The organism is Lactobacillus colini (assembly GCF_017874575.1).
GTDB classification, from domain to species: Bacteria; Bacillota; Bacilli; order Lactobacillales; family Lactobacillaceae; genus Lactobacillus; species Lactobacillus colini.
This window is the reverse complement of record NZ_JAGGLU010000002.1, coordinates 1-115,343: the sequence shown is the minus strand read 5'-3', so window position 1 is coordinate 115,343 and position 115,343 is coordinate 1. Positions and strand designations below refer to the sequence as shown.

At 37.3% G+C, this 115,343-nt stretch carries 115 protein-coding genes, 3 tRNA genes, 3 pseudogenes and 1 riboswitch (1 of these 122 running past the window's edge); of the genes and pseudogenes, 108 read left to right on the top strand and 13 right to left on the bottom strand.

Translation table 11 applies throughout. The features are described 5' to 3' along the window. The 19 genes from metG to J2Z60_RS02375 all read left to right on the top strand — a co-directional run. Positions 1-1,374, top strand: partial view of a methionine--tRNA ligase gene (gene metG, locus J2Z60_RS02465; RefSeq protein WP_209686071.1) — the 3' portion only. The gene continues 612 nt to the left of window position 1, outside the view; only the last 1,374 of its 1,986 coding nucleotides appear in the window; its start codon lies off the left edge, out of view; it ends in the stop codon at positions 1,372-1,374. Further along, a complete protein-coding gene (locus J2Z60_RS02460; protein WP_209686069.1) occupies positions 1,374-2,144 on the top strand; it encodes a TatD family hydrolase in 771 nt (256 codons plus the stop codon). The genes metG and J2Z60_RS02460 overlap by 1 nt, the downstream gene beginning before the upstream one ends. Beyond that, complete coding sequence (gene rnmV, locus J2Z60_RS02455) at positions 2,131-2,694, top strand: ribonuclease M5 (RefSeq protein ID WP_209686066.1); 564 nt, start codon at positions 2,131-2,133, stop codon at positions 2,692-2,694. The genes J2Z60_RS02460 and rnmV overlap by 14 nt, the downstream gene beginning before the upstream one ends. Next, positions 2,684-3,577, top strand: a complete 894-nt coding sequence (gene rsmA / locus J2Z60_RS02450; protein WP_209686064.1) for a 16S rRNA (adenine(1518)-N(6)/adenine(1519)-N(6))-dimethyltransferase RsmA — start codon at positions 2,684-2,686, stop codon at positions 3,575-3,577. Before rnmV ends, rsmA begins: the two co-directional genes overlap by 11 nt. Before the next feature lie 79 nt (positions 3,578-3,656). Continuing rightward, on the top strand, positions 3,657-3,890 hold the full coding sequence (locus J2Z60_RS02445) for a Veg family protein (protein WP_245328686.1): 234 nt from the start codon (positions 3,657-3,659) through the stop codon (positions 3,888-3,890). Between the two features lie 123 nt (positions 3,891-4,013). Then, positions 4,014-4,844, top strand: coding sequence for a pur operon repressor (gene purR / locus J2Z60_RS02440; protein ID WP_209686060.1), 831 nt, complete (start codon positions 4,014-4,016; stop codon positions 4,842-4,844). A gap of 53 nt (positions 4,845-4,897) precedes the next feature. Further along, positions 4,898-6,283 carry a bifunctional UDP-N-acetylglucosamine diphosphorylase/glucosamine-1-phosphate N-acetyltransferase GlmU gene (gene glmU / locus J2Z60_RS02435; RefSeq protein WP_209686058.1) on the top strand — a complete coding sequence of 462 codons (1,386 nt, stop codon included), beginning with the start codon at positions 4,898-4,900 and terminating at the stop codon, positions 6,281-6,283. Between the two features lie 104 nt (positions 6,284-6,387). Further along, positions 6,388-7,089 carry an SLAP domain-containing protein gene (locus J2Z60_RS02430; protein ID WP_209686056.1) on the top strand — a complete coding sequence of 234 codons (702 nt, stop codon included), beginning with the start codon at positions 6,388-6,390 and terminating at the stop codon, positions 7,087-7,089. Positions 7,090-7,207: 118 nt separating this feature from the next. Beyond that, positions 7,208-8,185 carry a ribose-phosphate diphosphokinase gene (locus J2Z60_RS02425; RefSeq protein WP_209686054.1) on the top strand — a complete coding sequence of 326 codons (978 nt, stop codon included), beginning with the start codon at positions 7,208-7,210 and terminating at the stop codon, positions 8,183-8,185. A gap of 140 nt (positions 8,186-8,325) precedes the next feature. Beyond that, positions 8,326-9,276, top strand: a complete 951-nt coding sequence (locus J2Z60_RS02420) for a LacI family DNA-binding transcriptional regulator (RefSeq protein ID WP_209686052.1) — start codon at positions 8,326-8,328, stop codon at positions 9,274-9,276. A gap of 175 nt (positions 9,277-9,451) precedes the next feature. After that, positions 9,452-11,107, top strand: a complete 1,656-nt coding sequence (locus tag J2Z60_RS02415) for an alpha-glucosidase (protein WP_209686050.1) — start codon at positions 9,452-9,454, stop codon at positions 11,105-11,107. A 14-nt stretch (positions 11,108-11,121) separates the two neighbouring features. Next, on the top strand, positions 11,122-12,846 hold the full coding sequence (locus J2Z60_RS02410; protein ID WP_209686048.1) for a glycoside hydrolase family 13 protein: 1,725 nt from the start codon (positions 11,122-11,124) through the stop codon (positions 12,844-12,846). A gap of 150 nt (positions 12,847-12,996) precedes the next feature. After that, on the top strand, positions 12,997-15,270 hold the full coding sequence (locus tag J2Z60_RS02405) for a glycoside hydrolase family 65 protein (protein ID WP_209686046.1): 2,274 nt from the start codon (positions 12,997-12,999) through the stop codon (positions 15,268-15,270). Next, positions 15,255-15,926: a beta-phosphoglucomutase gene (gene pgmB / locus J2Z60_RS02400; RefSeq protein WP_209686044.1), complete on the top strand. Its 672-nt coding sequence runs from the start codon at positions 15,255-15,257 to the stop codon at positions 15,924-15,926. The genes J2Z60_RS02405 and pgmB overlap by 16 nt, the downstream gene beginning before the upstream one ends. 9 nt (positions 15,927-15,935) lie before the next feature. Then, positions 15,936-17,042 carry an ABC transporter ATP-binding protein gene (locus J2Z60_RS02395; RefSeq protein ID WP_209686042.1) on the top strand — a complete coding sequence of 369 codons (1,107 nt, stop codon included), beginning with the start codon at positions 15,936-15,938 and terminating at the stop codon, positions 17,040-17,042. A gap of 98 nt (positions 17,043-17,140) precedes the next feature. Beyond that, on the top strand, positions 17,141-18,364 hold the full coding sequence (locus tag J2Z60_RS02390; RefSeq protein ID WP_209686040.1) for an extracellular solute-binding protein: 1,224 nt from the start codon (positions 17,141-17,143) through the stop codon (positions 18,362-18,364). Positions 18,365-18,431: 67 nt separating this feature from the next. Then, on the top strand, positions 18,432-19,790 hold the full coding sequence (locus tag J2Z60_RS02385) for a carbohydrate ABC transporter permease (RefSeq protein WP_209686038.1): 1,359 nt from the start codon (positions 18,432-18,434) through the stop codon (positions 19,788-19,790). Positions 19,791-19,793: 3 nt separating this feature from the next. Then, positions 19,794-20,651, top strand: a complete 858-nt coding sequence (locus J2Z60_RS02380; protein WP_209686036.1) for a sugar ABC transporter permease — start codon at positions 19,794-19,796, stop codon at positions 20,649-20,651. A 78-nt stretch (positions 20,652-20,729) separates the two neighbouring features. After that, positions 20,730-22,346 (top strand): glycoside hydrolase family 13 protein, encoded by a 1,617-nt coding sequence (locus tag J2Z60_RS02375; protein WP_209686034.1) that lies wholly within the window; start codon positions 20,730-20,732, stop codon positions 22,344-22,346. 62 nt (positions 22,347-22,408) lie between these two features. Here J2Z60_RS02375 and J2Z60_RS02370 read toward each other — a convergent pair whose 3' ends face one another. Next, positions 22,409-23,773, bottom strand: a complete 1,365-nt coding sequence (locus J2Z60_RS02370; protein WP_209686032.1) for an HD domain-containing protein — start codon at positions 23,771-23,773, stop codon at positions 22,409-22,411. Between the two features lie 101 nt (positions 23,774-23,874). Between J2Z60_RS02370 and J2Z60_RS02365 the strand changes: the two genes are divergently transcribed. The 4 genes from J2Z60_RS02365 to J2Z60_RS02350 all read left to right on the top strand — a co-directional run bounded on the left by J2Z60_RS02365 (position 23,875) and on the right by J2Z60_RS02350 (position 28,042). Beyond that, positions 23,875-24,303: a DUF1934 family protein gene (locus J2Z60_RS02365; protein ID WP_209686030.1), complete on the top strand. Its 429-nt coding sequence runs from the start codon at positions 23,875-23,877 to the stop codon at positions 24,301-24,303. 39 nt (positions 24,304-24,342) lie between these two features. Beyond that, positions 24,343-24,885, top strand: coding sequence for a DNA-directed RNA polymerase subunit delta (gene rpoE, locus J2Z60_RS02360; protein WP_209686028.1), 543 nt, complete (start codon positions 24,343-24,345; stop codon positions 24,883-24,885). A 132-nt stretch (positions 24,886-25,017) separates the two neighbouring features. Continuing rightward, positions 25,018-26,640 carry a CTP synthase gene (locus J2Z60_RS02355; protein ID WP_209686026.1) on the top strand — a complete coding sequence of 541 codons (1,623 nt, stop codon included), beginning with the start codon at positions 25,018-25,020 and terminating at the stop codon, positions 26,638-26,640. A 133-nt stretch (positions 26,641-26,773) separates the two neighbouring features. Beyond that, the gene (locus J2Z60_RS02350; RefSeq protein WP_209686023.1) at positions 26,774-28,042 is read left to right on the top strand and encodes a UDP-N-acetylglucosamine 1-carboxyvinyltransferase; all 1,269 of its coding nucleotides are present in this window, start codon (positions 26,774-26,776) and stop codon (positions 28,040-28,042) included. 132 nt (positions 28,043-28,174) lie between these two features. Here J2Z60_RS02350 and J2Z60_RS02345 read toward each other — a convergent pair whose 3' ends face one another. Then, positions 28,175-29,491: a nucleobase:cation symporter-2 family protein gene (locus J2Z60_RS02345; protein WP_209686021.1), complete on the bottom strand. Its 1,317-nt coding sequence runs from the start codon at positions 29,489-29,491 to the stop codon at positions 28,175-28,177. Between the two features lies 1 nt (position 29,492). Further along, on the bottom strand, positions 29,493-30,068 hold the full coding sequence (locus J2Z60_RS02340; protein ID WP_209686019.1) for a xanthine phosphoribosyltransferase: 576 nt from the start codon (positions 30,066-30,068) through the stop codon (positions 29,493-29,495). Positions 30,069-30,142: 74 nt separating this feature from the next. Then, a riboswitch (purine riboswitch) is annotated at positions 30,143-30,240 on the bottom strand. A gap of 248 nt (positions 30,241-30,488) precedes the next feature. Between J2Z60_RS02340 and guaA the strand changes: the two genes are divergently transcribed. The 12 genes and pseudogenes from guaA (at position 30,489) to J2Z60_RS02280 (ending at position 43,308) form a co-directional block, all read left to right on the top strand. Then, a complete protein-coding gene (gene guaA, locus J2Z60_RS02335; RefSeq protein WP_209686017.1) occupies positions 30,489-32,042 on the top strand; it encodes a glutamine-hydrolyzing GMP synthase in 1,554 nt (517 codons plus the stop codon). Between the two features lie 236 nt (positions 32,043-32,278). Continuing rightward, the gene (locus J2Z60_RS02330) at positions 32,279-34,345 is read left to right on the top strand and encodes an HsdM family class I SAM-dependent methyltransferase (RefSeq protein WP_209686015.1); all 2,067 of its coding nucleotides are present in this window, start codon (positions 32,279-32,281) and stop codon (positions 34,343-34,345) included. Further along, on the top strand, positions 34,338-35,414 hold the full coding sequence (locus tag J2Z60_RS02325) for a restriction endonuclease subunit S (protein WP_209686013.1): 1,077 nt from the start codon (positions 34,338-34,340) through the stop codon (positions 35,412-35,414). The genes J2Z60_RS02330 and J2Z60_RS02325 overlap by 8 nt, the downstream gene beginning before the upstream one ends. A 393-nt stretch (positions 35,415-35,807) precedes the next feature. Continuing rightward, positions 35,808-36,251 (top strand): hypothetical protein, encoded by a 444-nt coding sequence (locus J2Z60_RS02320; RefSeq protein ID WP_209686011.1) that lies wholly within the window; start codon positions 35,808-35,810, stop codon positions 36,249-36,251. Between the two features lie 3 nt (positions 36,252-36,254). Next, positions 36,255-36,734, top strand: a complete 480-nt coding sequence (locus J2Z60_RS02315; RefSeq protein ID WP_209686009.1) for a hypothetical protein — start codon at positions 36,255-36,257, stop codon at positions 36,732-36,734. Then, a complete protein-coding gene (locus J2Z60_RS02310; protein ID WP_209686007.1) occupies positions 36,724-37,218 on the top strand; it encodes an FtsK/SpoIIIE domain-containing protein in 495 nt (164 codons plus the stop codon). The genes J2Z60_RS02315 and J2Z60_RS02310 overlap by 11 nt, the downstream gene beginning before the upstream one ends. Before the next feature lie 44 nt (positions 37,219-37,262). After that, positions 37,263-37,541: a hypothetical protein gene (locus J2Z60_RS02305; RefSeq protein WP_209686005.1), complete on the top strand. Its 279-nt coding sequence runs from the start codon at positions 37,263-37,265 to the stop codon at positions 37,539-37,541. 130 nt (positions 37,542-37,671) lie between these two features. After that, positions 37,672-38,832, top strand: coding sequence for a replication initiation factor domain-containing protein (locus J2Z60_RS02300; protein ID WP_209686003.1), 1,161 nt, complete (start codon positions 37,672-37,674; stop codon positions 38,830-38,832). Between the two features lie 77 nt (positions 38,833-38,909). After that, complete coding sequence (locus J2Z60_RS02295; protein ID WP_209686001.1) at positions 38,910-39,110, top strand: DUF3173 family protein; 201 nt, start codon at positions 38,910-38,912, stop codon at positions 39,108-39,110. Beyond that, a complete protein-coding gene (locus J2Z60_RS02290) occupies positions 39,110-40,357 on the top strand; it encodes a tyrosine-type recombinase/integrase (protein ID WP_245328684.1) in 1,248 nt (415 codons plus the stop codon). Before J2Z60_RS02295 ends, J2Z60_RS02290 begins: the two co-directional genes overlap by 1 nt. Positions 40,358-40,554: 197 nt before the next feature. Beyond that, positions 40,555-41,220 (top strand): hypothetical protein, encoded by a 666-nt coding sequence (locus J2Z60_RS02285; RefSeq protein ID WP_209685999.1) that lies wholly within the window; start codon positions 40,555-40,557, stop codon positions 41,218-41,220. A gap of 341 nt (positions 41,221-41,561) precedes the next feature. After that, a pseudogene (locus tag J2Z60_RS02280) lies at positions 41,562-43,308 on the top strand (ABC transporter ATP-binding protein). A gap of 62 nt (positions 43,309-43,370) precedes the next feature. On the opposite strand, the gene J2Z60_RS02275 reads toward J2Z60_RS02280, so the two are convergent. Both J2Z60_RS02275 and J2Z60_RS02270 read right to left on the bottom strand, forming a co-directional pair. Further along, positions 43,371-44,354, bottom strand: a complete 984-nt coding sequence (locus J2Z60_RS02275; protein WP_209685997.1) for a C40 family peptidase — start codon at positions 44,352-44,354, stop codon at positions 43,371-43,373. Between the two features lie 148 nt (positions 44,355-44,502). Next, positions 44,503-44,970, bottom strand: a complete 468-nt coding sequence (locus J2Z60_RS02270; RefSeq protein ID WP_209685995.1) for a hypothetical protein — start codon at positions 44,968-44,970, stop codon at positions 44,503-44,505. Positions 44,971-45,045: 75 nt separating this feature from the next. Between J2Z60_RS02270 and J2Z60_RS02265 the strand changes: the two genes are divergently transcribed. After that, positions 45,046-45,993, top strand: a complete 948-nt coding sequence (locus tag J2Z60_RS02265) for a helix-turn-helix transcriptional regulator (protein ID WP_209685993.1) — start codon at positions 45,046-45,048, stop codon at positions 45,991-45,993. After that, positions 45,993-46,649: an HI_0552 family protein gene (locus J2Z60_RS02260; protein WP_209685991.1), complete on the top strand. Its 657-nt coding sequence runs from the start codon at positions 45,993-45,995 to the stop codon at positions 46,647-46,649. Before J2Z60_RS02265 ends, J2Z60_RS02260 begins: the two co-directional genes overlap by 1 nt. 53 nt (positions 46,650-46,702) lie before the next feature. Here the strand turns inward: J2Z60_RS02260 and J2Z60_RS02255 are convergent, their stop codons facing one another. Then, a complete protein-coding gene (locus J2Z60_RS02255) occupies positions 46,703-47,803 on the bottom strand; it encodes an AAA family ATPase (RefSeq protein WP_209685989.1) in 1,101 nt (366 codons plus the stop codon). A gap of 492 nt (positions 47,804-48,295) precedes the next feature. Here J2Z60_RS02255 and J2Z60_RS02250 point away from each other — a divergent pair, with 492 nt between their 5' ends. Beyond that, on the top strand, positions 48,296-48,505 hold the full coding sequence (locus J2Z60_RS02250; RefSeq protein ID WP_209685987.1) for a hypothetical protein: 210 nt from the start codon (positions 48,296-48,298) through the stop codon (positions 48,503-48,505). Positions 48,506-48,645: 140 nt separating this feature from the next. Here the strand turns inward: J2Z60_RS02250 and J2Z60_RS02245 are convergent, their stop codons facing one another. Continuing rightward, a complete protein-coding gene (locus J2Z60_RS02245; RefSeq protein ID WP_209685985.1) occupies positions 48,646-50,061 on the bottom strand; it encodes a C69 family dipeptidase in 1,416 nt (471 codons plus the stop codon). An 87-nt stretch (positions 50,062-50,148) separates the two neighbouring features. Then, positions 50,149-50,211 (bottom strand): annotated as a pseudogene (locus J2Z60_RS11080) (helix-turn-helix domain-containing protein); the annotation flags it as partial. Positions 50,212-50,305: 94 nt separating this feature from the next. Between J2Z60_RS11080 and glyA the strand changes: the two are divergent. The 7 genes from glyA (at position 50,306) to alr (ending at position 58,175) form a co-directional block, all read left to right on the top strand. Continuing rightward, positions 50,306-51,538, top strand: a complete 1,233-nt coding sequence (gene glyA / locus J2Z60_RS02240) for a serine hydroxymethyltransferase (RefSeq protein ID WP_209685983.1) — start codon at positions 50,306-50,308, stop codon at positions 51,536-51,538. Between the two features lie 96 nt (positions 51,539-51,634). After that, positions 51,635-53,233 (top strand): APC family permease, encoded by a 1,599-nt coding sequence (locus tag J2Z60_RS02235; RefSeq protein WP_209685981.1) that lies wholly within the window; start codon positions 51,635-51,637, stop codon positions 53,231-53,233. A 111-nt stretch (positions 53,234-53,344) separates the two neighbouring features. Then, positions 53,345-53,596, top strand: a complete 252-nt coding sequence (locus J2Z60_RS02230; protein ID WP_209685979.1) for a type B 50S ribosomal protein L31 — start codon at positions 53,345-53,347, stop codon at positions 53,594-53,596. 172 nt (positions 53,597-53,768) lie between these two features. Next, the gene (locus tag J2Z60_RS02225; RefSeq protein ID WP_209685977.1) at positions 53,769-55,136 is read left to right on the top strand and encodes a UDP-N-acetylmuramoyl-tripeptide--D-alanyl-D-alanine ligase; all 1,368 of its coding nucleotides are present in this window, start codon (positions 53,769-53,771) and stop codon (positions 55,134-55,136) included. A gap of 14 nt (positions 55,137-55,150) precedes the next feature. Further along, on the top strand, positions 55,151-56,638 hold the full coding sequence (cshA, locus tag J2Z60_RS02220) for a degradosome RNA helicase CshA (RefSeq protein WP_209685975.1): 1,488 nt from the start codon (positions 55,151-55,153) through the stop codon (positions 56,636-56,638). A 56-nt stretch (positions 56,639-56,694) separates the two neighbouring features. After that, entirely contained in the window at positions 56,695-57,048 is a 354-nt protein-coding gene (gene acpS / locus J2Z60_RS02215) for a holo-ACP synthase (RefSeq protein ID WP_209685973.1), read from the top strand. 2 nt (positions 57,049-57,050) lie between these two features. Continuing rightward, entirely contained in the window at positions 57,051-58,175 is a 1,125-nt protein-coding gene (gene alr, locus J2Z60_RS02210; RefSeq protein WP_209685971.1) for an alanine racemase, read from the top strand. A gap of 36 nt (positions 58,176-58,211) precedes the next feature. Here the strand turns inward: alr and cbpA are convergent, their stop codons facing one another. Continuing rightward, positions 58,212-58,895 (bottom strand): cyclic di-AMP binding protein CbpA, encoded by a 684-nt coding sequence (gene cbpA / locus J2Z60_RS02205; protein WP_209685969.1) that lies wholly within the window; start codon positions 58,893-58,895, stop codon positions 58,212-58,214. 190 nt (positions 58,896-59,085) lie between these two features. Beyond that, positions 59,086-60,057: an L-lactate dehydrogenase gene (locus J2Z60_RS02200; RefSeq protein ID WP_209685967.1), complete on the bottom strand. Its 972-nt coding sequence runs from the start codon at positions 60,055-60,057 to the stop codon at positions 59,086-59,088. Between the two features lie 152 nt (positions 60,058-60,209). On the opposite strand from J2Z60_RS02200, the gene pth reads away from it, so the two are divergent. The 21 genes from pth (at position 60,210) to rpoC (ending at position 86,338) form a co-directional block, all read left to right on the top strand. After that, positions 60,210-60,767 (top strand): aminoacyl-tRNA hydrolase, encoded by a 558-nt coding sequence (pth, locus tag J2Z60_RS02195; RefSeq protein ID WP_209685965.1) that lies wholly within the window; start codon positions 60,210-60,212, stop codon positions 60,765-60,767. A 20-nt stretch (positions 60,768-60,787) separates the two neighbouring features. After that, on the top strand, positions 60,788-64,282 hold the full coding sequence (gene mfd, locus J2Z60_RS02190; RefSeq protein ID WP_209685963.1) for a transcription-repair coupling factor: 3,495 nt from the start codon (positions 60,788-60,790) through the stop codon (positions 64,280-64,282). 8 nt (positions 64,283-64,290) lie between these two features. Beyond that, a complete protein-coding gene (locus J2Z60_RS02185; protein ID WP_209685961.1) occupies positions 64,291-64,533 on the top strand; it encodes an RNA-binding S4 domain-containing protein in 243 nt (80 codons plus the stop codon). Positions 64,534-64,607: 74 nt separating this feature from the next. Continuing rightward, the gene (locus J2Z60_RS02180) at positions 64,608-64,985 is read left to right on the top strand and encodes an FtsB family cell division protein (RefSeq protein ID WP_209685959.1); all 378 of its coding nucleotides are present in this window, start codon (positions 64,608-64,610) and stop codon (positions 64,983-64,985) included. Continuing rightward, positions 64,985-65,329, top strand: a complete 345-nt coding sequence (locus J2Z60_RS02175; RefSeq protein ID WP_209685957.1) for a S1 RNA-binding domain-containing protein — start codon at positions 64,985-64,987, stop codon at positions 65,327-65,329. The genes J2Z60_RS02180 and J2Z60_RS02175 overlap by 1 nt, the downstream gene beginning before the upstream one ends. 48 nt (positions 65,330-65,377) lie before the next feature. Then, on the top strand, positions 65,378-66,670 hold the full coding sequence (gene tilS / locus J2Z60_RS02170; protein ID WP_209685955.1) for a tRNA lysidine(34) synthetase TilS: 1,293 nt from the start codon (positions 65,378-65,380) through the stop codon (positions 66,668-66,670). A gap of 76 nt (positions 66,671-66,746) precedes the next feature. After that, positions 66,747-68,903: an ATP-dependent zinc metalloprotease FtsH gene (gene ftsH / locus J2Z60_RS02165; protein ID WP_209685953.1), complete on the top strand. Its 2,157-nt coding sequence runs from the start codon at positions 66,747-66,749 to the stop codon at positions 68,901-68,903. Between the two features lie 56 nt (positions 68,904-68,959). Continuing rightward, complete coding sequence (hslO, locus tag J2Z60_RS02160; RefSeq protein ID WP_209685951.1) at positions 68,960-69,838, top strand: Hsp33 family molecular chaperone HslO; 879 nt, start codon at positions 68,960-68,962, stop codon at positions 69,836-69,838. Between the two features lie 54 nt (positions 69,839-69,892). Beyond that, complete coding sequence (gene dusB, locus J2Z60_RS02155; protein WP_209685949.1) at positions 69,893-70,930, top strand: tRNA dihydrouridine synthase DusB; 1,038 nt, start codon at positions 69,893-69,895, stop codon at positions 70,928-70,930. Positions 70,931-70,946: 16 nt separating this feature from the next. Then, entirely contained in the window at positions 70,947-72,500 is a 1,554-nt protein-coding gene (lysS, locus tag J2Z60_RS02150; protein ID WP_209685946.1) for a lysine--tRNA ligase, read from the top strand. Positions 72,501-72,703: 203 nt separating this feature from the next. Then, positions 72,704-73,513, top strand: a complete 810-nt coding sequence (locus J2Z60_RS02145) for an ABC transporter ATP-binding protein (protein WP_209686238.1) — start codon at positions 72,704-72,706, stop codon at positions 73,511-73,513. After that, positions 73,513-74,370 (top strand): ABC transporter permease, encoded by an 858-nt coding sequence (locus J2Z60_RS02140; RefSeq protein WP_209685944.1) that lies wholly within the window; start codon positions 73,513-73,515, stop codon positions 74,368-74,370. Before J2Z60_RS02145 ends, J2Z60_RS02140 begins: the two co-directional genes overlap by 1 nt. After that, positions 74,371-74,823: a LytTR family DNA-binding domain-containing protein gene (locus J2Z60_RS02135; protein WP_209685942.1), complete on the top strand. Its 453-nt coding sequence runs from the start codon at positions 74,371-74,373 to the stop codon at positions 74,821-74,823. Next, the gene (locus J2Z60_RS02130; RefSeq protein WP_209685941.1) at positions 74,824-75,213 is read left to right on the top strand and encodes a DUF3021 domain-containing protein; all 390 of its coding nucleotides are present in this window, start codon (positions 74,824-74,826) and stop codon (positions 75,211-75,213) included. A 267-nt stretch (positions 75,214-75,480) separates the two neighbouring features. Further along, positions 75,481-75,783 (top strand): hypothetical protein, encoded by a 303-nt coding sequence (locus J2Z60_RS02125; RefSeq protein ID WP_209685939.1) that lies wholly within the window; start codon positions 75,481-75,483, stop codon positions 75,781-75,783. Between the two features lie 61 nt (positions 75,784-75,844). Continuing rightward, positions 75,845-75,919 (top strand) — tRNA-Gly (locus J2Z60_RS02120). A gap of 105 nt (positions 75,920-76,024) precedes the next feature. Continuing rightward, positions 76,025-76,099, top strand: a tRNA-Gly gene (locus J2Z60_RS02115). A gap of 42 nt (positions 76,100-76,141) precedes the next feature. Further along, positions 76,142-76,215, top strand: a tRNA-Pro gene (locus tag J2Z60_RS02110). Positions 76,216-76,381: 166 nt separating this feature from the next. Next, positions 76,382-78,820 (top strand): ATP-dependent Clp protease ATP-binding subunit, encoded by a 2,439-nt coding sequence (locus tag J2Z60_RS02105; protein ID WP_209685937.1) that lies wholly within the window; start codon positions 76,382-76,384, stop codon positions 78,818-78,820. A gap of 210 nt (positions 78,821-79,030) precedes the next feature. Beyond that, positions 79,031-82,654: a DNA-directed RNA polymerase subunit beta gene (gene rpoB, locus J2Z60_RS02100; protein ID WP_209685935.1), complete on the top strand. Its 3,624-nt coding sequence runs from the start codon at positions 79,031-79,033 to the stop codon at positions 82,652-82,654. Positions 82,655-82,672: 18 nt separating this feature from the next. Continuing rightward, positions 82,673-86,338 carry a DNA-directed RNA polymerase subunit beta' gene (gene rpoC / locus J2Z60_RS02095; protein WP_209685933.1) on the top strand — a complete coding sequence of 1,222 codons (3,666 nt, stop codon included), beginning with the start codon at positions 82,673-82,675 and terminating at the stop codon, positions 86,336-86,338. Positions 86,339-86,425: 87 nt separating this feature from the next. On the opposite strand, the gene J2Z60_RS02090 is transcribed toward rpoC, so the two are convergent. Continuing rightward, entirely contained in the window at positions 86,426-87,106 is a 681-nt protein-coding gene (locus tag J2Z60_RS02090) for a prepilin peptidase (protein ID WP_209685931.1), read from the bottom strand. 168 nt (positions 87,107-87,274) lie between these two features. Between J2Z60_RS02090 and rpsL the strand changes: the two genes are divergently transcribed. From rpsL to rpsI, 38 genes are all read left to right on the top strand, one after another. Further along, positions 87,275-87,682: a 30S ribosomal protein S12 gene (gene rpsL / locus J2Z60_RS02085; protein WP_209685929.1), complete on the top strand. Its 408-nt coding sequence runs from the start codon at positions 87,275-87,277 to the stop codon at positions 87,680-87,682. A 15-nt stretch (positions 87,683-87,697) separates the two neighbouring features. Continuing rightward, complete coding sequence (gene rpsG / locus J2Z60_RS02080; RefSeq protein WP_209685927.1) at positions 87,698-88,168, top strand: 30S ribosomal protein S7; 471 nt, start codon at positions 87,698-87,700, stop codon at positions 88,166-88,168. A 28-nt stretch (positions 88,169-88,196) separates the two neighbouring features. Next, on the top strand, positions 88,197-90,296 hold the full coding sequence (gene fusA / locus J2Z60_RS02075) for an elongation factor G (RefSeq protein ID WP_209685925.1): 2,100 nt from the start codon (positions 88,197-88,199) through the stop codon (positions 90,294-90,296). A 275-nt stretch (positions 90,297-90,571) separates the two neighbouring features. Then, positions 90,572-90,880: a 30S ribosomal protein S10 gene (gene rpsJ / locus J2Z60_RS02070; RefSeq protein ID WP_008469934.1), complete on the top strand. Its 309-nt coding sequence runs from the start codon at positions 90,572-90,574 to the stop codon at positions 90,878-90,880. 28 nt (positions 90,881-90,908) lie between these two features. After that, positions 90,909-91,538 (top strand): 50S ribosomal protein L3, encoded by a 630-nt coding sequence (gene rplC / locus J2Z60_RS02065; RefSeq protein WP_209685923.1) that lies wholly within the window; start codon positions 90,909-90,911, stop codon positions 91,536-91,538. 14 nt (positions 91,539-91,552) lie between these two features. Next, positions 91,553-92,170 carry a 50S ribosomal protein L4 gene (gene rplD / locus J2Z60_RS02060; protein WP_209685921.1) on the top strand — a complete coding sequence of 206 codons (618 nt, stop codon included), beginning with the start codon at positions 91,553-91,555 and terminating at the stop codon, positions 92,168-92,170. After that, a complete protein-coding gene (gene rplW / locus J2Z60_RS02055) occupies positions 92,170-92,478 on the top strand; it encodes a 50S ribosomal protein L23 (protein WP_209685919.1) in 309 nt (102 codons plus the stop codon). The genes rplD and rplW overlap by 1 nt, the downstream gene beginning before the upstream one ends. Positions 92,479-92,494: 16 nt before the next feature. Next, positions 92,495-93,331: a 50S ribosomal protein L2 gene (gene rplB / locus J2Z60_RS02050; RefSeq protein WP_209685917.1), complete on the top strand. Its 837-nt coding sequence runs from the start codon at positions 92,495-92,497 to the stop codon at positions 93,329-93,331. A gap of 22 nt (positions 93,332-93,353) precedes the next feature. Further along, positions 93,354-93,635, top strand: coding sequence for a 30S ribosomal protein S19 (gene rpsS / locus J2Z60_RS02045; RefSeq protein WP_209685915.1), 282 nt, complete (start codon positions 93,354-93,356; stop codon positions 93,633-93,635). An 18-nt stretch (positions 93,636-93,653) separates the two neighbouring features. Continuing rightward, on the top strand, positions 93,654-94,007 hold the full coding sequence (rplV, locus tag J2Z60_RS02040; protein ID WP_209685913.1) for a 50S ribosomal protein L22: 354 nt from the start codon (positions 93,654-93,656) through the stop codon (positions 94,005-94,007). 14 nt (positions 94,008-94,021) lie between these two features. Beyond that, entirely contained in the window at positions 94,022-94,696 is a 675-nt protein-coding gene (gene rpsC, locus J2Z60_RS02035) for a 30S ribosomal protein S3 (protein ID WP_209685911.1), read from the top strand. Continuing rightward, complete coding sequence (rplP, locus tag J2Z60_RS02030) at positions 94,696-95,133, top strand: 50S ribosomal protein L16 (protein WP_209685909.1); 438 nt, start codon at positions 94,696-94,698, stop codon at positions 95,131-95,133. Before rpsC ends, rplP begins: the two co-directional genes overlap by 1 nt. Continuing rightward, positions 95,123-95,320 (top strand): 50S ribosomal protein L29, encoded by a 198-nt coding sequence (gene rpmC / locus J2Z60_RS02025; protein WP_209685907.1) that lies wholly within the window; start codon positions 95,123-95,125, stop codon positions 95,318-95,320. The genes rplP and rpmC overlap by 11 nt, the downstream gene beginning before the upstream one ends. 21 nt (positions 95,321-95,341) lie before the next feature. After that, positions 95,342-95,608, top strand: a complete 267-nt coding sequence (gene rpsQ, locus J2Z60_RS02020; RefSeq protein WP_209685905.1) for a 30S ribosomal protein S17 — start codon at positions 95,342-95,344, stop codon at positions 95,606-95,608. A 33-nt stretch (positions 95,609-95,641) separates the two neighbouring features. Then, positions 95,642-96,010, top strand: coding sequence for a 50S ribosomal protein L14 (gene rplN / locus J2Z60_RS02015; protein ID WP_209685902.1), 369 nt, complete (start codon positions 95,642-95,644; stop codon positions 96,008-96,010). Positions 96,011-96,031: 21 nt separating this feature from the next. Beyond that, a complete protein-coding gene (rplX, locus tag J2Z60_RS02010; protein WP_209685900.1) occupies positions 96,032-96,280 on the top strand; it encodes a 50S ribosomal protein L24 in 249 nt (82 codons plus the stop codon). 14 nt (positions 96,281-96,294) lie between these two features. Further along, entirely contained in the window at positions 96,295-96,837 is a 543-nt protein-coding gene (gene rplE / locus J2Z60_RS02005; RefSeq protein WP_209685898.1) for a 50S ribosomal protein L5, read from the top strand. 15 nt (positions 96,838-96,852) lie between these two features. Beyond that, the gene (locus J2Z60_RS02000; RefSeq protein WP_006729422.1) at positions 96,853-97,038 is read left to right on the top strand and encodes a type Z 30S ribosomal protein S14; all 186 of its coding nucleotides are present in this window, start codon (positions 96,853-96,855) and stop codon (positions 97,036-97,038) included. A 25-nt stretch (positions 97,039-97,063) separates the two neighbouring features. After that, a complete protein-coding gene (rpsH, locus tag J2Z60_RS01995; protein WP_209685896.1) occupies positions 97,064-97,462 on the top strand; it encodes a 30S ribosomal protein S8 in 399 nt (132 codons plus the stop codon). 25 nt (positions 97,463-97,487) lie between these two features. After that, on the top strand, positions 97,488-98,018 hold the full coding sequence (gene rplF / locus J2Z60_RS01990) for a 50S ribosomal protein L6 (protein WP_209685894.1): 531 nt from the start codon (positions 97,488-97,490) through the stop codon (positions 98,016-98,018). A gap of 27 nt (positions 98,019-98,045) precedes the next feature. Beyond that, positions 98,046-98,405: a 50S ribosomal protein L18 gene (rplR, locus tag J2Z60_RS01985; protein WP_209685892.1), complete on the top strand. Its 360-nt coding sequence runs from the start codon at positions 98,046-98,048 to the stop codon at positions 98,403-98,405. Between the two features lie 17 nt (positions 98,406-98,422). After that, positions 98,423-98,947: a 30S ribosomal protein S5 gene (gene rpsE, locus J2Z60_RS01980; protein WP_209685890.1), complete on the top strand. Its 525-nt coding sequence runs from the start codon at positions 98,423-98,425 to the stop codon at positions 98,945-98,947. Between the two features lie 12 nt (positions 98,948-98,959). Further along, complete coding sequence (rpmD, locus tag J2Z60_RS01975) at positions 98,960-99,145, top strand: 50S ribosomal protein L30 (RefSeq protein ID WP_209685888.1); 186 nt, start codon at positions 98,960-98,962, stop codon at positions 99,143-99,145. Positions 99,146-99,176: 31 nt separating this feature from the next. Then, positions 99,177-99,617 (top strand): 50S ribosomal protein L15, encoded by a 441-nt coding sequence (gene rplO, locus J2Z60_RS01970; RefSeq protein ID WP_209685886.1) that lies wholly within the window; start codon positions 99,177-99,179, stop codon positions 99,615-99,617. Further along, positions 99,617-100,912, top strand: a complete 1,296-nt coding sequence (secY, locus tag J2Z60_RS01965; RefSeq protein WP_209685884.1) for a preprotein translocase subunit SecY — start codon at positions 99,617-99,619, stop codon at positions 100,910-100,912. The genes rplO and secY overlap by 1 nt, the downstream gene beginning before the upstream one ends. Positions 100,913-100,920: 8 nt before the next feature. Then, a complete protein-coding gene (locus tag J2Z60_RS01960) occupies positions 100,921-101,574 on the top strand; it encodes an adenylate kinase (RefSeq protein ID WP_209685882.1) in 654 nt (217 codons plus the stop codon). A 77-nt stretch (positions 101,575-101,651) separates the two neighbouring features. Further along, the gene (infA, locus tag J2Z60_RS01955) at positions 101,652-101,873 is read left to right on the top strand and encodes a translation initiation factor IF-1 (RefSeq protein WP_003647816.1); all 222 of its coding nucleotides are present in this window, start codon (positions 101,652-101,654) and stop codon (positions 101,871-101,873) included. 14 nt (positions 101,874-101,887) lie between these two features. Next, entirely contained in the window at positions 101,888-102,004 is a 117-nt protein-coding gene (rpmJ, locus tag J2Z60_RS01950; protein ID WP_005721621.1) for a 50S ribosomal protein L36, read from the top strand. A 27-nt stretch (positions 102,005-102,031) separates the two neighbouring features. Beyond that, on the top strand, positions 102,032-102,379 hold the full coding sequence (gene rpsM, locus J2Z60_RS01945; RefSeq protein WP_209685880.1) for a 30S ribosomal protein S13: 348 nt from the start codon (positions 102,032-102,034) through the stop codon (positions 102,377-102,379). Between the two features lie 29 nt (positions 102,380-102,408). After that, positions 102,409-102,798, top strand: coding sequence for a 30S ribosomal protein S11 (gene rpsK / locus J2Z60_RS01940; RefSeq protein WP_209685878.1), 390 nt, complete (start codon positions 102,409-102,411; stop codon positions 102,796-102,798). Positions 102,799-102,843: 45 nt separating this feature from the next. Further along, complete coding sequence (locus J2Z60_RS01935; RefSeq protein WP_209685876.1) at positions 102,844-103,782, top strand: DNA-directed RNA polymerase subunit alpha; 939 nt, start codon at positions 102,844-102,846, stop codon at positions 103,780-103,782. Between the two features lie 29 nt (positions 103,783-103,811). Further along, positions 103,812-104,195 carry a 50S ribosomal protein L17 gene (rplQ, locus tag J2Z60_RS01930; protein ID WP_209685874.1) on the top strand — a complete coding sequence of 128 codons (384 nt, stop codon included), beginning with the start codon at positions 103,812-103,814 and terminating at the stop codon, positions 104,193-104,195. Between the two features lie 191 nt (positions 104,196-104,386). Further along, positions 104,387-105,235: an energy-coupling factor transporter ATPase gene (locus J2Z60_RS01925; RefSeq protein ID WP_209685872.1), complete on the top strand. Its 849-nt coding sequence runs from the start codon at positions 104,387-104,389 to the stop codon at positions 105,233-105,235. Further along, positions 105,211-106,074, top strand: a complete 864-nt coding sequence (locus tag J2Z60_RS01920; protein ID WP_209685870.1) for an energy-coupling factor transporter ATPase — start codon at positions 105,211-105,213, stop codon at positions 106,072-106,074. The genes J2Z60_RS01925 and J2Z60_RS01920 overlap by 25 nt, the downstream gene beginning before the upstream one ends. Then, on the top strand, positions 106,067-106,864 hold the full coding sequence (locus J2Z60_RS01915) for an energy-coupling factor transporter transmembrane component T family protein (protein WP_209685868.1): 798 nt from the start codon (positions 106,067-106,069) through the stop codon (positions 106,862-106,864). The genes J2Z60_RS01920 and J2Z60_RS01915 overlap by 8 nt, the downstream gene beginning before the upstream one ends. Next, a complete protein-coding gene (gene truA, locus J2Z60_RS01910) occupies positions 106,861-107,652 on the top strand; it encodes a tRNA pseudouridine(38-40) synthase TruA (RefSeq protein WP_209686237.1) in 792 nt (263 codons plus the stop codon). The genes J2Z60_RS01915 and truA overlap by 4 nt, the downstream gene beginning before the upstream one ends. A gap of 101 nt (positions 107,653-107,753) precedes the next feature. Further along, positions 107,754-108,197 (top strand): 50S ribosomal protein L13, encoded by a 444-nt coding sequence (rplM, locus tag J2Z60_RS01905; RefSeq protein WP_209685866.1) that lies wholly within the window; start codon positions 107,754-107,756, stop codon positions 108,195-108,197. A 13-nt stretch (positions 108,198-108,210) separates the two neighbouring features. Next, complete coding sequence (rpsI, locus tag J2Z60_RS01900; RefSeq protein ID WP_209685864.1) at positions 108,211-108,606, top strand: 30S ribosomal protein S9; 396 nt, start codon at positions 108,211-108,213, stop codon at positions 108,604-108,606. A 70-nt stretch (positions 108,607-108,676) separates the two neighbouring features. Here rpsI and J2Z60_RS01895 read toward each other — a convergent pair. Together J2Z60_RS01895 and J2Z60_RS01890 are read right to left on the bottom strand one after the other, a co-directional pair. Beyond that, positions 108,677-109,716 (bottom strand): annotated as a pseudogene (locus J2Z60_RS01895) (tyrosine-type recombinase/integrase). A 124-nt stretch (positions 109,717-109,840) separates the two neighbouring features. Further along, positions 109,841-110,137 carry a hypothetical protein gene (locus J2Z60_RS01890; protein WP_209685862.1) on the bottom strand — a complete coding sequence of 99 codons (297 nt, stop codon included), beginning with the start codon at positions 110,135-110,137 and terminating at the stop codon, positions 109,841-109,843. A 388-nt stretch (positions 110,138-110,525) separates the two neighbouring features. On the opposite strand from J2Z60_RS01890, the gene J2Z60_RS01885 reads away from it, so the two are divergent. From J2Z60_RS01885 to J2Z60_RS01875, 4 genes are all read left to right on the top strand, one after another. Then, positions 110,526-111,101 carry a hypothetical protein gene (locus tag J2Z60_RS01885; protein ID WP_209685860.1) on the top strand — a complete coding sequence of 192 codons (576 nt, stop codon included), beginning with the start codon at positions 110,526-110,528 and terminating at the stop codon, positions 111,099-111,101. A gap of 40 nt (positions 111,102-111,141) precedes the next feature. Next, positions 111,142-113,145: a type IIG restriction enzyme/methyltransferase gene (locus tag J2Z60_RS10885; protein WP_245328682.1), complete on the top strand. Its 2,004-nt coding sequence runs from the start codon at positions 111,142-111,144 to the stop codon at positions 113,143-113,145. Positions 113,146-113,225: 80 nt separating this feature from the next. Further along, a complete protein-coding gene (locus tag J2Z60_RS10880) occupies positions 113,226-114,752 on the top strand; it encodes an Eco57I restriction-modification methylase domain-containing protein (protein ID WP_245328681.1) in 1,527 nt (508 codons plus the stop codon). A 22-nt stretch (positions 114,753-114,774) separates the two neighbouring features. Next, complete coding sequence (locus J2Z60_RS01875; RefSeq protein ID WP_209685857.1) at positions 114,775-115,137, top strand: YjcQ family protein; 363 nt, start codon at positions 114,775-114,777, stop codon at positions 115,135-115,137. Positions 115,138-115,343 lie beyond the last annotated feature (206 nt).

Sequence of the window (115,343 nt, the reverse complement as noted above, 5' to 3'; positions counted from 1 at the left end):
AATAACTTCATCAAGCCTGGCTTAGAGGACCTTTCAGTTACGCGGACAACTGTTAACTGGGGAATCCCTGTGCCTAGTGATCCTAAGCATGTTGTTTATGTTTGGATTGATGCTTTATCTAACTATATTACTGCCTTAGGTTATGGTTCAGATGATGATTCACTCTTTAAGAAGTTCTGGCCAGCAGATGTTCACTTAGTTGGTAAAGAAATCGTACGTTTCCATACTATTTACTGGCCAATTATGTTGATGGCACTTGGTTTGCCATTGCCTAAGCAGATCTTTGGTCATGGCTGGGTATTGATGAAGAACGGCAAGATGTCTAAGTCTAAAGGTAATGCCGTTTATCCAGAAATGATTGTTGAACGTTATGGCTTAGATGCATTGCGTTACTACTTAATGCGGGCAATTCCATTTGGTAGTGATGGCAACTTTACACCAGAAGATTTTGTTGAAAGAGTTAACTTCGACTTAGCTAATGACTTGGGCAACCTCTTGAATAGAACTGTGTCAATGATTAACCAATACCAAGATGGGATTGTAGCACCAGTAAGTAGCCAAGAAGACGAATTTGCGAACTCATTGCGTGAAACCGCCCAAGATACGATTAAGACCTATTACACTCAGATGGATGAATTACACTTCTCACAAGCCTTAGATACTGTGTGGAAGTTAATCTCTCGTGCTAATAAATATATTGATGAAACTACCCCTTGGGTTCTTAATAAAGAAGGCAAGAAGGAAGACCTATCCCGTGTAATGACTAACTTAGCTGAAAGCTTACGCTTAGTAGCACTTTTGATACGTCCAATTATGACTGAGAGTCCGGTTAAGATGTTTAAACAATTAGGCTTAAGTCTTGATGATGAACAAGCTACTAGTCTTCAATGGGGTGCATATGGCTGGAATAGCAAGGTAACTGCTGATCCTAAGCCAATCTTCCCACGCTTGAAGAATGATGTTGAAGTTAAGTACATCAAGGAACAAATGGCCAAGGCTAAGCCTAAGAAGGCAACTAGAAGTGAACAGAAAAAGCAAGAACCAAAGCATATCACTATTGATGACTTCGACAAGGTTGAAATGAAGGTAGGTAAGATTTTAGAAGTTTCTCCAGTTAAGGGCTCTAAGAAGCTTCTTGCCTTCAAGCTTGACTTCGGTGAGGATCAGGTACGTCAGATCTTAAGTGGTATTGCTCAATTCTATCCAGAATACCAAGAATTAGTTGGCAAGAAAGTTATTGCTGTAACCAACCTCAAGCCACGTAAGATGTTAGGTCAACTAAGCCAAGGTATGCTCTTATCTAGTGAAAAGCAGGGCAAGGTAAGATTAGCAATTGTTGATGATTCACATGAAGTGGGAGCACTTTTAGGCTAATGGAGATTTTTGATTCACATACTCACTTAAATGATGAGCCTTTTCGCGATAAAGAGCAGTACTATCTTGATCGAGCTGCTAAGTTAAGTGTGACTAAGGCAGCAGTTGCTGGACAGGATCCAGAATTTAATCGTCGGGCAGTAGAGTTAAGTAATCAGTTCGATAACCTATATGCAATTGTAGGCTACTGCCCTGATGTTGCTAAGGATTGGAATCAAGCAGCGCGTGACCAATTAATTGAGCAATTACGCTTGCCTAAGACTGTCGCCTTGGGTGAGATTGGTCTGGATTATTATTGGGATGAGTCACCTCGCAATATTCAAAGGAAGGTCTTTGAAGAGCAGGTTGAATTAGCTCATAGTCTGAAATTGCCAGTTAATATCCATACTAGAGATGCTTTTGAAGATACCTATGAAATCTTAAAAAATAGCAAGGTTAGTGAATATGGTGGGATCTTGCATAACTTCAATGGAGATCCTGAATGGTTACATAAATTCCTTGATCTGGGACTAATGATGTCATTTTCTGGGGTTGTTTCCTTTACTAAGGCTGTTGATGTTCATGCTTCCGCTAAGATTATTCCTTGGGACCGAATGTTAATTGAAACAGATGCCCCATACTTAACTCCTAAGCCCTATCGTGGCAAGCAAAATGAAACCGGCTATGCCCATTATGTTGCCCAAGCGATTGCTGACTTAAGAGGTGTAAGTATTCAAGAGGTGGCAGATCATACTTATAGAAATGCGATGAGGATATATGGAATCAAGTAAGCAGAAGCATTTTAATGCAGTAGTTGTAGTTGAAGGACGCGATGATACTAAAAGGCTGCGCCAATTCTTCCCGGGAATTGAAACAATCGAAACTAATGGTTCTGAAGTTTCTGATGAGACCTTAATGATGATTAAGAAACTATCGCAAACTAGAGAGATCATTGTCTTTACTGATCCTGACTTTAATGGCGAACGTATTCGCAAGCTAGTTACTGAGGTAGTTCCTAATGCTAAGCAAGCCTTCATTACACGAAAGGAAGGCGAACCAACTAAGCGTGGTAATAGTCTTGGAGTTGAACATGCGTCTGAAGCGGCTTTAGAGAGGGCTTTAAGTGACTTGCATGAAGTCCAGCCAGAAACTAGCGATCTAACTAAGCATGATTATAATGCTCTGGGATTAGGAATAGGCCCCAATGCACGGAAATTGCGAGAGAGAGTTGGTATTAAGTTAGGAATTGGTTACGGTAATGCTCAACAGTTTTACCGTCGTTTGGAAATGTTTGGAATTAGTTACCAAGAGGTAAAGGAGGCTGTTGACAGTGTCAAATAATATGCCAATTGCATCCCCACTTAGAACACAAGCAATTGTTAATCGCTATTTTATGCATGCTAAGAAGAATCTGGGGCAAAACTTCTTAGTTGATTTAGCTGTAATTAATGGAATTGTAGCGGCAGCTGAGGTTAGTGCAGGAGATCAAGTAATTGAGATTGGACCTGGAATTGGCTCGCTAACAGAGCAATTACTCTTAGCTGGTGCTAAGGTAGTTGCTTATGAAGTGGATCATGACTTGCCAGATATCTTACATAATGAATTGCCACAAAAGATCGGCGATCAACTCTTGTTAGACAAGTTTAAGTTAATAATGAAGGATGTTTTAAAGGCGGACTTTCAAGATGATATTGGCACCTTCTTCGACTTCTCCAAGCCAATTAAGATTGTAGCTAACTTGCCTTACTACATTACAACGCCGATCATCTTTAACTTAATTCAAAGTGATCTAGATTTTGTCAGTTTAACCTTAATGATGCAAAAAGAAGTTGCTGAACGCCTTGTGGCTCATCCTAAGTCCAAGGCTTATGGGCCGCTAACAATTGCAGTCCAAACTAGGATGAATGTTGAATTGGCCGAGCAGGTAAAGAATACTTCCTTTATGCCCCGACCTAAGGTAGATTCAGCTGTAGTTGTTTTAACGCCGCTAGAAGATAGATTCAACATAAGTGATTATGATTATTTTGATCATGTGGTTAAGCTAAGCTTTGCCCAAAGACGTAAGACCCTGTCTAACAACTTAAAGCCCATAATTCAGGATAAGGATGAACGCGAGCAAGTTATCAATACCTTAGGCTTAGACTTGCGTGTACGTCCTGAAGAGCTGACAATTGAACAATTCATCACATTGGCACATTTAGTTAAGAATCATACCGCTAATTAAATGTCAAGAACTCAATCTTGATTTTTAAGATTTTTTCTGATATAATTACTCTAATGCAAAGGAGTGACGTCTAGTGCCAATGTCGTTAACAGACATCAAAGAAAAGTTAGACTCTCATATTGGAGAAAGTCTTGTAGTAGTTGCACAAGCTGGCAGAAAGAAAGTTACACGCAGAAGAGGTGTGTTAACTAAGACCTATCGTGCAGTATTTGTAGTTGATCTTGATCAAGATCAGAATAATTTTGAGCGCGTTTCATATAGTTACACTGATCTTTTAACTAAGAACATTGAACTTGAATTTAACGAAATGTAATTATAAAATTAACATATTACGAACAATCACTAGTATTTTTTTTAAAATGCTAGTGATTTTTCTTTGCATAATGTATATAATTTTAATGCATAAAAGCAATTATAACTAGAAAGGTAAGAAGCAATGAAACGTTCAGAAAGATTAGTAGACATGGTTAAATACCTTCTGGAGCGCCCACATACTTTAATTCCCCTGCCATTTTTTGCTAATCGCTATGGTTCAGCTAAGTCATCAATTTCAGAAGACTTATCAATTTTAAAGGAGACTTTAGCCGCTAATAAAAACGGTATTTTAGAAACAGTGGCCGGAGCTGCCGGGGGAGTTAGGTATATTCCCTTTATGGGTGAGCAAGAAGCTAAGGAATACTTAGACAATTTAGCAAGTCAGGTTCAAGATCCTAAGCGAATTTTGCCAGGGAATTTCGTTTATTTATCTGATATTTTAGGTTCACCTGCTAACTTAGCCAAGATCGGTCAACTGATTGCAACTAAGTATGCTTATAGCGATGTTGATTATGTCATGACTGTTGAAACTAAGGGTATTGCCCTTGCTCAAGCTGTTAGTCGTTACTTAAATGTACCTTTCGTTATCGTTAGAAGAAGACCCAAGATTACTGAGGGAGCTACGATTTCAGTTAACTATGTTGCCTCTTCAAGTGAACGAGTAGAGAAGATGGAGCTAGCTAAACGCAGCTTGCCAGAACATTCTAATGTCTTAATCGTAGATGACTTCATGAAGGGCGGCGGAACCTTAACTGGGATGGAAGAATTAGTTAAGGAGTTCGGCTGTACAGTTAGTGGTATGTGTGTCTTATGTGAAAGCAAGAATGCCTCCCAAAAAGTAGTAGATGACTACCAATCTTTAATTACTATTACCGAAGTTGACCGCACTAAGAATATTATTGCAGCTGAAGCGGGCAATATCTTAAAGCAAACGGACTTTAATCGTTTTTAAAATAAAAAATGATATACTAGTAGCAGTTTAGAAATTGAAGGGATATTTAAGAGATGAATAAGTATGTTGTTATTCTAGCTGCAGGTAAGGGTACCCGCATGAAGTCTAAGCTTTATAAGGTTTTGCATTCTGTTTGTGGTAAGACAATGGTAGAGCATGTAGTCGATGCCGCTAAGGGAACTAATCCTGATAAGATCGTTACTATCGTGGGCAATGGTGCTGAGAGTGTTAAGGAAGTCTTGGCTGGTAAGTCTGAATTTGCCTTCCAAAAAGAACAACTAGGTACCGGTGATGCTGTAATGGCAGCTAGCGACTTATTAAAGGACTTAGAGGGTGAAACTTTAGTTGCAACTGGTGATACACCATTATTTACTAGTGAAACTTTTAATAACTTATTTGCTAAGCATAATTCTAGTGGCAACAGTGCTACAGTCTTAACTGCTAAGGCTCCTAATCCATTTGGTTATGGTCGCATTATTCGTGATGGAGATGGTAATGTCTTACGAATTGTTGAACAAAAAGACGGTACTCCAGAAGAATTAGCTGTTGATGAGATCAATACTGGGGTATTCTGTTTCAATAATAAGGAATTATTTGAAGCATTGAAGCAAGTGGGTAATAATAACTCTCAAGGCGAATACTACCTAACTGATGTCTTAGAGATTATGCGCAAGTCTGGTAAGAAGGTTGGCGCTTATGAGATGGCTGACTTTTCACAGAGTCTAGGAGTTAATGACCGAATCGCCTTAGCTCAAGCAACTAAGATCATGCAAAAGAGAATTAATGAAGAGCATATGCGCAATGGTGTAACCTTTATCGATCCTGCAACTGCTTATATTGATTGCAACGTTAAGATCGGCAACGATACTATCATTGAAGGGAATGTTGTGATTAAGGGCAATACTGAAATCGGCAGTGATTGCCATATTACTAATGGGTCACGCATTGTTGATTCCAAAGTTGGCAACGGTGTAACAATTACTTCTTCAACTCTGCAAGAAGCACAAATGGATGATAGTACTGATATCGGTCCTAATTCCCACTTGCGTCCGCAAGCTATTATCCGCCAAGGTGCCCACATCGGTAACTTCGTTGAGATTAAGAAGGCTGAAATCGGTGAGAATACCAAGGTTGGTCACTTAACTTATGTTGGGGATGCTAGCTTAGGTAAGGATATTAATATTGGTTGCGGTACAATCTTCTCTAATTATGATGGTGTCAAGAAGTTCCATACTACTGTCGGCGATCATGCCTTCATTGGTGCTGGATCTACCTTGATTGCTCCAATTAATGTAGCAGACCACGCCTTTATTGCAGCTGATTCTACAATTACTAAAGATGTGGATAGATATGACATGGCAATTGCCCGTGGCCGTCAAGTTAATAAAAAAGATTACTGGCACAAGCTTCCACTTTCTAAAGATAAAGAATGGGAATAATCTGTAAAGAAATCGTAAAGAAAATGCTTCTAAAATTGAAGCATTTTTTTATTTTGAAGTATAATATAGGGCAGATTATCTAGCAGAAAGAGGCATTATAAATCATGAGATTAAGCAAAAAGATTGCAATGTTATCTGCAGCTACCTTATTAGCTGTTGCCCCAGTTGTTGCAACTGGTGTTAATAATGTTAGTGTACAAGCCGCATCAAGCTCTAAGGTATATCAGACTAACGGTAAGGGCAGTGTTGTAGTTACTAAGAAGACTAACTTCTACAATAAGGACGGCAAGAAGTTATCCCGCACTGCTGCTAAGGGTGGTAAGTATACTATCTGGGATGTAAAGACGATTAATGGCAAGGTCTACTTCAGTATTCAGACTAACTTGCAATACTGGCTACCAGCAGTAGCTACTAAGGGCACTGTAACTTATAAAGATGGTGCAAGTACTGTTACTTACAAGACTAACGGTACTAGCAAAGTAAAAGTTAGCCAAACTAAGGCAAAAAAGAGCAGCACTAAAAAGACTACTACTAAGAAAGCAGCAACTAAAAAGACTAGTAAAAAGTCTACAAGCAAAAAGCCCCAATCTAAGACGTCTACTGCAATTAAGTCAGTAAAGATTACTATGAAACGCAAGGCCTATGTCTATGACAAGAATGGTAAGCGTGTTAAGAATTATTACGGCACTTCTTACATTGCTAAGGGTGTAACAGTCAAGGGTCTAGGCACTAAGACAATTAAGGGCACTAAGTACTATGCTTTAGAGCCAGGCAAGTACTATGTTAAGGTATCCGATGTAAAATAAATTATTTTTTAGAGGTTATTATTTGAAGATAGCCTCTTTTTTTGACTAAAAACGAGCGTAATGCGGCTTTTTTTGCTATTATTAATAGTGAATGTAAGCTTTTTTCGTGGAGGAAACTATGTCGCAATTGGACAAAGAAATTAAAATTTTTGCGCTCAACTCCAACAAGCCATTAGCAGAGAAGATTGCTAAGACTGTCGGTGTTGAACTGGGTAAGTCAGATGTAAAACGTTTTAGCGATGGTGAAATTCAAATTAACATTGATGAATCCGTTCGTGGTAAGGATGTTTACTTAATTCAATCAACTAGTGACCCAGTTAATGATAACTTGATGGAATTGTTGATTATGATTGATGCAGTTAAGCGAGCATCAGCTCGGACAGTTAATATTGTCTTGCCTTACTATGGTTATGCTCGTCAAGATCGTAAGACTCGTGCCCGTGAACCAATTACTTCTAAGTTAGTTGCTGATATGATCCAGAAGGCTGGTGCTGACCGAGTATTATCACTTGATTTGCATGCACCACAGATTCAAGGATTCTTCGATATTCCTGTTGATAACTTAATGGGTGCGCCATTATTAGCTGACTACTTCTTGCGTAATGATTTAGAAAAAGATGCAGTTGTTGTTTCTCCAGACCACGGTGGTGTTACTCGTGCCCGTAAATTGGCAGAATTTTTAAAGGCACCAATTGCTATTGTTGATAAGCGCCGCCCAAGAGCTAATGTGGCTGAAGTTATGAACATTATTGGGGATGTTAAGGGCAAGCGTGCCATTATTATTGATGATATGATTGATACTGCCGGTACTATTACCTTAGCTTCACAAGCCTTAATTGATGCAGGTGCTACTGAAGTTTATGCTTCTGCAACTCATGCTGTTTTGTCTGGACCGGCTATCAAGCGCTTGAATGATTCACCAATCAAGAAGTTAATCTTAACTGATTCAATTAATCAACCAGCTGAAAAGCGCTTAGATAAGACAGAGATTGTTTCTGTAGGACCATTAATGGGGCAAGCTATTAAGTTCATTCAAGAACACAAGCCAGTTAGCCCATTATTTGATACGCGTTTTGTAGCAAGTAATTTTAAATAGTCTACTTAGATCAGGTCAAGGTCTCTATTTTGGGGAGTTTGACCTTTTTGATTCTTATTTTTTGAAAGTGATTACATTTTTAATCTGTGGTAGTGTAAAATATACACATATAAAATTATTTTAGAAGGAATAAATATTTTATGACTACTTTATCTGACGTAGCTAAAAAAGCAAGCGTATCGAAGATGACGGTTTCACGAGTAATTAATCATCCCCAGCAAGTGACTCCTGAGCTAAGAAGAATAGTTGAACAAGCAATGGAGGAACTTGATTACCACCCTAACTTTGTCGCAAGTGCCCTAGCCCATCAACGAACTAATATCGTTAAGCTCGTTATCTTAGAAGATATTGATACAACTGAGCCATACTATATGAACCTACTTTTTGGTATAGCTAATGGCTTAGGTAAGCACCACTATGCCTTACAGCTAGCAACTGATAACGATATTACAACTGACGGTGTAGACGGTTATATTATTACTGGTGAGCGTGCTAAGGACGTCAATTGGCTGGACCAATTAGGTAAGCCCTTTATCTTATTTGGTGAAAACCGCTTTGGTTATGACTTTATTGATACTGATAACAAGTTAGGTGAACAGCTTGCTACTCAATATGCGCTTGATAAGAATTATCAGTCAGTAATTTTTATTGGTATTGATGAAAAAGAAGCATTTGAATATTCACGCGAAGCAGGATATATCAACACTTTACAGAGTCATAACCTGGTTCCTAAGATATTTAGAATTCAGAATCATAGCAGTCTGGCTGAAGAACTAATTATCAATAATTGGAAGCAGTTAGCTCCAAATACTTGCTTCATCTGCGCTAGTGATAGAATTGCGATAGGAGTAGTTCGTGCACTTAAGCGAAAAGGCGCTAATATACCTAAAGACTTTGGAGTAATTGGTTTTGATGGCGTTTTGTTGAATCAAATATCTAATCCCAAGATAACCACTGTTAAGCAAAAGTTCTTTGAACTGGGTGATTTATTAGCTAAAATGATCCTGCAAAAGATTAAGCAAGATGGTGCCCAACAAGGTGAGATTTTAATTGAGCCAGAACTTGTTAAAAGTGAATCAACTCGAAATTAAAAATACGGATAGATTATTATTCATTGTGTAATGAGCCACGAAAGTTAGATACTTTTGCAGCTCATTACATTGAAGATAATAATTTATTCGTATTTTTTGATACCGGTAACACTTAAATTATCCTGTAAACGCTTACTGCGATTATTTAGAATATAAGCATGGAGGGAAAATTATTATGAAACATTGGTATGATCACGCAATTATTTATCAAATATATCCTAAGTCCTTTCAAGATTCTAATGGTGATGGTATTGGGGACTTAAATGGGATTAGATCAAGAATACCTTACTTAAAAGAATTAGGAATTACCGCTATCTGGTTAAATCCAATTTTTGTATCGCCACAAGTTGATAATGGTTATGATGTTTCAAATTATTTTGCCATTGATCCTAAGTTAGGAACGATGGCTGATATGGAGAACTTAATTAAAGAAATGCATGAAGCGGGTATTCATGTCATTATGGATTTTGTTCTTAATCATACCTCAGATCAACATCCTTGGTTTCAAGACGCAATTAAGAATACTAATAGTATCTACCGTGACTACTATATTTTTGCTGGTGAAGATAATCAATTACCTAATAATTGGGGCAGTTTTTTTGGTGGGAGCGTTTGGGAAAAGGATCCTGCTAATAGTGGAAAGTTTTATTTTCACTTATTTGATAAGCGGATGCCGGACTTAAATTGGAAGAATCCTGAAGTTAGGCACGCAATGAGTGAAATTGCCAAATACTGGCTAGCTAAAGGAATTGACGGCCTAAGGCTTGATGCCTTTATACATATTGCTAAGGCTGATTTAAGACAGAACTTTCCAGTAAAAGACCAGTCGCAAGAGCCTGTAATTGCGGAGTCCTTCTTTGCCAATTTGCCTCAAGTTCAAAAATGGATGCGACCATTTTGTGAAGAAATCAAACAAGACTATCCAGATGCATTCTTGTTAGGAGAAGCCGCAAGTGCCAATGTTAACTTAGCAGTTGATTATACGGATAAGGATCATCACTTAATGGATAGCGTGATAACTTTTAGGTACTTTACAGAAGATAAGAGTCAGCTTGATTCAACTTTCTCTGATCAGTATCAGCCTAAGCCGTTAGATATAGTTAAATTTAAGCAGAACCAGGCAGTATGGCAACAGAGCTTGAGGGGAATCTCTCAACCAATCCTATACTGGAATAACCATGATATGTCAAGGATTGCAACCAGAGTTGCCAAGAATGAGACTCAAGTAAGAAGCTTAGCGATACTGATGTATCTTCAATCTGGAGTGCCGATTATCTATTATGGGGAAGAATTAGGATTAAAGAATTTAGAATTTGACCAGGTAGATCAATTTGAAGATGAAACAGTTAATGATTTTGTTCAAAGTGCAAAAAATGCTGGTAAATCGACCCAAGAAGCATTAAAAATGGCAAGCCAAACCCACAAGCTCCCAGCCAGAGGACCAATGCCTTGGAACAATGAAGTAAATAATGGCTTTTCAACTGGACAGCCCTGGATTAAAGGTAAAAAAGTCGACCAACATAATGTACTAGCGGAATTAGCAGATAATAACAGTATCTTTCATTTCTATAAAAAACTAATTACCTTGAAAAAAGAAACACTATTTCAAGATGGTGATTATTATTTGCACGCTACTTCGGCTGACAGCTATGTTTATGAAAGAAGCCTAAAAGATAAGAAGGCCTTGATTGCTGTTTCATTAAGTGATAGCGATCTTGAATTTGACTTGGCACCTGAATTTAATCAGGTTAGATTAGCAGCTGGAGATTATCGTATTGAATCAGGAAAATTAATCCTAAAGCCATATTCAGGACTAGTATTAGAAAATTAACTATAGGAGAAATTATGCAACTAGCAGCTTTAAGACACAGAACTGAAAGTGAAGATTGTTTTGTAATTGATCATTCTCACTTAAAAATTAGGCTACACACAGCTAAAAATGACGTCCAAAAAGTCATCGTTCACTATACAGATAACTATCTGCCACCTGAAAAAGCCGAAACATTCACAATGGAAAAAATTGGTAGCGGACAAGTTAGCGATCATTGGGGAGCTACTTTATCTGCACCATACCATCGCATCAAGTATACCTTTGAAATTATTGCGACAGACGGCAGTCATGTGATTTTTGGCGACCGTAGTATTGAGAGCTTTACGACTGAAAAGCTAAAGCAAGACGGGCTTTACTTTAAAGTACCATACTTTCACGATATTGACCGTATCAAGACTCCAGCTTGGCTCAAAGATATCGTCTGGTATCAGATCTTCCCAGAGAGGTTTGCCAATGGTGATAAGAGTAATGACCCAGTTAATGTAAAGGCTTGGAATCCTGAAGACCATCCTGGTCGAGAAGACTTTTATGGTGGAGACTTGCAAGGGGTGTTAGATCACTTAGATGACCTGCAAAATCTAGGCGTTACGGGATTATATTTCTGCCCAGTCTTTAAGGCAAGTTCTAATCACAAGTATGATACAGTTGACTACCTTCAGATTGATCCAGCCTTTGGTGATAAGGACTTGTTTGCTAAGGTAGTTAATGAAGCTCATAAGCGTGGGATGAAGGTAATGCTGGATGCAGTCTTTAACCACTTGGGTGACCAATCAATGCAGTGGCAAGACGTAGTCAAAAATGGCGAAAAATCACGTTTTAAAGACTGGTTCCACATTAACTCTTATCCAGTTGAACCTTATCAAGATCCTAGTCAAGGGCAGGGAGAGCCACCTTATGAAACCTTTGCCTTTGAGAAGCATATGCCTAAGTTAAATACGGCTAATCCTGAAGTTCAGGACTTCTTGCTAGAAATTGCTACCTACTGGGTTAAGTATTTCGATATTGATGCTTGGCGCTTGGATGTTGCTAATGAAGTTGACCATCATTTTTGGAAGAGATTCCATGATGAATTAATCAAGATTAAGCCAGACTTCTATATTGTAGGTGAAATATGGCATTCTGCCCGTCCTTGGCTTAAAGGCGATCAATTTACTGGTGTTATGAATTATCCGTATACTCTGCAGATAGAAGATCATTTCTTTAGCCACAAGTTGAGTGAACAAGAGCTAAGCAGCCATTTGACCGATCAATTAATGCTATATCCTGATATGGTTAATCAGGCAATGATGAATATGCTTGATTCGCATGATACTGCTAGAATTTTAACTCTTGCTAAGGGCAATCAAGACTTAACCTTGCAAGCCCTAGCATACGAATTCTTACAACCAGGTGTGCCATGTATTTATTATGGAACGGAAATGGGGATGAGTGGAGACAACGATCCTGATTGCCGTAAGCCGATGGATTGGAGTAAGTTAGGTGGACCTGTTTGGAAGAGGGTTCAAGAGTTAATTAAGTTCCGCCGCACCCATTGTGCTACTTTGAATCAGGGGACAATTAAGTTAACGGTAACAGACAATGGCCTCTTAAAAGTGACCAGATCAGGCTCAGAAACGATTAATGCCTACTACAATACCACTAAGCATGAGATTAAGCTTGAAAAGTCTCCTACCCTTAGTCAAAACTACACCGCTTCAATGCTAGAGCCAGATGGCTTCTTAATTGAAGTTCAAGATTAAGTCATAAGTGATAAGCAGCCGACAGGCTGCTTTTTTTCTTATAAATTTTTGATACCGGTAACATCAAAATATCTATTGTTAAGCGCTTCCAACAATATGATAATGAATATGTAAATAAAAAGACCTCACAAAAGTGGTGGAGATTGGATTATGAAACGAATTTTTGAAATAGATCCTTGGAAGGTAGTAACCCATAAGCTTTCTAAGGAAGATAAGAGATTGCAGGAAAGTATTACTGCAATTGGTAATGACTATATGGGAATTAGGGGTAACTTTGAAGAAGGTTATTCTGGTGACAGCTTACAAGGTACTTATCTAGCTGGGGTTTGGTTCCCAGATAAGACTAGGGTCGGCTGGTGGAAGAACGGTTATCCAGAATACTTTGGTAAGAGTATCAATGCCCCAAGCTTTATTGGGATTGGTATTACTATTAATGGTGAAAGGCTAGATCTTAATCAAGTAGATTTCAGCGATTTTGTCTTGTCACTCGACATGCACCAAGGTTTATTGACCCGTAGCTTCATCTATCATGGTCAAGATTGCGATGTTAAGTTTGAATTTAGAAGATTCTTACATATTGCTCAAAAGCAAGCAGCCCTAATAAACGTTAAGGCAACAGTTATTAAGGGTCATGCCAAGATTGAATTTGATTCAACTTTAGATGGCAATGTTGTTAATGAAGACAGTAACTATGAAGAACATTTCTGGTTGCCAATCAATGAAGATAAAACTCAGAGAACAATTCAAGTTAAAACTAAAGAGAATCCTTATGGAGTTCCGCAGTTTACAGTCTTGCTCAAAGAGTCGCTTCGTCATGATGGTCGGGTGATTGCTGGAGAAGTAACGAGCCAGACAGCTAGCTTATCAGAAAAGGTAGCTATTGAACTTGATGAAAACCAAAGCTATGAATTAGAAAAAGATATCGTTGTTATTACAAGCCGTGATGTGGCAGCAGATAAGCAAGAACAAGCAGCTAGCGAATTGATGGATCAGTTGCAGGCTAAGAGCTTTGAGGAGAATCTTTCATACCATACTAAGATATGGCAAGAACGCTGGCAACAAAGTGACATTGAGATTGTTGGCGATCCTGCTGCCCAACAAGGTATTAGATTTAATATCTTACAGTTGTTTATGACTTACTATGGTGAAGATAAGCGACTGAATGTCGGCCCTAAGGGCTTCACTGGTGAAAAATACGGTGGTGCTACTTACTGGGATACAGAAGCCTTCATTGTGCCAATGTACTTAGCGATTACTAAGCCTGAAGTTACTAAAGCACTACTTCAATATCGGCATGATCAACTGAAAGGTGCTTACCATAATGCAGCTCAACAGGGTTTAGCTGGGGCATTATTCCCAATGGTAACCTTCAATGGAATTGAATGTCACAATGAATGGGAAATTACCTTCGAAGAGATCCACCGTAATGCAGACATTCCGTTTGCGATATATCAATACACTAACTACACCGGTGATGAAAGCTACGTAAAAGATGAAGGAATGGATGTCTTGGTCGGAACTGCTAGATTCTGGGCAGATAGAGTCCATTATTCAAAATGGCGTAAAAAATATGTCATCCACGGTGTTACTGGACCAAATGAATATGAAAACAATGTCAATAACAATTGGTTCACTAATACAATGGCACGCTGGCTCTTGAAATATACGCTAGATCGCTTACCTAAGGCAACTAAGGCAGCCCAAGAGCGGGTCAATGTATCTGATGAAGAGAAGGAACACTGGCAAGATATTGTCGATAATATTTATCTTGGTGAGGATGAAGATTTAGGCATTTTCTTACAACAAGATGACTTCTTAGATAAAGATATTCGTCCAGTAAGTACTATTCCTGAAGACCAGCGCCCGTTAAACCAGCACTGGTCATGGGATAAGATCTTGAGATCACCATTTATCAAGCAAGCAGATGTCTTGCAAGGGATTTACTTCTTAAATGACCAATATACTAAAGAACAAAAAGAAAAGAACTTTGACTTTTATGAGCCATTAACAGTTCATGAAAGTTCCTTATCACCTTCAATTCATTCAGTTCTAGCTGCAGAATTAGGTAAAAAGCAGAAGGCAGTTGAATTGTATGAGAGAACAGCAAGACTTGATCTAGATAATTACAATAATGATACTTCAGATGGCTTGCATATTACTTCAATGAGCGGATCTTGGTTAGCGATTGTTCAAGGCTTTGCTGGTATGAGGTATAGCAATAATCAATTAAGCTTTAAGCCATTTATTCCAGATAATTGGGATCAATACAGCTTTAAGATCAACTATCGCGACCGCTTGATTGAAGTTTATGTAAATCATGAAGAAACCAAGATAACTCTTCTTGAAGGTCAAGATTTAGAGATTTCAGTTAACAAACAGAAAGTCATGCTTAAAGAAGGTGAAGCAGAATGCTTAAAGGATTAATTTTTGATTTGGATGGTGTGTTGACCAACTCAGCCATCTATCACCTAGGTGCTTGGAATAACTTGGCTAAAGAACTGGGGATTAGCTTAACTAATCAGCAGTTAGATAGTTTAAGAGGAATTTCCAGAATGGATTCTTTAGAGCTGATCTTGAAATATGGTCATCAAGAAGATAAATATTCTCAAGCTCAAAAAGAAAAATTCGCTGCTGAAAAGAATACTAAGTTCGTTGAACAAGTAGAGAAGATGACACCAGATGACATCTTGCCAGGAATTATGGACTTACTTAATGATGCTAAAGAGCGGGGCTTAAGCTTAGCAATTGCTTCAGCTTCAAAGAATGCGCCAATAATTTTGACTAAGTTGGGAATTATGGATGAATTCGATGCCATAGTTGATCCGGCAACGCTCCATCATGGCAAGCCTGATCCTGAGATTTATCAAAGAGCACAGCAGCTATTAGATTTAGGTGCAGATGAGGTAATTAGCTTTGAAGATGCTAAGGCTGGAATTGAGTCTATCAAGGCAGCGGGGCAATTTGCAGTAGGAATTGGTGACAAGGATCTCTTAAAAGGAGCTGATTATCTAGTTCCAACTACTAAGGAATTGAACTTAGCAAAAATTGAAGCTGCATTTAATACAAATAGAGGAAAGTAGGAAGAAAGAATGGTTGAAGTAGATTTAAACCATATCTATAAAAAGTATGAAGGAAATGGTAAATATTCGGTTAATGACTTTGATTTACATATCAAGGACAAGGAATTTATTGTTTTCGTCGGGCCATCTGGATGTGGTAAGTCAACAACCTTGAGAATGGTTGCAGGATTAGAAGATATTTCTAAAGGAACATTAGAGATTGACCATAAGGTTATGAATGACGTTGCTCCTAAGGATCGTCATATTGCAATGGTTTTCCAGAATTATGCCTTATATCCTCATATGACTATTTATGACAACATGGCTTTCAGCTTGAAACTTCGTCATTATCAAAAAGATGAAATTGATAAACGAGTTCACCATGCTGCTGAAATCTTAGGCTTAAAAGATTATCTTGATAAAAAGCCTGGTGAATTATCAGGTGGACAACGTCAGCGTGTGGCTTTAGGACGGGCAATTGTTCGTGATGCGCCGATCTTTCTTATGGATGAACCACTTTCAAACCTTGATGCTAAATTAAGGGTTTCAATGCGGGCAGAAATTGCCAAATTACACCAAAATCTTGGTACAACAACTATCTATGTTACCCACGACCAGACTGAAGCCATGACGCTAGCTGATCGGGTAGTAGTTATGTCTGTTGGTAGAGTTGAACAGATTGGAACCCCACTTGAAGTATACAATCACCCGGTTAACCAATTTGTGGCGGGCTTTATCGGTTCACCACAAATGAACTTCTTTAATGTTCATTACAAAAATCAACGAATTAGTGATGGACGCGGCCTTGATATCGAAATTCCTGAAGGAAAAGCTAAGATGCTCGAGGATCAAGGCTATGATGACAAGGATATTGTCTTTGGGATTCGTCCAGAAGATATTCACTCAGAAGAAGCATTCCTTGAAACTTGGCCTAATCAAGTAATTGAATCAGAAGTTGTCGTTTCTGAGTTACTTGGTTCAACAATTCAGCTTTATCAAAAAGTTGACGGCACAGAATTTGTCGCAATTGTTAATGCTCGTGATTATCATGAACCAGGTGATAAGGTCAAGATGGGCTTTGATGTTAACAAGGCACATTTCTTTGATAAAGAAACAACTAAGGCGATTGTTAATTAGTCAGAGTTATTAATTTAATTAAGCTTACAATTTGCAGACTGAACTGCGTTAGTAAGAAAAATTTATATTGTTTTAATTTATTTTAGGAGGAAAAACTCATGAAACTTTGGAAGAAATTGACTTTAGGAAGTACTGCTATTTTAGCCGCAATGTCACTTGCAGCTTGTTCAAATAATAGTTCATCAGACTCATCATCTAGTTCAAGCTCACAAAAAGCTAACTTAACTTTGTGGGTTGATACTGAACAAGTACCTTACTACAAACAAATTGCTAAAGAATTTACTAATAAAAACAAGAATATTAAGGTTCGTGTTGTTCAAAGTCCTAATGGTTCAGCTAATGCTAAGACTGATGTAGGTAAAGACCCTTCAAAAGCAGCCGATGTATTTGAAGTTCCAAACGACCAATTGGGTCAAATGGCTGAAGCAGGTTACATTAACCCACTTTCACCTGCAGCAACTAAAGATATTAAGTCTAACTACGTTAGTGAAGCTTCAACTGGTGTAACTTGGAAGGGCAAAATTTACGCATATCCATATGCACAACAAGCTCAAACTATTTACTACAACAAGTCTAAGCTTTCAGCAAATGATGTTAAAGATTGGAAGACCTTAACTTCTAAGGGTGTTGTAGCTACTGACTTTACTAATGCATATGTAATGTGGCCAGTATTCTTCTCAGCAGGTACAAAGTTATTCGGTGATAACGGTCAAGAACTTAAAGGTTCTACCTTCAATTCTGCTCAAGGTATCAACGCTTTGAAGTGGTACGCTGCTCAAAAGAGTAACAAGGGCGTAATGCAAACCTCTAACGCATTGAACCAATTGAAGAAAGGCAACGCTCAAGCTATCTTGGATGGTCCTTGGAACGCAGCTAACATTAAGAAGATTTTGGGTAAGAACTTTGCAGTTGCTAAGTACCCAACGATTGAAGTTGGTGGCAAGAATGTTCAAATGGAAGCATTCCTTGGTATTGAAGGTTTCGCAGTTAACTCACACACTAAGAATGCCAAGGCTGCCTCAGATTTAGCTGCATACATTACTAACAAGAAGTCACAATTAATTGCTCACTCTGAAGCTGGTCAAATTCCAGTATTGAAGGCTGCAGTTAACTCAAGTGAAGTTCAAAATGACCCAGTTGCTAAGTCTGTAATTGAAATGGCTAAACCAGGTAACTCAGTTCTTCAACCAATGCTTCCACAAATGGCAGCATTCTGGAACGGTGCAGCTCCACTTATCAGCGGAACTTACGATGGCAAGATTAAACCTGCACAATACAAAGCACAACTTACTAAACTTCAAAAAGCTATTGAAAAGAAATAAGTTAATTTTTAAAGCATAGGCAAAGGTTGGTCAATTGGTCCAAGCTTTTGCTAGAAAGAGGAGAGTTATGTTTAAAAGAAAAAAGCATGTAGCTCCTAAAGCAAGTTATAAAGAGGTGTGGACTAAGGGTGACATTGCTACTAAGTTATCATTCTTCATAATGGGTAGTAATGCTTTGGCCAACAAGCAATGGGTAAAGGGCTTATCGCTCTTGCTTTCAGAATTAATCTTTATTGTTTGGTTCATTTTTAGTGGTATTTCAGCTTTAAGTCTTTTAACAAGCTTAGGAACAATAAAAACTAAAAAGGTTGTTTATGATGCAGCACAGGGAGTTTATATTACTAAGCAACCATCAAACTCTGTTTTAATTCTATTGTTTGGAGTTTTAGCGTTAATTTTATGTGCTGGGATGATTTATCTGTATGTTGTTAATCTCCGTTCAACCAGACATAATTATATTTTAAAGCGCGATGGTGAAAAGATCCCTTCTAACCTTGAAGAATTAAAGAGCCTATTAGATGTTCGCTTACATGCAACTTTAATGGTTATTCCATTGCTTGGAATTTTATTCTTCACTATTTTACCAACTGTCTTCATGATCTCCATGGCTTTCACTAACTATGATCGCCAGCATCCAATCGCCTTCTCATGGACGGGATTTAAGGCGTTTGGTAATGTCTTGAGTGGAGATTTAGCTGGAACATTCTTCCCAGTCCTTGGCTGGACCTTGGTTTGGGCAGTTTTAGCAACGGCGACTACATTCTTCTTTGGAGTTTTGTTAGCACTTTTAATAGAGTCTAAAGGTATCAAGCATAAAGGCTTTTGGAGAACAATCTTTGTTCTAGTTTGGGCAGTACCGCAATTCGTATCTTTGCTTATGATGGCACAATTCCTCGATTATCAAGGAGCACTTAATGGTATTTTGATGAACTTGCACTTAATCAGTTCACCAATCCACTTCATTGATAACCAGGCTTCGCCATTAGTAGCAAGAATCACTGTAATTGTTGTTAATATGTGGATTGGTATTCCAGTATCAATGCTAGTTTCGACTGCCATTATTCAAAACTTGCCAACTGATCAAATCGAAGCTGCCAAAATTGACGGTGCTAATGCGATTCAAATATTTAAGTCAATTACTTTCCCACAAATATTATTTGTAATGGCTCCATCACTTATTCAGCAATTCATTGGTAACATTAACAACTTCAACGTTATCTTCTTACTGACAGGAGGGGCGCCAATGAATTCGAAGTATAATGGAGCTGGATCAACCGACCTATTAGTAACTTGGCTATATAACTTAACATTCGGTCAAGAGCAAAGATATAATGCTTCTGCCGTATTAGGTATCTTGATCTTTATTATTAGTGCGACTGTATCGCTAATTGCATATAGACGTACAAATGCTTTCAAGGAGGGCTAATAAATGAAGTCTTATACAAATCAGAGGCGGCTCTCATTAATCTTTCGGTATATCCTGTTAACTATCTTAGCAATCTTATGGATTTTACCAATTATTTGGATTATTTTAGCTAGCTTTTCATATAATGATACTGGATTTGTTTCGACTTTCTGGCCAGACAAATTTACTCTTAAAAACTATATTGGTATTTTTACCAATCCGCAGTATCCGTTTGGTAACTGGATTATTAACACTTTAATCATTTCAATTGCTTCAATGGTAATTTCTACATTTTTAACTATTTCAGTTGCTTATGTATTATCTAGACTGCGTTTTGCTTTCAGAAAGCCGTTCTTACAAATCGCCCTAGTTCTTGGAATGTTCCCAGGCTTCATGGCAATGATTGCCTTGTACTATATTCTTAAAGGACTCAACATGCTTAACCTATTCGGATTGCTATTAGTCTATGTAGGTGGTGCAGGATTAGGATTTTATGTTGCAAAAGGATTCTTCGATACTATTCCCCGTGCAGTAGATGAAGCTGCTGAAATAGATGGTGCTACTAAGTGGCAAGTATTCTTACACATTGGTCTCCCTCTCTCTAAGCCAATGATCGTTTATACAGCTTTAACAGCATTTATTGCTCCTTGGACAGATTTCATCTTCTCTGGAATTATTCTTTCAACTTCTGGGGATGCAAGGAACTATACAATTGCTTATGGACTATACAACATGGTTCATACAGCTAAAGGTAATGCAACTGCATACTTTGCACAGTTTGTTGCTGGATGTGTAATTATTGCAATTCCAATTACTATCCTATTCATCTTTATGCAGAAGTTCTATGTCAACGGAATTACAGCAGGTGCTGATAAGGGTTAATAGAATTAAAGTTTATGTGAAAATTTTGCCCTGTGTAAGCAGGGCATTTTTTGTATTTAAAATAAGGAGAACATATTTATGACACCATGGTGGAAAAAAGCAGTTGTTTATCAAGTTTATCCTAAGTCATTCCAAGATAGCAATGGCGACGGAATTGGGGATATTCCAGGGATTATTTCGAGGCTATCATACTTAGAGAAGCTAGGTATTGATGCTATTTGGTTATCACCAGTTTATTTATCTCCTGGAGTGGATAATGGTTATGATATTTCTGATTATGAAGAGATTGATCCTCAATACGGAACGATGGCAGATATGGATCAATTAATTAAAGAAGCTGAGAAGCACCATATCCGTATCGTGATGGATCTGGTTGTAAATCACACATCTGATCAACATGCTTGGTTCATTGAAGCGCGTAAGAGTAAGGATAATCCTTATCGTGATTTTTATATCTGGCGTGATCCGATTGATGGACATGAACCTAATGACTTGAAGTCTTCATTCTCAGGTTCAGCTTGGCAATATGATGAAACTACAGGTCAATATTATCTACATTTCTTTGCTCAGCAGCAACCAGACTTAAATTGGAAGAATCCTAAGTTAAGACATAAAGTCTATGACATGATGAATTACTGGATTGATAAGGGGATCGGCGGCTTTAGAATGGACGTCATTGAATTAATCGGTAAAGATCCAGATAAAAAAATCCGAGAAAACGGTCCAATGCTCCATCCATATCTTAAAGAGATGAATGAGCATACCTTTGCAGGGAAAGACTTAATGACTGTAGGAGAAACTTGGGGCGCAACACCTAAGATAGCTGAAGAGTATTCAGATCCTTCACGTCATGAATTATCGATGGTCTTTCAATTTGAAAATCAAGGTTTAGACCAAGTACCAGGCAAGGAGAAGTGGGACTTGCGTTCACTTGACTTAGCTGAATTAAAAAAAGTCTTAGTAAAGTGGCAGACTGAGATAGATTTTAATCATGCTTGGAACAGCTTATTCTGGGAGAATCATGACATTCCAAGAGTTATTTCACGTTGGGGAAACGACCAAGAATACCGTGTTCAATCAGCTAAGATGTTCGCTACGATTCTTCACTTAATGCATGGAACACCTTATATTTATAACGGTGAAGAGATTGGGATGACCAATTATCCAGTTCGGTCGATTGATGAAGTAGAAGATATTGAAAGTATCAATATGTACCATGAACGACTAGACCAAGGCTATAGCAAGGAAGAGATAATTAAGTCAATTAATGCTAAGGGTCGCGATAATGCAAGAAGACCAATGCAGTGGTCTAATGAAGAAAACGCCGGCTTTACTAGCGCTAAGCCATGGCTTAAGTTAAATCCTAACTACAAGGATATTAATGTTGAAGCAGCGTTAGCTGATCCCGATTCAATCTTTTATACTTATCAAAAACTAATCAAGCTTAGACATGAGAATCCAGTGGTTGTTGATGGTGACTTCGAATTAGTTGAGAATACTGGCGACAATGTCTTAGCTTACTGGCGCAAGTTAGGTCAAGATAAGTGGTTAGTTGTAGCTAACTTATCTAGCGAAAAGCAAGATTTTAATTTAGATAGTGATTTTAAAGAAGTCTTAATTAGTAATTATGATGAACCTACTAGTTTAAGAAATATTGTCTTGAAGCCATATGAGGCCTTCGCAGTTAAGATGTAAGGATTAATTAAAGTAGATAAAAAGTACACCATGTTAAGTTTGTATGGTGTACTTTTTTGCGTCTAATTTTTCTTTTTTGGCTTACGCAGGTAGTGCAGGGTATTATTTTTGATATATTTTTGAAATTCTTGATAAATTGGATCAAATAACTGCAATTCTTGATGGCTCTCAGTCATTGTCTTAGGGAAGAAGAAGCGTTCATCACCTTGGATAGTTCCATTTAATGATTGAACTAGCGGACTTAACTTAGACAATTCGACTAAGCTACCATCAGGCAACATGATTTCAATTGGGCTGTGGGCATTCTTACCAGTTGGCTTATAGGCATCGTAAGGCTCATCAAAGGCTGAATTAGTATCAGTGTAATACTTAGGATTGAAGCCTGCTTGTTCGATTAACTTATTAAGTCTAGGAATTAAGTTCTTAGTCTCATCATTAATCTTGACACTTTTAAGAGGATGGCGGTAGAGGTAGCGATTAGCTAGGTCAGAGAGAATCTGGTCGCCGGAATTGATCCATAATAAGAAGTTAGTCTCCATGACGCCATCATCAAGCTGTAAGTAATCATCTAAGGTATTATTACCATCTAAGAAGTCGGCTAGCTGAGGCGTAACTTGTAATTTATCTTGCTTATATAGGTCTTGTGCTCTCTCAAGCAAGTGGTGGAGAATAACTTCCATAGAACGATTAACGTGGTGGAAGTAAACTTGCTGGTACATCTGGTAGCGACTAATGATATAATCTTCAACGGCATGGATTCCTTTATCAGTGAAGCAGATACCATCTTGGTAAGGGCGAATCACTTCTAAGATTCTGGTTAAGTCAAAGGCCCCATAAGTTACTCCGGTGAAGTAAGCATCACGCAAGAGATAATCCATCCTATCGGCATCAGCTTGACTTGAGATCAGCTTAACTACTTGTGGATTAGGATAAGTTTTGGCAATAACGCTAGCAACTAATTCTGGAAATTCAGGACTAACTTGGCGCAAGGCCTTATTAATCTCAGTATGCTTATCGGTGATAATCTGTTGCCCCATCTTCTCATGATTAGTTCCAAATAAATGCTCAAAGGTATGCGAATAAGGACCATGACCAATATCATGAAGCAGGGCTGCGCATTCAGCTAGTAAGGTCTCTTCAGGATCCCAGAGTCCATCGCCTGGTCTTTTGGAAGCATAACGCTCATTGAAGATATTACATATCCGTCTGGTTAATTCATATACACCAAGGTTATGTTCGAATCTAGTGTGAGTCGCAGCTGGAAAGACATATGAGGCAGGCCCCAATTGCTTAATGCGTCGCAAGCGCTGGAATTCCTTGGCATTAATAACATCGAAGATAACCTTATCTTTAATATGAATGTAGGTATGGACGGGATCGCGGATTACTTTTTCGTGGTTTAATTTTTGACTATGGAATTTTTTCATTTTATTATGACTTTTTCTTGTTTATAATAGTGATTACTTTATTTCTTTTCTAAATGTGATTATAACAATATTGTATACAGGCGTACATAGTGAGGTAAATAATGACAAACATCAAAGTAAAATTAACAAGTACCATCACTCAAGAAGACCAGACTGAGACTTTTTCTAAGGTAGGACTGGGAACAATTGAGAAGCTAGCTAACAATTCTTGGCGGGTTAAATATAACGAAGAAAATAAAACCGGCCCCGTCCCAGTAATGCTCATGATTAAGCCCCATGAATTAATTATGCAGCGGGGCAAGATTGAAGATAATAACTATAATATGATGAAGTTTGAACCAGGAGAGAAGAAGAATTGTCGCATTATTGCTTCTTCTAAAGTGATGGATTTAACCAGTATGACCAAAAAATTGGACTTTTCTGGTGAAATTAACGAAAATATGCAACTTAAAGTTGAATATGAACTCTTTTCTGGTCTATACTTAATAGGTAACTATGCAATTGAGATTGATTTTTATCCACAAGATTAAGTTGAGGATAAGAACTCTAAGTGAAAGGACGTGCCATTAGTGGGTTTAGATGATTTTAAGGGTCAAAATAAAGACGAATTATCAATGATTGAAGTTGCCCGCGCAATTTTACAAGATCACGGCAAGAGAATGGCTTTTGCGGATATTGTTAATGCCATCCAACAATTCTTGGGTAAGAGTGATGAAGAGATTCGTGAACGTTTACCACAATTTTACACTGATATGAACACTGACGGCGAATTCATTTCTATGGGTGATAATGTCTGGGCTCTTCGTTCTTGGTACCCATATGAATCTGTTGATGAAGAGGTTAACCACCCAGAAGATGAAGATGATGTACCACGCAAGAAGCATCATAAGAAGGTTAACGCATTCTTAGGTGACAGTGATGACGACGATATCATTGATTACGACTCAGACGATCCAGAAGATGAAGATCTAGATATTGAAGATGAAGATTCTAGTGAAGATGATTACTCTGATGATGACTTAGACGATGCCGACGACGATGAATTAGATGACGGTATTGAAGGACAATTATCAGAACTTCACCCAGACTTAGACGATGAAGATGACGAATAAAATACTTGACGGATTGGACTTTTCCATTTAGTATTTTGTATGGGCACTTTAAGTGCGAATTAGCTCCCAATGTGGGAGCTTTTTTTGTTTTTAGCGAAGGTTTTAATTTTTTAATAAGAAAGGAAGCACTGCATGACTAAGTATATTTTTGTAACTGGTGGGGTTGTTTCATCTTTAGGTAAGGGAATCTCTGCATCAAGCTTGGGCCGCTTATTGAAGAACCGCGGACTTAAGGTTACTATGCAAAAGTTTGACCCATATATTAATATTGATCCAGGTACCATGAATCCATACCAACATGGTGAAGTATATGTCACTGATGATGGTACAGAAGCCGATCTTGACTTAGGTCACTATGAAAGAATTGTAGATGTTAGAACTAGCAAGTATTCTAATGTTACTACCGGTAAAATCTATAAAGAAGTCTTAGAAAAAGAACGTCGTGGTGACTACCATGGTGCAACAGTTCAAGTAATTCCTCATATTACTGATATGATTAAGAAGAAGATCATGCGTGCAGCCTTGACTACTGATTCAGATGTCATCATTTCTGAAATTGGTGGTACTGTTGGTGATATTGAATCTACTCCATTTATGGAAGCAATCCGCCAAATGCGCCGTGAAGTGGGTGAAGAGAATGTAATGTACATTCACTGTACCTTAGTACCATATCTTCATGCAGCTCACGAAATGAAGACTAAGCCTACTCAACACTCAGTTGCGGAACTTCGCTCAATTGGTATTCAACCTAACATGTTGGTTCTTCGGGCAGAGAAGTCTGTACCACAAGAGTTGAAGAATAAGATTTCTACCTTTACTGATGTTCCAGTAGAGAGAATTATTGAATCTATTGATGCTCCATCATTATTTGACTTACCACTTGCCTTCCAAGAGCAGAAGATGGATCAGAAGGTGGTAGACTTCCTCCATCTTGATAGTCCTAAGCCAGAAGCTGATATGGAATCTTGGAAGCGACTTGATGAACGTGCCAAGACCTTGAAGCACAAGACTAAGATTACCTTAGTTGGTAAGTATGTAGAATTAGAAGATGCCTATATTTCTGTTACTGATGCACTTCAACATGCTGGTTACCTATATGACACTAAGATTGAAGTAGATAAGGTTCAAGCAGAAGACATTACCGAAGATAACATTGCTAAGTTAATGGAAGGATCCGATGGCTTAATTGTACCGGGCGGATTTGGCGTTCGTGGTCTTGAAGGGATGATTACTGCAATTAAGTATGCACGTGAACACGATATTCCATTCTTAGGTATCTGCTTAGGTATGCAAATGGCTAGTGTTGAATTCGCACGTAATGTCTTAGGCTTGAAGGATGCTAATACTGCTGAAGTTGATCCTAAGACACCAAATAATATTATTGATATTATGGCTGATAAGCGTGACATTGAAGATATTGGTGGAACTTTACGTTTGGGTCTTTATCCTGCTGCTCTTAAGAAGGGGACTAAGACACGTGAAGCTTATGATGACCAAGATGTTATCCAAGAACGTCACCGTCACCGCTTCGAATTCAATAATGAATACCGTGACGCCTTCGAAAAGGCTGGCATGGTCTTTTCAGGTGTATCACCAGATAACCGCTTAGTCGAGATTATCGAACTTCCAGATAAGAAGTTCTTCATTGCTGCTCAATACCATCCAGAATTCTTAAGTCGTCCACAAAGACCTGAAGGGTTATTCAAGGCATTTATCGGTGCAGCTAGTGATTTACCAGCCAAAAATTTTAATTAAAAGGCAAAATAGTTAAATTTGCTTAACAAGAGGAACAGCTACTAGCTGTTCCTCTTGTTTTTTTGGTTAAATTTCTATATGATAGACTTTGATACATTAGGTATAACATTAGATGAAGAGGATTGTTTCCCCAATGAAACAAATGATTATTCATGGTGGAAAGCCCTTAAAGGGCGACGTATGGATTGGTGGAGCTAAGAACTCCACAGTAACCTTAATTCCTGCGTCAATATTATCACGGACCCCAGTGACATTAGAGGGAGTGCCACGGATTGCGGACGTCGATAACTTGATGGATTTGCTTAGTGAAATGGACGTTGAGTGTGATTTTCAAGATACAACCTTGAGAATTGATCCTACTCGTATTGAGAGGCGGCCATTACCAGCAGGTAAGATCAAGTCTTTGCGAGCATCTTATTATTTTATGGGTGCTTTATTAGGTCGTTTTGGGAAGGCTGTTGTGGGTTTTCCTGGAGGCGATGATATCGGTCCTAGACCAATTGATCAACATATTAAGGGTTTTGAAGCATTAGGTGCACAAGTTGACAATGAGAATGACCAGATAATTATTACTGCTCCTAAGGAAGGATTACATGGTGCTAGGATACACCTTGCTATGCCATCTGTAGGGGCAACTAATAATATTATCTTAGCTTCAGTAACAGCTAAAGGTCAGACTATTATCGAAAATGCAGCTAAAGAACCTGAAATTATTGATTTGGCAACTTTCTTGAATAATATGGGTGCCGTAATTCGCGGTGCAGGAACTGAAACCATCCGTATTGAAGGCGTTGACCAATTAAGAGCACAAGTTCCACATACAATTATTCCAGACAGAATTGAAGCTGGGACCTACATTTCTTTAGCGGCATGTATTGGTAACGGGATCAGAATTCATAATATTATTGAAGAGCATTTGGATAGTTATCTAGCTAAGGTAGAAGAGATGGGAGTTGTAACTGAAGTTGATGAAGACTCAATCTATGTCTATCCGGCTGGTGACTTGAAGATGGTTCAAGTTAAGACTGATCCATATCCAGGCTTTGCGACCGATTTACAACAACCAATTACCCCCTTGCTATTAACTGCTAAGAAGGGTGAAGGAGTTATTATTGATACAATTTATCCTAAGCGAATCGGTCATATTGCTCAGTTGCAGAAGATGGGCGGTGCCATTAGGGTTGAGAATAATATTATCTTGATCCATCCAACTAAGGCCTTACATGGCGCTCATGTATCTGCTGGAGAGATCCGTGCGGGGGCGTGCTTGATGATTGCAGGCTTAATGGCTGATGGTGAAACCATTATTTCCAATGCGGGTAATATCTTACGTGGTTATGATCGCGTTGAAGACAAGCTCCGACAATTAGGTGCAGATGTTGAGATTAGAGATGTCAAATAAAAAAGCGGCTAGAGGCCGCTTTTTTTATAATGAAATTTAGCAATTTAAAAAATAAGAAATCTGCCAAATAAGAAAAAGCCTTGCATTATGCGAGGCTTTTTAAGAACTAACAATTATAAATGAGATAAGAGACTAAATACTAGTATCAAGAATCTTCTTGTTGTGAGCTTTAATATGGCTAAACTTACCATTAAAGATTAGGTTCAATAATGTTGCTGATAAGCTGGCAACTACGATTCCGTTACTTAAGAATAATTGGACTGTTTCTGGTAGTGCTGAGAAGATTTGTGGGTAGACGGTAACTCCTAGCCCTAAGCCAATAGAAATAGCAACAATCAAGATATTACGGTTATCTTCAAAGTCAACACCCTTGAGCATCTTCATTCCCTGGACGGCAATCATAGTGAACATCACAAGCATTGCTCCGCCTAAGACAGCACTAGGAATAATAGTTACTAAGGCACCAATCTTAGGTAATAAGCCCATGAACATCAATAAGCCAGCTGCCCAGTAGATTGGGCGCTTAGTCTTGATACCAGATAGTTGGAGCAAGCCAACATTTTGAGAGAAAGTAGTGTAAGGGAAGGTATTAAAGATACCACCTAAAATTTGAGCTAGAGCTTCAGCACGATAACCCTTCTTGAGGTCTTGTTCCTTAATATCCTTCTTTAATAAATCACCGAGGGCAAAGAAGACACCGGTTGATTCCACCATTGAAACTAGGGCAATGATGATCATAGTTAAGCTTGATGACCACTCAAAGCGAGGAGCACCGAAATAGAATGGTTGTGGCAAGTGGAACCAAGCAGCTTGACTAACAGGGGTAAGTGATACCATTCCCATCATCGCAGCAATCAGAGTCCCGCAGATTAAGCCAATTAAAACTGAAATTGACTTCAAAAATCCCTTACTCCAAACTTGAAAGACTAAGATAATTGCGACAGTAATGAAAGCTACGATTAAGTTCTTAGGATCACCGAAGCTCTTAGCAGTACTATCACCGCCGCCCATATTCTGAACAGCGACGGGGATCAAGCTTAAGCCGATAACTGTGATCAAGGTTCCAGTTACAACTGGTGGGAAGAGTTTTTTTATTTTGGAGAAATAACCAGAAATCAAAAAGACAAAAATTCCCGCTACAATGATAGAACCGTACATCGTTCCAATCGTAAACTTCTTACCAATCATTTGCAGTGGTGCAACAGCTTGAATGGCACATCCTAACACAACTGGCAATCCGATCCCGAAGTAACGGTTCCTCAATAGCTGCACTAGCGTGGCTACACCACACATAAAAATATCAATCGAAACAAGGTAGGTCATCTGTGTACTGTTGAATTTTAAAGCTGTTCCGATTAATAGTGGTACTGCAATGGCACCAGAATACATGGCAAGTAGGTGTTGCAGACCTAAGAGAGCGGCTTTTTTGTGGTTGACTTCTTTTTGCATTTTATTCTCCTACAAAGTGAACTTTTCCATCATCAAAATTATCAATATTAGCTAAGCTTTCTAAGCGTAAGTCGTGGTCTGTAACCCACTGGCTACCTCCTTGGAAGGCCTTAGCAACGACTACGCCAATTCCAGCAATACTGCTGCCAGCTTGGTTAGCCACATTAATCATTCCCTTGACCGCTTCACCGTGGGCAAGGAAGTCATCAATGATTAGTAAGTTGTCGTCTGACTTCAAGAACTTCTCTTCAACGCAGATCTTGTTGGTGACCTTCTTAGTGTAGGAGAAGACATCAGCCCAATAAACAGCATCATTTAAAGTGGATGGCTTCTTCTTACGAGCGAAGACCACAGGAACGCTTAATGCGTATCCTGCCATAACAGCAGGTGCAATTCCAGATGCTTCACAAGTTAAGATCTTAGTAACCCCAGCATCTTTAAATCGCTTGGCGAATTCTTCCCCAATTGCCATCATTAATTGAGGGTCGATTTGATGGTTAAGAAATGAATTAATCTTCAAGACATTCCCTGGCAGTACTTCACCATCTTGGCGAATACGATCTTCTAATAACTTCACTATTTCCTCCTGTAAAAACAAAAAAAAGGACATCCTTCACCCACTTGCCTTAGGTAAAAGAAGTCCTGTATCTAATCTCAGCACTAATAACCTATAGTCCAAAATTTATGGTTTTGGGTAGAAACTGTCGACCTTATTTCGACGATATATAAGTTTTTGACATATTTGACTGTAATTGTAACAGAGGAAGTTAGGATAAACAAGCCAAAAAATAAAAAGTTCAAAATTATTCTTGCTAATTAAAAATTCAAAAAGCGCTTAAAACATAGGTTAGCTTAATATTTTATCCAGCAAATTTAACTAACAAAAAATATCTTGATAAAAATATTATTCGTTTTTTACTTGACCAATTTAATTTTTGTTAGTAAAGTCTTTTAGTAAAAGAGATGGATTTTTATTTTTTTGTTTCAGGAGGATAGCGTGGCTAAGACTGATCTACGTGATTTCGATAAGATAATAGTACTAGACTTCGGGAGTCAGTATAACCAATTAATTACTCGACGCTTGCGTGACTTTGGGATTTATTCCGAACTTTTGGCACATGATATTAGCTTAGATAAGATTAAGGAGATTGCTCCTAAGGGGATAATCTTTTCTGGTGGACCTAATAGTGTCTATGATGACCATGCCTTAACGGTAGATCCTAAGATCTTTGAATTGGGAATTCCTATCTTGGGTATCTGCTATGGGATGCAATTGATGTCTAAAGACCTTGGCGGTAAGGTTGAGAAGGCTGATAACTCTGAATATGGTCGGGCTGATATTGATGTAGTTGATCAAGAATCATTATTATTTCAGGACTTACCAATTGAACAATATGTCTGGATGAGTCATGGTGATTTAGTAACTAAGGTGCCTGATGGCTTTGAAGTGGTTGCTAAGTCTGCCAATTGCCCAATTGCGGCAATCCAGAACCAGGCTAAGAACTTCTATGGCGTCCAATTCCACGCTGAAGTACGCAACTCTGAGTATGGGCTAGATATTTTGAAGAACTTCGCTTTTAAAGTCTGCAAGGCAGAAGCTAACTGGACTATGGATGACTTCATTGAGATGGAAGTGGCTAATATCCGCAAGCAAGTTGGTACTAAGAAGGTTATCTTAGGCCTTTCTGGTGGGGTAGATTCCAGCGTTACGGCTACGCTGCTTCATAAGGCAATTGGCGATCAATTAACTGCAATCTTCGTTGATCATGGAATGTTGCGCAAGGATGAAGGCGACCAAGTAATGCAAGCCTTGAACAAGGACTTGGGAGTTAATATTATCCGTGTTAATGCTCAAGAGCGCTTTTTGAATAAGCTTAAGGGAGTTACTAATCCTGAACAGAAGCGTAAGATCATTGGTAGGGAATTCATTGAGGTCTTTAATGAAGAAGCTAAGAAGCTTGGTGATATTGACTTCTTAGCTCAAGGTACACTCTATACTGATGTTATTGAATCAGGTACTAATACGGCTCAGACTATTAAGTCTCACCACAATGTTGGTGGCTTGCCTGAAGATATGCACTTTAAGCTGATTGAACCATTGCGCAAGCTGTTTAAGGATGAAGTGCGTGAATTAGGCGAGAAGCTAGGGATACCTCATGACTTAGTATGGCGTCAGCCATTCCCGGGACCAGGTCTTGGTATTCGAGTAATCGGCGAAGTTACCGAGGATAAGCTTGAGATTGTCCGTGAAAGTGACGCAATTCTGCGGGATGAGATTAAGAAGGCTGGCTTAGATAAAGATATTTGGCAATACTTTACCGTATTACCTGGTATTCGCTCAGTTGGTGTTATGGGAGATGGTCGAACTTACGACTATACAATTGGTATCCGGGCAGTTACCTCAATTGATGGGATGACAGCTGACTTTGCCAAGATTCCATGGGACGTATTAGGTAAGATCTCAACTAGAATTGTAGATGAATGTGGCCACATCAACCGCGTAGTCTATGATGTAACTAGTAAGCCACCTTCCACTATTGAATGGGAATAAAGTAGATATGTTTGTTAGTATTGGAATACTGATATATCAAGCTTTAGTAGGATATAAAACTACATAAAAGGGTATTAATTGGCGTAGAAGTATGCCAAAAGTATGCCAAAAAGAAACTTCTTAGTTATTAAAGCTAAGGAGTTTTTATTATACAGATAGCAATATTTATTCTTGAGTAAATTATATTTTTAAAAGATAATGGATTTAATGACAAAATAGAATGGATGATTGTAGTTATGGCAAGTGTTGAAGAAAAAGTAGAAGAATATTACAAACGTATATTTGATAAATATGGAATTCGTCATTTTGCGAAAACAGAAGAGATTAATGCTGAAATTGATAATGCTTTGAAACAAGCTACGTCAAAATCTGGTGGTATTGGTAACAATTATCCTGATATTAAGTTGTTGCTGGATAATGGTAACTCACGAAGAATACCGGTAATGATTGAAGCTAAAGGCAGTAAGGGTAAGTTAGAAAAGCTTGATAAGAATGGTCATATTATCCAAGTTACTAAGTTTGGTACAGATTCTAAGCCTGGTGCAAAAAATCCTCATAAAAAAGGTGATCCAAACTATTCAGCAATTACTACCTTTGCAACTAATGGTGCGTTACATTATGGTAAGGCTATTTTGGATAATTCTAATTATGATGAAGTTCTAATTATTGGGATTAATGGTAGTAAGTTGTCAAATGATGGTAAATTACTTGATTCAGAGCAAAAAGCTTATTATGTTTCAGAAAAAAATAATCGAGTACCAATCCATGTAAAACAACTTGATGAGTCATTTATTTTACTAAAGCAAGATAATTTAGATAAATTGTATTCTATTTTGGATAACTTGAGTCTTACTGAGGAAGAGTTGGAAGAGGTTAAAGCTCATACAGAAAATGAATTAGAATCTAAAATTAAAGCTATCCATCAACGGTTATATGACGATAAATCTTTAAAGACTACTTTAAGTACTAATGATAAATTATACGTTTTTACTGGCTTAATCATGGCAGGCCTACAAACTAAAGGTGTTGCGCGTTTAGAAGTAACGGATTTAAAGTCTAATGATAATGAAATAAAGAATGATGGAACTATAATACTTGATCAAATTGAAACATTTTTAACTGCCCGTCATGCTACTCAAGATAAAATTGACTTAATAACTTCATTATTGGGAAATGTTTTTAAAAATAAAACAATGTGGAAGCCTAATAATGGAGAAAGCTTAATAAGAAGCTTGTATGATCAAATTAGCAGAGATATTATTCCTCTGCTTGAAAGTAATTTGCATTTAGACTTTACTGGTAAAATTCTTAATTCATTAAATGATTGGGTTTCAATTGATAATGATGCAGCTAATGATGTTGTTTTAACTCCTAGTTACATTACACACTTCATGGCTGATATTGCTAGAACTAACAAAGACTCATTTGTTTGGGACTTGGCTATGGGGAGTGGTGGTTTCCTAGTTTCTGCTATGGATATTATGATTAAAGATGCTAAGAACAAAATTCAGGATAATGAGAAGTTAGAGCAAAAGATCCAAAATATTAAGGAAAATCAATTACTTGGTGTTGAAATTCTTGGTAATATTTATATTTTAGCTGTTTTAAATATGATCCTGATGGGCGATGGCTCAACTCACATGTTTAGAGATAACTCTCATGATATTTATCAAAACTTAAACTTTCCTGCCACGGTATTTTTGCTTAATCCACCATACTCAGCTGATGGTAAAGGCTTTGTATTTGTTGAAGAAGCTTTATCACAGATGACAACAGGGTATGCGGCTATCTTAATTCAAGAAAATGCTGGTAGTGGCAACGGATTGCCTTATACTAAGAATATTTTGAAAAATAATACTTTGGTAGCGTCTATTCATATGCCAAATGATGTATTTGGTGGTAAAGCTTCTGTTCAAGTTGCTATTTACTTATTTAAAGTTTCTAGACCGCATGAAGAAGATGACTTAGTAACTTTTATTGATATGTCTGAAGATGGCTACACTCGTCAAAATCGTAAGAAGTCTAGCCAAGAGGTTAACTTGCGTGATACTGATCATGCTAAGGAAAGATACGTAGAAGTTGAAGCAAGACTTTTAGGTAAGAAAGCCAAGACAGAATATTATACTGAAGCTAATGGAAAATTAATTAAGGATTCAATTACTTTAAATGGTAATGATTGGACATTTAGCCAGCACCAAGTCATTGATACAACACCTACAGAAGATGACTTTAAAAAGGTAGTTGCAGAATATTTGAGTTGGAAGGTAAGCGAACTGCTTGAGAATGGTGAAAATTATGACTGAATTTAAAAGTATAAAAATATCAGATATATTCTCTACGCCAGGCAAGGGTGATGTTGATCTTCAACAAAGTGACGTTAACGGTAAGGGTGAGTATTTTATTAACAGTGGTGAGACTAACTTAGGAATAAAGGGAAGAACTAGTAAACCAGCAAGAGTGTTTTCAGCTAATACTATTACAATTGATTTTTGGGGAAATGCTTACTATAGAGATTTTGAATATAAACTAGCAACGCATAATCATGTATTCTCATTTGATGATGATGTAATAAAGAATAAGGAAGTCGGTCTATATTTAGTTGGGGCACTTCGATTCTTGAAAAGTAAGTTCTCATACATGAATATGCTGACTTGGAATAAATTAAAAGAGCTAAAGATAACGCTACCTGTTGTATCAGGAACAAATGATATCGATTTTCAATATATGGAAGATCGAGTGAAGGCACTCGAACAAGATCGAGTGAAGGCACTCGCTAACTATTTAGCTGTTACGGGGTTGGATGATTATCAACTGACCGATATAGACAAAGAAGTATTAAGCTACAAGCCAGAATTTCATGAATTTAAATTTTCTGAAATATTTTCTGAACCTAAGAAGGGCGATGTAGACTTACAACAAAGAGATGTTAATGGTAAAGGCGAGTATTTTATAAATAGTGGCGAGACAAATCTAGGAATAAAAGGAAGAACTGATAGACCAGCACGAATCTTTCCAGCGGATACAATCACGATAGATTTTTTCGGTAATAGCTATTACAGAGATTTTAGTTATAAATTAGCTACACATAATCATGTTTTTTCGTTTGATGATGATGTGATCAAAAATAAAGAGGTTGGGATTTACTTAATTGGTGCGTTAAACTTTTTAAAGCAGAAATTTTCTTATTCAAACATGCTGACTTGGAATAAATTAAAAAAGTTAACGGTCGCTCTACCTGTAAAACCAGGTACTATAGATATAGATTTTGACTACATGGAGAGATATATTAAAGCTATCCAAAAGGTAACGATCAAGAATGTTGTTAAATATAAAGATGAAGTAATAAATGAAACAAAGAAAATAATTAGTTAGATTTACCTGTATTGAATAGAAAACATAAAACTAGAAAGTCGTTAAGTCTATTGGCTTAATGGCTTTTTTATTAAAAAAACATTAACCGATGCATATTACCGGCTGTACCTGTAATAAAGCTATATTTTTTAAAAACCAAATTATGAGTGGTATTTAATTGAAAACAGAATGGCTTATATATCAGCAGTTTTAAAGACTAAACAATATGAAAATAAAATGAAATTGAAACAATGTATCTGTACAAGTCTAGCAGTATCAATAAGTTAAGCAGTCTCTGTTTTATATATGACATTTTTTTAAACCTCTAAAAAGCAACCTTTTTCACTGACTTCATGAGAAACTTTATCTGCTGTCAAAAGATAACAAAAAATTTTTAGATGAGAGGTAAATTTTATGTCGGAAAATTCAGTTGAAGGTTCAACGTTTGCTGAGGTGTCTCAAAGTAAGAGAACACCAGTAGGAAGTGCCTTGGATGCCATGCTTCCTAAAGCAATTGGAACGATTTTTAAGCTTGTATCAGGTACTACTGAACAAGTTGAAGAGACTAAGGACGGAGTAACCAGTTCAGTTGATCGTGCAGTTTACACGGTACAGGTTCTTAATAGTGAACTGTTACCGTTAGGTACAGAGTTAGTAATAAAAGTTAAGGGGCAAAAATGTATTCTTTCTGAGAATCAAAATCTACAACTTTTACTTAGCCAAACCCTTTATATTGTAAAATTTGAAGATATTTCAAGGTGGTCCTTCAATTCAATGGAGGGTTTGAATGCCACGAAAATTGGCTTTGTTAAATTATCACCTGAGCAGTTGGCACAAGTTATAAATAGGGGAAAGTAATGTATGAGGTTTAATATTGACGACCATTATCACTTAAATGGCTTTCTTTTGACAGTTGGTACCGTTATAGGATTAGTATTAGTGGGCTTTACGCATTCGATTATTCCCTTAGTTATATGTGCAGCAGCAAGTCAGTATAAATGGATAAGTGATTTATTAAATCGCTTGATTCATCCTGATGATGTTAAAGCTCTTGAAAAAATTTCTACTTCAGGAAAGCTAGCAGATAACAAAGATAGCTATACCTTTGGAAGATATAAAGATGCAGCTAACTTCAAAGTTAAAAGGTTTTCGAGTCATATTTTGATTAGTATAGACCCCAATGGGATAAAAAATGCTGAAAATATTACTGATTTAGCTGGTGTGATTTCTGATGCTTATGGAAGACCAGCTTACTTGGTAAAAAGAAAACCAGGGTTGGTAGTATATAGGATTGACTTAGAAGATACTCAAAAGGAGAAAGTTAGTGAAGATGACTTTTAAAATTTGTCTTTCGTCAAATTGTGAAATTAGCGTGAAAGCATCACCGCATATTTTAATTAGCGGGGTTACTGGAAGTACAAAAACTAACACTATTTTTGATATTTTGCTAAGCTCTCTTTCTACACAACGTGGTATTGGTGCAAGGGCTTATGTTATAGACGGTAAAGGCTCGGATCTTGCCAGTTTAAAAAAATTTCTTCCTGTTGCAATAACCCCTAGTCAAGCTGCGGGTATGTTGCGTGTGCTTACTAAAGATATGAGAAGAAGATATGAGAATTTCTCTGGTGAGTTTGGTAAAACGGCAGCTGACTACATGGATGAGGATGGTAGATCTGTGCAGCAAGTAGTAGTAGTTATTGATGAACTTGCTGTTTTGCTCCGAGATCCAAAGATTAAAGGTGAAATTCAAAGATATCTTTTCGAACTTCTTGTTGCTGCAAGACAAGCATCTATCTATGTCGCGGCTTCGGCCGCTAAAAGGTAGTTGTTGGTATTCAGCGTCCTTCTGCAGAAATTATTTCAAGAGATATGACGTTACAGTTTAATAACAGATTTTTAATGGCCTCTAATAGCAGTGATCTTGAAACAAAGCGCATGTTATTCCCAATGACAGATGCTAAATCTCTACCGTTAACTCAGGATGTCAAAGGTGCTGGACTTTTTTACCATACAGGTCTAATGGTTCCGCGTCCAGTTTATTTTCCGAATATGGCTGAAATAGATATTCCAAAGGTCGTTAAAAGATTGGTACAGGAAAATAGTAGCTCAAACAAGTTTATAAAAGAAAACTATTGGGAAGAGCCATAGATGTTTTAAATTTTACTGATAGGGTGACAGCCAGAGGCTGGCAAGTGGAACGTCCCTAAGCAGAGCGTTCAGTAATACACCCACTATTACTATTAGGTGGGTATGTCGAAATAGAGAAAGGCGAGCAAATATGACAAAAATATTCGCTACCGTTGATCAAGTAACTATTAATTTACCTTATATAGATAAATTTAGTGGTCAAGATAGTGCTATTACATATGCCGAAAAGCTTCATTTAGAGGAAGTTTTGGGTGAGATGAATAAAGGTAGGGGACTAAATTATTATTCTGAAGCTATTACTTTTTATAAAAATCAAGTAAAGATTATGTGGAATGATAAAAGAAAGTCTCAAGGAATTCTACTTTATTTCACTGCAACAGGATATAAGGCTTGGAAGAGCTTAGGCCGACTTCAAGGTTATTGCTTTGATTTATTAAATCTAGTTAGCTTTATGACAGAAAATCATGCAAAATGGTTTACTCGTTTTGATGATGCAATTGATATTTTTGATAGTGATCTCACAATTGAAGATTTATATCAGCAAGTCGACATTGGCAAAATTTTGGTTTTAGATGGGTTAGGTCGTCGAATAAAAACGGAGAACCAGAGGTTTTATGGTCAGGATCGTAAAATGACGGGTTTTACAGTTGGATCTAGATCTAGTGATAATTATCTTCGTATTTATGATAAGAAGATTGAGCAAACAAGAGAAGATGCTGCTTATTTAGATCTTGCAAGAGCTTGTAAGTCTTGGATTAGGATTGAAGGCGAATTCAAGCATGACAAAGCTAAAGCAATCTTAAAAGATTTGTCATCCTTTGCTGAAAAAGATGATAAAAACGCTATTCAACAAAAATTAGTCGGATATATCATTGGGCAATGGCAACTAACTAATAGTGATAAGAGACCTATTAAACTTTGGCAACAATTAAGTAGATTAGCAGATGGCAAAGGTGCTATTTTACCTCTTGAACCTAGGTTGACTGATCGTTTAGTACAGGAATTAAAGTGGTTTTTAACAGGTGGAGCAGCTGGAGTTTTTTATAGAGTGTCTGAGCTTTTTGGTGAGATTGGAAAAGCGGATTTTTTACTATTTATGTTTGAGTATGTATCCAAACCAAATAGAAAAGAGCATTTTTCTATTCCCAAAAATATGACGAGTGATCTTGAGCTTATTATAAAGCAACATCCTAATATCCAAACGATCAATTTTTATTTAGATAAAGCAGTAAAAGAAATTGAAAAGGATAAAGAAAAAGATACTAGGCATACCGACCAAAGCAATGACTAGTATCTATAGTGAACATATCATAGATGAAATAGTTCACTTTCATTATCGGCTTATTTTGATAGATATGGAAGATCAAAATGAAAAAAATACTACTGGATTACACAGACCTGAGAAAAATGGGCTTTGGTCAGAGCCAAAGTAGAAGAATCATTTGTCTGGCTAAAAAAGAACTAGTAAAACAGGGATATGGCTTTTATAATGGTAAAAGAGTAGGTTTAGTGCCTGCTAAAGCTATTGCTGATATTATCGGTATTCCTCTTAAGGAGGAAGATAGATAATGGCAAGGATGAAAACGCGTTATCCTAATGTGTACGTTGACGAAAAAGGAAAGTTCTTTTATCAGATTTTTATCGGTGAAAATTCTGAGGGAAAGAAAAGATTTAAGAAAGGCAGAAGGGATGCGCAAAAGCGTCCCTTTTCTTCTGCTAAAAAAGCCTATGAAGAAGCTAAAAGAGTACAACAAGAATATTTAAATATCGCTGTTGATGATATTAGCTATGCCAAATTCATGAAAGATAAGTTCTTACCTAAGTATAAAGGTGATGTTGAAGAGTCAACTTATAACACTCATAGCAGGATGTTTGATAAAGCTATTGACTTTTTGGGTGATCAACCCTTAAAACAAATTTCTGTTAGCGATTGTGAGAAATATAGAACATGGCTCTTAACTGACGCTGGATATTCGCAAAGTTATGTAAGTCTTGTTTATACAGCTTTTAGACAATCTTTGGATTATGCAGTAGAAATTAATCTAGTTACTTCTAATGTATCCCTTAGAACTAAATCTGTTCCTAAAGGCAAAGCTATAGAAAAATATTGGACTAAAGAGGAATTTGAAAAGGTATTGAGTTGTATTTCAACGGAGAGCTTTTATGAAAATGCTATTTATATGACTTTTCTTTTCTTCTATCGCATGGGCTGCAGAGTTTCAGAAGGCTTTGCATTGAAGTGGTCTGATGTTGACCTTGAGAATGGTAGAGTTAGAATCTTTAATAATATGCACTATCGTAGTAAATTGGATTACGAAATTAAGCCTTATACTAAGACTGATGCTGGAAAAAGAACTCTAACAATTGATGATGAACTTTTACAATTATTGAAAGAGTGGAAAGTACGGCAAGCTAAAAACGGTGTATATGACTTTGTGTTAAGTTTTGATGATTGTCCGCTTAACAAGTCTACTTTAAGTAGATGGCTTAAGAGGTATGCAGAAATAGCTAAGGTACCTAGAATTAATGGTAGAGGATTAAGGCACTCTAACGCTTCTTATCTCATTGCAGAACTTGGGGCAGATATTTTAACAGTAGCGCATCGTTTAGGGCATAAGTCGCCGATGGTAACTTTAAAGTACTATGCCCATATGTTTCCTGATAATGATGTTGCTATTGCATCCCGAATGGAAGGAAGCATGAAGATTAAACCAGCTAAGGTATCAAAGGTTAGTTTTAATGGCAATCAAAATATTAGTGGTGACAAAATTAATGGTATGCCAAAAGTATGCCAAAATAAGAAGAAAGTAGTTTAAATGTTGATATAAAAGGAACGTATCTTATTCTTTGGGAATAAGATATTGATAAGTATAAAATACTCTTTGATTGTTGCAATCGAAGAGTTTTTTTGAAATTACATTAACCACATTTTTTAGATGGTGCTAGAATAACTGTTGAAAGAAAAAAACGATAAAAAGTGATCGTTAAATTTTCTAAAATCGAGGCAATAATCATGAAAGTCAAGAATTTATTGATTGCAGCAACGTTATTTGTATCTTCTGCTAGTATTATCAGTGCAGCACCAGAAATGGTTAGTGCAGCACCGTCAACTTCAATGCAGCAAAATGTTTCTATCAAAAATACCAGCCTGACCAAGCAAGGATACATAGTTAGATTAAAACAAGACTCTTCTATAAAGGTGTATGTTGGCAAAGGTAACTATAAGAAGCTGTCTAAGAGTGTCATTCCACTCAAGAATGCTAAAACTGTTAGCACCAGGGCAGTAAAGAATGTAAAGTTCAGAATTGAAAAAATTGCCTACATGAAGTCAAAAGGCTTAGGTGCACCCGAATATCTAATTGCTTCTAAGAATAAAAAGTATAGTACTTGGGTAACTCAAGCTGACTTAGAATACTATTATTTGAATAGTAAGTCGATGAAAAATGTTAAAAAATACCTTACTAGAATTGCCAAGAGATACAGTAGCAATGCGGACGATCCCCGCGGTGGCAGCTTAAAAGATAAAAAGAATCTCAAAGACTTTAATTCAGCTGTTAAAGCTGCTAAAAAATTGCCAGCTAAGCAAAGGAAGTTTGTTCTAAAGTCTCTAGCTGAGCAAAAGAAAGTTGGCAATACTAACGAAGTTGGTAATAATATTTTGTTCTTCTCAATTTTTTAAATGAAAAAGCTCTCAAGTTTTAAGGCTTGAGAGTTTTTTGTATAATTATAGAAAATAGAGGGATTATTTCTGAAAATATTGGAAAGATAGATATTTTATTTAGGAAGATTAGAAATCCAGAGATGTTAATCTATAAATTATTGGAAAAACGCGATTATTATTTGTTAAACAGTAACACAGCTAAATCTTCAGAAATAAATAAAATATTAAAAAATTCGAATATAAGTTTAAAAAAACATATGGTCTATAGACCATATATGGACAAATAATTAATATTAATGGTATATTTTAATCATAAATATTAAAATTGAGACAAGATAAAAAAGCTTATGGAGAAGTAAATGAAAAAACTAAGTTCTTTTAAGCAGTATATTTTACTGCTTTTTTCTACATATAAATTATTTTTTAAAGCGGCCAAGCTAGTAGCCATATTTGTTGTATTACTTGCACCAATTCAAGCACTAGCTTCAGTTATTGCAATTAATTCTGCTCAAGAAGTTGTCAGCCAAGTATCTAATCATCAAAGCTATTTTAATCAGCTTATCATATGGATAATTGCTACTGCTCTAACTCAATTATTGCCGCCAATTGCGACTTCAGTTCAGGGAATTTTAACAGATAAGCTAACTGGATATATCAACGTTTCATTAATGAAAAAGTCTCAAAAGTTACAATTTTTGGCTATTTTTGATGATAGTAATTATTATGACGATTTAAAGATGCTAAAAGATGATGCAATGTGGCGACCAACGAACTTAATAGTCTTTGGAGTCGCTATCCTGCAACAGCTGTTAACTTTTATATTCATGCTAATTTTGCTTGGTAGGTATAATTTATGGCTTGCTTTGGCACTGGTTATTGTCATGATACCGCAAAGTATCAGCTATTATCGTGTACAGCAAGAAGCATTTGAAACAATGGTTACCCGGAGTAAAAATGCCCGTAAGCTTGATTATTATAGTGATGTTCTATTAGGTAGACGGGATGCCAAGGAAGTCCGACTCTTTAACATGTTTCCGGCTATAATTAATAATTATTTATCTTTGTTTAAGAGTACGCGTAAGGAAGTTGACAAGGTACGCATTAAGCAAATTTATATTAGTACCTTATTTTTATCGTTGTTGGTAATTGTTTCTGGAATTGGCTTTTTCTGGTTTAGTCATCAAGTAGCTGCTAGATTATTATCAGTAGGTGTGCTACTAATGTTCATTTCGGTTATAGCGTCTTTATCTAATTCTCTTAGCGTTTTAGTAACTGATACAAGTATGCTGTATGATTCTCTGCTTTGGATTAAGAAGTATAATAAATTTCAGAATTATACCGACTCTTTCGAGAACGGTAGTCAGGAATTGCAGACAATACATGACTATCAAATTAAAAATATTAGTTTTACTTATCCTTTTTCAGATACAGAAGTACTGCACAATATCAGCTTTATGGTTAAGAAAGGCGAAAAGATTGCGATTGTCGGTGAAAATGGCTCAGGTAAATCGACTTTAATCAAACTATTGATGCGTTTCTATGATCCAAGTAATGGGGAAATTTTAGTTGATAATATTGATCTGAAAGACTTAAATATCTTTAATTACCGCCAAAAATTATCCGCCACATTTCAGAATTTTTCTAAATTTAAATTGAGCTTATTTGATAATGTTTCTGTATTTCGATCAAGTGATGAGCAGCTAGTTAAGTCATCTTTGTATAAGGTAGAATTTAATAAAGATTTGAGCTTGGATACTATTTTAAGTAAAGAATTCGCAAACGGAACTGACTTGTCGGGAGGTCAATGGCAAAAAATAGCTTTAGCAAGAGATTTCTATTCACAGGCTCAAGTTGAGTTTTTAGATGAACCTACAGCTGCTTTAGATGCAAGAAGTGAAAATGAAATTTATCAAAGATTCCTAGCTGAAAACCAAGGAAAGACTATTTTCTTTGTTACGCACCGCCTTTCAGCTGTTTAAGTATGCTGATAAGGTCTTATTTCTAAAGCAGGGTTGCCTTTCAGGCTTTGATACGCATGAGGAATTAATGAAGAAGAATCAAGAATATAGAGATCTATACAATTTGCAGAAGAACGCCTATATCTAATAGTTTGCACAATGAAAAATCCTTAACCGGTAATGAGGCTAAGGATTTTTTATTAAACAATATTAATTTACGTGCACGGCAAATGATGGCGTGTAGTATTGGATACTACCTGTTCTAACCGTTTGACCAGGTGCAGGAGCCATTACATATTGCCCGCCGCCTAAGGCAATGGCAACATGGTATGCTGAACCGTAAGAGCCCCAGAAGTAGAGGTCGCCAGGTTGTGCTTGTGAAATGTCAATCTTAGTACCCGCATATTCTTGCTGGTAAGTTGTGCGCCCAATATTCTTGCCAAACTTGTTAAAGACATATTGAACAAATCCAGAACAATCAAAGCCGGCCGGACTAGTTCCGCCGTAGACATAAGGTGTTCCTAGAAATGATAATGCATAACTAGTAATTGAGCTTACATCAACTGAAGAGGCACTAGGAGCTTGAGAAACGGTCTGCTTACTGGTTGAAGTAGTTGTCGTTGTCTGGCTAGTGACAGTAGTTGTTGTTGAAGTAGAAGCTGCATTTGTTGAAGTGTTGGATTGTTGTTTGTTTTGACTAGTAGTGGAGCTTACAGTTGAATTATTAACTGTATTAGTTGGATTTACAACTGAAGCAGCATTACCAGCAATCTTCAAGCTAGCACCAGCATAGATCAAGTCGCTTGATAAATTGTTAAGTGACTTTAACTTGGCTACAGTGGTGCCGTATCGTCTAGCAATTGAACTAAGAGTGTCTCCACTCTTGATAGTAATTGAAGTTGGGTTGGTAGAACTAGTAGTATTTGGAACTTGAGTGTTAGATGCTTGGCTACTAGAGCTTGAATTAGTAGAAGTTGGGATCTTAATAGTCTGACCAACGTATATCAAGTGAGTAGAGGTGTTGATATTATTCAACTTCTCAATTGAATTGATACTTACACCGTACTTATAAGCAATCTCGCTAACGGTATCGTTAGCCTTAACATGATAACTAGCGGCCATTGCAGTATTAGCGGTTGTCATCAGCATTCCGGCAGCGCCAAGTGCAGATAATATGGTCTTGTGTAATTTCATTTAAATGTTTCCTTTTTTCTGTGTGATGTGGTGGCAGATTAATGCTGTAGACTACCAAGATACACCATTAATCATGCCAAGGAATATCATAAGTGAAATGTGTTACAAGAGATGCTATTTTAGATTACAGATGCATAACAAGTTGCATTTAGAACTTAAATTCACGATAAAAGATCGGCTTAGTGCGGTGGTCTAAGTAGCCGGCGGTTTTAGGAGTAATCTCGAAGATTTGGAGTGCTTGCTTTGCTTTAGCAATATTATCTTGGTATATTTCATAAAGATACGGATTCTTTTCAAAAGCAAGGTCTAATAATTCTTGGTGAATATTTCTAACTTTAGCATTAATTGAAAAGCCGCAAGAATCCATTGTTCCATCGCCCTTATATCCAGTAACTAATACATTAGTAGACTTATCCAAATCATCAAAGAATGGGTGGTTATTCTTGCTAGTAGTAATGTAGAGCTTACCGTTTTGAGTGAATAGTAAGTCACATACTTGAGCGCTAGGAAGTTTCTTATTAGACACCGTAGAAATTACAACGTTGTGAATTTCGTCAACAGCGAATTTTAAGAATTCTGAATTGGTAGTTTGATTGTTTAAAATACTTACGGACATAGAAATTACCTTTCTAAATTTATTTGTTAATATAATAATATATCTAATAACTGACAATTTATGACAGGATTAAAGATGAAAAAATCTGAAAGACTAAATCAAGAATTAATCTATTTAAGTTATCGAAGTGAGTTTCATCTTCAAGATTTAGAAGATGAATTTGGAATTTCTGAACGGACAGCTATTCGTGATGTAGCTGACTTAGAAAGTATGGGACTAAAGTTCTATGTTGAGCGTGGCCGTTATGGTGCCTATAAGTTAATTCATGATAAATTATGGATTCCAATTAGATTTAATTTTAAAGAGATAAATGCCATCTTCTTTGCGATTAAGGCCTTGGAGCGTATATCTGCGACACCATTTAGTAATGCTTATGACAGAATCTATCAAAAATTGATGAAGAGTCTTCCGCCACAGAGCATGAAGAAGATCCAAGTCCAACAACAATATGTCAAATATCATCAGCAACCTAGTTTACATAAGGTAGAATATTTTGGCATTTTGTTGAAGGCAGCAGTAGAAGACTTGGTGTTAGAATTAAAGAATGACCAATATATTAAGTCAAGACAGAAGGTGCAAGTATATGAATTATTTTATCAATCGGGTAATTGGTTCTGTAAGGTTTATAACCTGGAGTTAAGGAGCTTTTTTATCTTGCGTTGTGATAAGATTCTTGATTGTCAGATAATTAAGTCAGACGCTACTTATAGTCATTCTGAATTGCGCCAATTATTAGCTAGTTATAATCAAGCTCACTATGATGTATCATTTAAGTGTGAAGTCAGTCAAAGAGGGCGCGAGTTATTCTTGCTTGATGAATATCCTGAAATGAATATTATTGAAGCTGGTGGGAAGTATCTTTTGACGGGTAAAATTAACCATCGTGAGCTTGATTACTTAACTGACTACTTACTGCGCTTAGGACCAGAAGTGAAGATAATAGAACCAATTGCACTCAAGAAGTTGTACCTAGCCAAGTTGAAGTCTATGCTAGACCTTAATAGATTAGAAAGAGGACACTAATGACCAAATTAACTGAAGAAATGTACCAGATCTTTGACCAACCTAACTTTTCATTTAAAAAGATTAAAGAAGAAAAGACACCACAAGAAGTTGATGAATTGAAGCAGCAATTTAAGCAAGTCTGGCAAGTATGGAAAGAAGTTAATCAAAATGTCGCTACCCAATTGCCAGAAGGCTTGTTTGACAAGGTTCATGTTGAAAGCTGGACTAACGGCTGGAACTTACGTAACCATTATTGGGCATCATACCGCCTCAAGAAGTGGGCTAATTATAATCCTTGTATTAGTGTAATGTTTGATAAGGATCAATTGCTAGTTTATTTAATGTTTCAACATTACCAAAGTGCTAAGAGAAGTGGCGATGTTGCAGATTACAACCAGCTACTAGCAGAGATTCCAGCTTGGAGCAAGGATATAGATTTAACTAATTGGTATGTCTGGGATAAGGATGATATGGATTTAAATAGCCGTGTATCTTTAGCGGACTACTTGAATAACACTAACTTGCAGAATTCGTTTAACCAGAGAGCAAGTGAAACTAGCTTCTTGGTAGGGAAGTTTGCCTTTAGACATAAGGTTAAGGTAGACAATATGGAAGAATATATCTTATCGGGTATCCAAGCTTTATTGCCCTTGTATCAGAAGTGCAAATTTTAATTATAGAAAAACACGTAACTCTTCATTATTGAGAATTACGTGTTTTAATTTGCTTAGAATAAGTCTAGTAGAATCTGATCTTTGACATATTGGTCGAAGTAAGGCAGGATGAAGCTTACATAGCCATAGCCTGAGCTTTTGATTACTTGATTGTCAATTAATTTTTTGCGGTAGACTGAGATATAGTTGGCAGGTTTGCCCATAATTTGCCCAATATGTTGTACTTTAATTTTAGGTTTGTCGATGGTAGCCATTGCCTGAACAAACTGTTGCTCCTTGTTAGACATTTCATTATAAATCTTGAAATATACATTGCGATTGAGGTCTGCTACATAATCATCTAATATCGCTTGTACGGATTGAATTGTAATTTCTTTGATTTTATTTTCCTGGGAAAATCGCCAAACATAATAACCTAAAAGCTGGAATGCATATGCAAAGCCAAGCGTTTGCTTAGTCATGTAAAGCAGAGTTTCATGAGAGATATGATAACCATCATTTTCGAAGGTGCAGCGGTAGCTTTCCATAATGTCAGTAGCAGAAAGAGGCGTTAGGACAATTCTATTAGCCCGCAATAAGAAAGTTAAGACTTTATCATTTTGAAGTTCGGAAACATTTTCAGGTAATCCTGCCATTAATAGTGAGACTTTTAGATTTTTTCTTAGCATTACTTGGTAACAACTAACTAATTTTCTAAGTTGAGAAGTGGTCTCAATTTCGTCAATATTAATTAAGACCTGAATGCCTGCTGCGTTTAGTTGTGATAAATATTTTTCAAAGAGTGATTGAAAATTTTGAGGATTATTTTTCGAAAATTGTGCATTAACCCCTAATCCGCCAATGCCTAATTTTAAATCTAAATTTTGCAAGGAAGTATGATTAGCTAGACGATTACGCAATTGATTAATTAAAGAATCCAGAAGGTCATCATCTAAGACTAAATCAATAACTAGCCAATCTTCTTTTTGGTTTAAAATATTGGCAAAGTTAGTCATTAACGTAGTCTTTCCTGAGCCACGTTGACCGTAGATTAAAGAGGTTTGAAAGGGAGAATCACCATCTTTTAATTCGGTTACAACTCTCGAAGTTAAAGAATCACGATTTAGAAAAATACTCGGTATTTTACCAAAACTTGGATTAAATGGATTTTTCAAAATGACACCTTCTTTTTTATAACTTTTTATAACTTTATTTTTATTTTATAACTTTTTATAACTTTATTTTTATTTTATAACTTTTAAAAAGCAAAAAATAGGAAAGATACCAAATTATGCTATAATTTAATTATAGACGCTTACTATATTTTACTGAGTGTTTGACATTTGATAAATAAAGAATCATGTAGTAATTAATATTCTCACTAAGTAGTGTAATTCTAATTATTACATGTTAATCCCTAATTACAATATTTAAGAATAACCTCGCAAGTATAAGTGCATATCGATCAAAGTCATCAAAGCTGCAATAGTCATGCTTGAACTATTAGATGACTTAGTATGTAAAGTTCGAACTTTAAGGAACTGTCTGGGCGGAAGGCTAAAGATGTAAGGCGAAAGCTAATAGTAATTATGGACTAACACGTGGTGTTCAGAGTTACACTATTTATAAAAAATAATTACTACATTTTTTAATATGAGGAATTTATTATGACGACGATAGAGGTTTTAAAATGGATAGTCGTGATAGTTTTATCATCAAAGTTTGGAACTTTTTTCTGTAACATTTGTACAGGATTTTTTGAAAATGTTTGGATTCCACGTTTTCTTGGAGGCGTGGCAGCAGTAGTAGTCGGATTAGTTTTATATAGTTGGCTTTTTAAGTCCCGTTCTCAAAGTAGTCAAGGAAAGCAGCCTTAATCAGGTAGAGAAGGTTTATTTAGTCAGTTCATTAATTTGAACTGATTTTTAATTTTATCAATAGAATAGTGTAGATTATAATTTCTCAAAGCAAAAAACGTAACTCCATTTTCAGGAATTACGTTTTTTTAGCAGGCTAATTAGTCTAGTAAGTCATACTTCAGAGTCATCAAGCCATGACCTTCGTTGACCATATTACCCAATAGTTCAACTGTGTTGTTATAAACGGTATCAGCCATCTTCTGGTTAGCTTCATTTAATTTGGCTTCTAATTCACTGCCAGACAGACCAGCAACTTCTTTATCAGTTTCATGTTGGATCTTGTGGCATTGAGCAAGGGATTTTTGTTCGAAGTCTTCTTCTAAGGCACCGTAAACGCGGAAGTTAGTATCACCCAATTGAGCAGCAAGCTTATTTAGCCAGAAGATCTTGTTCAAGTCGAACTTAGGACCAGTTTGGAAGCTTGCTGGAGTAGTAGTGATATTAGTATAGAATGGCACCATACTATTGAAGGTGTTAGGACCGAAGGCAAGCCATTGAACACCAGCGATTTCAGCAGGAACGTCATTTCTTACTTGCAAGATATGAGTTTCGAAGTTTCGATTAATGCCGATTGGGCGGAAGGTTTTCTTTTGTTCAGGGGTACCCATATCGCCATAGGCGTCGAATGGTGTGTCTTGGTAGTGGGAGCTTTCGATGAACTTAATATCTTCAATGCTAATCTTCTTTTTAGCATAAGTGATGAATGGTTGATCTTGATCACCTGGTTGTCCCTTAAATTCTGGATCAAAGTATTTGTGAACATACCAAGCACGAGGGTTATTGTAGTGAGCATCCTTGATAGTTGCTGAACCGAAGATATGGCGCATATTGTAGCCGTCTTGATCTGGATTGAGTTGGTATTCTTCAATTAAGTTCTTTAAATCGCTACTGGACATGAAGTCTTCAGATTCAAAGTCAAATTCATCAATATTTAAGCGGTTAGGTGCAACAACATAGGCATCATCAGGGATTCTTCGAGCAATCCAGTGGTGGCCACCAACAGTTTCTAAGTACCAGATTTCATCCTTATCAGAGAAGGCCATGCCGTTCATTTCGTAGGTGCCGTACTTCTCTAATAAGTAGCCAACACGTTCAACACCTTCTTTAGGTGAATGGATATAAGGAAGCGTTAAAGTTACGAAGTCTTCCTCACCTAGTCCACCTTCAGTCAATAAAGGATCAATTCCTTGAATACGAGCATTAGTGGTGATAGTTTCAGTTGCAGTCATGGCTACGTTATCGCTATTAATACCCGCAGCAGCCCAGATACCATTTTTGCCAGAAGCGTCAGGAGCTGAAGTATAGCGCATAGGATTATCTAATAAGTCAGCATCATCAATCTTCTGGTGGCTAATAACAGCTTCGTAATGTTTAGGTTGGTCAGCTGGCATAACAACGTCGAATCTTTCGGGGATAATCGTACGACCACCATCTTCACTACGGGCAATCATGGTAGAGCCATCAATAGTGGCGTTTTTACCAACTAGAATTGTAGTACATTCAGTTTGTTTCATTTAATCACTAATTCCTTTTCTAAAAAATCTTTAACTCTATTTTAGAAGAAATATTGCAATTTGGGAAAAGTAATTAAATGTTTAGGCTTAAATTTTATCTACATATGTAAAGATGTCACTATATTGGCAATTGAGAATTTGGCAGATTTTTTAGAGAGAATTATGATTACAGTTGTAGTAGCATACTGTAAAATTATAGTAGACCTAAACTAAGAAATGTAGTTTTTGAAAGGAAGTGTGATAAATGGAATATGCAACAAAGTCGCCAGAATTGTGGCAAGCAATAAAGAATGAAGAGAAGCGTCAAGAAGATACGATTGAACTAATCGCATCAGAAAATATCGTTTCTGAAGCAGTGCGTCAAGCACAAGGTTCAGTGCTAACCAATAAGTATGCCGAAGGCTATCCTGGCAAGCGTTATTATGGTGGGTGTGAATATATTGACCAAGTTGAGCAACTAGCAATTGATTATGCTAAGCAGCTTTTCGATGCTAGTTATGTTAATGTCCAACCTCATTCAGGCTCACAAGCTAACATGGCTGTGTACCAAGCTATTCTTAAGCCGGGTGATACAATCTTAGGGATGGGGATGGATGCTGGTGGTCACTTGACTCATGGCTCTAAGGTTAACTTCTCAGGTAAGATTTATAAGTCATACAGCTACGACTTAAATGCTGAAACCGAGATGCTTGACTTTAATGAGATTAATAAGATAGCTCAACAAGTAAGACCACAGTTAATTGTTGCTGGTGCTTCAGCTTATAGCCGAATTATTAATTGGCAAGCCTTCCGCGAGATTGCTGATAGCGTTGGCGCTTATTTAATGGTTGATATGGCTCACATTGCTGGTCTTGTAGCAGCAGGATATCATCCTAATCCAGTAGGAGTCGCCGATGTTGTAACTACAACGACTCACAAGACCTTGCGCGGTCCACGTGGTGGAATGATCTTGACTAATAATCCTGATTTAAGTAAGAAGATTAATTCTTCAGTCTTTCCTGGAAGTCAAGGCGGACCTCTAGAGCATGTTATTGCCGCTAAGGCCCAGTCATTTTATGAAGACTTGCAGCCAGAGTTTAAGACTTACATTAAGCAAGTAATCAATAATGCTCAAGCAATGGCTGATGAATTCAATCAGATAGCTAATATTCGAGTTGTTTCTGGTGGTACAGATAATCACTTATTGAATATAGACATTACCGATACTGGCTTAACAGGGCTTGAAGCGCAGAATTTATTAGACAGTGTAAATATTACTACTAATAAAGAATCTGTTCCTAATGACAAGCGCAGCCCATTTGTCACAAGTGGATTAAGACTAGGCACGCCAGCGATAACTAGTCGAGGCTTCTCAAGCCAAGACTGTCGCCAAGTTGCTAGACTTATTGGCGAGTTACTTAATAATGCTGATGAAGCTACTAAGTCGCAGGTTAAAGCGCAAGTAGCCTTACTTACTAAAAAATACCCAATTATATAGTTTATAAAAAATTGTCACTGTTGTAATTTCAGCGGCAATTTTTTGTTACAATTATAAGCATCGTCTATTAATTTAAAAGAAAAGGGGGGTTATTAGGTGGATAAAAGCAAATTACATAAAATGAGTCTTTTCTCTGCTGTAATGCTAGCGTTGAATTCATTGATTGGCTCTGGTTGGTTATTTGGTGCAGGGTCTGCAGCCAGGATAGCAGGACCTGCAGCTATTATCTCTTGGATTCTAGGGGCAGTTATAATTATCACAATTGCTCTTACTTATGTAGAACTAGGTGCTATGTTCCCCGAAAGCGGGGGTATGAGTCGTTATGCCCAATACAGTCATGGTCCATTATTAGGATTTATCGCTGCTTGGGCTAACTGGATATCATTGGTGACGCTAGTCCCCATGGAAGCTGTAGCGGCTGTACAGTATATGAGCTCATGGCCTTGGAGCTGGGCTAACTGGACGAAGAACTTTATGAATCATGGGACTATCACTCTAAGTGGCTTATGGGTTGTTTTTTTATTTATGTTGGTCTTTACGATGATCAACTTTTGGTCAGTTAAGATAATGACTCATTTTACTAATTTGATTTCAATCTTTAAGGTGTTATTACCAACTTTAACAATTTTGGTCTTAATTTGGAGTGGCTTCCATGTTTCAAATTTTGGCAATAATATGCATAATTTTATGCCTTATGGCACTAGGTCAATATTTGAAGCAACGTCAATTTCTGGAATTATTATGTCTTATGATGCCTTTCAGACTGTAATTAATATGGGTGGAGAATTGAAGAATCCGCGCCGAAATATTGTGCGTGGTGTCTTAACTTCAATGATTATCACAGCTATAATTTATATTATGTTGCAAGTTACATTTATTGGAGCAATTGAACCAGCAATGTTGGCCAAGGTCGGCTGGCATGGAATCGACTTCACATCACCTTTTGCAGATATTGCGATTCTATTAGGAATTAATTGGCTGGTGATCTTGCTCTATCTTGATGCTTTTGTATCACCCTTTGGTACTGGAGTAGCCTTTGTGGCGACAGCTTCTCGAGCAATAGCAGCAATGACTCATACTAAGCACTTACCAAGTTGGCTAGGTCGGTTGAATAATCGTTACATGGTGCCAAGATTTGCGATGGCAATGGATCTTATTTTGGCAATGATCTTAGTTTCTGTATTTAGGAACTGGAACTTGCTAGCAACTGTGATTACAGGTGCAACGCTGATCGCATATTTAACAGGACCAGTTACGGTAATTTCTTTAAGAAGGATTGCTCCTGACTTAGAGCGTCCGTTTAGTCCTAATTGGATGAAGTGGATAGCGCCGTTTGCATTTGTATTGGCGAGCTTAGCTATTTATTGGACAATGTTGCCAACGACAATTGAGGTTATCTTGGTAATTGCACTAGGATTGCCGATCTATCTTTATTATGAAATCCGCTATCGTCATTCTAACTTGAAGAGCCAGCTTAAGGGATGCTGGTGGATGCTAGGATATTTGGTATTTATCTCACTAATGTCATATAGTGGTAGCGTTGGCTTTGGCGGACAGGATTGGATCAGGTATCCTTGGGACTTTGTAATTATTATTGTTGCTTCTTTAATCTTCTATTATTGGGGGATTAAGACTTCACTTAAGCAGGTTGATCCAATGGCTGTTAGTGTGAATGAGCGGGTGAAGAATTATTGATTTATAGCTTAGAAAACTCTTGAAATCAAAGCATAAAGATGTTATTCTGTACTGGTCGTAATATAATCTATGATCTGAAAGACTGATCATGGCAAAAGGAGTTTTAAAATTATGAAACAAGGTATTCATCCAGATTATCAAGAAGTAGTTTTCATGGATACAGCAACTGGTACTAAGTTCGTAGCAGGTTCTACTGTAAAGCCAACTGAAACTATTGAATTAGATGGTAAAACTTACCCATTAGTTCGTGTTGAAATTTCTTCAGCTTCACACCCATTCTACACTGGTAAGCAAAAGTTTGCTCAAGCAGATGGTCGTATCGAAAAATTCAACAAGAAGTATGGTATTTCTTCAAAGAACTAATATTTCTTGGTATTTATACCGAAAGAGCAGTTCCCTTTGGGAGCTGCTTTTTTACGCTTTTTTTAGTGTTTAAGCGTGGTATAATTTTTGTTGGTGCACATAGTCAATTTGCCAATCAAGTAAAACTAAGTATAATAGGCTATATGCAATTTTTAGTAGGAGTAATGAATATATGAAAATGCAACTTGCGGAAATCGCTAAGGCTTTGAACAGCGATTTAAATATGGGTGAGGACACAGTTATCACTTCAGTAGAATTCGACTCTCGTAAGTCTGAACCGGACTCACTCTTTATTCCTTTAGAAGGTAGTCGTGATGGTCATGATTTCGTTTCTAGTGCAATTGCCAACGGTGCTAGTGCAACTTTATGGAAGAAGGGTCATCCAGGTAAGCCTGAGAATTTCCCAGTGATTGAAGTTGAAGATCCTCTAATTGCTCTTCAGCAATTAGCTCAATATTACTTAAGCAAGGTAAATCCAACTGTGGTAGGAATTACTGGCTCCAACGGTAAGACTACCACTAAGGACATGGTTGCAGCTGTTTTGGCTAAAAGATTTAATGTACATAAGACACAGGCTAACTTTAATAATGAAATTGGCGTTCCTATTACTATCTTAGAGATGAAGCCATCTACTGAAATCTTAGTACTTGAGATGGGGATGGACCGCTCAGGACAATTACATCATTTGAGTAACTTAGTGCGCCCAGATGTATGTGTTATTACAATGATTGGTGAAGCCCATATTGAATTCTTTGGTAGTCGCGATAAGATTGCCGATGCTAAGATGGAGATTACAGACTTCTTAAAAGAAGACGGCAAGTTTATTTATAATGGTGACGAGCCGCTATTAAGAGAACGTGCCCAGAAGTTAGAACAAGATAAGAGTACATTTGGCTTTAGCGAGGATAACACTATTTATGCCACTACCTTTAGGTCTTATATGCATCATGCTTCTTTTGAAGTTAATAACTCCAAGCAAAAGTTTTCTATACCAATGATTGGTAAGCACAATGTGTCTAATGCTTTAGCGGCGATTAGTGTTGGGCGTCATTTTGGTGAGAGTGATGACGAGATTGCTAGTGCTTTGTCTAGCTTTACCCCAACTGCTAATCGGATGCAATGGAAGCAAGGCGATGTTGGCGAGGCCATCATGGATGATGTCTATAATTCTAATCCTACTGCTGTACGTGCAGTTACGACTTCTTTTGGTCAGATTATGGTCAAGAGCCATGGTCGTAGGATTGCAGTTTTAGGTGATATGTTAGAATTAGGTAAGAAGTCAGCTGAATTGCATGCTGGCTTAGCAGATGCATTTGATCCAGCAATTATTAATGAACTTTATTTATACGGTCCTGATATGAAGAATTTATATGAGGCGCTTAGTGATAAGTACGACGCAGGTAACTTGCATTACTATCCACAAGAAAGTATGGATCGTATGATTGATGATTTAAAGAATGATATCAAGCCAGAAGATATTGTCATGCTTAAAGGCTCTCACGGAATGCATCTTGAAAAAGTTTTAGAGCGCCTCCTTTAGGAAAGGACTACAATTTGAAATTTACTGAATTAGATTTAAAACCCGAAATTCTTAAAGCCATTAAACGTGCCGGCTTTGAAGAAGCTACTCCTATCCAAGAAAAGACTATCCCGCTAGTCTTAGAAGGTAAGGATGTTATTGGTCAAGCCCAAACTGGTACTGGTAAGACGGCCGCCTTTGGCTTGCCAATTTTACAAGGGATTGATAAGAAGGACCACTTCATTCAAGCCTTGGTAATTGAGCCTACACGTGAATTAGCTATTCAAACTCAAGAAGAATTATTTAGACTGGGTCGTGATGAGAAGGCTAAGGTACAGGTGGTTTATGGTGGGGCTGATATTAGACGCCAGATTCACTCGCTAAAGCAAACCCCTGCTATCTTAGTCGGAACCCCTGGGCGTCTGCTGGATCATTTGAAGCGGAAGACGATTGATCTGTCTAATGTTAAGACAATTGTCTTAGATGAAGCAGATGAAATGTTAGACATGGGCTTTATCCAAGATATTGAAAGCATTTTGAAATATGCTTCTAATAGCCATCAGACACTCTTATTTAGTGCTACTATGCCTAAGCCGATCATGCGAATCAGTGAGAAGTTTATGCATGATCCACAAGTTGTTCAGATTAAGGGTAAAGAGCTAACGGCAAACTTAATTGATCAATACTTTATTAGAGCTAAAGAAAATGAAAAGTTTGATATTCTGTGTCGCTTGATTGACGTTCAAAATCCTGAACTTGCTGTTGTCTTTGGGCGTACTAAGAGAAGAGTTGATGAATTAACTCGTGGTCTTCAAGCTCGCGGCTATAATGCAGCTGGAATTCATGGTGACTTATCACAAACACGTAGAATGAGCGTCTTGAAGCGCTTTAAGAATGGCAAGCTTGATATCTTAGTGGCAACTGATGTTGCTGCACGTGGCTTAGATATTTCAGGTGTTAGCCACGTCTATAATTATGATATTCCGCAAGATCCTGACTCTTATGTTCACCGTATTGGTAGAACGGGTCGTGCTGGTAAGAACGGAATCTCTGTAACCTTCGTTACTCCAAATGAAATAGGCTACATGAGAACAATTGAGCAATTAACTCGCAAGAAGATGATGCCACTTCGTCCACCTTCCGATGCAGAAGCATTTAAGGGACAATTAAGTGCTGCTGAAAAGAAGGTCGAAGACTTAATTAATAGTGACTTGAATAAGTATACAGATGGTGCTGCTAAGTTACTTGAACAATATTCTGAAGTCGATCTAGTTGCTGCCTTATTAAAAGAGCTATCTAAAGATGCTGAAAGTGTTAAGGTTAACATAACACCAGAAAAGCCCCTTCCATTTAAGGGTAAACGTAATAATGGTAACCATCGTCGCAGACGTAGCACTAGCAATTTCAAGCGTGGTGGCGATCGCAATGAGCGTTACCACCGTAAGCCAAGTGCTCATCAAGGTCGTAGACATGGCAATGGTAATAACCATGACTTTGTCATCAAGAAAAAGAATAACGATTAATTAAAAAGATACCTCTTTGCAAATCGTAAGGGGGATTTTTTTATAGGTGGTATTTAATGATTAAGGGAATTGGTGTAGATATTTTAGATCTTAGCAGAATAGAGAAGATAATTGCCAAGGGGGATAGCTTTGCTAAAAAAGTTTTAACTCCGGCAGAATTTAGCCAATATCAAGAATATTCAGGTCGGCGCCAGGTAGAATACTTGGGTGGTAGATTTTCTTGTAAGGAGTCGTTTTCCAAGGCTTGGGGGACTGGGATTGGTAAGGCAGTAAGCTTTCAAGATGTTGAGACCCTACAAAATAGCCTCGGTCAACCAATAATGACGTCTACTAAGTTTAGTGGTAAGATATGGGTCAGTATCTCTCATGAAAAGAGATACGTGATTACACAAGTATTGTTGGAGGATTAATTATGGTTCCTACACTTCATCGGCCAGCGCAAGTTAACGTTGACCTGAGTGCGATTAAACAAAATATAAAAAACGAAATGAAGCATTTAGACGATGGTCAGCAATTATGGGCTGTTGTTAAAGCTAATGCGTATGGTCATGGAAGTATACCAGTTGCCAATGCCGCAATTGCTGCTGGCGCTACAGGATTATGTGTAGCGACCCTTGATGAAGGGATTCAATTACGTCAAAGCGGGATCACTGTTCCAATCTTAATTCTAGGTATCGTTAAGACTGAATGGGCTACTCTAGCGGCTCAAGAAGATCTTTCTTTAGCAGTTGGTAGCTTGGCTTGGCTTAAGAAGGCAGAAGAATTGCTAGAAGCTAATAATGATAAGTTAAAGATTCACCTAGCAATTGATTCAGGAATGGGACGGATTGGCTTTTCAGAAGATGAAGAATTTAAAGCTGCTAATGAATTCTTGAAGGATAATCATAACTTTGAAGTAGAAGGAATGTTTACCCACTTTTCAAAAGCTGATTCTTCTGATACTTCATATTTTGAGTATCAGGTGAAGCGGTTCGATCACATGAAGAGTTTATTATTAATTAAGCCTAAGTATATTCACGTTGATAATACTGCTGCTAGCATCTTTAGTAGGGGTGTGAAGAGTGATCTTGTTCGATTCGGAATTGGGATGTATGGCTTGAACCCTTCATCAGTACCGAATGCAGCAGATTTGAAGTCTGATATTGAGTTAACTCCAGCCTTATCCTTTACTTCTGAATTGAGTTTTGTAAAGCAAATTCATCCAGGTAATGGGGTTGGTTATGGTGCAACTTTTGTAGCAGATAGAGATGAATGGATTGGTACAGTTCCTGTTGGCTATGCTGATGGTTGGCAAAGAAAGATGCAGGGCTTTAAGATTAAGGTGGGCGATGAATATTGTCCAATAGTAGGTCGTGTATGTATGGATCAATTTATGGTTCTATTGCCCCACGAAATGCCTGTAGGTACTAAGGTAGAACTCATCTCAGCTGATCCTAAGGCTCCGAATAATATTAAGGCTGTTGCTGATCAAGTAGGAACAATTCATTATGAAATTGCTTGCTTGCTAAGTGACCGCTTGCCAAGAGTTTATAAATAATGATAATTAAAAAGGCCCCGCTAGGGGCCTTTTTAATTATTTATCTAAGAAGCCATGTGGATCTTCATCGCTTCTAATTGTTAAGCCAGATTGAAGATCTTCAATTTCTGCAACAACATAGCCACGCTTTTCAAGGCGTTCAACAATTGTTTCCATTGTGTCACGTGATACATCAGCTGGAAGAGTAAAGAGAGTTCGACGAACTAATTCACCAGAACGGACATCTAAGGTTAAGCAACCAGCAATGTTAGCATATTTAGAAATAATCTTAGCAATTTTAACTAAGTTACCACGTTCATTATCAGATAGAACAGTTAGAACATAAGAACCGTTCTTCATGTTCCATGCGTCTGATAACATGTCTAACAAGCGTGAGTGGGTTAAGATACCATAGAAGTGATTCTCTTCATCTAAAACAGCGATGTACGGAAGGTCACGAATATTGAAGAATACACGGTAAAATGGTGAGTTGACTTTGATAGTCTTAGTAGCATTTTTTAATAAATATGTTACAGGTAAGCTCATATCGCCGCCTTGAGATTTATGACGGTAGATGTGCATCTTATAGATGTTTCCTCTGAAGATCTTGCCAGTATCATCAAGAATTGGTACACAACGGTAGCCTGAATCTTCAAGTACCTTTAAGGCTTCTTCAAGTGTGGCCTTTTCATTGACTGTTGTTAAATAATCCTTCTTTTTAACAAGAGCTTTAATTAGCATATTTTTGCCTCCGTACAATAAACTGATAATAACAAATTATAACATAATCATCATTAAATTAGATGAATATTAAACACTTTACAAAAAAATCTAATATTGTTTCTTGCAAATCCTATTTTAACAATTTATAAAGCAATAAAAAAGACATTTGCTAAAAGCAAACGTCCCTTTTATGGTTAACAAATCAGGATTATTGACGAACCTTAACGCCAGTTTCCTTGAATGCCTTGTCCATAACCTTCTTCAATTGGTCAGCAGAAGCGTGCATCTTTTCCATTTCGTCTTCGTTCAAAGGCATTTCGATAATTTGTTCCAAACCATGACGACCAACAACAGCTGGAGTACCGATGTGTAAGTCGTGTAAGCCGTATTGACCATCCATTGGTACTGAAAGTGGAAGAACTCTGTGTTCGTTGTTCAAGATAGCCTTAGTAATCATAGCTAAAGCAGTACCGATTCCGTAGAAAGTAGCACCCTTTAAGTTGATGATAGTGTAAGCCATGTCAGCAACTTCCTTGTGGATCTCTTCAAGCTTGTTTTCACCAACTTCTGGGTGAGCCTTTACCCAGTCAGCAACCTTAACGCCACCAACATTGTTGTAGCTCCAAGCTGGGAATTCAGTATCACCGTGTTCACCAAGCATGTATGCGTTAACTGATGCAGGATCAACGTGTTCCATTTCACCGATAAGCTTTTGAAGACGACCAGAGTCAAGTGAAGTACCTGAACCGATAACACGATCCTTAGGGAAACCTGACATCTTCCAAGTTGCGTGAGTTAAGATATCAACTGGGTTAGCAGCTACTAAGAAGATACCCTTAAAGCCGGATTCAACAACTGGTTCAACGATTGAGCTTAAGATCTTTAAGTTCTTGTTAACTAAGTCAAGACGAGTTTCACCTGGTTTTTGTGGTGCACCAGCAGTAATAACAACTAAGTCAGCGTCTTTAGCATCTGAGTATTCTGCTGAGTAGATGTTCTTAGCTGCAGTCCAAGGAGTAGCATCGGCTAAGTCGATAGCATCACCCTTAGTTCTGTCCTTAACAACATCAACGATACCTAATTCTTGTGCGATACCTTGGTGTACTAATGCGAATGCGTAGCTTGAACCTACAGCACCGTCACCAACAAGAATAACCTTATGAATCTTTTCTTCTGTCATGTTTTAATACTTCCTTCCAGTATTAGTGATAGATTTAACAATTTGCATTATACCATAAAAAATTATTTCTACTACTAGTAAAGTGAAATCTATTGGAAAAAGTAATGTGTTATAATTTTCTCACTGAATACTAACGATGGAGGAATTAAGTAATGAAGCTAATTACTGGTTTAGGTAATCCCGGCGCAAAATACGATAAGACCAAGCATAATACAGGATTTATGGCTTTAGATAATTATTTAGCAAAAAATAATCTTACTTTAGATAAAGAAAAATTTAACGGTTTTTGGACTAAAACTAAAATTAATAATGAAGATGTGATTTTTTTGGAACCACAAACTTATATGAATGATTCTGGAAAGTCAATTGCACCTTTAGCTAACTTTTTTAAAATTAATCCAAGCGATATTTTAGTAATTCATGATGATATGGATATGCCAATTGGTAAGATCAGAATCCGTGCCAATGGTAAGTCCGGTGGTCATAATGGTATTAAGAGTATCATGGCCTGCTTAGGTACAAATGAGTTTAATAGACTAAAAATTGGTATTCGTCATCCACAGAACCAGAGCGTAGTTTCCTGGGTCTTGACCCCGTTTAATAGTGATCAGCAGAAGCTAATGGATCAAGCCTTTTTAACAAGTGAATCAATTATTGATGATTTTATTAGTGGTAAGAACGCTCAATACTTGATGAACCAATATAACTAAATCGAGGTTGATCAAACTTTATGCAAGTTTCAGAAATTATTACCCAAGATAAAGAATTAAATAAATTTATTTACCAAGCCCCAACTTCACCACGCTCACTTATAACTGGCGTTAATGATGGGGCTTTTAGTCCTGTTATCTTACAGATATTAAATACCCTACATAAGCCATTGATAATAGTGGAAGAGTCAGAAGATAAGGCTCAAAGATTGCAGAGTGAACTTAGCAGTTTATTAGGCGATGAGATTGTACACATGTTTCCAATTGATGCGACAATTGCCACTCAGAGCGCCATAGCTTCACCTGATGAATTGAGTCAACGTTTAAATGCCTTAAATTTTTTAAAAAGTGGCAGACCTGGCATAATTATCACAATTCCTCAAGGCTTACAGTATCAGTTATCTGATCCAAAATTATTTTCAAAATCAGAAAGAATCTTTAGTCCAGAGAAAGAATATGATTTACAAGAATTAGTTGATTGGCTACTTAAAACTGGCTATCAAAGAGATAACTTAGTTGCCCGACCAGGTGAATTTGCCCTTAGGGGCGATATTTTAGATATTTATCCGCTTAGTCGTGAAAATCCATTAAGAATTGAGTTCTTTGGTGATGAAATTGATACTGTTAAAGAATTTGATCCTGCAACTCAGCGAAGTTTACAAGAATTAGATCAGGTTAGAGTTGGCGGGGCTATTGACCGCATTTTTGAAAAAGAAGACTTAGAAAAAGCAGCCATTAAGATCAAGCAAGATATGGCCGATTCAATTGCTGATAAAAAGGCGATTGCGGAACACTTCGAGCGGGTAGTTGATACCTTAGAAAGTGGAGGCTTACCTGAGAACTATGCATTCTTAGTTGACTATCTAATAAAAAAGTCATTCAGCTTATTAGATTATCTAGCAGCAGATGGGCTAGTTTTGTATGATGATTGGACTGCTATCCAAAAAAATGTGGCTGATATTAATGTCCGCAATGAAGCCTTTATTAGTGAAGAAGTTAAAGCTGGTGCGATGCTTAATAGTCAAAGCTTGCGAACTGACTTCATTAAGGTAACTAAGAAAGCCAAGCAGAACCAAATTTTATTTTCATTATTTCAAAAGGGGATGGGGCGCTTAAAGTTAAGTCAGATTATTAATTTTAATACCCGTCAACCTGAACAATTCTTCAGTCAGATGCCCTTGATTAAGTCGGAGCTGACCAGCTTTCATAAAGAAAAGCAAACAGTTGTCTTGCAGGCTGATAATGAAGAGCGAGCAAGACAGATTAATCAGAACTTAACTGATTATGGGATGGATATTCCAATCGTCGCTAAAGATAATATTGTCACTGCTAGGACGCAAATTGTAGTTGATAATTTTAGTACTGGCTTTAGTTTGCCAAGTGTAAATTTAGTTTATTTAACTGAAAGAGAGCTTTTCAATCAGAGAAAGCGTGCCCCCAAACGGGTCAAGGCGATGGAGAACTCGCAACGCTTGCGTAATTATAATGAGTTGAAGCCGGGTGACTATGTCGTTCACGTTAATCATGGAATTGGTCGCTTTGAAGGAATTAAGACGCTTGAAACAGACGGTAAGAAGCGCGATTATATTACCATTACTTACCAGCACCATGACCAGCTATTCGTGCCAGCTGATCAATTAGGCCTAGTACAAAAGTATGTCGCTTCTGAAGGTAAAGTTCCCCATATTAATAAGCTGGGCAGCAGCGAATGGGCTAAAACTAAGCGTAAGGTTCAATCTAAGGTTGAAGATATTGCGGGTGACTTAATTGATCTCTATGCCAAGCGCGAATCTGAAAAGGGGTACGCCTTTAGCCCTGATGATGACTTGCAAAGGCAATTTGAAGACTCGTTTCCATATGTTGAAACACCAGATCAATTGCGCTCAATTAAAGAAATTAAATCCGATATGGAGAGCATACACCCAATGGATCGTCTATTAGTCGGGGATGTTGGGTTTGGTAAGACTGAAGTTGCCCTGCGTGCTGCCTTTAAGGCAATTAGGGACGGCAAGCAAGTTGCCTTTTTAGCGCCGACAACTATTTTAGCCCAGCAGCACTTTGAAACGATGCAGGATCGCTTTAAAGACTTTCCGGTTAATGTTGCCTTATTATCACGTTTTCAGTCTAATAAAGAAGTCAAAGAGATTATTGCTGATCTAAAGGCTGGCAAGGTCGACTTAATCGTCGGAACTCATAGAATCTTGTCAAAGGATGTGCAATTTAAGGACTTAGGACTATTAATTATTGATGAAGAACAGAGATTTGGAGTTAAGCATAAGGAACGGCTTAAGGAATTAAAGACTAATATTGATGTCTTGACCTTAACAGCTACCCCAATTCCGCGTACTCTCCATATGTCAATGATAGGAGTGCGTGACTTATCCGTTATGGAAACACCACCTACTAACCGTTATCCAATTCAAACTTATGTCATGGAAGAGATCCCAAGTATTGTCCGTGAAGCTTGCTTGCGTGAGATGAAACGTAATGGTCAGATTTTCTTTTTGCATAATCGAATTGATGATATTGATCAGGTGACTAGTCGACTGCAAGAGTTAATCCCTGAAGCAAGGATTGAATTTATCCATGGTAGGATGAGTGAGAATCAACTTGAAGATATTATGTATCGCTTTGTAAAGAATGAGTTCGATATTTTGGTAACGACCACGATAATCGAAACTGGTGTCGACATGCCTAATGCTAATACCTTAATTGTTGAAAATGCTGATCATTATGGATTAAGTCAGCTTTATCAGCTAAGAGGGCGAATTGGTAGAAGTGCAAGGCTAGCGTATGCTTACTTTCTTTATCAGCCTAATAAGGTTCTAACTGAAGTAGGAGAAAAGCGCCTAAGTGCTATTCGTGACTTCACAGAGCTAGGATCTGGCTTTAAGATTGCGATGCGCGATTTATCAATTCGTGGGGCTGGCAATATGCTAGGTAAGCAGCAACATGGCTTTATTGATAGTGTGGGTTATGACCTGTATTCTCAAATGCTAGATGATGCGGTTAAGAAGCGTCAAGGCAAGAAGACACTAACTAAGTCAAATGCAGAAGTTCAATTTAACTTTGAAGCTTATATTCCAGATGATTATATTTCTGATCAAGAACAAAAGATTGAACTTTACAAAAAAATTAAGTCAATTCAATCTAAAAAAGAAGCTGATAATATTGCTGATGAGCTATTGGATAGGTTTGGCAATTATCCCTTACCAGTTGAGAATTTACTCAATGTATCATCTTTAAAGGCAGACGCTGACATTGCTCAAGCCCTGACAGTAGTCCAAAAAGATGATAAAATTCAAATCATCTTTAATAATCATGCTACTAAAGAATTGGAAGGACCTAATATATTTAAGGCTTTGGAGCATGTGAGTTTAAGAGCAAGAATAAATGTTGACCCTAAGCAACGTTTAAATGTTATGTTAGAAGTAGAACATAATATGTCAACGAGACAGTTATTTAATGAATTACACCGCTTCTTACAAGAAGCAGCAGACATTGTTCAAAGATAGAGGTAATTATGAGATTAGATAAATATTTGAAAGTATCACGTTTAGTTAAGAGAAGAACAGTTGCCAAAGAAATGGCCGATCAAGGTCGTGTTCAAGTTAATGGACGTGTAGTTAAGTCAAGTTATGATGTTAAGATTGGCGATATTATTGAAATTGGCTTTGGTACTAAGCAGCTTAAGGCTAAGGTTTTAGACTTAAGAGAAACAACTAAAAAAGCTGAGGCTAGTGATCTATACGAGCTAGTAGATTAATGACAAAATCCGCCTAAAATGTTATAGTAAAAGCACATTACACCAGTTCTTTATTAAAAGGTAGGCGGGGTCATATGAGAAGAGGGCCACGGATTTACAATGGTCCTAGCGATCAAGAGAAAATGGCGCACCTTCAGCGCCAAGCAGCTAAAAGAGTGAGGGAAGTCCATCGACGTAGAAGGACATGGCTTTTGCTAGGCTTTTTTGGTTTGCTATTAATTTTGGGGATGCAGCTGGTGAAGACTGAGTCACGTACTCAGCAGCTCCACCAACAAGTTGCTAAGAGTAAGGCTGAGTTGACCCAGGTTAATAAGACTAATAAAAGATTAAAGGGACAAGCTGAGGATCTAAAAGATCCAGATTATGTTGCTAAGTGGATTCGTTATAAACTGTATTACTCTAAGAAGGGTGAAACTATTTATAATGTCCCAGAATCACAGGATGATGATTAATGAAGTTTCCAGTTGGACTAAGAATTAACGCAGAAGTTAATAATGTAACTAAGCTAGGTATTTTTGTTACGTTACCGCACCACCATCATGGCTTAATTCATCATAAGGACTTTGGTGAGCGTTGGAACAATATGAAAGATAATTTTGATAAAGGTCAAGAAGTGCGAGTAGTTGTTATTAATAATCAAAATGGCAAGCTCGCCCTATCACTTAGCCATGTCAATGACCCTAGTCTAGTCGATCCTACCAACCAGTTTAATGACAATAATAAGTTTGCTGAAACCTTAACTAAACTTGTTAGTCAAGCCGATAAGGAAATTAAGCAATTACAAGAGAAGAATTGACCAAGGTAGCCGCTAAGGCTACCTTTTTTAGAATTAATTGACGGATAGATGATTAGAGAATTTTTTCAAAGAAATAATTTAAAACTTGAAAATAAAAAAATTTTATTAGCCGCTAGTGGTGGACCTGATTCAATGGCTTTATTGCAGATGCTGCTTGATGAGCTAAAGCACGAGCAAATAATAGTAGCTCATCTTGACCACCAACTAAGGGCAGATAGTTACTTAGAAACTGAACTTTTAGAAAAATTTTGCCAAAAAAATAAGGTAACTTTATTTACCAAAAAATGGCCACTAGCTCTGCATAAGAAAACTGGAGTTGAAGCTAGTGCTAGACAATACCGTTATGAGTTCTTAGATAGTGTAGCTCGAAAAGAGAATGTTGACTATTTACTGACAGCCCACCATGGTGATGATTTATTGGAGAATATCCTGCTTAAATTAATACGCTCTGGTAATGCTAATGAGATGAGTAGTCTGCGCCCTGTACGCTGCTGGCAGGGGAGGGTCTTAGTTAGACCGTTATTAAACTTATCGAAGGCTGAGTTATTATCCTTTGATAAAGAAAGACATATTCCTTATGTTAAGGATTCTACTAATGATGAAGATGATGTCTTGCGCAATCGTCTGCGTCACCATGTGGTTCCATTATTGAATCAGGAAAATGCTAAGATCATAGTCAATGGGATGCACTTTTTGGATAGTATAAGCCTGCTGCAAGAAGAACGCGAAGCATATTTTGACCAATTTAAGGCAGATAGCTTTATGGGATGTTTGAGAATATCTGATAACCAGCTTGAAAAACTGCCACTAAGGCTCAGGGCAGATTATTTTTCTTATTTAATATTAAATAAGTGGCACAAGCAAGTTAAGTTTGAAACTCTCATTAAAGATAAAACTAAGACAGTTAATCGAGAGGGATTTGAAATTAGTTATTATCAAGGGTATTATTATCTTCGCCGAGTTAAAGATTTTATAAAAAATAACACCAAATTACAAAAAGTAGTGTTAAATCAAGAATTTAAATGGCAAAATAGTAAATATATTATTACCAATAAAAAAATAATGGCTAAAAATTGTCAAAAGGTTGGCAGTTTTTATACAGGACAGCTTCATGAATTAGAGGTTGGTAGCTTACTGGTTCATACTAAGTTGCGTTTAGCTAATGGACAATGGACCAAGCCGAAGAAGAAGTTCGCCCAAGAAGCGATACCACTTTTTTTGCGATCAAGGTGTTTAAGCGTTTATACTAGTGGTGAAGTGGTTTTTGTAGAGAATACCTATCAAAAACAACAATATAGTGAGGACTTTTTCAAATATTGGATTTATAAATTGAAAGTTTGAGTAAATAATTATGGAAAACTTTTAATTTGTGGTAAAATTTTGAAAGTAATTCTAGAAGTTTCTACGGAGGTTTTTTATGAAAAATAATAGAAATAGACTGCTTTCTAACGGTCTTTTCTACATCTTAGTATTCGTAATCCTCTTGGCTGGAATTAACTGGGCCATGGGTGGCTCAGGCGGTGGTGGCACTAGCGAGAATATCCGCTACTCTGAATTCGTTAAGGATTTAAGGGCAGGTAAAGTCAAGAGTTTCAATATGCAACCAGCTAATGGTGTTTATACTGTTACTGGTACATACAAAAAGGCTCAAGAACCAAAAAATAAAAATAAAAACAATGGTTTTAGCCTTTTAGGTGGCTCAAGTAACAAGGCCAAGGTAACTCAATTTAGTACCACTATGCTGCAAGATGACTCCATGGTAAGTGAAGTTAATAAGGCTGCACAAGAGAATGGGGCAACTATTTCTGGTCAAGGTGAATCTCAATCAGGTGCCTGGATCTCTACGATTGTAATGCTGGTGCCAACTCTGATCTTCATTGTTATGTTATGGATGATGATGAATCAGACTGGACAAGGCGGTCGTGGTGGCGGCATGATGAACTTTGGTAAGTCACGAGTTAAGCCGCAAGATCCTTCTAAGAATAAAGTTCGTTTCTCAGATGTTGCTGGTGAAGAGGAAGAAAAGCAAGAACTAGTTGAAATTGTTGAATTCCTTAAAAAACCATCTAAATTTACTAAATTAGGTGCAAGAATCCCAGCTGGTGTGCTTCTTGAGGGCCCTCCAGGAACTGGTAAGACTTTACTTGCACGTGCAGTTGCTGGCGAAGCTGGTGTGCCATTTTATTCTATTTCTGGTTCTGACTTCGTAGAAATGTTTGTCGGTGTAGGTGCATCCCGTGTCCGTGACTTATTTGAAACTGCTAAGAAGAATGCACCAAGTATTATCTTTATTGACGAAATTGATGCCGTTGGTCGTAGGCGTGGCAATGGCATGGGTGGTGGACATGATGAACGTGAACAGACCCTGAACCAATTATTGGTTGAGATGGATGGGTTTGATGGTGATGAAGGGGTCATTGTTATGGCCGCAACTAACCGTTCAGATGTCTTAGACCCTGCCCTTCTTCGTCCAGGCCGTTTCGACCGTAAGGTCTTAGTTGGTCGCCCAGATGTTAAGGGACGTGAAGCCATCTTAAAGGTTCACGCTAGAAACAAGCCAATGGCTGATGATGTTGACTTAAAAGAAGTTGCCCGTCAAACTCCAGGCTTCGTAGGTGCTGATCTTGAGAATGTTCTTAATGAAGCTGCCCTAGTTGCAGCTCGTAGAAATAGAACGAAGATTACTGCTTCTGATATTGATGAAGCTGAAGATAGGGTTATTGCTGGTCCAGCTAAGAAGGATACTGTTATTTCTGCTGAAGAGAGAAAGCGCGTTGCCTTCCATGAAGCAGGACACGCAATTGTTGGCCTGGTCTTAAGTGACTCAAGGACTGTTCGTAAGGTTACTATCGTTCCTCGTGGTCGTGCAGGTGGTTATAACATCATGCTTCCTAAGGAAGACCAGAACTTATTAACTAAGAAGCAGTTAATGGAACAAGTAGCTGGATTAATGGGTGGTCGTGCAGGTGAAGAAGTAGTAGTTGGTGATAAGTCCACAGGTGCTTCAAACGACTTTGAACAGGCTACTAATATCGCCCGTGGAATGGTTACTCAATATGGTATGACTAGTGTTGGTATGGCAGAGCTTGAATCACCAAGTATGCAATCACCATACGGCACTAAGCCATATAGTGAAGCTACTGCTGCTAAGATTGATGAAGCCGTAGAAAAGATCCTGAGCGAAGGATATAAGCAAGCTGTAGAAATCATCAAGAATAATCGTGCAACTCACAAGGCAATTGCTGATGCCTTACTCAAGTACGAAACTTTAAACGAAAAACAAATTCTTTCACTATTTAAGACTGGTAAGATGCCAGAAGAAGATGAAAGTGAATTTCCAAGTGAAAATAAGGCTTCTACTTTCGAAGAAGCTAAGGCAGCTATGGAAAAGAAAGATCATCAAAGAGAAGAAGTTGAAGAAAAGGATGACCAAGAAGACATCCACCCACTTCCAGATGATCAAGAAGATACTGATGATACTTCACTTGATTCATCAACTAAGCAAGATGAAGCTTCTAAACCACAAGAAAAAAATGATTCAAGCGAATCAGATCAGTCTGATGAGCAAGAATAAATTTAAGATAGAGCCTGTTTGAGGGCTCTATTTTTTGTTAAAGAAGAGGAAAGATAATGTCAGATTATTTAATTAAGGCAATTGATAAGACTAAGAATTTACGTTTACTAGCAATTAGTGCTAAAGACTTAGTAGGTGAAGCTCAAAAGCGCCACGATACTTGGAGTGCTTCATCAGCTGTCTTAGGGAGAACATTAATTGGTGGCTTGCTTTTAGCAGGTGCATTGTTAAAAGATCAAGATGAATTAACTGTTAGACTTTTAGGCAATGGTCCCGTTGGGGCAACAGTTGTTACCAGTACGGCAGATTTAAAGGTAAAAGGTTATATTCAAAACCCGCATATTGCCTTACCACCTAAAAAAGATGGTCATATTGATGTTGCTAAAGCTGTAGGACAAGGCTGGTTAGAAGTTACCAAAGATCAAGGGTTAAAGCAGCCTTATACAGGACAGGTGCCAATTGTATCCAGTGAAATTGCTGAAGACTTTACTTATTATTTAGCTAAATCAGAACAAATTCCATCAGCTGTAGGATTATCGGTTTTTGTACAACCAAATAATGCAATTGGTGCAGCAGGCGGATTTATGCTACAGGCACTCCCAGGTGCTAGTGATGAGTTACTTAAGCAAGTAGAAGATAGGATTAAGGGACTCCCTAACTTATCAACGATGTTTTTAGATGGTGAAACGCCAGAAGCACTGGCTAAAAAAATTTTAGGTGATGATTGTAAGATATTGGCTAAAGAAGACGTTGCCTTTGAATGTGATTGTTCCAAAGACAAGTATGCTAAGATACTAGCTACGCTCAAACCTACTGAATTAAAAGAAATGATTGAAAAAGATCACGGTGCAGAGTTGACATGCCGCTTCTGTGGTAATAAATATGATTACAGTGAAGATGAACTAAAGAAAATCTTGTCTGAACAAAAGAATTAATTAATAACAGGTGGTACATAATTGCTATCTGTGATAGGATATTGAGTATTCTAGATGTTTGATTTAAAAGTGAAAGGAAGTGAGCACGTGAGTCAGAGCTGGAAGATACGTGATATTGTTATACCTAATCGGGTAGTTGTAGCCCCAATGGCTGGAATTTCCAATGCTGCCTTTCGTGTTGTTTGTAAGGAATTTGGTGCAGGCTTAGTTGTATGTGAGATGATTTCTGATCATGGAATCATTTATCGAAATAAAAAGACCTTAGATATGTTGCAAGTTGATCCTCGCGAGCATCCAATGAGTATCCAGATATTTGGTGGTAGCGAAGAAACCTTGATTGAAGCTGCTCATTATGTTGACACCCACACTGCTGCTGATATTATCAATATTAATATGGGTTGCCCTGTTCCTAAGGTTACTAAGACTGATGCTGGGGCTAGATGGTTACGTGACCCTAACAAGATCTATCAAATGGTCCATGCCGTAGTAAGAAATGTTGAAAAGCCCGTAACAGTTAAGATGCGTACAGGCTGGGACATGAAGCATATCTTTGCCGTTGAGAATGCCCTTGCTGCCCAAGAAGCTGGTGCTAGTGCAGTGGCAATGCACGGTAGAACTCGTAAGCAGATGTATGCCGGTGAAGCTGATTGGGAGATTTTAAAAGAAGTTGCGGATCATTTAACGATTCCATTTATCGGTAATGGTGATGTGACTAGCCCAGAGAGAGCTAAGCAGATGCTTGATCAAGTAGGTGCAACTGCTGTAATGATTGGACGTGCTGTATTAGGTAATCCTTGGTTAGTTAAGGATATTACCCATTATTTAGAAACTGGCGAAAAGCTTCCACCACAAACTGTAGCCGAAAAAGTAGAAACAGCTAAAAATCAGCTTAACGGCTTAATTGAATTAAAGGGTGAAAAGATTGCTATTCCTGAATTTAGAAGACAAGCTGCCTACTATTTGAAAGGAATCCCCCGTTCAGCTCGAACTCGTGCTAAAATAAATGATGTTTGGACTAAAAAAGAAGTTTTTGACTTGCTAGATGATTTTGTTGCAAAATATGAACAAAGACAAAAACAATTAACAAAGTAATAAAGGAGTTTTTAGAGTGGCAAAGAATGAGATGAATGACCAACTTATCGTTCGTCGCGAAAAGATGGACGAAATGCGTGAAAATGGAATTGAACCATTTGGTGTAAGAAAGTTTGATCGTCAAGATTTAGCAAGCACTTTAAATGAAAAATATGCTGGTGAGGATAAGGATGAATTAAACGCTGATATGCCAAAGACCAAGATTGCAGGTCGTATGCTTGCAAAGCGTGGTAAGGGTAAAGTTGGTTTTGCTGATCTTTATGACCGCACTGGCAAGATTCAAATTTACGTACGTAAAGATATTGTTGGTGAAGATAACTACAAGATCTTTAAGAAATCTGATATTGGTGACTTCTTGGGAATCGATGGCGAAGTAATGAAGACCGATACTGGCGAATTAACAATTCGTGCTACTCATGTTACCTTCTTATCTAAGGCTCTTCGTCCACTTCCTGATAAATACCATGGCTTAAAGGACGTTGAACAAATCTACCGTCAACGTTACTTAGACTTAATTACTAACCACGAAAGCTATGAACGTTTTGTTAACCGTACTAAGATTGTTAAGGCTATCCGTAAGTACCTAGATGATCGCAACTTCTTAGAAGTTGAAACCCCTGTACTCCACAATATCCCTGGTGGTGCTGAAGCACGTCCATTCATTACTCACCACAACGCTTTAGATATTAATCTCTACATGAGAATTGCCTTGGAACTTCCATTGAAGCGTTTGATCGTTGGTGGTATGGAAAGAGTCTATGAAATCGGTCGTGTATTCAGAAATGAGGGTGTTGATACTCGTCACAACCCTGAATTTACTGAACTTGAAACTTATGCCGCATACTGGGACTTCCATGATGTTATGGACGAAGCAGAAGGTATTATTAAGGCTGCTGCTAGTGTTGTAACTGATGATGGTAAGGTTAACTACCAAGGAACTGAAATTGACTTAGGTAAGCCATTCCGTCGTGTTCACATGGTTGATTTGATTAAGGAACAGACTGGTGTTGACTTCTGGCAACCAATGACTTTAGATGAAGCTAAGAAGGTTGCTGAAGAACATGGTATTCACGTTGAACCATTCTGGAAGGTTGGTCACATTATTAACGCCTTCTTCGAAGAATTTGGTGAAAAGACAATCGTTAACCCAACATTTGTTTACGGCCACCCAGTAGAAGTTTCCCCACTTGCTAAGAAGAATGCCGATGACCCAAGATTTACTGATCGTTTCGAAATCTTTATTATGGGTACCGAATATGGTAATGCCTTCAGTGAATTGAATGATCCAATTGACCAACGTCACCGTTTCGAAGATCAAATGGCGGAACGTGAAGCTGGTAATGATGAAGCTGATATGATCGATGAAGATTATATTCGTGCAATGGAATTCGGTATGCCTCCTACAGGTGGACTTGGTATCGGTATTGACCGCTTGGTAATGTTATTAACTAATGCTCCTGCTATTAGGGATGTTCTTTTATTCCCAACAATGCGTCCTGAAAAAGTTGAAGATGTAGATGCAGAAGTTCAAGCTGACCTTAAGGAAAGAGCTAAGAAAGGCGATAAATAACAGTATCAAGATTTTCAAAAATTAAATATCATTTAATATAAAAGAAGCTCGTTTGTTCTAATAGAGAATAAGCGGGCTTTTTTTATGTTGTCTTTATTGCGACTTATATTCTCTAATCTACCGCTTATGACAAAAGTTGATACAAAATTAGCGCCAGTCTATAAACTAATGTTGAAAAGTTAATGATAGGAAAGGCGATAATGATGTTAATACAAGCAAATGATCTAACTAAAAAATATGGTAGTAAGTTAGTTTTAGACCATGTTAACTTAGAAGTTAACCAAGGACAGCTAGTTGCTTATCTTGGCACAAATGGTGCAGGTAAATCTACCACGATTAATATTCTGACAGGATTGCTTAAGCCCACGAGCGGGACTATCAGATATGATAAGAACTTAAAGATAGGTGTTGTTTTTCAAAATAGTGTATTAGATGACAAGTTGAGTGTTAAGAATAACTTATACCTAAGAGCAAAAATGTACCGATATTATTCTAAATCCTGGCTTGAAGAACTAATTGAATTAATTGGAATACGTGACTTTTTAAACCAAAAATATGGCACCTTATCAGGTGGTCAAAGACGTAGAGTTGATATTGCTAGAGCCTTAATTAGTCATCCAAATTTATTATTTTTAGATGAGCCAACTACCGGCTTAGATTTACAGACTAGACTAGTTATATGGAATCTGCTAGAAAAGCTGCAAAAAGAGCAAGGCTTAACTATCTTCTTAACGACTCACTACCTTGAAGAAGCTGAAAATGCCGATCAAATGTATATCTTAGAACATGGCAAAGTTCTAGCTAAAGGTTCCGCAAGTGAAATTAAGAAAAAATACGCTCCTTCAAAACTAACTGTCAAAATTAATGATAAGGAAACATCATATCAAGGTTGGGATGCAGGTAGGGTGATGCAGTATTTACATGATAATCAAGAAATTATTCAAGACTTTGAATATCGTAAAGGCTCGATTGATGATGCCTTTATCAAAATTACTGGAAAGGAGCTTGACTAATGTTTGCCTTACTTAGAAGAAATATCAAAGTGTATTTTTCAAATGTACCTAGTGTTATTATGTCTTGCTTCGGAGCTTTAATTTCATTCTTTATTTATATTGGCTTTTTGCAAGATAATTTATTAACTTCTTGGCAACAAGTACCTAGTGCAAGAGAAATGTTAGATTTATGGATAATTGCGGGAATCGTAGCTGTTGCTGGGATTACTACTTCTTTTCAGACTCTTGGTCAATTAGTTAAGGATAACGAAAGCAGGACTAGTGATGATATTAGACTGACAGATGTAACATCAGTTAAGCAGAACATAGCTTATCTCTTATCTAGCAGTATTGTTAGTCTAATAATGCAGGCTATTACCTTGTTGGTAATGGTCATTTACTTCAAGTTAGTTGATAAGATTGATTTGCCAACTGATATTTATGGTGAAGTCCTATTATTCATGGTTTTAGGAGCGATTGCAGCAACCTTAGTGAATGAGATAATCGTAAGCTTCATTCATTCTGCGACTACTTTTAGTCGATTGTCTGCTGTGATTGGGGCAGCAGCGGGATTCGCAGTTGCTACATATCTGCCATTCGGCAGCTTATCTACTAATGCTCAAAATCTGGTAAAATTAGTACCAAGTAGTTATGAAGCAGCAGGATTGAGAAGTTTATTGCTCAATCAGCTAAGTAAGACCAAGCTAGATAGTAATTCACGACAGAAGTTATTTGACTATTTGGGCGTACAGTTCAAGATTAATGGTCATCAATTGTCACGCTTAGATAATATTTATGTCATGTTAGGGATGATTGCAATTCTTACTTTAGTGATTATTGTCGCCTCTGCTGCAACTGACAGAAAGAGAAGCAAGTAATTGAAAGTTAAGTTTCAGCAAGATTCTTCTGTGGCTGATGATGAGATTCAAGTTGAAATTAAGGCGCAGAAAGAAGATCAGACAGTCAAGAATTTAATTAATTATTTAAATAAATTTGGTAAAAAAACGCGTAATTTACTACCGATTAAGAGCCGAGATAAGATTGTTACGATTAAGTATAGTGACTTAATTAAGGTTGAAGTTCGATCAACTAATCTTACTTATTACACTACAAGTGAAGTTATCGAAACGACAGGTCGCTTGTATCAGGTATTGGAAAGCTTGGATAGTAATTTTATTCAAGTGTCACGGCATTCAATTATTAACTTGAATTATCTGGAGTCAATTGAGGGTGGATTTGCTGGGAATATGATTGCAATCTTATCCGGGAACTTGAAGGCGGATATTTCTAGACGATATTTACCACAGTTAGAGAAGGAGCTGGGACTATAAATGAGAAAGCTCGGTAAGTATTTAGATTATTTTGTAACAGGGATGGGTTTTGGTGCAATTGCTTATTTATGTATTTTAACTTTTATTCGTCCGAATACAGCTCCAACTTATCGTGGTGTAAGCTCAGTTCTAATTATTTCGGGGTTGATTGGTATGTTGTCGATGATCTTTAAGACAGATTTACCAATTACGATTGCGCTTACTACTCACTTGCTGGTAACTTTTTTAGCTTTTGTGGCAATGGCGATGATTAATCATTGGCGTATTGATGTGGCTTCTGTATGCATATTCTTGTTTATATATCTGGTTATTTGGTTGATATTAATTATTGAACAAAGGCGCACTATTAATCAATTGAATAAGAGAATTAAGGATAGGAAGCATAATTAGTAGTGTACTTAAGGATGAATGTAATTGCTTTAGTTGGCAAGGTGAATTTGCCGTTAATTCTATAAAATCTTAAATTGGTATATGCATAATGTTATTTACAAAATAGTGATAAAAATTATAATTCATAAAGTGGTATAATAATAGTAGATAAAAGTAGCCTATTGCATATTAGGTGATGAAACGCTGTTTGCTAGTACAACACATTTAAGAAAAGTAAGATATACTAAAATATAATTTGAGCATTACAAGATTCCGAGGTGATTTGGCATGACTAATGTTGTAACGTTTTTACACTATATAGCTGCGGTAATTGTAATAGGATATTGTATTTATGAGATTATTACTGGAAAGGTAGAACCCTTTAGATCTAGGCGCCATCGTAATATAGTTATCATAGTAGCGTGTAGTCTGCCTTGGGTATTTCTATTCTTCCCATTCACAACAGACTGGAGCACTTATTGGATGCTGGTTATGATTAGAACTCCGATTACGATTCTCTGGTTCATTTTGGATTTGATAGGTCTTTATTTCGACCTAAAGCGACAAGATAAATTATCTAAAAAGAAGTAATTCAATTTTATAAAAAACTATTTGCAAATAAAATTATCTTTGATATAATTTCATTTGTATTGCGGAAGTAGTTCAGTGGTAGAACATCACCTTGCCATGGTGGGGGTCGCGGGTTCGAATCCCGTCTTCCGCTCCAAGAATTGAGACTCACAGTTAGTGGGTCTTTTTTGTTACTAATTTTAATTTTTTTACAAAAAAGTCTTGCATATAAAAATACTTTTGCTATAATTAATATTGTTCTGCGGAAGTAGTTCAGTGGTAGAACATCACCTTGCCATGGTGGGGGTCGCGGGTTCGAATCCCGTCTTCCGCTCCAAAGAATTAAGACTCACCTTCCGGTGGGTCTTTTATTTTTCTTCGGGAATTAGCTCAGTTTGGTAGAGCGCTACGTTCGGGACGTAGAGGTCACAAGTTCGAATCTTGCATTCCCGATATAATAATTATTATTTTTAAAAAGTCGTCTACTTATTAGGCGGCTTTTTCTTATAATTGTTATAATAAACTGGTTAAACGTTAAATATTTTACTTTTTTACTCTTAAGGCATAAAATGTTTAGCTAAAGATTACAACTTATAAAAAATTAGTAAGGCGGTGCAAAATGGAAAATTCTTACAGTAAAAATGCAAAAGAAGTTCTGAAGATTGCACGAGAACAGGCACAAGGCTTTCAACATCGAATTATTGGTACTGAACATGTATTATTAGCGCTAGTAATTGAATCAAATGGTGAAGCTGGAAAACTATTACGTGAAGAAGGCGTAACTCCAACTTTAGTTCGTGAGGAAATTGAACGCTATACTGGCTATGGTTCAAGCTCGCAAACAAATTATATGGAAATGTCACCTCGTTTGGACTTGGTTTTAAAATATGCTAAGCAAAAGGCAGATAGCCTAGGATCTGAAAACATTGGTACAGCTCATATCTTGTTAGGCTTATTGGCAAGTGAACAAATCCTAGCCAGCATGATCTTAAAAAACTTAAACGTCGATCCTAAGCTTTTAGCAGATGAGGTAAGGGATATCTTATCTGATAATAGTGAAGTTGCGACATTTAATAATCCTAACAAGTCAACGACGCCTAACTTAGACAAGGTAAGTGTCAACTTAAATAAGCGTGTCTTAGAAGGTAATATTGATCCAGTGATTGGTCGTGATCGAGAGATTAAGCGGGTAATTCAGATTCTCTCTCGTCGCACTAAGAATAATCCTGTCCTAGTAGGTGAACCCGGTGTGGGTAAGACTGCTGTAGCTCAGGCAATTGCAGCAGCTATTGTTAGCCAGCAAGTTCCAGCTGATCTTGCGCATAAGCGGGTAATGGCAATTGACATGGGTAGTCTAATTGCTGGAACTAAGTATCGTGGTGAGTTTGAAGATCGGATGAAGAAGATTCTCAAGGAAGTTCACGATGATGGTGAAGTGATCTTATTCGTTGATGAAATGCATACTTTAATTGGTGCAGGTGGAGCTGAGGGAGCAATTGATGCTTCTAATATCTTAAAGCCGTCACTTGCACGTGGTGATATTCAAATGATTGGTGCCACTACCTTCGATGAATATCAAAAATATATTGAAAAGGATTCAGCTCTCGCTCGTCGCTTCCAGCAAGTGAAGATTGGTGAACCTACTAAGGAAGCAACTATTGATATTTTACAAGGTCTAAGAGCTAAGTATGAAGCCTACCACAATGTTAAGATTACTGACGCTGCCATTAATGATGCGGTTGAGTTATCTATTAGGTATATTTCTAACCGCTTCTTGCCAGATAAGGCAATTGACTTAATTGATGAAGCTAGTGCTGCAGTTAAGATTAAGAATAATGGTGAAGTTGATCCGCGCTTAACTAAGCTAGAGGCTCAGATCAAGTCAACTATTCAACGCAAGGAACAAGCCGTTGAAAACCAAAACTTCATGGAAGCTGCTAGTCTGCGTGATGATGAGAACAAGCTTCAACTTAAGCAACAAGAATTAACCCAAGCAATTGATAATAAGAAGGGGAAGCAAGCAATTGTTGATTCTGACCAAATTGCGCAAGTTGTTGCTCAGTGGACTGGTATTCCAGTAACAAGAATGAAGCATAGTGAAACTAAGCGTCTTGCTAAGCTTGAATCAATCTTGCACAAGCGAGTAATTGGTCAAGATCAAGCCATTAGCGCTGTAAGTAAGGCTATCCGCCGTAGCCGTAGTGGAATTAAGGATGAGAATCGTCCGATTGGCTCATTCCTATTCTTAGGTCCAACTGGTGTTGGGAAGACAGAATTAGCTAAGGCTTTAGCAGATGCGGTATTTGGCTCTGAGAAGAATATTATCAGGGTAGATATGTCTGAATATATGGATCAGATTGCTACCAGCAAGTTGATTGGTTCAGCACCAGGCTATGTTGGCTATGAAGAAGGTGGGCAACTTTCTGAGAAAGTACGTCGCAATCCATATTCAGTTGTCTTGCTCGACGAAGTAGAAAAAGCTCATCCAGAAGTATTTAACTTACTTTTACAAGTTCTTGATGAGGGCTTTTTGACTGATTCTAAGGGACGCCGCGTTGACTTTAGAAATACAATTATCATTATGACTTCTAATCTAGGTTCAAGAGCATTACAAGAAGATAAGATTGTAGGCTTTTCCGCAGATCAAGCTAATATAGATAAGGTGCGAGCAGATAAGGTTAAGCAGGCCACTAGGCAATTCTTTAGACCAGAGTTCTTAAACAGAATTGATGAAACGGTTGTCTTTGATAGCTTAACTAAGCCACAACTTCGAGAAATAGTTACACTGTTAACTCAACGTTTAGTTGAACGTTTAGCTAATAAAGATATTGAACTCAAGCTTTCGCCAGCTGCTTTAGATGTCTTAGCTAAAGATGGATTCGATCCAGAGATGGGAGCACGACCTTTGCGTCGATCAATCCAGCGCGACTTAGAAGATCCAATTGCACAATATTTAATTAGTGGTGAATTATCTGCTGGACAAACCTTAAAGGTAGGAGCTAGACAAGGTAAATTGAAATTTAATATAGTAGATAATAAAGAACTAGTTAAAAGCTAGGTCAAAACTATTGACAAGTTACAAAAAGTAGTCTACAATTATAAGCTGTTTAAAAGGCTGAAATTCAGGATTTTGTCGATCTATTGTCCGACAAAATGATAAAACAAAAACGACATAGAATCTGTTGTTTTTGTTTTTTTATACCCAAATTTGTCCTTTTTACAAAATGTAACACAAATGTAATATTAGCTTCTAGATAAGATGGAAAGGATGTTTTCTTTGTTAGGACACGCTGTAAACTACGGTCATCGACGTACAAGACGCAGTTTCTCACGTATTAAAGAAGTATTGAAATTGCCTAACTTGACCGATGTACAAACGCAATCTTACAAGTGGTTTCTCAATGAAGGTATCCGAGAGATGTTTGATGACATTATGCCAATTTCAGACTTCTCTGGAAAGCTTTCACTTGAGTTTGTAGATTACAAACTTTTGAAACCTAAATATACTCTCGAAGAAGCACGTGATCATGATGCTAACTATTCTGCACCACTTCACGTAACTTTAAAATTAACCAACCATGAAACTGGTGAAATTAAGACCCAAGATGTATTCTTCGGTGAATTTCCATTGATGACTGATTCAGGTACCTTCGTAATTAATGGTGCTGAGAGAGTTATCGTTTCACAATTGGTTAGATCACCAGGTGTTTACTACCACTCTGACTTTGATAAGAATGGTCGTCAAATCTTTGGTGCAACTGTTATTCCTAACCGTGGTGCTTGGCTTGAGTACGAAACTGACTCTAAAGATTTAGCTTATGTTCGTATTGACCGTACTCGTAAGTTGCCATTGAGTATTCTGATTCGTGCATTGGGCTTTGGTGCTGACGACGAGATCCAAGACATCTTTGGTGACAGTGATTCACTTCGCTTTACTTTAGAAAAAGATATTCACAAGAATCCAGCGGATTCTCGTGTTGCTGAAGCTTTAAAGGACATTTATGAAAGATTACGTCCTGGTGAGCCTAAGACTACTGATTCATCAAGATCACTTCTTTATGCTAGATTCTTTGATCCAAGAAGATATGACCTAGCTCCTGTTGGTCGTTACAAGATTAACAAGAAGCTTTCACTAAAGAGTCGTCTTTTAAGACAAACTCTAGCAGAAACTTTAGCAGATCCTGATACTGGTGAAGTTATCGTCAATAAGGGGACTGTAATCAATCATGAAATTATGGACAAGCTTGCTCCATATTTAGATCGTGATGACTTCAAGATGGTAACTTACCAACCATCTGAAGAAGGTGTATTATCTGAGCCAATAACTGTTCAAGAAATTAAAGTCTACTCTAAGGTTGATCCTGAACGTGTAGTTAAGCTTATTTCTAATGGTCATATTGGTGATGACGTTAAGTACTTGACCCCAGCCGATGTATTGAGTTCAATTAACTACTTCTTTGCACTTCAAGACAATATCGGTAATGTTGATGACATTGACCACTTAGGTAACCGTCGTATTCGTCGTGTGGGTGAATTGCTTCAGAACCAATTTAGAATTGGTTTAGCAAGAATGGAACGTGTTGTACGTGAAAGAATGTCAATCCAAGACATCGCCACTGTTACACCACAACAATTGATTAATATTCGTCCTGTTGTTGCTTCAGTTAAGGAATTCTTTGGTTCATCACAATTGTCACAATTTATGGACCAGAACAACCCACTTGGTGAGTTGACTCACAAGCGTCGTATGTCAGCTTTAGGACCAGGTGGTTTGTCACGTGACCGTGCTGGTTATGAAGTTCGTGACGTGCACTATACTCACTATGGTCGTTTATGTCCTATCGAAACTCCTGAAGGTCCTAACATTGGTTTGATTAACTCTTTGGCAACTTATGCCGTTGTTAATAAGTATGGTTTCATTGAAACTCCATACCGTCGTGTATCTTGGGACACTCATAAAGTTACTGATAAGATCGACTACTTAACAGCTGATGTTGAAGATAACTATATTATTGCCAGTGCCAACTCTCCATTAAATGAGGATGGTTCATTTAAGGATAAGATTGTCTTAGCTCGTCATAGGGAAGAAAACCTTGAAGTTAGTCCTGATAAGGTTGACTACATGGACGTTATCCCTAAACAAGTAGTATCTGTAACTTCCGCATGTATCCCATTCCTTGAAAACGATGACTCAAACCGTGCCTTGATGGGGGCTAACCACCAACGTCAAGCCGTTCCTTTGATTAATCCACATGCACCAATTGTTGGTACTGGTATGGAATATCGTGCTGCTCATGACTCTGGTGATGCTATTTTAGCTAAGGCACCAGGTGTTGTAGAATATGTAGATGCTAATGAAATCCGCATTAGAAGAGACGATGATACTTTAGATAAATACATCCTTGAAAAGTATCGTCGTTCAAATGCTACTAAGAACTACAACCAGATTCCAAACGTTCACCAAGGAGATAAGGTAGTGGCTGGAGAAGTCATTGCTGATGGTCCTTCAATGGATAAGGGTGAATTAGCTCTAGGTCAAAACCCAATTATCGCTTTCTTAACTTGGAATATGTATAACTACGAAGATGCGGTTATGATTTCCGAAAGAATGGTTAAAGATGATGTATATACTTCAATTCATATTGAAGATTACGAATCAGAAGCTCGTGATACTAAGTTAGGACCTGAAGAAATCACCCGTGAAATCCCTAATGCAGGTGAAAGTGCTCTTAAGGATCTTGATGAAAGTGGTATTGTACGTATCGGTGCTGAAGTTCATGATGGAGACATTTTAGTTGGTAAGGTTACTCCAAAGGGTGTGACTGAATTATCAGCAGAGGAACGCTTACTTCACGCAATCTTTGGTGAAAAGGCCCGTGAAGTTCGTGATACTTCACTTCGTGTACCACACGGTGGTGGCGGTATCGTTCAAAACGTTCAAATCTTCACCCGTGAAGCTGGCGATGAATTACCACCTGGTGTTAACCAAATGGTTCGTGTTTACATTGTTCAAAAACGTAAGATCCAAGTTGGTGACAAGATGTCAGGTCGTCACGGTAACAAGGGTACTATTGCCTTAGTATGTCCTGAAGAAGATATGCCATACTTACCAGATGGTCGTCCAGTGGATATTTGTTTGAACCCAATGGGTGTGCCTTCACGTATGAACATTGGACAGGTTCTTGAATTACACTTAGGTATTGCTGCTAAGCAACTTGGTGTTCACGTAGCAACTCCAGTATTCGATGGTGCATCTGAAGATGATATGTGGAAGATGGTTCGTGAAGCAGGTCTTGGTAAAGATGGTAAGACTGTTCTTTACGATGGACGTACTGGTGAACCATTCCACAACAGAGTTTCACTTGGTATCATGTACTACTTGAAGTTAACTCACATGGTTGATGACAAGATGCACGCTCGTTCAATTGGGCCTTACTCATTGGCTACTCAACAACCTCTTGGTGGTAAAGCACAGTTTGGTGGACAGCGTTTTGGTGAAATGGAAGTTTGGGCTCTTGAAGCTTATGGTGCAGCTTACACTTTACAAGAAATTTTGACTTACAAGTCAGATGATGTTGTTGGTCGTGTAAAGGCATATGAAGCTATTGTTAAGGGCGAAAGAATTCCTAAGCCAGGTGTTCCTGAATCATTTAGAGTTTTGGTTAAGGAATTACAATCTCTTGGTTTAGACATTAAAGTCTTAGATTTAAACCATAAAGAAATTGAGCTTCGTGATATGGATAATGATACAAATGAACACTTGAATATTGATAAGTTATCTGAAATGGCTCAAAAGCAAGAAAAGAAGAAGTTAGCCGAAGAAGCCGCAAAGAATGATGAAAATGCTAAGTCAGAAGCATCAAATTCATCAGACGATAAGGTTTCTAAGTAATTTTAGGAGGTTAAACTTTTGATCGACGTAAATAAGTTTGAAAGTATGCAAATTGGTTTAGCTTCGCCAAACAAGATCAGAAGTTGGTCTTATGGTGAGGTTAAAAAGCCTGAAACTATTAACTACCGTACTTTGAAACCAGAAAAAGACGGTTTGTTCGATGAGAGAATCTTTGGGCCAACTAAAGACTGGTCTTGTGCTTGTGGTAAGTACAAAGGTGTTCGCTACCGTGGGATCGTTTGTGATCGTTGTGGTGTTGAAGTGACTTCTTCTAAGGTAAGAAGAGAACGTATGGGTCACATCGAATTAGCTGCTCCAGTTTCTCACATTTGGTACTTCAAGGGTATTCCATCACGTATGGGCTTGGTTCTTGATATTTCACCTCGTTCATTGGAAGAAGTAATTTACTTTGCTGCATATATTGTTATTGATCCAGGTGATACTGATCTAGAATACAAGCAACTCTTAACTGATGCGGAATTCCGTGAAAAGAAGGCAAAATATGGTAACCGATTCACTGCTAAGATGGGTGCTGAAGCTATTAAGGACCTTCTTGAACAAGTAGATGTTGACAAAGAAGTCAAGGAATTAAAAGAAGAGTTAAAGACTGCCCAAGGTCAAAAGAGAACTCGTGCTATTAGACGTCTTGACATCTTAGATGCATTTAAGAACTCTGGCAACAAGCCTGAATGGATGGTTATGGATTGTATCCCAGTTATTCCACCAGACTTACGTCCAATGGTTCAACTTGACGGTGGTCGTTTCGCTGTTTCTGACTTGAATGACTTATACAGACGTGTTATTAACAGAAATAACCGTTTGAAGAGATTACTTGATTTAAATGCTCCTCGTATCATTGTTCAAAACGAAAAGAGAATGTTACAAGAAGCTGTTGATGCCTTAATCGACAATGGACGTCGTGGTCGTCCAGTAGTAGGACCAGGTAATCGTCCACTTAAATCACTTTCTCACATGTTAAAGGGTAAGCAAGGTCGTTTCCGTCAGAACTTGCTTGGTAAGCGTGTTGACTATTCAGGTCGTTCAGTTATTGATGTTTCACCAAAATTAAAGTTCTACCAATGTGGTGTGCCACGCCCAATGGCTCTTGAATTATTTAAGCCATTTGTAATGCACGAATTGGTAAAGCGTGGTTTAGCTTCTAATATTAAGAATGCTAAGCGTAAGATTGACCGTGAAGATGATGATATTTGGGACATCTTAGAAGATGTTATCAAGGAAAGACCTGTTCTTTTAAACCGTGCACCTACTCTTCACCGTTTAGGTATTCAAGCATTTGAACCTGTTTTAGTTCCAGGTAAGTCAATCAGACTTCACCCATTAGCTTGTGAAGCTTATAATGCCGACTTCGACGGTGACCAGATGGCTATCCACGTGCCTTTATCTGATGAAGCTGTTGCAGAATCACGTCTTTTAATGCTTGCAGCCCACCATATCTTGGCACCTAAGGATGGTAAGCCAATCGTTACTCCATCACAGGACGTTGTTTTGGGTAACTACTGGTTAACTCAAGCAGAGCGTGGTCGCGAAGGTGAAGGTATGATTTTTGATTCACCAGAAGAAGCAGCAATTGCTTATGCAAATGGCGACATCCACTACCATACTAGAATTGGTTTGGCCGCAGATTCTATGCCTGAAAAGCCATGGCCAAAGGGACATGAGCACGGTATCTTTGTGACTACTTATGGTAAGTTGGTATTTAACCAAATCTTCCCTAAAGACTTCTTCTACCTAAACGATCCGACTCAAGAGAACTTGACTCATCCATTGGATGAAAAGTACTTCTTACAACCAGGTGAAGACATCCACGAAAAGTTGGATAACATGAGATTAGGCGATGCCTTTAAGAAGGGCTTCTTATCAGATGCAATCGCCCAAGTTTATAAGGAATACAAGGTTCAAAGAACTTCAGACCTTTTGGACGATATGAAGGAATTAGGATACACTGCATGTACTACTTCCGGCTTGACTATCGGTGTTGAAGATATTCCTGAAATTACTGATAAGGATGACATCGTAGCTCAAGCACGTAAGAAGGTTGACACTGTTTCTAAGCAATATCGTCGTGGTTTGATTACTGATGAAGAAAGACACGATCGAGTAATTAGCATTTGGAACCAATGTAAAGATGTTGTTCAAAATGAGATTGCTCAAATTCACGCTCCAAGAAACCCAATCACTGTCATGGCTGATTCTGGTGCTCGTGGTAACATCTCTAACTTTACTCAGTTAGCTGGTATGCGTGGTTTGATGGCCGCTCCTAACGGTGGTATGATGGAAATTCCTGTTACTTCTAACTTCCGTGAAGGACTTACCGTCTTGGAAATGTTCATGTCTACTCACGGTGCTCGTAAGGGAATGACTGATACTGCTTTGAAGACTGCTAACTCTGGTTACTTAACCCGTCGTTTGGTTGATGTTGCTCAAGATGTTATCATCCGCGAAGAAGATTGTGGTACTGACCGTGGTTTGACTGTTCACGCCATTACTGAAGGTGATGAAATGATCGAGCCATTGTTTGACCGTTTAGTTGGTCGTTATACTTCTAAGAGTGTTTACGATCCTGAGACTCATGAAGTGATTTGTCCAGCAAATGTAATGATGGACGAAGATATGGCGCACAAGATCGTTGATGCTGGAGTAACTGAAGTAACTATTCGTTCCGTATTTACTTGCAACACCCAACATGGTGTATGTAAGATGTGTTATGGTATGAACCTTGCAACAGGTGAAGATGTTGAAGTTGGTGAAGCAGTTGGTACTGTTGCCGCTCAATCTATCGGTGAACCTGGTACTCAGTTGACTATGCGTAACTTCCACAACGGTGGTGTTGCCGGTGCTGCCGATATTACTCAAGGTCTTCCTCGTGTACAAGAATTGTTTGAAGCTCGTAATCCTAAGGGACGCGCTGCAATTTCTGAAGTAACTGGTGAAGTTGTTTCAATTGAAGAAGATCAAGCAGAACATACTCGCCAAATTACTGTTAAAGGTGAAACTGATACCAGAACTTATGATGTACCATACACTGCCTCTGTTGCAGTTAGTGAAGGCGACCATATTAATCGTGGTGAGAAGTTAACTCTCGGTTCAATTGATCCTAAGGAATTAATCAGAGTACGTGACGCCTTGACTACTGAAAAGTATATCTTAAGCGAAATTCAAAAGGCTTACAGAATGCAGGGTGTAGAAATCGCTGATAAACACGTTGAGGTAATGGCTCGCCAAATGCTTCAAAAAGTTCGTATCCTTGATCCAGGTGAAACTGATATTCTACCTGGTGAATTAATGGATATTAGCGAATTCAGAGATAGAAACAAAGAAGTTATTATCTCAGGTGGTATTCCTGCAACAGCTCAAAGTGTAATTCTTGGTATTACTAAGGCTGCTTTGGAAACTAATAGTTTCTTATCTGCTGCTTCATTCCAAGAGACTACCCGTGTACTTACTGATGCTTCAATTCGTGGTAAGAATGATCCATTACTTGGTCTTAAGGAAAATGTTATTATTGGTAAGATTATTCCTGCTGGTACTGGTATGCCTGTTTACCGTGAAATGGAACCTAAGGTTGATGCACCTGTTGCTGTTAAGGAAGAGAATAAGCCATTGCAAACTATTGCAGATGTAAAAAGAAAATTAGACGCTGCTGATAAAGAAAAATCTAAATAAACTCAACTAACCTGTAATAGTTAGGGTTTAATACATTTGTGTTTAAAAAGGGAACTGTCATAATGATAGTTCCCTTTTTTTGCAACTTTAGTTTAAATTATTGATAATTAAACCGCCTAAAATAAACGGAATAAATGCTAGCGAGTGAGAATTGGGATTCAAAAGATAATAAATCAAAAACAAAATACATCCCAATAGTAGAATATGGACAGCTACTAGGCTACCAAGATATAGTCCTAAAAAGATGAAAATAATTAAATCACCAAAACCCATTTTACTTTTTGAAATTTCTAGGACAAAGAATAAAGCTAAAAAAATTAAAACTATCCAGTCCAATAATTCAAAATTATAAAAAGCACTAAGTGGTGATAAAAAAGTAATCAAGCTAATAGGAATAAGAAAAATTGTTGAAAATTCCTGATCTTGAAAATCCTGTAAAGCAATAACTAATAGATAGAATAAAAAGATTATATCTAGGATCGCATAGAAACTGTAAAAATTAATTTTAAAAAAAGTAAAACCACCTAATATTTCGCTGACAATCGTCACTATCGGAATAGATTCTTTACAAAACTTGCATCTGCCTTTATTTTTTAGAAATGAATAGATGGGAATTTCATCTAGTAAAGATAAGTTCATCTGACAATTATCACAGTGAGAGCTACCCCAGATAAAATTTTCTTTATTTAAGCGCTGGGTAATTACCAATGCGTGAGAACCTAAGCAGGTTCCAATAATAAATTTAAAAATCAAAATAATATTTTCCATTTTTGTCACCTCAAGTTTATATACGCAAAAAATGTCAAAAATCTCTTAAAAATATTGTTGACCCACAACTTTATTCGCGTTAAACTATTCCTTGTGCATATAAATACGATGTCCGTGAGGTCGAAAAAGAAACTCCCGGATGTGTGAACAAATTAGGAGGAACATTTAATGCCAACAATTAACCAATTGGTTAGAAAAGGCCGTCACTCAAAGACGACTAAATCTAACTCACCAGCTTTAAACTATTCTTACAATAGTATGAAGAAGAAGATGAACTACACTCCAGCTCCACAAATGCGTGGTGTTGCTACTCGTGTAGGTACTATGACACCTAAGAAGCCTAACTCAGCATTACGTAAGTATGCTCGTGTTCGCCTTTCAAACATGATCGAAGTTACTGCTTACATCCCTGGTATTGGTCACAACTTGCAAGAACACTCAGTTGTATTAATTCGTGGTGGTCGTGTAAAGGACCTTCCTGGTGTTCGTTACCACATTATTCGTGGTGCTTTGGATACTGCAGGTGTTGATGGCAGAAAGCAAGGCCGTTCTAAGTACGGTGCAAAGAAGGACTAATAGGAGGAATTACGAATGCCTAGAAAAGGTAAAGTTGCTAAGAGAGACGTTTTAGCAGATCCAGTTTATAACTCTAAGTTGGTTACTAAGTTAGTAAACCACTTAATGATTGATGGTAAGAAGGCAAAGGCATCTTCAATTCTTTACGATGCTTTTAACATTATTAAGGACAAGACTGGTAGAGAACCAGTTGAAGTTTTTGAAGAAGCAATGAACAATGTTATGCCTGTATTGGAAGTTAAAGCTCGCCGTATCGGTGGTTCTAACTACCAAATCCCAGTTGAAGTTCGCCCAGAAAGAAGAACTACTCTTGGTTTAAGATGGATCGTTTCATACGCACGTTTACGTAATGAACACACTATGGACGAACGTCTTGCAAACGAAATCATGGATGCTGCAAACAACACTGGTTCTGCAGTTAAGAAACGTGAAGACGTCCACAGAATGGCAGAAGCAAACCGTGCATTTGCTCACTACCGCTACTAATCGTTAGTTTTTAAAGGAGATATATTTTATGGCTAACAAACGTGAATTCCCTTTGGAAAAGACACGTAATATCGGTATCATGGCCCACATTGATGCTGGTAAGACTACTACTACTGAACGTATTTTGTACTATACTGGTAAGATCCACAAAATTGGTGAAACTCACGAAGGTGATTCACAAATGGACTGGATGGACGAAGAAAAAGAACGTGGTATCACTATTACTTCCGCAGCTACTACTGCTCAATGGAATGATTACCGTGTTAACATCATCGACACCCCAGGACACGTTGACTTTACTATAGAAGTAGAACGTTCACTTCGTGTTCTTGACGGTGCTGTAACTGTTTTGGATGCTCAAGCTGGTGTAGAACCACAAACTGAAAATGTTTGGCGTCAAGCTGAAACTTACGGTGTTCCACGTATTGTTTTCGTTAACAAGATGGATAAGATTGGTGCTGATTTTGACAAGTCAGTTGAATCTTTACATGAACGTTTAAATGCTAATGCTCATGCCGTTCAAATGCCAATCGGTTCAGCTGATACTTTTGAAGGTGTTATCGACTTAATCGAAATGGTTGCTGATATCTATGACGAAGATAAGCTTGGTGCTAAGTGGGAAACTGTTCCAGTTCCTGACGAATACAAGGAAGAAGCTGAAAAGCGTCGTGCAGCATTAATTGAAGCCGTTGCTGATGTTGATGACAACATCATGGAAAAATACCTTGGCGGTGAAGAAATTTCAAACGATGAATTAAAGGCTGCTATCCGTAAGGCTACTTTAGACTTGGAATTCTTCCCAGTTTATGCAGGTTCAGCATTCAAGAACAAGGGTGTTCAAATGATGCTTGATGGTGTTGTAGATTACTTACCATCACCACTTGATGTTAAACCTTATGTTGCACATAATCCTAAGACTGGTGATGAAGTTGAACTTATTGCTGATGACAACAAGCCATTTGCTGCCTTAGCATTTAAGATTGCAACTGACCCATTCGTAGGTCGTTTAACTTTCATCCGTGTTTACACTGGTACTCTTCAATCAGGTTCATACGTTTTGAATGCATCTAAGAACTCACGTGAACGTGTAGGTCGTTTGCTTCAAATGCACGCTAACTCAAGAACTGAAATTCCAGAAGTATTCTCAGGTGATATTGCTGGTGCTATCGGTTTGAAGAACACTACTACTGGTGATTCATTGACTGATCCAGATCACCCACTTATTTTGGAAAGCTTACAAGTTCCAGACCCAGTTATCCAAGTTTCTGTTGAACCAGAATCTAAGGCTGACCGTGATAAGATGGACGTTGCTTTACAAAAGCTTACTGAAGAAGATCCAACTTTCCGTGCAGAAACTAACCCAGAAACTGGTCAAACTTTAATTTCTGGTATGGGTGAATTACACTTAGATATCATGGTTGAACGTATGAAGCGTGAATTCAACGTTGCTGCTAAGATTGGTAAGCCACAAGTTGCTTACCGTGAAACTTTCACCAAGCCAGCTAAGGCACAAGGTAAGTTTGTACGTCAATCTGGTGGTAAAGGTCAATATGGTGATGTTTGGGTTGAATTTACTCCTAATGAAGAAGGTAAGGGTTACGAATTCGAAGACGCTATCGTTGGTGGTGTTGTTCCTCGTGAATTCATTCCTTCAGTTGACCAAGGTTTACAAGAAGCTATGAAGAATGGTGTTCTTGCTGGTTACCCATTAATTGACGTTAAGGCTAAATTATATGATGGTAGTTACCACGAAGTCGACTCATCAGAAGCTGCCTTCAAAGTTGCTGCATCTCTTGCCTTGAAGAACGCTGCATCTAAGGCTGGTGCTGTAGTCTTAGAACCAATTATGAAGGTTCAAGTAACTACTCCAGAAGAATACTTGGGTGACGTTATGGGTTCACTTACTGCTCGTCGTGGTACTATGGAAGGTATGGAAGACAGAGCTGGTGCTAAGGTTATTAACTCATTTGTTCCACTTTCAGAAATGTTTGGTTACGCAACTACTTTGCGTTCATCAACTCAAGGTCGTGGTACATTCACAATGGTATTTGACCACTATTCACCAACTCCTAAGTCAATCCAAGAAGAAATTATTAAAGAACGCGGTGGCAATAACAGCGCTGAATAATTTTTTAAATAAAAAGCATCGGAGCATTCCGGTGTTTTTTTATGCCCAAAATTTTAAATTTAAAAATGAATTTAATTATTTTTATCAAACCCCTTGATATTTAAGAAAATACCCAGTACAATATAAATCGTGCAATTTAAGGGGTACAGTCTGCTCTTGCACGTTATATGCTTTGACGCAAAAGGTTGCGGCACACCAGGCTGCATTGCCACAGAGGTGGTCGGTAATTTTTGCCGAGCTAGTCATCTTTAAAAGAAGACGAAGGAGGTTATTAGATGGCAAGTCAACAAATTCGTATTAGATTAAAGTCTTACGAACATGGTATTCTCGATGAATCAGCTGCTAAAATCGTAGCAACTGCGCAAAGAACTGGTGCAGAAATTTCAGGTCCAGTTCCATTGCCTACTGAAAGAACTTTGTTCACTGTATTACGTTCACCACACAAGAACAAGGACTCACGTGAACAATTTGAAATTCGTACGCACAAGCGTTTAATTGATATTTTGAATCCAACACCTAAGACTGTTGATTCATTAATGAAGCTTGATCTTCCAAGCGGCGTAGATATCGAGATTAAATTATAATTAGTAAAATAAATATGGAGGTGTAATCATGACCAAAGGAATCTTAGGAAAAAAGGTCGGTATGACTCAAATCTTCACTGAAAATGGTATTTTGGTTCCTGTAACTGTTGTTGAAGCAACCCCTAACGTAGTTTTACAAGTTAAGACTAACGAATCAGATGGTTACGAAGCAGTTCAATTAGGTTACCAAGATATGCGTGAAGTATTGAGCAACAAGCCAGCCAAAGGTCATGCTGCAAAAGCAAAGACTTCACCTAAGCGCTTCATTCGAGAAATCCGCGATGTAGAGCTTAAGGACTACGAAGTCGGCTCAGAAATCACGGTGGACTCATTTAGTGAAGGTGACGTTGTTGACGTTACTGGAACTTCAAAGGGTCATGGTACTCAAGGTAATATCAAGCGTTGGGGCCAATCAAGAGGTCCTGAAACTCACGGTTCAAGATACCACAGAATCGCAGGTTCTATGGGTTCAATTATTAACCGTGTACCTAAGGGTAAGAGATTACCTGGTCACATGGGTGGCAAAAAAGTCACTGTTCAAAACTTAGTAATTGAAAAAGTTGTACCAGAAAAGAACGTATTACTTATCAAGGGTAATGTTCCAGGTGCAAAGAATTCATTAATTTTTGTTAAGTCTGCTGTAAAAGCTGCTAAATAGGAAGGAGGACTATAATGGCTAATTTGCAAGTTATCGATCAAAAAGGTAAATCAGCTGGTAACGTTGATTTAAATGAAGAAATCTTCGGCATTGAACCTAATGAAAGTGTTGTATTTGATGCTATTATTAGACAAAGAGCCGGCATGCGCCAAGGTACTTCCGCTGTAAAGAACAGATCTGCTGTTCGTGGTGGTGGTAAGAAGCCTTGGAGACAAAAGGGAACTGGTCGTGCTCGTCAAGGTTCCATTAGAGCCCCACAATGGCGTGGTGGTGGTACTGTATTCGGTCCTACTCCACGTTCATACAAGATGAGCATGCCACGTAAGGCGCGTCGTTTAGCTATGAAGTCAGTTCTTTCCCAAAAAGTTGCTGACAACGAATTGGTTGTTCTTGATCAATTAACTTTAGCTGCACCTAAGACTAAGGATTTGTTAGCTGTTTTAGATAGCGCAAAGATTAACGGTAAGGTGTTAGTAGTTTCTGATGACAAGAATGTCCAATTATCAGGTAAAAACCTTCCAAAGGTTAAGGTTGTTCCTGTAAATGGCTTAAATATTGTTGATGCGGTTAACTACGATAAACTGTTATTAACTCAAGACGCTATTAAGAGAATTGAGGAGGTTTTGGCATAATGGATGCACATGATATCATCTTACGCCCTGTAGTAACCGAAAAATCCATGGATTTAATGGATGATAATAAGTACACTTTTGATGTTCTTGTGTCAGCTACCAAGACTCAAGTTCGTAATGCTATCGAAGAAATTTTTGATGTAAAAGTTAAAAAAGTTAACATTATGAATGTCCGTGGAAAAGAAAAGAGAGTCGGTCGTTATACTGGTAAGACTGCTCGTCGTAGAAAAGCAATCGTTACTTTAACTGAAGATTCTAATGCAATTAAGATCTTCAATGACAATAACGAGACTAAAGAAGATAAGTAATTAGGAGGTCAGTCAATTGGCAATTATTAAATATAAGCCAACCACAAACGGCAGACGTAATATGACTTCTTCTGACTTTGCTGAGATTACCAAGACTAAGCCTGAAAAGACTTTACTTGAATCACAAAGTCATACTGCTGGTCGTAACTCTTACGGTCATATTACTGTTAGACACCGTGGCGGTGGTCACAAGCAAAAATACCGTATCATTGACTTCAAGCGTAACAAAGATGATGTACATGCAGTAGTTAAGGCAATCGAATACGATCCAAACAGAACTGCTAACATTGCTCTTCTTCACTACACTGATGGTATTAAAGCTTACATTTTAGCTCCAAAAGGCTTAAAAGTAGGCGATATTGTTGAATCTGGTGCAGATGCTGACATCAAGCCAGGTAACGCATTACCATTATCAGCTATCCCTGCAGGTACTGAAATTCATAACATTGAACTTAAGCCAGGTAAGGGTGGTCAATTAGTAAGAAGTGCAGGTACTGTTGCACAAGTACTTGGTTTCGATGGTAAGTACGCTTTAATCAGATTACAAAGTGGCGAAGTTCGTAAAATTTTATCAGCTTGCCGTGCTACTATCGGTTCAGTTGGTAATGAACAACACTCATTAATTCAATTAGGTAAAGCTGGTCGTAAACGTTGGTTGGGCAAGCGTCCACAATCTCGTGGTTCCGTAATGAACCCTAACGATCACCCACATGGTGGTGGTGAAGGTAAGGCTCCAGTTGGTCGTCCACAACCTATGACTCCATGGGGTAAAAAGGCTCGTGGTATCAAGACTAGAAACTCTAAGGCTAGAAGTGAAAAGCTTATTATTCGTCACCGTAAGGGTAACAAATAGTTAAACAAAAGGAGGTTAATTAATGAGCCGTAGTATTAAAAAAGGTCCTTTCGCAGATGCAAGCCTTTTAAAGAAGATCGAAGCCCAAGAAGGCTCCGAAAAGAAGCAAGTAATTAAAACCTGGTCCCGTCGTTCAACTATTTTCCCTTCCTTTGTTGGTTATACAATAGCTGTATACGATGGCAGAAAGCATGTCCCAGTTTATGTTACTGAAGACATGGTTGGTCACAAATTAGGTGAATTTGTGCCTACTAGAACTTTCCACGGCCACAAGGCTGCTGATAAGGCAACTACTACTAAATAAGAAAGGAGAAACATATAAATGGCAGAACAAATTAGTTCAGCTAAAGCTGAAGCAAGAACTGTTCGCATCGCTCCTAGAAAAGCCCGCTTGGTTGTAGACCTTATCCGCGGTAAGAGCGTTGCCGAAGCATTAGCTATCTTAGAATTTACGCCAAGAGCTGCTTCCCCAATCGTTGAAAAAGTTTTGAAATCAGCAATTGCTAACGCAGAACATAATTATGATCTTGAAAGTGCAAACCTTTACGTATCAGAAGCATATGTTAACGAAGGCGCAACTTTAAAGAGATTTCGTCCACGTGCTAAAGGTATGGCTTCTCCAATTAACAAGAGAACCAGCCACGTAGTCGTTGTAGTTTCTGAGAAGAACGATTAAGGGAGGTAAATTTAATGGGTCAAAAAATCAACCCAAATGGTTTCCGTCTTGGTGTTAACCGTGATTGGGAAGCAAAGTGGTATGCAGACAAAGATTACGCTGACACTTTAAATGAAGATTTACGTATTAGAAAGTTCATCTCTGAAAAGTTAGCTGATGCTTCTGTTTCCACTGTAGAAATCGAACGTGCAGCAAATAGAATTAATATTTCTATTCATACTGCTAAGCCTGGTATGGTTATTGGTAAAGGTGGTAAAGAAGTTGAATCTTTAAGAAAGCAACTTAACGCCTTAACTAAGAAGAACGTTCACATTAACATTGTTGAAATTAAAAAGCCTGACTTAGATGCAAAATTAGTTGGTGAAAGTATTGCTCGTCAATTAGAAGCAAGAATCGCTTTCAGACGTGCTACTCGTCAAGCAACTCAAAGATCTATGCGTTCAGGTGCTAAAGGTATTAAGGTTCAAACTGCAGGTCGTTTAAACGGTGCAGATATGGCTAGAAGAGAATGGCACACTGAAGGTAGTGTTCCACTTCATACCTTAAGAGCAGATATTGATTATGCATGGGTAGAAGCTTACACCACTTATGGTCAAATTGGTGTTAAGACTTGGATTAATCGTGGTGAAATTTTACCACAACGTAAAAACAAGCCTGCTTCTAAGAAAGCGAAGGGAGGAAACCAATAGTGTTAGTACCTAAGCGTGTAAAACACCGTCGTGAATTCCGCGGCAAGATGCATGGTGAAGCTAAAGGTGGCAAGACCGTTGCATTTGGTGAATATGGTTTACAAGCTGTTGAATCTCACTGGATTACCAACAGACAAATCGAAGCTGCACGTATTGCCATGACTCGTTACATGAAGCGTGGTGGTCGTGTTTGGATTAAAATCTTCCCACAAAAGTCCTACACTGCTAAAGGTGTTGGTGTTCGTATGGGTTCCGGTAAAGGTGCTCCAGCAGGTTGGGTAGCAGTTGTTAAGAGAGGCAAAGTTATGTTTGAAATCGGCGGCGTTTCTGAAGAGGTCGCTCGTGAAGCATTAAGACTTGCATCTAACAAGCTCCCAATCAAGACTAAGTTTGTTAAGAAGAGTTCGGAAGTAGGTGGCGAATCTAATGAAGGCTAAAGATATCAGAGCATTAACCACTGATCAAATGTTAGAAAAGGAAAAGCAATATAAAGAAGAACTCTTTAACTTGCGTTTCCAACAAGCAACGGGTCAATTAGAGAACACCGCTCGCTTGAGACAAGTCCGCAAAAACATTGCCAGAATTAAAACTATTCTGAGCGAAAATGAATTAAGTAAGAATTAGTGATGGAAGGGAGTTATTAACTTGAGCGAAACTAACGAAAGAAACCGTCGTCACGTATACCAAGGTCGCGTTGTTTCTGACAAGATGGACAAGACTATCACAGTTGTTGTTGATACTTACAAGAACCACCCTGTTTATAAGAAGCGTATCAAGTATTCTAAGAAGTACTACGCTCACGATGAAAACAACGAAGCTAAGATTGGCGATACTGTTCGTATCATGGAAACTCGTCCATTATCACATGCGAAGCGTTACCGTCTTACTAAGATTGTTAAGAAATCCATTTAGTTACGCGGATTTTATTGAGGGGAGGATAAACTAGTGATCCAACACGAAAGCCGTTTAAAGGTTGCTGACAACTCCGGTGCAAGAGAACTTCTAGTTATCAAAGTTTTAGGTGGTTCTAAGCGTAAAACCGGTAATATTGGTGACATCGTAGTCTGTGCTGTTAAACAAGCAACACCAGGTGGCGTTGTCAAAAAAGGTGACGTTGTTAAGGCAGTTATTGTTAGAACAAAGTCAGGTGCACGTCGTGAAGATGGCTCATACATTAAGTTCGATGAAAATGCAGCAGTTGTAATCAACGCTGATAAGAGTCCTCGTGGAACTCGTATTTTTGGGCCAGTTGCCCGTGAACTGCGTGAGCACGATTTCATGAAGATCGTATCTCTTGCTCCTGAAGTATTGTAGAAGTTTTAGGGAGGTGCACTGATGTTTGTTAAAACAGGTGACAAAGTAAAGGTTATTGCCGGTAAAGACAAAGGCAAGGAAGGTACTGTTCTTTCAGTCAACGCCAAAACTAACCGTGTCGTTGTCAAAGGTATCAACAAAATCAAGAAGCACGTTAAGCCTTCACAAACTAACGCTAATGGTGGCGTAGTTGAACAAGAAGGTTCAATTCATGCTTCAAACGTAAAAGTAATTGCAAAAGCAAGTAGTAAAAAAGAAGAAAAGAAGTAGGGAGGAGGACATAAATGGCAAATCGTTTAGTTGAAAAATACTCAAAAGAAATCGCTCCAGCTTTGAACGAAAAGTTTAACTACAAATCTGTAATGCAAATTCCAAAGATTGAAAAGATTGTGTTAAACATGGGTGTTGGTGACGCTGTTTCCAACGCAAAAAATCTTGATGAAGCTGTTGAAGAATTAACTTTAATCGCTGGTCAAAAACCTTTGATTACTAAAGCTAAGAAGTCAATCGCCAACTTCCGTTTACGTGAAGGTATGGCTATCGGTGCTAAGGTAACTCTTAGAGGCGATAGAATGTACGACTTCTTGGACAAGTTAATCAACGTTTCTCTTCCTCGTGTTCGTGATTTCCGTGGTGTAAGTTCAAGATCATTTGATGGTCGTGGTAACTACACTTTGGGTATCAAGGAACAATTGATTTTCCCAGAAATCGATTATGACAAGGTAAACCGCGTAAGAGGTTTGGACGTTGTTATTGTAACTACTGCCAATACTGATGAAGAAGCTCGTGAACTTCTTGCAGAATTTGGTATGCCGTTTGCTAAATAATTTGGAGGACAATTAATGGCTAAAACATCACAAATCGTCAGAAATCATCGTCCTGCTAAGTTCTCATCTCGTGAATACACTCGTTGCGAAAGATGTGGCCGTCCACACTCTGTTTACCGCAAGTTTAAGTTATGCCGTATTTGCTTAAAAGACTTAGCACACAAGGGTCAAATCCCTGGTCTTAAAAAGGCAAGTTGGTAATTAACGGTAAAGGAGGCAAAATTAAATGGTCATGACAGATCCGATTGCAGATTACTTAACTAGAATCAGAAATGCTAACATGGCAAGACATGATTCAGTTGAAATTCCTGCATCATCAATGAAAAAATCACTTAGTGAGATCTTAAAGCAAGAAGGCTTCATTCGTGATTACCAAGTTGAAGAAGACAATAAGCAAGGTATGATCAAGATCTTCTTGAAGTACGGTCCAAATAATGAACGTGTTATTTCTGGTTTAAAGCGTATTTCAAAACCTGGTTTAAGAAACTATGTTAAAGCAGAAAACTTGCCAAAGGTTCTTAATGGTCTTGGCATTGCCATCATTTCTACTTCTGCTGGTGTAATTACTGATAAAGAAGCTAGAGAAAAGAACGTCGGCGGCGAAGTTATTGCCTACGTTTGGTAATATTTGACAGAAAGGAGAACTACTAATGAGCCGAATTGGTTTAAAGGTCATCAACGTTCCTGAAGGTGTCACAGTTACCAAAAATGGTGATGACATCACTGTAAAGGGACCTAAAGGTGAACTTACTAGATACTTTGATCCACGTATTACCTTTGAACAAAACGATGGTGAGATTCATTTCTCTCGTTCAAGTGAAGCTGATAAAGCACTTCATGGTACTGAAAGAGCAAATCTCGCATCAATGATCGAAGGTGTAACCGATGGTTACGTTAAGAAGTTAACTTTAGTCGGTGTTGGTTACCGTGCAGTTGCTCAAGGCAGCAAGTTAACTTTAAACGTTGGTTACTCACACCCAGTTGTATTTGAAGCACCTAAGGGTATTACTGTTAAAACCCCATCAGCAACTTCAATTGAAGTAGAAGGTATTTCAAAGCAAGTTGTAGGTCAATTTGCGGCAGAAATTCGTGACGTTCGTCCACCAGAGCCTTACAAGGGTAAAGGTATTCGTTACGAAGACGAACAAGTACGCCGTAAGGAAGGTAAGACTGGTAAGTAATAAATAGAAAATTTTTGAGGTGAAATTGTGATTTCTAAACCAGATAAAAACAAATTACGCTTAAAGCGTCATAAACGTATTCGTGGTAAAATTTCTGGTACTGCTGAGCGCCCACGCTTAAGTGTTTATCGTTCAAACAAAAACATCTACGCTCAATTAATTGATGATGTAGAGGGTGTAACGCTTGCAAGTGCCTCAACAAATGATAAAGCTATCTCAGCTGAAGGTTCTAAGATGGAACAAGCAGCTCAAGTTGGTAAGGCTTTAGCAGAAGCAGCAGCAAAGAAGAATATCAAGGCTGTAGTATTCGACAGAAGTGGTTACCTTTACCATGGTCGTATCGAAGCCCTTGCTGATGCAGCTCGTCAAAACGGATTAGAATTCTAGGAAAGGAGAATTAACTAATGGCAAACCGCAACGATTCTCGTAGAGATTCTCGCAAAGATCGTAAGAAAGACGATATTGAAGATCAATTAGTAGCAATCAACCGAATCACCAAAGTTGTTAAAGGTGGACGTCGCATGAGATTTGCTGCCGTAGTAATTGTCGGCGACAAAAAAGGCCACGTAGGTTTTGGTACTGGTAAAGCTCAAGAAGTCCCAGAAGCTATCCGTAAGGCAGTTGAAGCTGGTAAGAAGAACATGATTAAAGTGCCTGTTGTTGGTAGTACTATTCCTCATGAAGTCATTGGTCACTATGGCTCAGGAAACATTATGTTAAAGCCAGCTGAAGCAGGTTCTGGAGTTGCAGCTGGTGGTGCTGTTCGTATCATCATGGACTTAGCTGGTATTTCAGATGTAACTTCTAAGTCACTTGGCTCAAACACACCTATCAATGTAATCCGTGCTACTATTGACGGTTTAAAGAAGTTAAAGACTCGTGAAGATGTGTTGAAGCTTCGTGAATCTGCAAAGAGCTTAGAAGATTAAGGAGATAGATGAATGACTGATTTAAAAGTTACCTTAATTAAAAGCGTTGCACACCGTCTACCAAAGCAAAGAAAAATTGTTAAGGCTCTTGGCCTTGGTAAGGTAAACAGTACTGTTGTTCTTCCAGACAACGCTGCTACTCGTGGCGCTTTACTGAAGATTGCACACTTAATCTCTGTTGAAGAGGTTAGCAAGTAAGATATAAAGAATCCAAGGAGGTGCCCGATTAATGAAGCTTAATGAATTAAAGCCAGCTACTGGTTCACGTCGTAGTAGAAAACGTGTTGGCCGTGGTACGTCAAGTGGTTATGGTAAGACTGCTGGTCGTGGTCAAAAAGGACAATTAGCACGTACTGGTGGTAAGACTCGTTTAGGTTTTGAAGGTGGTCAAATGCCATTATTCAGAAGAATGCCTAAGCGTGGTTTCAATAATATTAACCGCAAAGAATATGCTATTATCAATTTAGAAGACTTAAATAGATTTGAAGATGGTAGTGAAGTAACTATTGAAACTTTAAAATCCGTTGGTCTTGTTAAAAAAGAACTTGCAGGAGTTAAGTTGTTAGCTAACGGTGAGTTAAAGGCTAAGTTAACTGTAAAAGTTAATAAAGTTTCTAAAGCTGCTAAAGAAGCAGTTGAAGCCGCTGGCGGAACTGTTGAGGTGATTTAATGCTCTCAACCTTGAAGAACGCCTTCAAGGATAAGGAAATAAGGAGTAAAATATTTTTTACCCTCTTTATCCTCTTGCTATATCGTATTGGTGCTAATATTACGGTACCAGGCGTAGATGCAAAAGCAATCACAAAGGTAGCACAAACTGGCCTTGTTCCTATGTTGGATACTGTTAGTGGTGGTGGCTTGGATAATTACTCAATCTTTTCTTTGGGTGTTTCACCATACATTACAGCCCAGATTGTTATTCAATTATTGCAAATGGACATTGTTCCTAAGTTCGTTGAATGGGGAAAGCAAGGAGAAGTTGGTCGGCGTAAGACTAATCAAGTAACCCGATACTTAGCACTGGCTGTTGCTTTTGTTCAAAGTATTGGGATTACGTTAGGTTTCAATGTGTTGACTCAAATGGGGCTTGTTAAAAATCAAACTCCGCAAACATATGTTGAAATTGCTATTATAATGACAGCTGGTACTATGTTACTTACTTGGCTAGGTGATGAGATTACCGATAAAGGCCTCGGTAATGGTGTATCTGTAATAATTTTTGCAGGTATTATCGCTCGCTTGCCAAATGGTATGTATCAGTTGTATAAGGATATGATTATTAATAATAGCCCTAGTGATCGTTGGCAAGGAATTTTGTTCTTCATTGCGATCATTATCGCCATTTTATTGGTAACGCAATTTGTTACCTGGTTCCAACAAGCTGATTTACGTGTTCCTATTCAATATACGCGTAGAGCTGTTACAAGTGGCTCCGAGAGTTTCCTACCTTTAAAGGTTAATGTTTCTGGAGTTATTCCAGTTATTTTTGCCAGTTCCTTTATTATTACTCCGGCAACAATCTTAATGGTCTTTCAAAAGACTCATGGTGATGAACAGTGGTTTAAGATTTCCAGTGAAATTTTTAGTTTACAAACTACACCTGGAGCATTGATTTATACTTTATTAATCATTTTATTTACTTTCTTCTATGCCTTTGTTCAAGTAAATCCTGAGAAACTTTCTGAAAACTTACAAAAACAGGGTGCATATATTCCTAGTGTTTGGCCAGGTAAGGATACTCAGCAATATGTATCTAGAATATTAATTCGGTTATCTACTGTAGGTTCCGTATTTCTAGGTTTAGTTGCTTTACTTCCACAGTTAGCTACAAATATTTGGGGATTACCTAGTTCCATTGGATTAGGTGGAACCAGTCTTTTAATTGTTATTGGTGTTGTCTTAGAGCTAGCTCGTCAGGTTGATGGCTTGCTCATGAAACGCGAATATGTTGGTTTTATTAGATAGGATTATAAATGATTAATTTAATTCTGTTAGGTTTGCCGGGTGCAGGCAAAGGAACAGCTTCTGAAAGAATTGTTGATAAGTATCATATAGCTCATATTTCTACTGGAGATATGTTTAGAGAAGCTATGGCTAATGAGACTCCTGTTGGTCTTGAAGCTAAGAGTTACATCGATAAAGGTAATTTGGTACCTGATGAAGTAACTGCTAAGTTAGTAGAAGAAAGACTTCAACAACCAGATACTGAAAAAGGTTTCATTTTAGATGGTTTTCCAAGAACTACAGTCCAAGCTGAACTTCTTGAAGGAATCACTAAGAGATTAAATAAGCCTTTGACCAATGTTATTGCCATTGACGTAGATGAAGACGTCCTGATCAAACGTCTGTCAGCACGTTACATGTGCAAAAACTGCGGTGCAACTTATAATAAAATTTCTAATCCAACAAAAGTTGAAGGAACTTGTGACCGTTGTGGAGGTCATGAGTTCTACCAACGTGAGGATGATAAGCCAGAAGTTGTCAAAAATCGTTTAGAAGTTAACGAAAAGATGAATACTCCACTTCGTGATTTTTACGAAAAGAAGGGTATTTTAGCTACAGTTGATGGTGAACAAAAACCAGAAGAAGTTTTTGCTGCAATTGACAAAATTTTGAGTAAAGACTAACTCTATAATTGTTTTTTTCACTTTCCGTGCTATAATTTCTTAAGTGTGACTTACTTGTCAATTATGGAGGAACAGTTTTGGCAAAAGAAGATGTCATAGAAGTTGAAGGTAAAGTAGTTGATACTTTACCTAATGCTATGTTCAAAGTTGAATTAGAAAATGGAGCAACAATTTTAGCTCACGTTTCTGGTAAGATTAGAATGCACTATATTCGTATTTTACCTGGAGATAGAGTTACTGTTGAATTGTCCCCATATGATTTAACTAAGGGTAGGATTACGTATCGTTTTATCAAGTAATTACGGAGGCAAACATGAAAGTTAGACCATCTGTTAAGCCAATGTGTGAACATTGCAAAGTTATCAAAAGACATGGTCGTGTTATGGTGATTTGCTCTGCAAACCCTAAGCACAAACAACGTCAAGGTTAGTAGTTTTTTAAATAGGAGGTGCAATAAATGGCACGTATTGCTGGTGTTGACTTACCAAGAGGCAAAAGAATTGTTGTCGCTTTAACTTACATTTACGGTATTGGTGAACCAACTGCTAAGAAAATTTGTAAAGATGCTGGTATCTCTGAAGATATTCGTACCAATGATTTAACTCCAGAAGACCAAGAAAAGCTTCGTAGCGAAGTAGATAAGTATCGTGTTGAAGGTGATCTTCGCCGTGAAGTTAGCTTAAACATCAAGCGTTTGGTTGAAATTGGTTCTTACCGTGGTATGCGTCATCGTCGTGGTTTACCAGTTCGTGGTCAAAACACGAAGAACAACGCTCGTACTCGCAAGGGCTCAAAGAAGAGATAATTAACTTTATTAAATAGGAGGTTAAGTTAATGGCTGCAAAGAAAACAGTACGTAAGCGCCGTGTAAAGAAGCATGTCGAAAGCGGTGTTGCACACATTCACTCTACGTTCAACAATACCTTAGTCATGATTACTGATGTTCAAGGTAACGCAGTCGCATGGTCTTCCGCTGGTGCATTGGGATTTAAGGGTAGTCGTAAGTCTACTCCATTCGCAGCACAAATGGCTGCAGAAGCAGCAGCTAAGACAGCTATGGATCAAGGTATGAAGCACGTTGAAGTTTCTGTTAAAGGTCCTGGTGCAGGTCGTGAAGCTGCAATTAGAGCATTACAAGCAACTGGTCTTGAAATCACTGCTATTCGTGATGTTACACCAGTTCCGCACAACGGTTCCAGACCACCAAAACGTCGTCGTGTCTAGTTTAAACCTGCGTGCAGGACATTACGTTTTGAAAGGGGCCCAGTAATGATTGAATTTGAAAAACCAAATATTACCGTAGTAGACCAAGAAGATGAATACGGTAAGTTTGTTGTCGAACCACTGGAACGCGGTTTCGGGACTACTTTAGGTAACTCACTCCGTCGTGTTTTATTAACATCTATTCCAGGCACGGCACTTTCTTACATTCAAATTGATGGCGTATTACACGAATTTTCAACAATTCCTGGTGTTAGAGAAGACGTCACCAAAATTATTCTTAATCTGAAGAAACTAGAATTGAAGTCACTCTCAGATGAAGAAAAGATTGTTGAAATTGATGTAAAAGGTCCAGCTGTTGTTACTGCAGCTGATTTGAAAGTTGATTCTGATGTCGAGGTCTTAAATCCTGATCAGTACATCTGTAGTATTGCAGAGGGTGGCCATTTGCACATGAACGTTGCGATCAAACAAGGTCGTGGTTATGTTCCCGCAAGTGAAAACAAGACAGATGACATGCCTATTGGTGTCATCCCAGTCGATTCATTATTCTCACCAATCAAGAAAGTTAACTATCAAGTAGAGAGCGCTCGTGTTGGTAAGAGAGATGATTTCGATAAATTAACTTTAGAAATTTGGACTGATGGTTCAATTACACCAAATGATGCACTCAGTTTTGCTGCTAAGATTCTTGTAGAACACTTTAAAGTATTCATGTCTACAGATATGGATGCCAAGTTTGATGACGTGATGGTTGAAAAAGAAGATGACCAAAACGAAAAGAAACTTGAAATGACAATTGAAGAATTGGACTTGTCTGTTCGTTCATACAACTGTCTGAAGCGTGCAGGTATCAATACTGTTCAAGAATTAACTGATAAATCTGAAGCAGATATGATGCGTGTAAGAAACTTGGGACGCAAGTCATTGGAAGAAGTAAAGAATAAGCTTGCCGATCTTGGTCTTTCACTTCGTCAAGAAGATTAAGACGGAATAATAAGGAGGGAAAAAAGCTCATGGCATACCGTAAATTAGGTCGCGATAGTGCACATAGAAAAGCAATGCTCAGAGAAATGACTACTCAACTTATCATGAATGAACGCATTGTTACTACTGAAGCCCGCGGTAAGGAAGTTCGTAAAACTGTTGAAAAAATGATTACCTTGGGTAAGCGTGGCGATTTAAGCGCTAGAAGAAAAGCTGCTACTTTTGTTCGTAACGAAATTGCAGATATTCACGAAGAAGGCGACGCAGTTGTTGTAAAATCAGCATTGCAAAAGTTATTCAGTGATATTGCACCTCGTTACAAGGACCGTAATGGTGGTTACACTAGAATGTACAAGTTAGCTAACCCACGTAAGGGTGACGCTGCACCAATGGTTATTATTGAATTAGTTTAGTATTTGTTGAACAATTTAATACTTTTATAAATTAAATCTCCACGAAAGTGAGAATGAGCGCGATGATGGTGGCTTATGCCTAGTCTAGCTTAGATGTTAATTCATCCCTCTTCGTGGATGATTTTTTTTTGCTCTTTTTTCGTATTTGTTACAATAGAAATAACACGTAATAAATACAGGAGAAAAAATATATGAGTAATGATATTATAAAAATCAATAATATTTCTTATACTTATCCAGATACTGATAATCCTGCTCTAAAAAATATTAGCCTTAATATTGTCCAAGGTAGCTGGACTGCTCTAATTGGACATAATGGTAGTGGTAAATCAACCTTAGCTAAAATAATAGATGGATTAATTATTCCAGATAATATCAGCAATAGTAGTATTACAATTGATGGTACAGTAATGAGTCCGGAGAATGTTTGGGATATTCGCAACAATGTTGGAGTTGTTTTTCAGAATCCTGATAATCAATTTGTAGGAGCAACTGTTGAAGACGATATTGCATTTGGATTGGAGAACAGGAACATTCCTAGAGATGAGATTGATACAACTATTGAACGTGTTTTAACTGAAGTTAAGATGCTAGAATTTCGTAAAAAAGAGCCTCAAACTCTATCAGGTGGTCAAAAGCAGCGCGTTGCTCTTGCGGGCATTTTTGCTATTAACCCTAAAATCATTATTTTAGATGAAGCTACTAGTATGCTTGATCCAGAAGGACGTAGTCAAACTCTTTCAATAGTCAAAGATTTACAAAAAACACAGGGCCTAACGGTAATTTCTATTACGCACGATGTAGATGAGGTTATGCTTGCAGACCAGGTAATAGTCTTAGATGATGGTCAAGTTGTCGAAAAAGGTGTTCCAAGCCAAATTTTTAATAATGAAGAGCTAGTAAGACGAACGCAGATAGGATTACCTTTTATATATCGGTTGAGGAATGCTTTAATCCAAAAGGGAATGCAAGTGCCTGTTGAGATCAATACTAAAGAGAAGCTGGTGAAATACTTATGTCAATTGAATTCGAAAATGTAAGTTACATATATAATCCTGGTACTCCTATGCAAGCGCAAGGGGTTAAGAATGTTTCATTTAAAATCAAAGAAGGAACATTTACAGCTTTAGTAGGTCACACAGGTAGCGGAAAATCTACTATAATGCAACACTTGAACGGTCTGCAAAAGCCTAGTAGTGGCAAAGTAAAAATTGCTGGCTATGAGTTAGATTCAAAGACATCTGATAAAGGATTAAATCAATTAAGAAAAAAAGTAGGTTTAGTTTTTCAATTTCCAGAGAGTCAGCTTTTTGAAGAAACAGTCCTAAAGGATGTCATGTTTGGTCCAAAAAACTTTGGTTTTTCTGAAAAAGAAGCCGAAACGCAAGCAAAAAAATGGCTAAAAAGAGTGAATATTGCCGAAAAACTGTTTTCTAAGTCTCCGTTTGACTTATCGGGTGGACAAATGAGAAGAGTTGCAATTGCAGGAGTCTTGGCATCGGAACCTGATATTCTTTGCTTAGATGAGCCAGCAGCTGGCCTTGATCCTCAAGGTAAAAAAGAAATGTTTCAGATATTCAAAAATTATCAAACAGAGGGGCATACTGTAATTTTAGTTACACATGAAATGAATGATGTGGCTAGATATGCGGATAATATGCTTGTTATGGATGGTGGAGAGCTAGCAATTTCAGGTAAGCCAAAAGATATCTTTAAGGACAGTGAATGGTTAGCTCAGCATCATCTAAGTGCACCGTCAGCGGTTGAGTTTGGTCATCAATTACAAAATTCAAACTTCAAGTTTGATACCCTACCTTTAACTGTTGATAATTTAGCAGATAGCATTATTGATAACTTAAAGGAGGGGCCACATGAGTAAGATAATTTTGGGGAGGTATATCCCTGGAAATACTATAATTTATAAGATGGACCCGCGCGGGAAGATTATGATAACATTTTTATATATTATCGTAATTTTTTTGGCAAATAATTGGTTGACATATCTTATTTTGACGCTATTTACCCTGGGAGCTGTTGCGACTACTGGATTGAAGCCTAAAGTATACTGGGATGGAATCAAGCCATTAATTTGGCTGATTTTGTTTACTTCGATTTTGCAGCTAATTTTTACTAGTGGCGGAAGGATTTATTGGCAGTGGGGCATTTTAAGTATTACAGAATATGGTATACAGAATTCAATCTATATCTTTTTGCGCTTTGTGATGATAATTTTAATATCAACTGTCTTAACTTTAACGACAACCTCATTGCAAATTGCGGATGCTCTAGCTTGGATTCTGAATCCGTTGAAATACATTAATGTGCCAATAGAGCAGGTATCTTTGGTGATGGCGATTGCGTTGCGCTTTGTCCCCACATTAATGGATGAAACGGTTAAAATTATGAATGCCCAAAAGGCCAGAGGCGTAGATTTTAACAGTGGTGGCTTAATTAGACGAGCTAAAAATATTGTCCCTATTCTAGTACCGTTGTTTATTAACTCGCTAACGATTGCCTTAGATCTGTCAATAGCAATGGAATCTAGAGGATATCGTGAAAATGCCCCTAGAACTCATTACAGAGCTTTAAAGTGGTCTAAGTATGATTACATTAATTTGGGTTATTTCGTTGTTTTAACACTCGTATTATTGATATTTAGGACAAAATAATGACAAGATATAAACTAACTATGGCATATGATGGACATTTGTTTCATGGCTTTCAAATTCAGCCTAATCAAAGGACAGTTCAAGGTGCAATTGAAGAAGCACTAATGAAGTTAACTAAGGGCAAAAGAGTAGTGGTTCACGGCTCTGGAAGAACTGATGCTGGTGTTCATGCCAAGGGACAGGTTATTCATTTTGATTATCCTGGAAAAACTATTCCTGCTAAAAATATGATGCTTGCCCTTAATTCTTTAATGCCAACTGATACAGTATTTTTTGACAGTGAAATTGTTGATGATGATTTTCATGTTCAATATTCGACTAAGGGAAAGTGGTATCGCTACATAGTTGACCAGCATCACTTTGTTGATCCTTTTAGGCGTTTTTATACAGGGCACTATCCTTACCCCCTAGATGTCAAAAAAATGCAGCAGGCGGCTCAGGACTTAATTGGTGAGCATGATTTTACTAGCTTTGCTGCTAGCGGTGGTCAGATTAAGGATAAGGTGCGAACGATTTATTATGTAAATATTCAAGAAGACCCAAAAGAGAAAAAAATAATTTTTGATTTCATTGGGAATGGATTCCTGTATAATATGGTACGAATCTTAGTTGCAGCACTTTTAGAAATTGGCAATGGTAAGCGCCCAGTTGATGACTTTCCAAGGGTGATTGCGGCTAAGGATCGTCAAGAGGTAAGAGGGACCGCGCCTGCAAGTGGACTGTACTTGTATCATGTATTTTATGATAAAGTTCCAACAAAATATCGATTAGATGTTAAAAATAATTGACTTTTTGCTCAAAACGACGTAAATTAGTATACGTATGTTTGTCCACGATAGGCCCCGGAAACTTATTGTATGTCAAACACAAGAAAACGGAGGAATTTAAATTGCGTACTACCCCATTAGCTAAAACTAGTGATATTAAACGTAAGTGGTATGTTATTGATGCAACTGATGTGGCTCTTGGTCGTTTATCAGCTGTAGTAGCATCAATTTTAAGAGGTAAGAATAAGCCTCAATACACACCAAATGTAGATACTGGTGATTATGTAATCGTTGTTAATGCTGGTAAACTTAAGTTAACTGGCAAGAAGGCAACTGACAAGATCTACTACCACCACTCAGAATACCGTGGTGGTTTGAAGGCTACTCCTGCCGGTGAATTATTAGCCAACAACCCAGTAAGATTAGTTGAACAGTCTGTAAAAGGCATGTTGCCAAAGAATACTCTTGGTCACCAAGAATTCATGAAATTACATGTTTACGCTGGTGAAGACCACGAACATCAAGCACAAAAGCCTGAAGAATTAGACATTAACGAATTAATCTAGGAGGTTTATATAAATGGCACAACAAGCAGCTTACGCTGGAACTGGTCGCCGCAAGGATTCTGTTGCGCGCGTTCGTTTAGTACCAGGTAATGGTCAAATTACCATTAATAAAGAAGACGTAACTAAGTACATTCCTTACCCTAACTTGGTTAAGGATATGAAGCAACCATTAGACATTACTGAAACTGAAGGTCAATACGACATTTTAGTTAATGTTAACGGTGGTGGTTTCTCAGGTCAAGCTGGCGCAATCCGTCTTGGTATCGCACGTGCTCTTTTAGAAGTTGACCCAGATTTCCGTGGTCCACTTAAGAAGGCTGGCATGTTAACTCGTGACCCAAGAATGAAGGAAAGAAAGAAGCCAGGTTTGAAGAAGGCCCGCAAAGCTTCACAATTCTCAAAGCGTTAATATTTTTACAGGAATGTTGTTATATCAACGTTTGCGAGAGACATTTTGGCCACATATGGTCACAATTTGATCATATGGAGTTCAATAGATTTAAAGCGTCAGCATCTTGCTGGTGCTTTTTTTCTGGTATTAATGCTAAATAATAGCGTTCAGTTGTGACTATATCATTATAGCCAAGACGCTTACTAACATAGTCAAGTATCATATTATTGGCAAATAAAAAAGAGCGTGGGTATCACGAAGACCATAAAAGGTGGTTGGAGTGATACCTATTTTTTTCAATAATTCTTTTAACATACCTGATTGCTTAAAGTGAAACCAATCAAATAAATAGCCATTTTCTTTTGGTTTAATTGTTGGGAGCAGATCATAAAGATATTTTGGAATGGTCAAACTTCTTCTAGAATGTTTATTTTTAAGTTTTGTATCGTTAGATGTTGGATCAATTGATCTTTTGACTTCAATACAATAATATTGACTATCAAAGTGTAAATCTTCTGGTTTAATTCCAAGCAATTCACCACGGCGTAATCCAGTATTAATTTCTAGAAGAACCATTAAATTAAATTCATTATCAGTATGCTTAACTAAATAAGTTTTTAGATTTTTAAAGTCGGATAGAGATAATGATTTATTTCTTTTTGGAAGTTCTTGACCGTGCGCTTTAAGCAGGGATGCAAAATCGTTATAAATATAACCTTTTGCGTACGCGTAACGTAGCGAAGTTCTAATTTTTTTAAGAAGTTCCGTTACTGTCTTTTTAGAATGATTTTTCCCATAATCATCTAGAACTTTTTGCATTTGCACATCGTCTAGTTGTCCAAGTGTACTAGTTGGGAAAAGGTTATTAATAATTTTTTCAGCTAGTTCATAATTTCTAAAGGTGGCAGGACGGACATCATTTTTCTTAATGGTATAGATCCAGTAGTGATAGAAATCTTTATATAGCATGTTTTGAGTTACGATTTGTTTTCCTTTAGCTTAACTGCATTGCCCAAATTTTTGCTTCATCTTAGTTTGAAATGTTTTAGTTAAATAATCCCTCTTTCCATTTTTATAAAAAGTTATGCGAGCACGAAAATGTTTACCGCGTTGTTCAATGTTTGCCATTGAGAATCGTCCTTTCTAATTTAAATGAATTAGAATAGCTAGTTTCTGTGGAAGTTGCATCCAATGCTAAGTTTAAATTTAACTTGCAAGTTCTTGTTTTTGACTACTTATCAACTATACGTACTCATTTCGCCCGAAAATAAACGTTACTTCTTACTTCACATCCTTCAAGATCGTCAAAACTAACTTCTGAGAGAAAAGGTGGAAGAGTTGGTTTAGTCTCGAATTTCACTTCAAAAGGATCAGTACCTTCTTGGATAAACCAACTTTTGTAACCAATAACGTCGCTAGTTCGCTCGCTGTTTTCCCATCTATACTGAGGAACAGCTACCTTGCTTAAGTTAATAATATGTTTTTCAATAAATAAGTTTTCTTTGACTACTTCTTTTGAGTAGCCGCCATTGAATCTTCGTTTTCTCATGGTTTAATACTTCCTTTCATTTGATGAGTTAATCTTAAACCTGTGATATGTATGAAAAGAGTCATTTTGAGTTCTAATTTTGAACTAAAAATGACTCTTTTTAGTAAAACTTTAAAAGTGCTGATATAAAGCAAGTTTTGGAGCTATATCTATTTTATGTGTATGGATTTTTGTGGAAATAGAAAGAATCAGTTTTTATTTCTTTGAGTTGCTACTATGGTGTCGTTATAACAAATCGATAGAGAAAGGAAAAGTAGCGCGCTATGCAACTTATAGTTGAAAACTACCATAATTCAAAAATTACTAAAAAACAGAACGATTCCAGAGTTGGCAGACAAGATAATTGAAATGATGCAATTTTTAGAAGATTTTTCTGAAGAGTCATTCTATGATGAAGAAGAAAAAAGATATTGTCTCAAAATTGAAAAATTCTAAAAGAAGAGGAACACTGCCTAGAGATCCACATGTACGGATGGCTATCGTCTTTTTGGTAAGAGAAAAGTTTAATCTTAAAAGTATAAATGAGTTGAGTCCTACTGATTTTTACTACACTATTGCAAGAAACTTAAGCATTGATGTTTGTGAATATTTAGAACGGGAGTTAAAGACTATTTCACTAACATCTTTAACTGAGTTTCAAAGTGAAAAATTTTATAAGTTTTTAGATGTTAATGGATATGGAAATTTCTCAGAGCGAGATTTTATTCAAGCATTATGCATCATCTATGCTTTAAGACATATAAATTTTAGCTTCAAAGAGGATAATTGGAACGAAAAAGTAGTTTTAAGTATTAATGAAACATTGTCTACTATGAAGTTCGATAACGTAGATCAAATTTTTAAAGAAAAGTATCCATATGCTAAAAGAATCGATATTTTTAGATTTCCATTAAATAAAGTTATTCAAATTGTTCGCCTTGAAGTATACAGAGCCATAATAAGAAAATTGCTTCTACTTAAATAGAGTATAATGAATGTAATACTTAATATAGGAGCGTTTAAAATTGGCGAAAAGAGCATTACTTAACTTAAAACAACTCATTAACCGCAATGTTGAAGCAGCGGTTATGCCACAAGAAGATCAAAAAGTAGCGTTTGTACAATCTTTAACAACTTTTTTGCAAACAATAAAGGATAATGAAAATAATTCTGAAGAATTTCAAAAGGGAGCATTTAGAGATTTCTTAGAATCTGTAATTACAGATAAACAGATTAATGTTAGTGATCGCATTGATTTAGCTATTTATAATGGTTCAACTAGTGAAAGTACTGTTGGTGTTATTGTCGAATATAAAAAGCTTGATAATAAAGCGGAAATGATGAGACAAGATAACTTAAATGCTAAGGGATTTAGAGAATTAGTAGCCTATTATCTTAAAGAGCGTATCATTAATAAGAACCTTGAAGTTAAGCGTGGAATAGTAACTAATGGTTATGATTTCTTTGTAATTGATTCCAGAGAACTTGAAAAACATTTTATAAAGAATAAGAAACTAGTTGATAACTTTAAGAAATTCGAAAATCGTCAACTTTCAAGTACAAATACAGACTTTTTATATAGTGAAGTAATTGCTCCAGAAATTGATAAAGCAATTAACAAGGGAATATATATCGGCTATTTTAATTTAAATGATTATATTTTGAGAAATTCCAAACAAGTGACTATTAAACAGTCAAAAGTTACTCAACTTTATAGATTTTTCAGTTCTGAAAATCTTTTAAATGAAATGGTTTTTGCTGATTCAAATAAATTAAATAAGGATTTTTATAATGAATTGTTGTACATTATGGGTTTAGCTGAAAAGAAGTCAGATGGAAGCAAAGTTATTGATCGATTGCCTGAAAAGAAACGACAATATTCATCATTAGTTGAAAATACTATTGAGCAGCTTGACATAAATGATGTTGATCACGATAAACAATATGATATTGCTGTGCAATTAGTTGTTGTTTGGATCAATAGAATTTTATTCTTAAAACTATTAGAGTCCTCACTTATTTCTTTTAATAAAAGTGAAAATTATAAGTTTTTGACTTCTGATAAAATTGCTTCTTTCGATGATTTAAATGAATTATTTTTTGGCATCATGGCTAAAAAGGAAGAAGATAGAAGTCCTAGATTAAAAGAAAAATTTGAATATGTTCCTTATATGAATTCATCTTTATTTGAAAAAAGTGAGTTAGAGTTATCTAGAAATGGATTAACCATTAATCAGTTAAGGGATGCAGATATTGAAATTTATTCTAAGACTAAACTAAAAGATGAGAATGGTAAAAAATTAACCGGCAAATTATCTATTCTAGATTACTTATTTAAGTTCCTTGAATCATATGATTTTACTTCAATCGCTGATGCTAAGAGTAAGAAAGAGCAAGATCAGTTAATTAACGCCTCTGTTCTTGGCTTAATCTTTGAAAAAATCAACGGTTATAAAGATGGTTCATTCTTTACGCCAGGTAAAATCACTATGTATATGGCAAAAAGAGCTGTAAGACAAGCAGTAGTTACCAAGGTTAATGAAGTAATGGATTGGAATGCTCAAGATATTATTCAACTTGCCACTAGAACACGTGATTTTGAATTTTCTATGGAAGATAGAAAAAGGGTTAGCGATGCAATTGATACTTTAAAAATTCTGGATCCCGCAGTTGGATCAGGTCACTTTTTAGTATCTATTTTAAACGAGTTAATTGCTATTAAGACTACATTGAGAGTTTTATTTGATGCTGATGGTAATCTTTTAAATGATATTAATTGTACTGTGGCGAATGATGAATTAATTATTCAAGATATAACTGGTGATAATTATTCTTATAATGCTAATGATACAAATTCATTAAGAATTCAAAAAGCAATTTTTGAACAGAAGAAAATAATTATTGAAAATTGTCTTTATGGCGTTGATTTAAACCCTAATTCTGTTAATATTTGTCGTTTACGTTTATGGATCGAATTGCTTAAAAACGCTTATTATACAGAAAATGTGGGGGGGGGGTACGCCAGCTAACTACTTTACCCAATATAGATATAAACATTAAAGTTGGTGATAGTTTAATTCATAGTTTTGAATTAGATGATAGCTTTGATATGCGTAAAAATGACTTTAAAGAATATCTAAATCTTGTAAAAGAGTATAAGAACACTAGCGATAAAAAAGTAAAAGCGCAGATCAATAAGAGCATTGAGAATATAAAAGGTAAGTTTTATGCTTCAGTATTTCCTAAATATAGCGATAGTGAGCAAAAAATATTTAAGAAATTTGAAGAAGCGAGTGAACTTAGTCTTTTCGATAAATTTGATACACAGAAGTTCAATGAGTTAAAGAAAAGGACTGATGAAATACGAAAACAGTATTTAAATAGAAGAGAAAGTGACTCTTTATATGCTAATAGTCTTGAATGGCGCTTAGAATTTCCTGAAGTATTGGATGATGAGGGGAATTTTGTAGGTTTTGATATTGTTATTGCAAATCCTCCTTATATTTTTGCTAGAAATCAATCATTTGATGATAAGTCTAAGCAATATTATTTATCTCATTATGAAGTAGATGAGTATCAAGCTAATACTTATACTTTGTTTATGGAATTGGGCTATAAGTTATTGAAAGAAAATGGTACATTTGCTTATATTGTTCCTAATAATATGCTTACTATTCAAAGTAATCAAAAAATTAGAGATTTCTTACTAAAAAAGTCAGGATACTTAGTTTTAATTAATTCATTAGATAAAATATTTGCAGATGCTAATGTTGATAATTGCCTTGTATTTTTGAAAAAGAATAAATCTGATGAAGTTACGGTTGGTGAGTTAGATCACGGTGACTTTCAAACTGTGGGTACAGTAGATAAAAAATTCTTTGGTACTGATAAACCTATTTTTAGTATTTCAATGGTTAAGTATAGAGATACAAACAAAGCTTATTTGAGAATGAACTCTAATAAGACTATCGAAAGTATTGCACTTTTAAAATCTGGCGTGAAAGCATATGAAGTTGGAAAAGGGAAACCGGCTATTACTAAACAGCAAAAGGATAATAGAATCTACCATTCAAAAGAAAAGATAGATGATACATACTTACCGTATATTGAAGGACGTGATGTTCGTAGATATAGTTTGGGTTGGAGTGGCGAATATATCAAATATGGTGAAAATTTGGCAGCTATGAGAGATCCAAAGTTGTTTATTGGTGAAAGAATTTTAGTTAGACAAATACCATCTAGGTCAGTATATGCTATTGAAGCTACATTGACTTCTAAACATATAATCAATGATTTAAACTCTATGATTATTACAAATATAGATGGGTACAATCCATTTGCTTTGCTAGGAATAATTAATTCTAGGTTATTAACTTTATGGTTTTTAATTAAGTTTGATAAATTCCAAAGAAGATTATTTCCACAATTTAAAGTAAATGAATTATCACAATTTCCGATTCCGCAAATATCAAATGGAATACAAGAAAAAATTGCCAATAAAGTAAAGATTGTTATGAATAAGGCAATGAATGGGAAAAATTTTTCAGTAGAGAATAATGAAATTGATGAATTAGTAATGGATGCATTTAATTTAACTGAGGAAGAGAAACAATCAGTTAGAGACTTTACGTTTTAAATAGAAAGGAAAACTTTTAAAAATGAATAATCCAAATGATTTAAAAGTTAACAGGAATAATTATTTCAATGTAGCTTATAAGATCTTACTTTATCTTAAAGATTGCTATGAGCAAGGTGTAGATGTAGATCCTGATGTTTTAACACCTAAAAATATTGGAATATCTGATAAACAATTTCTTTTAACTTTAAAGATGCTTATAGAAGATGGATACATTAAAGGGGTAAGTATTTCTCCAGTAATCCAAGGACCAGATATAATTAATAATATTCAAAATGCTTATGCTACTAGCGCGGGTTTACAATATCTTGCAGAAAATTCAATGATGAAGAAAGTGTATAATATTGCAAAAGAAGCTAGAGATTGGATACCACTATTCAAATAAAAAATCTCTCACCAGTCGGCAAGAGATTGTAATGAGCCCCAAAAGTTAGACATTTTTGGGGCTTTTACTATGACTAAATTAACTAATGAACAAAGATTACAAATTTATAATCAATGGAAATTTGAAGGGATTTCTATTACTCAAATTTCTAAGAATTGGAAGTTAAATAATCGTGGCATTGCTTATATGATTAACTTAATTGATCG

What these genes read in the sequence shown, in the direction of transcription:
- J2Z60_RS02460 (WP_209686069.1), top strand. Translation starts at nt 1,374, where the DNA reads ATGGAGATTTTTGATTCACATACTCACTTAAATGATGAGCCTTTTCGC.
- rnmV (WP_209686066.1), top strand. Translation starts at nt 2,131, where the DNA reads ATGGAATCAAGTAAGCAGAAGCATTTTAATGCAGTAGTTGTAGTTGAA.
- J2Z60_RS02445 (WP_245328686.1), top strand. Translation starts at nt 3,657, where the DNA reads ATGTCGTTAACAGACATCAAAGAAAAGTTAGACTCTCATATTGGAGAA.
- purR (WP_209686060.1), top strand. Translation starts at nt 4,014, where the DNA reads ATGAAACGTTCAGAAAGATTAGTAGACATGGTTAAATACCTTCTGGAG.
- glmU (WP_209686058.1), top strand. Translation starts at nt 4,898, where the DNA reads ATGAATAAGTATGTTGTTATTCTAGCTGCAGGTAAGGGTACCCGCATG.
- J2Z60_RS02430 (WP_209686056.1), top strand. Translation starts at nt 6,388, where the DNA reads ATGAGATTAAGCAAAAAGATTGCAATGTTATCTGCAGCTACCTTATTA.
- J2Z60_RS02425 (WP_209686054.1), top strand. Translation starts at nt 7,208, where the DNA reads ATGTCGCAATTGGACAAAGAAATTAAAATTTTTGCGCTCAACTCCAAC.
- J2Z60_RS02420 (WP_209686052.1), top strand. Translation starts at nt 8,326, where the DNA reads ATGACTACTTTATCTGACGTAGCTAAAAAAGCAAGCGTATCGAAGATG.
- J2Z60_RS02415 (WP_209686050.1), top strand. Translation starts at nt 9,452, where the DNA reads ATGAAACATTGGTATGATCACGCAATTATTTATCAAATATATCCTAAG.
- J2Z60_RS02410 (WP_209686048.1), top strand. Translation starts at nt 11,122, where the DNA reads ATGCAACTAGCAGCTTTAAGACACAGAACTGAAAGTGAAGATTGTTTT.
- J2Z60_RS02405 (WP_209686046.1), top strand. Translation starts at nt 12,997, where the DNA reads ATGAAACGAATTTTTGAAATAGATCCTTGGAAGGTAGTAACCCATAAG.
- pgmB (WP_209686044.1), top strand. Translation starts at nt 15,255, where the DNA reads ATGCTTAAAGGATTAATTTTTGATTTGGATGGTGTGTTGACCAACTCA.
- J2Z60_RS02395 (WP_209686042.1), top strand. Translation starts at nt 15,936, where the DNA reads ATGGTTGAAGTAGATTTAAACCATATCTATAAAAAGTATGAAGGAAAT.
- J2Z60_RS02390 (WP_209686040.1), top strand. Translation starts at nt 17,141, where the DNA reads ATGAAACTTTGGAAGAAATTGACTTTAGGAAGTACTGCTATTTTAGCC.
- J2Z60_RS02385 (WP_209686038.1), top strand. Translation starts at nt 18,432, where the DNA reads ATGTTTAAAAGAAAAAAGCATGTAGCTCCTAAAGCAAGTTATAAAGAG.
- J2Z60_RS02380 (WP_209686036.1), top strand. Translation starts at nt 19,794, where the DNA reads ATGAAGTCTTATACAAATCAGAGGCGGCTCTCATTAATCTTTCGGTAT.
- J2Z60_RS02375 (WP_209686034.1), top strand. Translation starts at nt 20,730, where the DNA reads ATGACACCATGGTGGAAAAAAGCAGTTGTTTATCAAGTTTATCCTAAG.
- J2Z60_RS02370 (WP_209686032.1), bottom strand. Translation starts at nt 23,773, where the DNA reads ATGAAAAAATTCCATAGTCAAAAATTAAACCACGAAAAAGTAATCCGC.
- J2Z60_RS02365 (WP_209686030.1), top strand. Translation starts at nt 23,875, where the DNA reads ATGACAAACATCAAAGTAAAATTAACAAGTACCATCACTCAAGAAGAC.
- J2Z60_RS02355 (WP_209686026.1), top strand. Translation starts at nt 25,018, where the DNA reads ATGACTAAGTATATTTTTGTAACTGGTGGGGTTGTTTCATCTTTAGGT.
- J2Z60_RS02350 (WP_209686023.1), top strand. Translation starts at nt 26,774, where the DNA reads ATGAAACAAATGATTATTCATGGTGGAAAGCCCTTAAAGGGCGACGTA.
- J2Z60_RS02345 (WP_209686021.1), bottom strand. Translation starts at nt 29,491, where the DNA reads ATGCAAAAAGAAGTCAACCACAAAAAAGCCGCTCTCTTAGGTCTGCAA.
- J2Z60_RS02330 (WP_209686015.1), top strand. Translation starts at nt 32,279, where the DNA reads ATGGCAAGTGTTGAAGAAAAAGTAGAAGAATATTACAAACGTATATTT.
- J2Z60_RS02325 (WP_209686013.1), top strand. Translation starts at nt 34,338, where the DNA reads ATGACTGAATTTAAAAGTATAAAAATATCAGATATATTCTCTACGCCA.
- J2Z60_RS02320 (WP_209686011.1), top strand. Translation starts at nt 35,808, where the DNA reads ATGTCGGAAAATTCAGTTGAAGGTTCAACGTTTGCTGAGGTGTCTCAA.
- J2Z60_RS02315 (WP_209686009.1), top strand. Translation starts at nt 36,255, where the DNA reads ATGAGGTTTAATATTGACGACCATTATCACTTAAATGGCTTTCTTTTG.
- J2Z60_RS02310 (WP_209686007.1), top strand. Translation starts at nt 36,724, where the DNA reads ATGACTTTTAAAATTTGTCTTTCGTCAAATTGTGAAATTAGCGTGAAA.
- J2Z60_RS02305 (WP_209686005.1), top strand. Translation starts at nt 37,263, where the DNA reads ATGACGTTACAGTTTAATAACAGATTTTTAATGGCCTCTAATAGCAGT.
- J2Z60_RS02300 (WP_209686003.1), top strand. Translation starts at nt 37,672, where the DNA reads ATGACAAAAATATTCGCTACCGTTGATCAAGTAACTATTAATTTACCT.
- J2Z60_RS02295 (WP_209686001.1), top strand. Translation starts at nt 38,910, where the DNA reads ATGAAAAAAATACTACTGGATTACACAGACCTGAGAAAAATGGGCTTT.
- J2Z60_RS02290 (WP_245328684.1), top strand. Translation starts at nt 39,110, where the DNA reads ATGGCAAGGATGAAAACGCGTTATCCTAATGTGTACGTTGACGAAAAA.
- J2Z60_RS02285 (WP_209685999.1), top strand. Translation starts at nt 40,555, where the DNA reads ATGAAAGTCAAGAATTTATTGATTGCAGCAACGTTATTTGTATCTTCT.
- J2Z60_RS02275 (WP_209685997.1), bottom strand. Translation starts at nt 44,354, where the DNA reads ATGAAATTACACAAGACCATATTATCTGCACTTGGCGCTGCCGGAATG.
- J2Z60_RS02270 (WP_209685995.1), bottom strand. Translation starts at nt 44,970, where the DNA reads ATGTCCGTAAGTATTTTAAACAATCAAACTACCAATTCAGAATTCTTA.
- J2Z60_RS02265 (WP_209685993.1), top strand. Translation starts at nt 45,046, where the DNA reads ATGAAAAAATCTGAAAGACTAAATCAAGAATTAATCTATTTAAGTTAT.
- J2Z60_RS02260 (WP_209685991.1), top strand. Translation starts at nt 45,993, where the DNA reads ATGACCAAATTAACTGAAGAAATGTACCAGATCTTTGACCAACCTAAC.
- J2Z60_RS02250 (WP_209685987.1), top strand. Translation starts at nt 48,296, where the DNA reads ATGACGACGATAGAGGTTTTAAAATGGATAGTCGTGATAGTTTTATCA.
- J2Z60_RS02245 (WP_209685985.1), bottom strand. Translation starts at nt 50,061, where the DNA reads ATGAAACAAACTGAATGTACTACAATTCTAGTTGGTAAAAACGCCACT.
- glyA (WP_209685983.1), top strand. Translation starts at nt 50,306, where the DNA reads ATGGAATATGCAACAAAGTCGCCAGAATTGTGGCAAGCAATAAAGAAT.
- J2Z60_RS02230 (WP_209685979.1), top strand. Translation starts at nt 53,345, where the DNA reads ATGAAACAAGGTATTCATCCAGATTATCAAGAAGTAGTTTTCATGGAT.
- J2Z60_RS02225 (WP_209685977.1), top strand. Translation starts at nt 53,769, where the DNA reads ATGAAAATGCAACTTGCGGAAATCGCTAAGGCTTTGAACAGCGATTTA.
- acpS (WP_209685973.1), top strand. Translation starts at nt 56,695, where the DNA reads ATGATTAAGGGAATTGGTGTAGATATTTTAGATCTTAGCAGAATAGAG.
- alr (WP_209685971.1), top strand. Translation starts at nt 57,051, where the DNA reads ATGGTTCCTACACTTCATCGGCCAGCGCAAGTTAACGTTGACCTGAGT.
- cbpA (WP_209685969.1), bottom strand. Translation starts at nt 58,895, where the DNA reads ATGCTAATTAAAGCTCTTGTTAAAAAGAAGGATTATTTAACAACAGTC.
- J2Z60_RS02200 (WP_209685967.1), bottom strand. Translation starts at nt 60,057, where the DNA reads ATGACAGAAGAAAAGATTCATAAGGTTATTCTTGTTGGTGACGGTGCT.
- pth (WP_209685965.1), top strand. Translation starts at nt 60,210, where the DNA reads ATGAAGCTAATTACTGGTTTAGGTAATCCCGGCGCAAAATACGATAAG.
- mfd (WP_209685963.1), top strand. Translation starts at nt 60,788, where the DNA reads ATGCAAGTTTCAGAAATTATTACCCAAGATAAAGAATTAAATAAATTT.
- J2Z60_RS02185 (WP_209685961.1), top strand. Translation starts at nt 64,291, where the DNA reads ATGAGATTAGATAAATATTTGAAAGTATCACGTTTAGTTAAGAGAAGA.
- J2Z60_RS02180 (WP_209685959.1), top strand. Translation starts at nt 64,608, where the DNA reads ATGAGAAGAGGGCCACGGATTTACAATGGTCCTAGCGATCAAGAGAAA.
- J2Z60_RS02175 (WP_209685957.1), top strand. Translation starts at nt 64,985, where the DNA reads ATGAAGTTTCCAGTTGGACTAAGAATTAACGCAGAAGTTAATAATGTA.
- tilS (WP_209685955.1), top strand. Translation starts at nt 65,378, where the DNA reads ATGATTAGAGAATTTTTTCAAAGAAATAATTTAAAACTTGAAAATAAA.
- ftsH (WP_209685953.1), top strand. Translation starts at nt 66,747, where the DNA reads ATGAAAAATAATAGAAATAGACTGCTTTCTAACGGTCTTTTCTACATC.
- hslO (WP_209685951.1), top strand. Translation starts at nt 68,960, where the DNA reads ATGTCAGATTATTTAATTAAGGCAATTGATAAGACTAAGAATTTACGT.
- dusB (WP_209685949.1), top strand. Translation starts at nt 69,893, where the DNA reads ATGTTTGATTTAAAAGTGAAAGGAAGTGAGCACGTGAGTCAGAGCTGG.
- J2Z60_RS02145 (WP_209686238.1), top strand. Translation starts at nt 72,704, where the DNA reads ATGTTAATACAAGCAAATGATCTAACTAAAAAATATGGTAGTAAGTTA.
- J2Z60_RS02140 (WP_209685944.1), top strand. Translation starts at nt 73,513, where the DNA reads ATGTTTGCCTTACTTAGAAGAAATATCAAAGTGTATTTTTCAAATGTA.
- J2Z60_RS02130 (WP_209685941.1), top strand. Translation starts at nt 74,824, where the DNA reads ATGAGAAAGCTCGGTAAGTATTTAGATTATTTTGTAACAGGGATGGGT.
- J2Z60_RS02125 (WP_209685939.1), top strand. Translation starts at nt 75,481, where the DNA reads ATGACTAATGTTGTAACGTTTTTACACTATATAGCTGCGGTAATTGTA.
- J2Z60_RS02105 (WP_209685937.1), top strand. Translation starts at nt 76,382, where the DNA reads ATGGAAAATTCTTACAGTAAAAATGCAAAAGAAGTTCTGAAGATTGCA.
- rpoB (WP_209685935.1), top strand. Translation starts at nt 79,031, where the DNA reads ATGTTTTCTTTGTTAGGACACGCTGTAAACTACGGTCATCGACGTACA.
- J2Z60_RS02090 (WP_209685931.1), bottom strand. Translation starts at nt 87,106, where the DNA reads ATGGAAAATATTATTTTGATTTTTAAATTTATTATTGGAACCTGCTTA.
- rpsL (WP_209685929.1), top strand. Translation starts at nt 87,275, where the DNA reads ATGCCAACAATTAACCAATTGGTTAGAAAAGGCCGTCACTCAAAGACG.
- rpsG (WP_209685927.1), top strand. Translation starts at nt 87,698, where the DNA reads ATGCCTAGAAAAGGTAAAGTTGCTAAGAGAGACGTTTTAGCAGATCCA.
- fusA (WP_209685925.1), top strand. Translation starts at nt 88,197, where the DNA reads ATGGCTAACAAACGTGAATTCCCTTTGGAAAAGACACGTAATATCGGT.
- rpsJ (WP_008469934.1), top strand. Translation starts at nt 90,572, where the DNA reads ATGGCAAGTCAACAAATTCGTATTAGATTAAAGTCTTACGAACATGGT.
- rplC (WP_209685923.1), top strand. Translation starts at nt 90,909, where the DNA reads ATGACCAAAGGAATCTTAGGAAAAAAGGTCGGTATGACTCAAATCTTC.
- rplD (WP_209685921.1), top strand. Translation starts at nt 91,553, where the DNA reads ATGGCTAATTTGCAAGTTATCGATCAAAAAGGTAAATCAGCTGGTAAC.
- rplW (WP_209685919.1), top strand. Translation starts at nt 92,170, where the DNA reads ATGGATGCACATGATATCATCTTACGCCCTGTAGTAACCGAAAAATCC.
- rpsS (WP_209685915.1), top strand. Translation starts at nt 93,354, where the DNA reads ATGAGCCGTAGTATTAAAAAAGGTCCTTTCGCAGATGCAAGCCTTTTA.
- rplV (WP_209685913.1), top strand. Translation starts at nt 93,654, where the DNA reads ATGGCAGAACAAATTAGTTCAGCTAAAGCTGAAGCAAGAACTGTTCGC.
- rpsC (WP_209685911.1), top strand. Translation starts at nt 94,022, where the DNA reads ATGGGTCAAAAAATCAACCCAAATGGTTTCCGTCTTGGTGTTAACCGT.
- rpmC (WP_209685907.1), top strand. Translation starts at nt 95,123, where the DNA reads ATGAAGGCTAAAGATATCAGAGCATTAACCACTGATCAAATGTTAGAA.
- rplX (WP_209685900.1), top strand. Translation starts at nt 96,032, where the DNA reads ATGTTTGTTAAAACAGGTGACAAAGTAAAGGTTATTGCCGGTAAAGAC.
- rplE (WP_209685898.1), top strand. Translation starts at nt 96,295, where the DNA reads ATGGCAAATCGTTTAGTTGAAAAATACTCAAAAGAAATCGCTCCAGCT.
- J2Z60_RS02000 (WP_006729422.1), top strand. Translation starts at nt 96,853, where the DNA reads ATGGCTAAAACATCACAAATCGTCAGAAATCATCGTCCTGCTAAGTTC.
- rpsH (WP_209685896.1), top strand. Translation starts at nt 97,064, where the DNA reads ATGGTCATGACAGATCCGATTGCAGATTACTTAACTAGAATCAGAAAT.
- rplF (WP_209685894.1), top strand. Translation starts at nt 97,488, where the DNA reads ATGAGCCGAATTGGTTTAAAGGTCATCAACGTTCCTGAAGGTGTCACA.
- rpsE (WP_209685890.1), top strand. Translation starts at nt 98,423, where the DNA reads ATGGCAAACCGCAACGATTCTCGTAGAGATTCTCGCAAAGATCGTAAG.
- rpmD (WP_209685888.1), top strand. Translation starts at nt 98,960, where the DNA reads ATGACTGATTTAAAAGTTACCTTAATTAAAAGCGTTGCACACCGTCTA.
- rplO (WP_209685886.1), top strand. Translation starts at nt 99,177, where the DNA reads ATGAAGCTTAATGAATTAAAGCCAGCTACTGGTTCACGTCGTAGTAGA.
- secY (WP_209685884.1), top strand. Translation starts at nt 99,617, where the DNA reads ATGCTCTCAACCTTGAAGAACGCCTTCAAGGATAAGGAAATAAGGAGT.
- J2Z60_RS01960 (WP_209685882.1), top strand. Translation starts at nt 100,921, where the DNA reads ATGATTAATTTAATTCTGTTAGGTTTGCCGGGTGCAGGCAAAGGAACA.
- rpmJ (WP_005721621.1), top strand. Translation starts at nt 101,888, where the DNA reads ATGAAAGTTAGACCATCTGTTAAGCCAATGTGTGAACATTGCAAAGTT.
- rpsM (WP_209685880.1), top strand. Translation starts at nt 102,032, where the DNA reads ATGGCACGTATTGCTGGTGTTGACTTACCAAGAGGCAAAAGAATTGTT.
- rpsK (WP_209685878.1), top strand. Translation starts at nt 102,409, where the DNA reads ATGGCTGCAAAGAAAACAGTACGTAAGCGCCGTGTAAAGAAGCATGTC.
- J2Z60_RS01935 (WP_209685876.1), top strand. Translation starts at nt 102,844, where the DNA reads ATGATTGAATTTGAAAAACCAAATATTACCGTAGTAGACCAAGAAGAT.
- rplQ (WP_209685874.1), top strand. Translation starts at nt 103,812, where the DNA reads ATGGCATACCGTAAATTAGGTCGCGATAGTGCACATAGAAAAGCAATG.
- J2Z60_RS01925 (WP_209685872.1), top strand. Translation starts at nt 104,387, where the DNA reads ATGAGTAATGATATTATAAAAATCAATAATATTTCTTATACTTATCCA.
- J2Z60_RS01920 (WP_209685870.1), top strand. Translation starts at nt 105,211, where the DNA reads ATGTCAATTGAATTCGAAAATGTAAGTTACATATATAATCCTGGTACT.
- J2Z60_RS01915 (WP_209685868.1), top strand. Translation starts at nt 106,067, where the DNA reads ATGAGTAAGATAATTTTGGGGAGGTATATCCCTGGAAATACTATAATT.
- rpsI (WP_209685864.1), top strand. Translation starts at nt 108,211, where the DNA reads ATGGCACAACAAGCAGCTTACGCTGGAACTGGTCGCCGCAAGGATTCT.
- J2Z60_RS01890 (WP_209685862.1), bottom strand. Translation starts at nt 110,137, where the DNA reads ATGAGAAAACGAAGATTCAATGGCGGCTACTCAAAAGAAGTAGTCAAA.
- J2Z60_RS01885 (WP_209685860.1), top strand. Translation starts at nt 110,526, where the DNA reads ATGATGAAGAAGAAAAAAGATATTGTCTCAAAATTGAAAAATTCTAAA.
- J2Z60_RS10880 (WP_245328681.1), top strand. Translation starts at nt 113,226, where the DNA reads ATGCGTAAAAATGACTTTAAAGAATATCTAAATCTTGTAAAAGAGTAT.
- J2Z60_RS01875 (WP_209685857.1), top strand. Translation starts at nt 114,775, where the DNA reads ATGAATAATCCAAATGATTTAAAAGTTAACAGGAATAATTATTTCAAT.